We start from the raw sequence: 83,700 nt of genomic DNA on the forward strand, positions 1-83,700 counted from the left end.
CGATCGCCTGCGTCCCGGATTCCGTCAGGATGATCTGGTCGGGCGATGCCTCGACACCGTGCTCGCCGAGACGCCGCGCCAGAAGCTGGCGTAAGGGCCGATGGCCAAGCGGCGTTCCGTAGTCCGTCAGCCCGCTCGCCTCCAGCTTGGATGCCGATTTAAGAGCACGGCGGATTGCAGTTTCCGGCATCCAGCTCGGCGGCAGCCAGCCGCAGCCGGGCTTCAGCACGCTATCGCCCGTTTCCAGCGCCTGGCGCGACACCCACAGCGGATCGACGGCCCGGTCGAGCCGCGGACCGATCTCGGCCAAAGACAGAGGCGCCAGCGGCGCCGCCACGAAGAAGCCGGCGCCGGGCTTCGAGCGAATGACACCTTCGGCCACCAGCCGTTCATAGGCTTCGACGACGGTGGATTTCGAAACGCGCATGGTGTTGGCGAAGGCGCGGATCGACGGAAGCTTCGCCCCCGGCGTTAGGACACGCCCGGCGATCCGCTGCCGGATCGTCGACATCACGCCTTCGAGCAGCGTTTCGCTGCCGAGCTCCAACTCCTGAACCGTCATCCGTACTGCTCATACATCCAATACAGTTTTGCAAAACTGTACCGCATTGTATCTGGCAGAGCCAGTCCGTTCGACGGATACAGACGAAAAAGGAGAATGCTATGGACAAGACGGCAGACGGTTGGATGAGCGGTTTTCTCGGGGTGCTGATCTTCAGCGGATCATTGCCAGCGACCCGCGTCGCAGTGATGGACTTTGATCCGGTGTTTCTGACAGTCGCGCGCGCGGCGATCGCCGGCCTGCTCGGCCTCTTGCTGCTTCTCATCTTCCGCCAGCCGCGACCGGCGAAGGCCGATCTCGTTTCGCTGGCAATCGTCGCCTTCGGCGTCGTGCTCGGCTTTCCGCTGCTAACCGCGCTGGCCTTGCAGCACGTCACCTCGGCGCATCTGATCGTCTTCGTCGGACTTCTGCCATTGGCAACCGCGATCTTCGGCGTGCTTCGTGCCGGCGAGCGGCCGCGCCCAGCCTTCTGGTTCTTTTCCTCGCTCGGCAGCGCCGCGGTCGTCGGTTTCGCGCTGGTGCAGGGCTTTGCCGCATCGCCCGTCGGCGACCTCCTGATGCTCGGCGCCATCATTGTCTGCGGCCTCGGCTATGCCGAAGGCGCCAGCCTTTCGCGCAAGCTTGGCGGCTGGCAGGTGATCTGCTGGGCGCTGGTCCTGTCCTTGCCGATCATGCTGGCGCTGACGCTCTTCACGCTGCCGGCCTCCTTCGCAGCCGTCACCAACGGCGCCTGGGCGGGCCTTGCCTATGTCTCGCTCTTCAGCATGCTCGTCGGCTTTGTCTTCTGGTATCGCGGCCTTGCGCTCGGCGGCGTCGCCGGCGTCGGACAGTTGCAGTTGCTGCAGCCCTTCTTCGGCCTGGCACTCGCTGCAACACTTCTCGGCGAGCCGGTCAGCTGGAGCATGCTGGCCGCGACCGGCGCGATCGTGCTCTGCGTTGCCGGCGCCAAGAAATTCGCGAAATAGGCGGCTTTTCACGGGGCGGCGCAGCCCAAGCCCTTCAGAGGCGGTCGAGCTTCAACCGCGCGCCGAGCAGATCGAGAAAGCGGCGGATCTTTGCAGATGGGGTCCGCCCTTCCAACCACAGCGCATGGATCGGCACCGGGGCCGGCTCGAAGTCTTCAAGCACGGTTTCGACCTTGTCGGCATCGATCAGATGTTTGATCTGCCAGAGCGGCGAAAAGCCAAGGCCGAGGCCCTGCTCCACCGCCGCATAAATCGCATTCATCGAGTTGGTGCGAAACCCGCCGCTCACCTTGACGGCGCGAGCCCGCCCGTCGATGCTGAACATCCAGACGCCGGGTCGCTCGTCGCCCGTGCGCGTGACGCAACGATGCGCAGCGAGTTCCTGCGGATGAGACGGCCGGCCGAAGCTCGCAAAATAGGCGGGCGAGCCGAAGACGACGCGGCGAAGCGCGCCCAGGCGCTTGCCGGTCAGGCCAGAATCCTGCAGATCGCCGATCCGCAAGACCAGATCGAGTCCGCTCGCTGCCAGATCGACGAAGGCATCGGAGAGGTCGAGATCGACCTCGACTTCCGGATATTTCGCCATGTACTCGGCGATCACAGGTATCAGGAACCGCGGCGCAAACAGATTGGGCGCCCCAAGGCGCAGCACGCCTGACGGCTCGGAGCGCCGCTGTGCGGCCTCCTCGCGCGCGTCGTGTATCTCCTCCACCGCAGGCTTGATGCGCAGATAAAAGCTCTCGCCCGCCTCGCTCGGCATTGAGCGGCGGGTCGTGCGATGCACCAGCTCGACACCGACATCGGCTTCGAGCATGGCGAGCGACCGGCTGATGGTCTGGAGCGGTCTGCCCAGGCGTTTCGCCGCGGCCGTCAGGCTCCCCTGCTCGACGATGGCCAGAAAGGCCTCCAGATCTTCGATGCGGCTCATTCGATAATCCCGTTTTGCTGGAGAATAAATCACATTTTGCGTCGATTGTCCGCATTGTTGTGCAGCACTAGCTTGAGATCGTCACATCACGACGGCTCGAAAGGCAGACCCCATGAACCAGCGCTCCAACACGATCCTTGTCGTCGGTGCCACCGGCCGCTTCGCCGGCCTTGTCCTTCCCGAACTGGCGCGGCGCGGCGCCAGGGTCCGTGCCCTCATCCGCGACGAAGCGCAGGGCACGATTGCGAAATCGCTCGGTGCATCGGAGATCGCGATCGGCGATCTGCGCGAGCGCACCAGCCTTGACCGGGCACTTGAGGGCGCTGACGGCGTCTTCCACATCGGCCCGGCCTTTGCGCCGGACGAGGCGGCGATGGGCGTATCGATGGTCGAAGCCGCCGTTCGCGCCAGCGTCCGGAAGTTCGTTTTCTCCTCGGTCATCCAGCCAACCCATGTGCGGCTGAAGAACCATGCAGCCAAGATCCCGGTGGAGGACGCGCTCTATTCCTCGCCGCTCGAATACACCATTTTGCATCCGGCAAACTTCATGCAGAACCTGCGGTCGGCCTGGGCGAGCGTGCTTGCCACCGGCAGCTTCGCCGAGCCGTTTCCGACAGCAACGCGCATCGCCCGTGTCGACTACCGTGATGTCGCTGAAGTCGCGGCCATTGCCCTCACGGAGGACCGGCTCGCCTATGCGACGCTGGAACTTAGCGCCGAGGGCCGGCACAACCGCGAGGAAATCGCCCGAATGATGAGCGCCGCGCTCGGTCGGCCGATCGTTGCGGCAACCATCGGCTTTCACGAATGGGCAAAACCGATCGCCGCGAAATACACCGACCACCAGCTGGAGCTGCTGTCCAAGGTTCACGCCCACTATGCCGAAGTCGGACTTGGCGGAAACAGCCTGACGCTGCGCGCCGCTCTTCAGCGCGAACCGCGCAATCTCGAGAGTTTCATTCGCGAGCTGGCGCAGGCCTAACGGTCGGCGGCCACACCTATTCCCTTACCCCCGGAGTTCACCTCATGTCAAAAAAGCTTCCGCATCGATACCAGGCCATCGTCATGCCGCTTGTTCTTTCCGTCCTGATGTCGGGCATCGTCTCCTTCGTCTCGACGGCCATCGGCAACGGCATCCATCCCGATATTCTCGCACTATGGATCAAGGCCTGGGCTTTCTCCTGGCTGGTCGCCTTTCCGAGCCTGCTCGTGGTTCTTCCGCTCGTGCGCCGCATCGTGGCGGCGACCGTCGAACAGCCGCGCAGCAACTGACCGATCTCGCGCTATTCACCCCGAGCCGACCTTTCGGGCGCAACCGATATTTTTAGGATATCTAAAAACGATTGACAGGAAATCGGGCCGCGCCCTAGCTTGAGGAGAGACGAGAAGGGGACAGACAGTGACGACGGACCATGCCAGCGGCGCTTCGACCGGCGAGGCAGAAACGCCGCCGCTCGGCGATCGCCTGCGCCAACGGCGAAAGGCCCTGAAGATGACGCTTCAAGAGGTCGCCGACGAGGCCGGTTTTTCCGTCGGCTTCATCTCGCAGATCGAGCGCGGCATCACCGTCCCGTCGCTGACCTCGCTGATCGCTGTCTGCCGGACCTTGAAAGTCGAGGCCGGCAGCTTCCTCAATCCGCCGAAGGTGGCGACGCCATTTACCCGGCGCGAACACCGTCCGGTCTATGGGCTCGGCGGAGAAAGCGGCAAGGCCGTCTCCTATGAGCGGCTCTCCGCCTCCTTTCCCGGCAACGTGCTCAGAAGCACTATTATCCACGAGCCGCCCGGCCATCGCAGCGAGCCAATGTCGCATGAGGGAGAGGAAATCTTCTTCATCCTGAAGGGAGCGTTGACGCTGGAGGTGGACGGCGAAGCGATGGTTCTCGAAGCGGGCGATTCCGCTCATTTCCCGTCGCTGCGCACCCATACGATGTGGAACCACACCAGTGAGCCGACCACGATCCTGCACACCTGCACCATGGACGTCTTCGGCGACGGAGCGCCCTCAGGAAGCCCCACCGACAGCCTCGCCGTGACCCGGGCCGAGAACCGGCTCGAGGGGATCGCCGAAGGCAAGTGACGGGCGCCACAGCCAGCGCCGCCACGAGTTCTTAGAACATATCGCCCCATCGCTGGCCTTACGGCAGGAGCACCAAGGCGCCTGTCGTCTGGCGTCCTTCGAGCCGACGATGCGCCTCGGCTGCCTCGGCCAATGGCAGTCGCGCGTGCACGCGGATATTGACCGCGCCGCGCGCGACAACGTCGAAGAGATCCTTGCTCATCGCCAGCACGTCCTCGCGTCGCGATAGATGCGCCGGTAACAGCGGCCAGGTGGCATAAAGCGATCCCTTCTGCGCCAGCGTCGTGATGTCGAAGGGAGGGATCGAGCCGGAAGCGGCGCCGAAACTGACGAAATGACCGAAGGGGCGCAGGCTGTCGAGCGAACCTTCGAACGTCGCCTTGCCGATGCTGTCGTAGACGACGTCGACCCCCTCGCCTTCGGTGATTTCGAGCACGCGCGTTGCAAAGTTCTCCTTGCCGTAGTCGATCACGTAGTCCGCACCATTGGCCCGCGCCAGTTCGGCCTTCTCCGGCGAACCGACGGTGCCAATGACCTTTGCCCCAAGATGTTTCGCCCATTGCGTCAGGATCAGGCCGACACCGCCCGCGGCCGCATGAACGAGGAGGGTGTGGCCGGCCTCGACCCGGAAGGTGCGACGCAACAGATATTGCGCCGTCAGCCCTTTCAGCATCATCGCCGCACCCGTCTCGAAGTCGATATCCTCAGGCAGATGCACGAGGACACGGGCCGGCACATTGTGTTCCTCGGCATAGGCTCCGAGCGCCTCGGCATAGGCAACGCGGTCACCCGGCTTGAAGCCCTCGACATCGGGCCCGACAGAGACCACCTCTCCGGCTCCCTCCTTACCTGGGATGAATGGAAGCTGCGGCGGCGGGTAGGCGCCGCTGCGCAAATAGATGTCGACGAAGTTGACGCCGATCGCCCGGTTGCGCACGCGCACTTCCCCCGGGCCGGGTTCGCCGAGTTCGAAATTTTCGTAGGCGAGCACATCGGGCCCGCCGTGCTGATGCACGCGGATAGCTTTCATGGATCTGGTCCTCTGGTTGAGTTGGCTGGTCCTGGCAGCCTCCAGGCGGCGGCCGATGCCGATCTGCCTGATGCTGCCTCGCCTTCCTCGCTGATCACATCTGACAGATAGCGATGCGTGAGTTACCCGTGTAGACTGATATCAATGACAACAGAGTTCAAACTTCATGATATCTGACCAGATTGGCATCGACCTCCTTCGCAGCTTCGTCGCGGTCTGCCGGCAGGGTAGCCTGAACCGCGTCGCCACCCAGACCGGCCGCACGCAATCGGCGCTGAGCATGCAGATGCGCCGGCTCGAAGATCTGCTCGGCCGACAACTCTTCACCCGCACCGGTCGCGGCGTCGTGCCGACACCCGAAGGCGAATTGTTCCTCGGATACGCCACGCGCATGCTCGCGCTTGGCGACGAAGCGGCGGCGCGGCTGCGGCAGGCTGACCTGAGCGGTGGCGTGCGGGTCGGGCTGGCCGAGGAAGTGGCAACGACGGCGCTGCCCGAAGCGCTCGGTCGACTGCGGCGCGGCTACCAGGAGATCCGGCTCGACGTGGTGGTCGAGCAATGCGTGGCGCTTGGAAAGACCTGGCCTGAAGGCGACCTCGATATCATGGTCGTGCCGACCTCCGTGATCACAGCCGACGCCCTCACCACCTGGAATGTGGAGCTGCAATGGGTCTGCGCGACGGACTACGCCTTCGACGAGACCCGACCGGTCGACCTTGTTGCCTTCGCCGCACCCTGCCTCTGGCGCCGACGCATGATCGAGACCTTGGCCGACCAGGGCCGGGAACACCGGATCACTTTTACCAGCCAGAGCATCACGGCGCTGCAGGCCGCGATCGAGAACGGGCTCGGCATTGGTTTGCTTCCGCCGGACGCGATACGCGCGGGCACGATGCGGGCGCTGCCCGCCTCGTCAGCCGTACCGAAGCCGTTTGCCGTCCAGTATGGGCTTTTTGCCAGGGATCGGCGATCGGCCGTCGTCGATTGCGCGATCAGCGTGCTGCTCGAAGGCTTGCCGATCGCTTCAAGGACCTAACGTCCTTCGCGGCTGAGCGCGGCGCTCACCCGCCCCAGGTTGTCTCCAGCACGCGGATCCAGTTGCCGTGGCAGATCTTTACGAGTGCCGCATCGTCATAGCCGCGGGTGCGCAGCAGGTCGACGAGCAGCGGCAGATCGGCCGCGCTGCGCATCGCAGCAGGGATGGCCGTACCGTCGAAGTCAGAGCCGAGCGCCACATGATCGATACCGATACGCTCGACGATATAGTCGATGTGGTCGACAAGGAGCGAGAGCGGCGTATCCGTGTTCCTGGTCCCGTCCGCGCGCAGGAAAAGGACGCCGAAGTTGATGCCGGCCAAACCGCCGGTGTCCCTGATCGCGTCGAGCTGACGGTCCGTCAGGTTGCGGCTATGCGGGCAGAGCGCGTGCACGTTGGAATGGGAGGCGACGAGCGGCGCCTGCGACAGCGCGGCGATGTCCCAGAAGCCCTGCTCGTTCATGTGCGAGAGATCAAGCATGATCTTCAGCTCGTTGCAGGCGCGCACGAGATCCTTGCCGGCCTCGCTGAGGCCTGGACCGATATCGGGTGAAGAGGGAAAGCGGAAGGGAACGCCATAGGCAAAGAGGTTCGGCCGGCTCCAGACGGGGCCGAGCGTGCGCAGACCCGCGGCGTGAAGCACATAGAGCGCGTCGAGATCGGCGCCGACCGCCTCGATACCCTCGATGTGCAGCACCGAGGCAAAGGCACCCTTGTCCATGGCGGCGCGGATATCGGCAGCACTGCGGCAAATCTTCAGCCGGCCCTCCGACTGGCGTTCGATCCGCATCAGCAGGCTCGTCATGCCGAGCGTGGCTTCGAGTGCGCTTTGTTGATCGGGCGTTGCAAACTCGCCGCTGCCATCCTTGGCAAGGCCGGGCGAGGCGACGTAGACGGCGCAGAGGCCGCCGGCAAGGCCACCCGCCGCGGCCTTGTCGAGATCGATATGCCCGGTATCGACGCCATCGAGGAAGCGGCGCTCGGCAGCGCCGCCCGGCGAACGCCAGAGCCGCGACAGCACGTCGTTATGTCCGTCAAAGACCGGGATTTTCGCTTGCGTCGCCAATTCTGGATCGCCTTCTCAACCTGTTGTCCACAAGTGCGACTCATGGATAGTCGCCGACGGACCATAGACATTGGGTGCGGGAACCGCACCCTTTTTCCCCGCCGGCCTAACGCAATGCAGGCGGGCCGGGCAAATGCAAACCGTGCATAGGCCCTGCCGGAATCGGAATTGGCGGCACGAGGTTCTGTCGTGCTTAGTCGGAGATACGCGTGGGAAACCACTGCGACCAGAATTGGAGAATGAACATGACGAAGCCGGCATCGCTGGATTGGCAAGCCGCCGAAGCGGCTGCGAGACGCCTGACCGCACAATGGGTGGCAGACGAACCGGGCGGCGCGGTCATCGGCTTCGATGCATCCGGACCGCGCTTCTCGCATGCGGCCGGCGTCGAGAGCCTCGCGACATCCGCGCCGTTCACGCTCGACAGCGTCGTGCGCTATGCGTCCCTCACCAAGCACGTCTTCTCAGCGATGGTGCTCGCCCATGCCGACCTTATCGGTCTCGACGAACCGCTCGGCCAGCATCTTCCGGAACTGCGGTCGCCACTTGCGGACGTGACGGTCGGGCAGGCGCTCGACATGAGTGGCGGCCTGCCGGATACCCGCGAATGCCTGTCGTTGCTCGGCCTTTCCGTCTACACGGAGACCAAGGCCGGACCGCTGCTGGAGTACCTCTCACGCCTGGAGCGGCTGAACTTTGACGCCGGCACCGAGGTCTCATACTCCAACACCGGCTATCGCCTCATCGAAGCGGCTTTGGAGCGCAAGGGCTTCCGCTTCGACGATTTCGTCCAACGGGAAATCGCGGCCCCGCTTGGCATCGCGCTGAAGGCGCCGGATGTCTGGAACGATCCGGTGAGGGACCTCGTTCCCGGCTACTGGCACTCGGGCGAAACCTGGCAGCTTTCTGCCGCTGGCCTGCACATTTCCGCATCGGGCAGCCTCACCGGCAGCGCCGGGGCGCTTGCCACCTGGCTGCAGGCGCTGCTCGGTGGCGAAGGCCACTTCGCCGGTCTTCTGCAGAAGTTGCAGGCGCCCCGATATCTCGCCGACGGGCGACCAACAGGATACGGGCTCGGCCTGCGCAACTCGTCGCTCGGCGGCCGCGAATTCGTTGGCCATGGCGGTTCACATCCCGGCTACAAGACCTATTTCCTCCTCGATCCCGAAACGCGCGCCGGCTTCGTCGTCGTCTCCAACCGCGAGGACACCAACGGTTACAAGATCGCGCTCGAAAGCATGGCAGCGCTCACCGGCATTCCTCTGCCGACCCCGGCAGCCGATCTCGGCGACGGTCTCTACGTGACGGAGGCCGGTCCGTGGTGGGTCGAGGTCAAGGGCAGCACCTGTACCTATCTCGATGCGGATGAGACGCTCTATGACGACGGCGACGGCTGGGCCTCGTCGCGCTCGGCCTCATCCCCTCTCCGGCTGCGCCGCGACGGCTCCGCCCTTGTCGGCGAGGTCGGCCATGCCGTGCGACGCTTCCTTCCAGCGGCGACGCATGAGCCGCTGCCGGCGTCGCTCTCCGGGGTCTGGCGCTCCGACGAAAGGGCGGAATTCACGGTCGAGAACGGCGCGGTCCTGATGGGCGTCGGCCCCGTACGTCAGACCATGAAGCTCACTCCCCTTGGCAATGGTCGCTTCCTGTTCACGCTGAGCGATGGGCCCTGGGTCAAGCGCATCTGTCTGCATCTCCTCGGGCCCGATCACCTCGAACTGGTGACAAGCCGAGCCCGGATGATCGAATATCGCCGCCGCGCCTGATTTTTCTTGATGACGCGCGGGCGCTGCCACAAAAGAAGTCCGGTCGCCGGCGAATGACGGACCGGACTTCAGGAGTGCATGCCCGTGGAAATCAAATGGCTTGAGGACTTTCTGGCGCTCGCCAGCACGCTGAACTTCTCAAAGGCAGCGGACGAGCGCCATGTCACCCAATCCGCCTTCAGCCGCCGCATCCGGCAGTTGGAGGCCTGGCTCGGCGCCACGCTCGTCGACCGCGCGACCTATCCTTCGCGCCTGACGGAGGCGGGGTCGAAATTCGTGCCGGTCGCGCAGGAGACTCTGAAACAGCTCTACCAGGCAAGGCGCAATCTGCAGCAGGAGGAAGGCTCCGACGCCCGCACCATCAAGCTGACAGCGCTGCACACGCTCTCCTTCACCTTCTTTCCCGCATGGATGACACGGGTCAACGCCCGGAGCGGGCCGCTCTTCTCCCGACTTCGCCCCGATTCCGGCAGCATGGAGGAAAACCTCAACTCGCTTGTCGACGGCGAATGCGACTTCCTGCTGACCTACGCCCATACCCAGGTCCCGCACCTGCTCGACCCGCAGGCCTTCGAACATCGCGTGCTCGGCCACGAACGCATCATCCCCGTTTCGGCGGCGAATGAAGCGGGGGAGCCCCTGCACCGGCTGGAAGGCGGCACGAAGCCGTTCCCGCATCTGAGCTACGAAAAATCGTCGTTCTTCGGCCAGCTTCTGGATGATCTGATCGGGCGCGAGCTGCCGCCGGCGCAAAGGGTGCACGAAGGCAGCATGTCGGTGGGGCTGAAAGCCATGGCCGAATCCGGATGGGGCATCGCCTGGGTGCCCGAAAGCCTGATGACGGATGAGCTGGCGAACGGCTCGCTGGTCAGGGCCGCCGACCCGCGCTGGGACGTCAGTGTCGAGATCCGGCTCTATCGCGCCAAGGAAAACCGCCGCCCGATCGTCGGCCGCGTCTGGCAGGGCCTGGAAGCTGTCGCCTAAGCGACAGCCCTGGCCCGCACGGGCGAGCTAGATCGCCGTCTGTCGTGCGCGCTCCAGATAGAGCTCGCGCAGGCGCTTGACCACCGGGCCAGGCTCACCGCTGCCGACGGCCTTGCCGTCGATGCGGGTGATCGGCGCAACGAAGTTCGAAGCGCTGGTGAGGCACGCTTCGCGGGCGTTGAGCGCCTCTTCGAGCGTGAAGGGGCGTTCTTCCAGCGTCATTCCCTGTTCGGCGGCGAGCGCGAGAGCGGCGAGCCGGGTGCAGCCGGGCAGCGTCTTGTGGCTGTTGCCGCGCGTGACGATGCGGTTGTCCGCGGTGACGATATAGGCGGTGGAGGAAGCACCTTCCGTCACGAACCCATCCTCGATCATCCACGCCTCATCGCAGCCTTCAGCCTTGGCGATGCGCTTGGCGATCACCTGCGGCAGCAGGCACACACTCTTGATGTCGCGGCGCGCCCAGCGCTGGTCGGGCACGGTCTTGACCGACAGCCCCTTGGTGGTGGCAGTCACCAGCGTCTTTGCCTGGGTGAAGAGCACCAGCGTCGGCTTGATATCCTCGGAGAACAGAAAGTTCCGGTCCTCGGCGCCCCGGGTGAGCTGCAGATAGACCATGCCTTCGACAAGGCCGTTCTCTTCGATCAGCCGCTTTTCGATCGCGACGATCTCGTCGGTCGATACAGGCAAAGGCACATCGATTTCACGCGCGCAGCGCTCCAGGCGCGCCATATGCGATGCGCTGTCGATCAGCTTGCCCTCAAGCACGGCGGTGACCTCGTAGATGCCATCACCGAAGAGGAAGCCGCGATCGAAGATCGAGAGACGCGCCTCGTTCTCGGGCAAAAACTCGCCGTTGAGATAGACGGTGCGGATGGACGGCTGGGACATGTAGGCTCCGTAAAAATTGGTTTGGCAGAGGCGCATGGACCGCAACACCGAACGCGATCCAGGGGCACAAATCAGTGTTCGCTGAGCGCGCGAAGCCGTTCGAGCGAGATCGCCTCGACCGTGCTCGGCTTGCCGTTCGCGGCATTGAAACCATGCGTCGTGCGGGCCATGGTCAGCGAATTGAGGATGGCCTCCTCCGTCGCCTCGATGGCCGCTTCGAAGAGCGGCGATATTAGGTCGTTTGGAAGATCGGGATAGTCGGCAATCGCGGCCCGGCGCGCCTTGGTGCGACGAACGGCGGCAGCCGTCGAGAAGGCGAGCGCATAATCGCCGGAACCATTGCTGAGCGCGGCGCCGGTGCGGGCCAGGCCGCCGAAGGCGCGTTCGGCCAGACGCTTGAGGTTGCGGGAAGAGAGCGGCGCATCGGTCGCGATCACGATGACGATCGAACCGTCGCGGTCGTGTGCCGCCGGCGCCTCATAGGCACGACCGCAGACGGTGAGCCGGCCGCCATAATTGGATTGGACGAGCACGCCGAGCGTAAAGACCTCGCCTGCCGCCTTCACAAGTCGCGAGCTCGTACCGATGCCGCCCTTCAGCCCGAAGGCCACCGTGCCGGTTCCGGCACCGACAGCCCCCTCCTCGACGGCACGGGTCTTCGCGGCGGCAAGGGCGGCGCCGATCTCGTCGATCGTCGGGCGACCGGCGCGGATATCGTTGAGGCGGGAGTCGTTGGTCTCGCCGACGACCGCGTTCAGCGACACGACCTTCTCGTTGCCCGGCTGCGCCAGCGTCCAGCGATTGACGGCCTCGATGGCGCGTCCCGTCGCCAGCGTGTTGGTGAGAACGACGGGCGTTTCCAGCTCGCCGAGCTCCTCTACCTGGGTGGAGCCCGCAAACTTGCCGAAGCCGTTGAGCACAGCGAAGCCGGCCGGCACCTTGTCCTGAAAGAGGTTGCCGTCATGAGGCAGTATGGCGGTGGCGCCGGTGCGGATGCAGTCGGCCTCGACAACGGTGGCATGGCCCACCGCGACACCCATCACATCGGTGATCGCATTGAGCGGTCCGGGTTCGTAAGCCCCCGGGCGGAAACCGATGTCGCGAAGCCGTAAATGCTTGATATTTGTCATTTTTCGCCGTTTTCCTCACCCATCACCGCGGTCGCGAAGCAGTCATTTCGTCGCAGGCGACCCTACCTGTATCGGCGGCAAAACGGCATCGCAAAAATGGAATAGTTTCATGAGAAGCCTGCAACGCCGCCCTTCGCGGTCGGTCGTGGAGCTATGAGCCGAATGCGACTTTTCCGCATGGGCCCATGGGTCAGCGCGGCGACTGATAGTCGAGTGAAATAAAGCAGTTGCAACCATAAGAAACAGTTCATAAGTTCGCCTCGTCTTTGGCAAGGGAGCCTCCCATCCATGACGAAGCCGCTTGATGCAACCTCAGGCAGGTCTCAGCAGACGACGCCCGAAATGGCGACACGGCCGAGCCTCGGCATCTGGGCTTGCTCCGCGCTCGTTGTCGGCAACATCATCGGCTCCGGCTTCTATCTCTCTCCCGCCGCACTCGCGCCCTACGGCGCCGCAGCCCTCGTCGGCTGGGTCTGCATGGCGGTTGCCGCCATGTGCCTCGGCCTTGTGTTTGCGCGGCTCGCAGGCGTCAAGCCCGCGACCGGCGGCCCCTACGCCTACAGTCGCATGGCTTTCGGTCCGTTTGCCGGCTTTCTGGTCGCCTGGGCCTACTGGATCTCGATCTGGGCGTCGCTGCCGGCGATCGCCATGGCCTTCACCGGTTATCTCGGCGTGTTCTTCCCGAACCTTCAGCATATGCCGGGCGGCTTCACGGCGGTTTCGCTCGCCGCCATGTGGCTGGTTGCCGCCATCAACATGTTCGGCGTCAGGAGCGCCGGGCGTTTCCAGATCGTGACCGTCGGATTGAAACTCCTTCCCTTCGTCGCGATTGCGCTTCTCGGCCTCTTCTGGATCGAGCCGCAGAACCTGACACCCATCAACCCGAGCGGGCTGTCCATGCTCGGTCTGATCTCCGCGACCGCACCGTTGACGATGTTCGCCTTTCTCGGCATCGAGTCTGCCACCGTTCCGGCCGGCGATGTCGACGATCCGAAACGCACGATCCCGCGGGCGACCGTGCTCGGCACGCTCTGCTGCGGCCTCATCTTCATCCTAGGCACGCTCGTGGTCATGGGCACGGTCCCGCGCGAAACGCTTGCGCGTTCCGCCGCTCCCTTCTCCGATGCGGCCTTCATGATGTGGGGCTGGTGGGGGAGCACGCTGGTTGCGGCCGCCGTCGTTCTTTCGTCGATCGGCGCGCTCAACGGCTGGACGCTGCTGATGGCTCAGGTGCCGATGGCAGCGGCCCGCGATGGGCTGTTCCCTCCAGTTTTCGGGCGCCTTTCCAGCCGTGGCGTGCCGCAGTGGGGTATCGTCCTCTCGATGCTACTTGCTTCGGCCCTTCTCGTTCTGCAGACCTCGGGCGTGTCGGGACTGATGGCCGTCTATAGGTTCGCCGTCGACCTTTCGACCACCGCAGCCATGGTGCCTTACGTCTTCTGCAGCCTCGTCGAGGGCGCGCTGTTCCTGGCACTCACACGTCCGCGCGACGAGGAATGGGGCGGCTTCCGCCTTGGCCCCTACAAGCCTTATGCCCTGGTCGCCTTCATCTTTTCGCTTTGGACGGTCTACGGCAGCGGACCTCAGGCGGGCCTCTGGTGCCTCCTGCTGCTGCTCGTGGCACTGCCCGTCTACCTGTCAGTCGAAAGGAAGGAGCCGTCCACTGGCTGACGTCAAAAAGAATACCCCCACCTGCACCTAGCACCGAACTAGAGAGAGGATTGGATATGAGCATGTTAAACAGGGGTCACCGCCGTCTCGGCATGAAAGCACTCGTTCTTGACGACGAGATCAGCGAGGAAAGTGCTGCAGGCCGCGCCGTCCGGTCGCTGATCGCGGAGCTGGAGCGCCGCCAGATCGAGGTGGTGACCGCAGAAAGCGCCGATGACGGTATTGCGGTGATCCGGTCGGACCCCGCTCTCCAATGCGTATTGGTCGACTGGGATCTCGGGTCGGACGGCCACGAACAATCGATCGGCGTCGTCGAGGCGCTGCGCAAGCGCAACGGCACCGTTCCGCTGCTGCTGCTCGCCGACCGCAGCGTCGCCTCGTCGGTTCCGGCCGATATCATGGCGAAGGTCGACGATTTTGTCTGGATGCTCGAAGACACGATGGACTTCGTCGGCGGCCGCATCCAGGCGGCAATCGAGCGCTATCGTTCGACCGTGCTGCCGCCGATGTTCAAGGCGCTCGCCCAGTTCTCCCAGGTGCACGAATATTCCTGGCACACGCCCGGACACACCGGCGGCACGGGTTTCCTGAAGTCGCCGCCCGGCCGCGCCTTCTTCGAGTTCTTCGGCGAACCGCTGCTGCGCTCGGATCTCTCGATCTCGGTCGGTGAACTCGGATCTCTGCTCGACCATTCCGGCCCGATCGGCGCCAGTGAAAAATACGCTGCCCGCGTCTTCGGCTCGCACCGCAGCTATCACGTCACCAACGGCTCCTCGACCTCCAACCGCGTCATCCTGATGGCGAGCGTCAGCCGCGACCAGATCGCGCTGTGCGACCGCAATTGCCACAAGTCGGCCGAACACGCGATGACCATGTCGGGCGCCGTGCCGACCTATCTGGTGCCGACCCGGAACCACTACGGCATCATCGGGCCGATCCTGCCGGAACGGCTGACCGCGGTCGCGATCCGCAAGGCGATCGACCAGAACCCGCTTGCCGCGGACCTTTCGGACAAGGAGCCAAAGCACGCCATCATCACCAACTCGACCTATGACGGTCTTTGCTACAACGTGACCCGCGTCGAGGAACTGCTCGGTGCCAGCGTCGACCGCCTGCATTTCGACGAGGCCTGGTACGGCTACGCCCGCTTCAACCCGATCTATCGCGACCGCCACGCAATGCACGGTGATCCGAAGGCGCATACGGCCGACAAGCCGACGGTATTTGCCACCCAGTCGACGCACAAGCTGCTGGCGGCCCTTTCTCAGGCGTCCTTCATTCACGTACGCGACGGCCGCAAGCCGATCCCGCATGGCATTTTCAACGAGACGTTCATGATGCACGCCTCGACCTCGCCGAACTACGCGATCATTGCCTCGAACGACGTCTCGGCGGCGATGATGGACGGGCCCGGCGGCGCGGCGCTCACCAACGAGTCGATCGAGGAAGCCGTGGCGTTCCGCCTGATGATGTCGCGGCTGGCCAACGACGCGGCAGAGCGCGGCGACTGGTTCTTCGATTGCTGGCAGCCGGATACGGTGCGCGACCCGAAAACCGGCCGCACAAGCTCCTTCCATGAAGCCTCGCCGGAATCCCTCGCGACCGATCCGTCCTGCTGGGTGCTGAAGCCCGGGGCAGCGTGGCACGGCTTCGGCGAGATCGAGGACGGCTATTGCATGCTCGATCCGATCAAGGTCTCGATCGTCACACCGGGTGTTGCGCCCGGCGGCGGGCTGATGCCGGTGGGCATCCCCGCAAGCCTCGTCACCGCCTATCTCGATGCCCGCGGCATCGTTGTCGAGAAGACGACCGACTTCACCATCCTCTTCCTCTTCTCGCTCGGCATCACCAAGGGCAAATGGGGCTCGCTTGTCAGCGCGCTTTGCGACTTCAAGCGCGACTACGACGCCAACCTCACGCTCGAAGTGGCCATCCCGTCGCTGATCGAGGACCACCCGGAACGTTACGCCGGCATGGGTCTCAAGGATCTCGCCGACACAATGTTCCAGGCGATGGACCAGCTGAAGACCACCGCCTCCATGGCCGCCGGCTTCTCTGTCCTGCCACATCCGGACCTGAGCCCGGTGCGCGCCTACGAGCGGCTGGTGCGCGGCGAGGTGGAACAGGTGACGCTCGACCATCTGGCCGGCCGCACGGTCGCAACGGGCGTCGTGCCCTATCCGCCCGGCATCCCGCTGCTGATGCCGGGCGAAAACGCTGGGCCCGCCGATGGTCCGGTCCTCGGCTACCTCAAGGCGCTGGAGGCCTATGATCTCCGGTTCCCGGGCTTCACCCATGACACGCACGGGGTGGAGGTCGAGGACGGCCTCTATCGCGTCTATGTGTTGACCCGCTGACCCGGCTTCAGGAGCGAGAACAATGGCTGCTGTCGATACGGCCTCCAAAACCACATCCGCGGGCGTCGCGGAATCCGCCAAGATCGGCCTCGTGCCCGCGACCCTGATGGTCGCGGGCAACATGATGGGCTCCGGCGTCTTCATGCTGCCGGCAAACCTTGCCGCAGTCGGCTCCATCGCCGTCTTCGGATGGCTGATCACGATTGCCGGCGCGATCGCGCTGGCTTTGACCTTCGCCAAGCTGGCAGCGATCGACCCCGCTGCCGGCGGACCCTACGCCTATACGCGCAAGGCCTTCGGCGACTACATGGGCTACCAGACGAACCTCATCTACTGGCTCGCCAACGTCGTGGGTAACGTCGGTCTCGCGGTCGCCGGTCTCGGTTACCTCACCGCCTTCTTCCCGATGCTGCGCGATCCGCTCGTCTCGGCGCTGGCGCAAGTGGCGCTCATCTGGTTCTTCACCTACGCCAACATCCTCGGGCCGAACGTCGTCGGGCGGCTGCAATCCTTCACCACCTCCTTCGCCCTGGTGCCGATCCTCGGCATGGCGATCTTCGGCTGGTTCTGGTTCTCGCCGGCGACCTTCTCCGAGGGCTGGAACGTATCGGGCAAGGACAGCTGGGCGGCGATCATGGCGACGCTCAACTTCACGCTCTGGGCCTTCATCGGTGTCGAAAGCGCGTCGGTCTCGGCGGGCGTCGTGCGCGACCCGCAGCGCAACGTGCCGATCGCAACCGTCGGCGGCGTCATTCTCGCGGCCGTTGCCTATATCCTGTCGTCGACGGTGATCATGGGCATGATCCCGAACAAGGAGCTGATCGCGTCTTCGGCACCTTTCGCAGACGCCGCGCGGTTGGCGCTCGGCGATACAGCAGGTGCCGTCGTTGCGATCTGCGCCGCACTCGGCTGCCTGGGCTCGCTTGCAGGCTGGACGCTGCTCGTCGGTCAGACGGCAAAGGCCGCCGCCGATGACGGCCTCTTCGGCTCGATCTTCGCCAAGGTCAATTCCAAGGGCGTGCCTTCGGCCGGCCTTGCGATCGTTGCCGTGATCATGACTGTGCAGGTCTTCGCCACGATGTCGCCGACCGCCAGCGAGCAGTTCGGCAAGATCGCCTCGATCGCAGTCATCATGACGCTGCTGCCCTATATCTACTCGGCGATCTCCATCAAGGTGCTCGGCTATAAGAAGATGCCGGCAAGCACCTACAACTGGTACGTCATCATCGGCCTCGCGGCCGCGATCTATAGCCTCGTTGCGCTGATCGGTTCCGATGGCGAGCAGACGCGCTGGTCGCTGATCTTCGTGATCTCGACGATCGTCTTCTATTCGGCTGCGATCACCCGCAAGCGCGAGATCGACGAGAAGCACATCGACCCCGGCGGCCACGCCCCGACCTGGATCCGCTATGTCACCGTGACCGTGACGATTGTCGCCCTCGTCGCGCTGTTCTGGGTTTCGGTCGGCCGCCATCGCGCCGAGACGCTGCGCACGCGCTCACCGGTGCCACCGGTGGAAAGCACCGTGCAGCCCGCGCCCGGTTCGCCTGCGGCCGTGCTGCCGGCTGAGAGCCAGCCGGCACAGTGAAACAATGAGGAGGGGCGGTGGATGGATTCACCGCCCTTTCTGACTATCCACCAATCTCGTGGGATCACTGAGCGCGGTGACGCAAATAGCCTTTCTGTGCCAACGGGCCGCGCGTCAGAACGCCGTTCGATCGCAGACACGGCATGCAGTCACGATCAGCAAGTGCGACGAACCACACCTCCCGCCATGCGACCAGCAGTCCGACGAAATACGGCAACTGCCGTATTTCGTCGGACGGTTGCCAAGGATAGTTTCGCGCGGCCCGCGTCGTGAACTCCATGTCCTTTCAACGTCTTGCGCGCCCCGCGCCACGTCGCCGGCCATTGGGGACTGCTTTGAACAAGAATTTCCGCACCGCCATCCACCTTACCACGCTGATGCTATCGACCGCCTTGTCATCTGCCGCGCCTGCCGCAGAAGGTGGCGACCCCCGCGATCCGGTGACCTGGCGCACGCCGGAATTCAATACACAATGGGGACTGGCGGCGATCCATGCAGAGTATGCCTACATGCTGGGTTACGACGGCAGCGGCATCAAGGTCGGCGTGGTCGACAGCGGCCTCGACATCACGCATCCGGAATTTGCCGGGCGCTATGCGGAAGGCATTACCTTCAACCCGGACAAGCCGTGGAATTCGGTCGCCGAGGGCCACGGCACCATGGTTTCCTCTGTCATTGCCGCCAATCGCGACGGGGTCGGCATGCATGGTATCGCCCCCGGCGCAACGATCGTCGCCGTGGGGGCGTCGGACAAGCCGGGCTATGTCGATTTCGATGCGACCAATTATGGCATTCGGGCGCTGGTAGATCAGGGCGTGCGGATCATCAACAACAGCTACGGCGGTGGGTTCGCAGGCGAATTGTCTGCCGAACAGTTTGAAGCAGAAATGCCGGGCAATCTCTCCGCCTATCGCTATGCGGCATCCCAGGGGGCGCTCCTGATCTTCGCAAGCGGTAATGCGGGCGGAACAGAGCCCTCGTTGTTGGCAGGCGCGCCATACCTGTTTCCGGAACTGGAGCCAGGCTTTCTGGCCGTCGTTGCGACCGGCCCCTCGCGCATAGCCAATTGGTCAAACCGATGCGGTCTCAGCATGAATTGGTGCCTCGCAGCACCTGGGGGCGACGATGTCGAGCGATGGGACGAAGAGAAAGGCGAATGGGTATGGGCCAACCCGGAGGGCAATATCATGGTCGCAACGCCCGGCGGCGGCTACTCCAGGAAAACCGGCACGTCGCTTGCGGCCCCTTTCGTTGCGGGCACGGCAGCCTTGGTTGCAGAGGCTTTTCCTTACATGACGATGCACCAGGTGCGGCAGGTCTTGCTGGGGACGGCGACCGATTCCGGTGATCCGGGCGTTGACGCAATCTTCGGCTATGGCCTCGTCAGCGCCGGCAGGGCGGTGCGTGGCCCGGGCAAGTTCGACTGGGGCGATTTTCACGCGGGCGTCCCCGACGGCCAGAGCAGCTGGTCGAACGACATCACGGGCCAAGGTGGCCTGATCAAATCAGGCGATGGCGTGCTAATGCTGCACGGGTACAATACATATCAAGGCGACACGCGCGTAGACGGTGGTGTGCTGGCGATCAGCGGTAGCGTCGCCTCAGACAGCTTCGTCGGCGAAAAAGGCACCCTCTCCGGCAATGGCGTGATCCACGGCAACTTAGACAATGCGGGTGCCGTGATAGCAGGCTGGGGTCGGGACGGTGGGACTCTCACCGTCGAAGGTGACTATCGCCAGAGAGCGGGAGCGGGCTTGCTCGTCCATCTCGATGCGCCTGACGGCACAAGCCGACTGGACGTCACCGGTACCGCGGCAGTCGCCGGGGTGGTCGACGTCAAGGTGCCCCCGGAAAACTACAAGGGTGATGGCCGCCACACCATCCTCTCCGCAGCCGGTGGCGTGACGGGCCGCTTCGAGGACGATTGCGGCTGTTACGCGTTCCTCGATCTCGCGCTCGCCTACGACCCGACCACCGTCTATCTCGATGTCGCCCGCAACGGCGTCGCCTTCGCGGATATTACGGCAACCCCCAACGGGGCAGCCGCTGCTCGAGCGATCGAGCGCCTCGGCCTTGGCCGATCGCTGCATGATCTCGCGGTGACCCTTGATGCCGGCACCGCCGCCGATCTTTTCGGTCAGCTGCCCGGCGAAGTCTACGGCTCGACCGTGACCGGCCTGATCGAGAACAGCCAGATGATCGGCAACCAGATGAACGACCGGCTACGCTCAACCTTCGAAACGGTCGGCGCGAAGGCGCGGCCGATCGTGGCCACCGATGACCTCACGACCGGGTCGATCGCGGCCACGGGGCAGTCGGGGGCCTGGGGCTCGGCCTTCGGCGCCTGGGGCCATACGGATAGCGACGGCAACGCCGCCGAGTTATCACGTTCCACCGGCGGCCTCGTCGCCGGTCTGGACGGCCTCGTTTACGATGACTGGAGGCTCGGTTTCCTCGCCGGCTACAGTTCGTCGAGCTTCAAGGTCGACGACCGCCGTTCGTCGGCCTCCAGCGACAACTATCACCTCGGCGTCTATGGCGGCACGCAGTGGGGCGCCCTGTCGTTCCGCTCCGGCCTTGCCTATACGTGGAGCGAAATCGACAGTAGCCGCAATGTGTTGTCGCCGGCGCTCGTCGACAGCCTGACCGCCGATTACCGCGCTGGCACCACCCAAGTGTTCGGCGAAGTCGGCTATGGCCTGCAGGCGGGCAGTCTTTCCTTCGAGCCCTTTGCCAATCTCGCCTATGTCAACGTGCATACGGACGGCTTCACGGAGAAGGGGGGCGCAGCGGCCCTGTCTGTGCGCGGCGACTCCGACGACATGACCTTCACCACGCTCGGCCTGCGGCTCGCCACCGATTTCGATCTTGGAACAGCAAAAGCGACGGCCCGCGGCCTCATTGGTTGGCGACACGCCTATGGCGACGTTACACCAGCCGTCGTTCAGGCGTTTTCCGGCAGCGACGCCTTTTCCGTCGCCGGCGCACCGATCGCGCGCGACAGCGCCCTCATCGAGGCTGGCGTCGATTTTGCCATCACTCCGGCGGCAACGCTTGGCATCGCCTATCAGGGGCAAATCGCCTCGACGGCTCGCGATCACGGCGTCCGGGCCGATCTCGCCATCAGGTTCTAGAGCATGTCGCGCAAAAGTGCGCAGCGGCTTTGCGACTACGACATGCGACAGATCAATCACCTAAAGCGCACGGAGTGGATCTGAAAGATCGCGGCGCGCTTTAGTGTCCTCCAGCCGCGTCGTTCACGAAGCGATCTGCTCGGACGGGGGCATCAGGTTTCGTGAATGGCTCGGCGGCGCGCCCATGATCTTGCGGAAGGCGCGGCTGAAGGACGCCTCGGAATCATAACCGAGCCGGTTGGCGACATGGGCGACCCGTTTTCCTTCGCGCAGCCACTGATGCGCTTGGTGCATGCGCATGCGTGCCACGTAGCGGGCCGGTGTCTCACCGACCGTATCGGCGAAGCGCTGGGCAAAACCGGAGCGCGACGCCCCCATGAGCTTTGCCAGTTCCGGCACCGTCCAGTCCTTCGTCGGGTCGAGATGGATGGCGGCGAGCACCCGGCCCACCTCCGGATGGCGCACGGCGGCAAGCCAGCCGGTTGACGTGCCGCAACCGTGTTCCACCCAGGCGCGGATGATCGTGGCGGTCAGCACGTCGGCAAGGCGCGCCAGGATACCGCCCGCACCGACGCGCTGCATCGCGGCCTCCCGCGTCATGGTATCGAGAAGCGACGGGATCGACGGCTCGCTCTTGGCAAGATCGCTGGTGCGCATGACCGACGGCATCAGCTGCAAAAGCGGATGCAGGCGGTCGACGTTGAATTGCATCACTGCGAAGAACAGCAGGTTCTGGCTGTCCGAGTTGGGGCACTGCACATCGACGATGCCGTCGCAAAGCTGCCGTTTCGGCAGGTCGCGGATCGATATCGTCGGCAGGCCGGGCTTGCTCGCGAGCACATGCGCATCGCCCCGCGGCAACAGCACGGCATCCCCGGGCGTCAACTCCATCCACGAACCATCTGGCGATTGCAGATGGGCGGAACCGGAGGCAAGAAAATGAAATCGTGCCGGTTCCTGTTCGGGATAGGAGGTCGCCCATGGCGCGCAGGGCTGGCAGCGCCCATATTCGACACCGTCGAGCCTGAGGCCGCGCAGGATCTCCGTCAGCGCATCGCTCATACTACATCTCACCTTTGGACAAACAGCACAGTGTTTTGGATTTTCTAGCATAGAAACTCCAGAGAGCCATGCATATTTTCATCATCACATGCAATGGAGATGAAAGTCATGGATGGTATTGTCGCCAAGCCCACGGGACAGGCGGATGAACGGGACAAGCCCTTGTGGGCGGCTGTCGTTTCCCTGTCGCTCGGGGTCTTCGGCCTGGTCACGGCAGAGTTTCTGCCGGCAAGTCTGCTGACGCCGATGTCGGCGGATCTCGGCGTGACCGTCGGCGCCGCCGGCCAGTCGGTCACCACTACGGCCGTGGTCGCGGCCATCGCCGGCCCAGCGATCGTCGTCTATACCGGACGTTTCGACCGCCGCAACGTGCTCTTGTCCCTAACCGCGCTGCTCATCGTTTCCAGCCTGATCGCCGGTTTCGCGTCCAGCCTTTCGATGCTGCTCGTCGCCCGTTTCCTCCTCGGCATCGGCCTTGGCGGTTTCTGGGCGCTGTCTTTGGCGCTCGCCATGCGGCTCGTTCCCGGCCGGCTGATGCCGCGGGCGATGGCGATCGTGATGTCCGGCGTTTCAATCGCAACCGTCTGCGCGGCCCCGGTCGGCGCCTGGATCGGCGCGACGCTCGGCTGGCGCTACGCCTTCCTGCTTGCCGCCGCCGTCGGGATCGTCACCTTCATCGTCCAGGCGCTAACGGTTCCGCGCCTGCCTCCCATCGGCACAACCGGCCTCGACACGATCCTCAACGTCCTGAAGCGCCCGGCGATCCGGCTCGGCCTTGCGACCATCCTCTTGGTCGTCACCGGCCACTTTGCCGGCTTCACCTATGTCCGCCCGTTCCTTGAACAGGTGCCGCAGTTCGGCGTCGAGGCGATAACCGCGATCCTGCTCGCCTTCGGCATCGGCGGCTTCTTCGGCAACATTGCCGGCGGCTTCCTCGCCGAGCGCAGCACGCGGCTCTCGATGATGTCGGCGGCCGCCGGCGTCGCTGCCACCACGCTGGTCCTGGCCCTGGCGGGCGCGCTGCCGGCCGTCGCCATCGTCGCCACGGCGGCCTGGGGCTTCGCCTTCGGCGCCCTGCCGGTCAGCGTCCAGTCGTTCCTGAGCCGTGCGGCCGGTGATGAGGCCGAAGGTGCTGGAGCGGCGACGCTCACCACCTTCCAGATCGCCATTTCCACCGGGGCGATCCTCGGCGGCCTCCTTGTCGAACTGCAGGGCCCGGCCGGCGTCTTCCTCTTTGCGGCGGTTGCCGCGATGCTCGGCACCTCACTGGTTTCGGTCTATCGCGAGCGGGCTCTTCAACCGGCGGAGTAACAACATCCGCGCCAGCTTGGTGCGAGAGTGGCAACTCGCACTCGCGCCTGCCGGGCTCGGAAGAGTCCGGCAGGCAAGAATGTTCTAGGTGCAGCGCGGCGATCCGTGACGTCTGGCAACAGGCGCTGCACGCAGTGGGGCGCTGTTGCGGAAGGGGGTTTGGTCAGGACAACGACATGCCCCCATCCGTGTCGGAAGGATCAATTCCCCGGAAGCCGCCGCTCCTTCCAGGCAGCTTTCGGCACTTCGCCACCGATGGCAATGCTGAAGGAGGTCACTTCGGTCGCATCTTCATTGACGACGCAATTGAAGTCGACGTCGTACCAGTTCGATTTGTTCTGGTAGGCCCCACCGCTGGCGTCCATACGGTTTTTGGCGATGAAGCCACCCCTCGGCCCGAAGGGCACCAGTCCTTCGGGCGGGGTATCCGGCCGCTGGCTGCGGATCTGTTCCAGCGCCTCGAGATTGCACAGTTGCAGGATCCGCCTCTTGACCGGCAGGTTGATCAGGGCCTGTTTCACCCGCGGATCGGCAATCGATTTTGCAGAATAAAGTTCTTTTGCTTTCGTCAATTTGCTTGGAACGGGCTTGAGTTCGACCTTTGCCGCAGCATCGGCCGGCTTTGCCTTTGCCGTCCCGTCTTCCGATTTGACCGTCTGCGGCTTGGCGTCAGGCGTTTCTTTTGCTTCAGGCTTGGCTTCGGCTACCGTCGCCGCTGCCTTTTCATCCGCCTTCTGTGTGGCGCTGTCAGTGGATCTCGCAGGCACGGCAAGCGTTGACGGGGGTTTCGGTTCCTTGAGCGGTTCTTTTTTCTCGGTCGAGGACACGGTTGCCGGCTTATCCGCCGGCTTTGCCTTGTCATCCACCGCCTTTGCCGGCTCGGACGCCTCCGTCTTTTTCTCCGTCTCGCGCGCAGCCGGCGGAAGCTCTGCCTCCTTGTTGTCCTGCTTGGTCTTGGCCATGGCCGAGGCGAAGGATTGCGGCAGTTGCTGCGCCGGCTTGGGTTGCGGCTTCGGGTCTGCCTTCGGCTGGGGCTTGGGTTTGGGCTGCGGCTTTGGCTGTTCAGCCTTCTTCTCTTCGCCCTTTTTCGGCCCCGCCTTCTTCTGCTCTGCCTGTTTCTGCTCGGCCTTCTTCGGCTCCTTCGCCTCTGCTGGCGGCGGAACGAGCTCGACGTTGACGGTCTGCTCCTTCGGCGGCGTCGGCAGCTCGAAGGGCAGATCGTACAAAAGAAAAAGGGCTACGACGAGGTGCAGGGCGACCGACACCGGCGCGCCCCATCCCATCCGTTCCCGCCAATTTCCCGCAAAAAGCTGCATCGCCAAGGAGATAAACCAATCGACGGGCGGAACCTAGGAGCTTCCGCCGATCTCAACAAGAGGCATAGGCCTGCATATGCAGCCGGAGGTTCGCGCTGCAGCTTGCGGGCCATCGATCGTGGGCGAATGAAATTGACGCCTTCGGGGGTCGCCGCCATCAATCGCTGGCTTCTTGTCAAAAACGTTCCCGGCAAAAACGAGGCGGCGAAATCTGTTTCGGGCCACGCGCCAATTTCGCACAAAAATACCTATTATATAATTTCTATAGATTTAATTTTTACTCACGCCCGAACGGCTTCGCCCGGTGGCGCAATGACATTCTTTTGGCTTTGGGGACCCTCATGCAGCGAACTTCCACTCACCGAAAACTTTTCACAAAAGCCTTTGCCGCGACGGCAGCGCTGGCGGCGGGCCTCATCGCCACCTCGGCGCTTGCCGGCGAAACGCTCGACAAGATCAAGGCGCGCGGCGTCATCAAGGTCGGCGTCGGCACCACGCCGGGCTTCTTCTCACCCGACAGCAACGGCCGCTGGCAGGGCTTCTTCGTCGATTTCGGCCGCGCCATCGCCATCACCGTCTTCAACGATGCCGAGAAGGTCGAGTTCACCAACTCGTCGCCGCAGCAGCGTCTGCCGGCGCTGCAATCGGGCGAGTTCGACATCCTGTTGTCCGGCGTCACCCAGACGGTGAGCCGCGCCTTCAAGCTCGGCTTCCATTTCGGCCCCGTCGTCTTCTACGACGGCCAGGGACTGCTGGTGCGCAAGGACCTTGGCGTAGCCAAGGGCGAGGAACTCGACGGCGCGACGATCGGCGTCCAGAGCGGCACGACCGGCGAACTCAACATCGCCGACTTCTTCCGCAAGACCGGCAAGGCTTTCACGCCGGTCACGATCGAGGAAACCGGCGAGTTCCTGAAGGCACTCGACTCGGGCCGCGTCGACGCCCTGACCCAGGACGCGACCGACCTTGCGGCCAAGCGCACGCAGCTTTCCAAGCCCGACGATTACGTGCTTCTGCCCGAGCGCCTGTCGAAGGAGCCCTTGGCGCCGGCGATCCGCGCCGGTGACGACCAGTGGCTCGAAATCGTCAACTGGACCGTTTACGCGACGATCCAGGCCGAAGAGTTTGGCATCACCAAGGAGAACGTCGACACGTTCCTTGCGAGCGAGGATCCGGCGATCAAGCGCTTCCTCGGCGTCGATCCGTCGCTCGGCGAAGCGATAGGCCTCGATCCGAAATTCGCCTACAACATCGTCAAGACCGTCGGCAACTACGGCGAGATCTTCGAGCGCAACGTCGGCAAGGGCACGCCGCTCAACTTCGAGCGCGGCTACAACCAGCCCTGGACGGCCGGCGGCCTGCTCTATTCGCCGCCGTTCCGTTGAGCCGGTTCATGGTCCTTCCCATGACACGCCAACTCCAACCGGGCCCTTCGGGGCCCGGACCCGTCTCGCGCCTCATGTCCTGGATCGGGCCGCTGCCTTTGCAGCAAGGCCTGCTCTTTGTCGGCGTGCTGCTGCTCTTTGCCTTTCTCGGCCAGAACACCGCCGAGAGCATGCACCGCATGGGACTGACGCCGGGCTTTGCCTTCCTCTCCCATCAGGCCAATTTCGAGATCGGCGAAAGCGTTCTTCCTTACGCGGCCGGCGACAGCTACGCCCGGGCGCTTGCCGCCGGCATCGCCAATACCGTCAAGGTCGCGCTCGTCGGATGTCTGCTTGCAACCGTGCTCGGTGTCGCACTCGGCATCTTCAGGCTGTCCGGCAATCTGCTGCTAGCGACCTTCGCCCATGGCTATGTCGAGCTTCTGCGCAACACGCCTTTGTTGCTGCAACTGTTCCTGTGGAGTGCGATCATCCGCGCGCTTCCGCCGCCGCGCGGCGCCTATACGTTTCTGGGCAGCGTCTACCTCAGCAATCGCGGCGTCTTTCTGCCCTCGCTTTCGGTCGACGGTCTGCCGGCCTCCGTATGGCTGCCCGCGGTGCTCCTGACCGTCTTCGCGGCACTCGTCATTTCCAGGCGCCTGCTGGCGGGCGCGACGTTCTATCTGCCGAAAACCGCCGGCACCGTACTCGGCGCGTTGGCAATCTTCTATTTCGCTCTCGTATCCCTCGGCTTCAGCGCATCGGTCGAAGTGCCTGCCAAGGGCGGCTTCAACATTCGCGGCGGCCTATCGCTGACCCCGGAATTCGCCGCGCTGCTGATCGGCCTCGTCGTCAATGCCTCCGCTTCGATTTCCGAGATCGTGCGCAGCGGCATCCAGTCGGTGGCATCGGGTCAATGGGAAGCCGCTCGCGCACTCGGGCTGAAGCCCGCGCAGATCATGCGCCTCGTCGTACTGCCGCAGGCGCTTCGGGTGATCACGCCGCTGATGATTTCGAGCTTTCTCGATCTGACCAAGAATTCGAGCCTCGCGGTCGCAATTGGTTACCCCGATCTCGTCAGCGTCGCCAACACGACGGCCAACACCACCGGTCAGGCTCTAGAAGCGATCATCATCATCGGCGCCGTCTACCTGACGATCAGTCTTGCGGTTTCGGCCCTCATGAACCTCTACAACCGGCGCGTCGTTCTGCGCGGAGAAGGAAAACGATGAGCCAGATCGAACTTGCGCCGCCGGTCGCGCCCGACTGGCACCGCTGGCGTGAAGGCCTCTTCAACGGTTGGGCCAATGGCCTCGTCACGCTGGCGACGCTCGCCGCAATCCTCTGGATTGCACTTCCCTTTGTCCGCTGGGCCGTCATCGATGCCGTTTGGACCGGCACCGCGGCCGATTGCGCCACGGAAACGGCGGGCGCCTGCTGGGCGTTTGTCGGCGCCAAGTTTCGTTTCATGCTCTTCGCCTTCTTCCCGCCGCCGCTGCAATGGCGCCCGGCGCTGGTGATCGCCCTCATTGCTGCGCTCCTGACCATCTCCGCCATTCCCCGTTTCTGGAGCTTCCGCCTGGTGCCGGTCTGGTTGCTGGCGCTCGTCGGCATCTGGCTGCTGATGGCGGGGACGTCGGGCTTGGAACCGGTCTCGACCAATCATTGGGGCGGGCTGCCGATCACGCTCACAGTCTCGATCGCCGGCCTTGCCTTCGCCTTTCCGATCGCGCTGCTGCTGGCGCTTTCCCGCCAGTCGGACATGGGGCTCGTGCGCTCCTTGGCCATTGCCTTCATCGAAGTGCTGCGCGGTGTGCCGATGATCGCCGTGCTCTATGTCGCCATGCTGATCGTGCCGATGGCGCTACCGAGCGGCGCGGCCATCGACAAGCTGCTTCGGGCACAGATCGGCGTCACCCTGTTCTTCTCGGCCTACCTCGCCGAGATCATCCGCGCCGGATTGCAGGTGATCCCGGCGGGTCAGAAGGAGGCGGCGCTGTCGCTTGGCCTCAGCCGGATCCAGATGCTCCGGCTGGTGGTGCTGCCGCAGGCGCTGCGAGCTGTCATCCCGGCCATCGTCAATCTGTCGATCGGCATCGTGCTCAACACCTCGCTGCTTGCGGTCATCGGCATCTACGATCTGCTCAATGCCGCCAAGACCTCGGCCACCGATCCCGCCTGGCTCGGCTTTTACAGCGAGGCCTATATCTTCGCGGCATTGGTCTATTTCGCCATCTGCTTTTCCGGTTCGCGCTACAGCCTGTGGCTGGAGAAGAAGCTCAACGGCGCCCATCGCCGATAGCGGCATCTGACGGGGGTTGCGTGCCACGCGCCGCCGGGCCAAGAGTGCGCCGAAGCGAAATCTGTGACCGGGCAAAGCGCATGGGACAAAAGAACATCGCCGTCATTGGCGGCGGACCGAGCGGCTTGATGGCCGCCGAGGTGCTGTCCGAGCGCGGCCACGCGGTCACCGTCTATGACAGCATGCCGACGGTCGCGCGCAAATTTCTGCTGGCCGGCAAGTCGGGCCTGAACATCACCCATTCGGAGCCCTATACGGCCTTTGCGGAGCGCTTCGGTAATGCCTCGCCGCGATTGCGTGCGGCGCTGGACGCCTTCACGCCCGATGACATCAGGCAATGGGCGGCAGACCTCGGAACCAGGACCTTCGTCGGCTCCTCGGGCCGTGTCTTCCCGGAGGTAATGAAGGCGTCGCCGCTGCTGCGCGCCTGGCTCAAGTCGCTGGAAAGCCGAGGCGTTCGCATCCTGACGCGGCACCACTGGACTGGGTTTGAAGGCAAAGCACCCGCGTTCGATACCCCGGACGGCAAGACGCTTGTCAGCGCAGATGCGACTCTGCTCGCGCTCGGCGGCGCCAGCTATCCGCGTCTCGGGTCGGATGCCGCCTGGGTTTCCTGGCTGGAACAGAGGGGCGTGTCTGTCGCCAAATTCCAGCCCGCCAATTGCGGCTTCGACGTCGACTGGAGCGAGACCTTCCGCGATCGCTTCGCCGGCGCCGCGCTGAAGGGCGTCACCGCAACGTCGGAAGCCGGCACCGTCCCGGGCGAATTCGTCGTCAGCAGGACCGGCATCGAAGGCAGTCTCGTCTATGCGCACACGAGCGCGCTTCGGGATCGACTGTCCGGCGGGGAACCGGCCGACCTGGTGGTCGACCTCACCCCGGGACGTACCGTCGGGAAATTGGCAAAAGACCTTGGCCGCTTCGACACCAAGACCAGCTTTTCCAACCGCTTGCGCAAGGGGGCCGGGCTCGAAGGGGTGAAAGCGGCGCTGCTGCGTGAGGTTTCGCCTGATGCCGCGCGCTTGCCGCCTCCAGAACTTGCGGTCTTGATCAAGGCGTTGCCAATCCCGCTCATCCGCCCACGCCCGATCGCCGAGGCCATCTCCTCCGCCGGCGGCATCGCCTGGTCCGCGATCGATCACGAATACATGTTAAGAGCGCTGCCCGGCACCTTCGTCGCCGGCGAAATGATCGATTGGGAAGCGCCGACCGGGGGCTATCTGCTGACCGCCTGCTTTGCCACAGGGCGTGCGGCGGCTCGCGGGCTCGATCGTTGGCTTAACCGGCCAGCATAAAAGATCGCCGCGCCTTTGGCAGGCGCGGCGATGGTTTCAGGTGGCGTCAAAGCCTTACTGGTCGTTCAGCACCAACCCCTTGGTCAGCTCCAGCGCCTGGCGCTCGAAGAGACCGCGGTAGATGCCACCGTCGAGGCGGATCAGCGCGTCGTGCGTGCCCTCCTCGGCAATCCGGCCGTGGTCGAAGACCAGCAGCCGGTCGAGCGCCCGCACCGTGGAGAGCCGGTGCGCGATGACGAGCGTCGTGCGCCCAAGCATCAGCCGCTCCATCGCCTGCTGGATCAGCACTTCCGATTCCGAATCGAGGCTCGATGTCGCCTCGTCGAGGATCAGGATCGGCGCGTCCGCGAGGAACGCGCGGGCAATGGCGATGCGCTGGCGCTCGCCGCCCGAGAGCTTGACCCCGCGTTCGCCCACCAGCGTGCCGTAGCCTTTCGGCAGAGCCGTGATGAAGTCGTGGGCGCTCGCAAGCCTTGCCGCCTTCTCGATCTCGCTCTGCGTGGCGTCCGGCCGCGCATAGGCGATGTTCTCCGACAGAGAGCGATGGAACAGGATCGGCTCCTGCTGGACGATCGCGATCTGCTGGCGCAGCGACGTCTGCGTCACCGATGCGATGTCCTGACCATCGATCCGGATCTCGCCGGCCTTCAGGTCATGCAGACGCTGGATCAGCTTGACGAAGGTCGTCTTGCCCGAACCTGAGTGCCCGACAAGACCGACGCGTTCGCCCTCCCGGATCGTCACCGAGAAGCGGTCGTAGAGCGGCTTGCGGTGCGCACCGTAGTGGAACGTCACATCCTTGAACTCGATGCGGCCGTCGGTGATGCGGATCGGCTTGGCATCCGCCTTGTCGTCGATGCCGAGCGACTGGCCATGGATGTCGACAAGCTCTTCCATGTCGTTGATCGAGCGCTGCAGGTTGCGGATGTGCTGCCCGACTTCACGCAGATAACCCTGCAGGATGAAGAACGAGGTAAGCACGAAGGTGATGTCGCCGGCCGTCGCCTGGCCTTTCGACCAGAGGAACAGCGCAAAGCCGATCACCGCCGCGCGCAGGATGAGCAGCATGGCGCCCTGCGACGTGCCGTTGGTCGTGCCGCGGATCCAGGTGCGGCGCGTACGGTCACGCCATTTGGCGAGCACCTTGGCAAGGCGTGCGTCCTCGCGGCTTTCGCCGCCAAAACCCTTGACGACGATGTTGCAGCTCACGGCATCGGCGAGCGCCCCGCCGAGCTTGGTGTCCCACCGGTTGGCAAGGCTTGCCATCGGCGCGACGTAACCAAGCGACAGCACGATCGTCATCAGGATGAAGACGATCGACCCGATCCCGATGATGACGCCCATCATCGGCCAGTAGAACGACATCAGGATTGTCGATCCGACCAGCATCACGACGGACGGAAACAGGGCGACGAGCAAGGTGTCGTTCAAGAGATCGAGCGCCCACATGCCGCGGGTCACCTTGCGAACCGTCGATCCGGCAAAGCTGTTGGCATGCCAGTCGGTCGAGAAGCGCTGGATGCGGTAGAAGGCAGCCGACGCGATGTCGGTCATCATCTTGAGGGTCAGATCGGTGACCCCCAGGAAGGTGAGGTGCCTGAGAATGATCGCGCCGAGCGACAGCGCCATCAGCATCCAGAAGGCGGCAAGCGCCGCATCCCAGGCAAGCTGATCGGTCGCCACACCGGAAACGACGGCATCGACGAGCCGGCCCGAATAGAGCGGCGTCAGGACGTCAGCGAGCGTCGACAAGAGAACCATGCCGAGAATGACGCTGATGCGCAGCGGCTGCGCTTTCCAGTGAGACCAGGTGAATCCAAGAACGCTGCGGAACGCACCGCCGCGCAGGTCAATACGAGTAAAAGCCATAACAATCGCCCGATGCGCGACGCATCGGCCTCAAACAAGATCAGAATGGAATATGCCGTTAAAAGGAACCCAGCTTCCGATGCGGCATCATTGGAGTGACCGAATCCTCCGGAGAGGAAGGGCCAAGGTCAGCGAAACGAAATCCGACCTGGAAAAGACGAAAAGGCGAAAATGCCCTTCCCGGCCCAGTTCAAGACTGCACGCCGCCCCGTAGGGAGAAAGAAAAAGCTGGCATCTTTTGAAACCTCCCTGATTGGTTGCCGGAAGACGACCTATAGGCGAATCGCGCGCAACCGCCAAGTGCAGAAATCTTGCCATGGCGCCAATCGTCGCGGCTGCGACCTGTTTGCAACAGTCTCCGACATGCCTCCCGGGGTTTACGGCGGTGAGCTCTTCGTAGCAGAGTACGCCGCGATCGCCGACCGTGCATGCACGAAACGGCGGCATCTTGGGGAGGGTCCGCGACAACCGGCACCGGCAATGACCGGACGGCGATGCGCGGTGGGAGTGAATTGACAAGGTTCCGGTTCGATATCGTCGCGGCCCTGCTGCCGCTGATCATCCTTGGCTTCATGGCGTTTGCGGGGCCCGCGCGTGCTGTCGAGAAGCAGGAACTCGTGGTGGTCACCTCCTACCCGCCCTCCTTCTTCGAGCCCTTTCGCGCCGCTTTCGAACGCGCCAATGCCGACATGCGGGTGACGATCGTGCAGCGCAACACGGCGAGCGCCAGCCGCTTCGTCATTGAGAAGGCGGACGTGCCGGCCGACATCTTCTGGGCCTCGGCGGCCGATGCCTTCGAGCTCTTGAAACGCAACGGAAGCCTGCGCCCGATCGCGCCACGCAACACCGGCGCACCGGATCATGTCTTCGGTTATCCCGTGAACGACCCACAGGGCTACTATCTGGGCTTCGCGCTGTCGGGCTACGGCTTCGTCTACAATCCCGCCCATCTCGCCCGGAGCAAACTGCCCGTGCCGGAGGACTGGCAGGATCTGCTGAACCCCGTCTATTCCGGCCAGATCGGCATCACCACGCCTTCCCGCTCGGGCACGACGCACCTGATCGTCGAAGCCTTGCTGCAAACCTACGGCTGGGAGAAAGGTTGGGCGATGCTGTCGCAGCTCGGCGGCAATCTCTCAACGGTTACCGCCCGCAGCTTCGGGGTTGCTTCCGGCGTGGCGCAGCGGCGCTTCAGCATCGGCATCACCATCGATTTCCTCGCCACCTCGCCGGATTTCGCCGGCGCCGGTAATGTCTTCGTCCTGCCGCCCGACACCGTGTTCGTGCCGGCAAGCATCGGCATTCTGTCCCGGGCGCGCAACGTGCCGGGAGCCGAACGCTTCGTCGATTTCGTGCTTTCGGAGGCTGGCCAGAAACTCCTGCTGTCGCCGGCAATCGCCCGTATTCCCGTCAATCCGGCGCTCAACAGCGGCCTGCTGCCGCAGGAAGACGGCGAGCGCCTGCTGAAATCCGGCGGCTTCGACGCCGCCCTGTCGGCGCGCAGATATGGCCTCGTCAATCTGATTTTCGACGACTATATCGTGCGCCGCCGGGCAACCCTTGCCCGCCTGTGGAAGAGGGCTGCGGATCTGGAGGCGATGAACATCGAAGATGCGCAACGGCTGAGCATGCTGGCTCGGGCGCGGCGGCTGTTGGGTCAGCCTCCGCTTTCGGCAAGCGAAGTCGCCAATGTTGCTGAGGCCCTGCAAGGCGAATGGCCCCGCGGCGTCGCCCGCTCCCCTGCCCACGCAGAACTCGCGAGCCGCCTGCGCGCACTGATCGAACAGAACCTCAACGAGGCGGAGCAGCTGCTGTCCTCGGCGGCGCGATCTGGCGGTCCCGTCAATCTCCATCCGTGGCGGCAGTGACGATGGCGGTTCTCGAAACGACCGCACAGCAGCCGCGCTGGCGCTTCGGCATCGGCGCCCGCCTCGTGCTGGCCTTTGTCGCGATCGTCGGGCTCGCTGTCGGCGCCTGCCTGGTCGGTTGGCTTTCCTACGAGCGGCTGTCGGGCGAACTGTCGCGCATGGCGGATGAGCAGATGCCGCAGCTCGCCTTCGCGTCGCGACTCTCCAAGGCCGGGGCCGACATCGGCTCCGTGACGTCGGTACTTGCCGGCGCCGAAAGCCGCGCCGAGTACAACGAGATCCGCGCCGTCTACGCGACGCGCCTCCAGACCCTTCGCGCCCTGCTCGAAGAAAACACGGCGCAGTCGAGCACGGCGGCGCTGCTGCCGCTCGCCGAGGCCATCGGCACCAATCTGAAAAAGATCGACCTTGCCGCGGGCAAGCGCTTCACGCTGCGCGAGGCGATGCGGTCGGACATCGACGAGTTGCGCTGGGTCCAGGCCGATCTTCTGGAAGAAGCCGATCCGTTGGTCGACGACATCCGCTTCAACATCGAAGCGGAGACCCGCAAGGGTCAGGGTGCGGCCGCACTCGCCGAACAGCACAAGAGCGAAGCGCTGCTGACCGTCGTCTCCCAGGCGAACCTTGCGACAGGCCTGATCGGTCGGCTGGTCAACGCCACGACCGAAGAGGAAATGCAGGAGACCAACGCCTTTCTCGGCGACAGCGCCGACGAACTGGCAAGCCGCATCCGCTCGCTCGACAGCTGGCCCGACAGCATCACCGTTCGGCAGCTTGCCGGGCGCATTCTCGACCAGTCCAACGCCTCGACGGGCATACCCAATCGCAAGCGCTCGGAAATGCTGCAGGCCAGCACACTTGCCGAACTTGCCGGCGAAAACGGCCGGCTCGTCGAGGAGCTTGGCCGCAAGATCGAAACGGAAGTGATCGCGATCGAGGCAAGCGCCGGGGACGCCGCCCGGCGCGCGGCTGCGGCAATCGAGACCGGGCGAAGCCTGCTGGTCGCGATCGCCATTCTCTCGGTGCTCGTCGCAAGCGCGATCGGCTATTTCTACGTCCACCGCAACCTCATTGCCCGTATCCGCCTGCTGGCGACGGCCGCCGGCGCGATCAGCGGGGGCCGGCACTCCACGGCGATCCCGCCGCCCGAGGCCGACGAACTCGGCGACCTCTCGCGTGCGCTCACCCTCTTTCGCCAGACCCGCGACGAGCTGATCCAGTCGGCAAAGCTTGCGGCCCTCGGCCAGATGGCGGCCGGCATCGGCCACGAACTCAATCAGCCTCTAGCCGCCCTTCGCGCCCATATTCACAGCGCCGCCACTCTAATCGGCCGCGGCAAGGGCGAGCAGGCCGTCAACAACCTCGACAAGATGAAGGGGCTGACGGGACGCATGGCAGACCAGATCAGCCATATCCGCCGCTTTGCCCGGCGGCCGGACGCGCAGCTGCGGCCGGTCGATCTCACCGCGGCGGTGCGGGACGCCCTCAGCCTGCTCGAACACCGTTTCGAGGAGGAGAACGTCGCCCTCGATCTTTCGTTGCCGCAGGACAGTTCGGCAATGGTCATGGCCGAACCGGTCCGGCTCGAGCAAGTCGCCGTCAATCTCGTCGGCAACGCGCTCGACGCCGTCGCTGGCCAGCCACTTCGGCGCGTGAGCGTCAGCGTTGAAGTCACCGGCGGCGTCGCCCGGCTGATCGTCGGCGATACCGGGCACGGCATCGCCGCGGAAAACCTGCCAGCCGTGTTCGATCCCTTCTTCACCACCAAGCCGGTAGGCTCGGGGCTCGGTCTCGGCCTGTCGATCTCCTACAACATCGTCAAGGATTTTGGCGGCGACATCACGATCCTCGACACCGGCCCGGCCGGCACACGATTCCTCGTATCCCTGAAAGGCCCGGAATGAGACCGGAAGCGGACATCATCCTGATAGACGACGACGCCAGCGTGCTTGAGGCCTGCTGCCAGGTGTTGGAACTGGAGGACTTCACAGTCTCCCCGCACGGTTCCGTCGTCGCGGCGCTCGCCGGCCTTCGCGCCGACAGCGACACCGTCATCGTCTCGGATGTGCGCATGCCCGATCATGACGGCTTCGACCTGGTCGCCGCCGTGCGCAAGGTCGATCCCGATATCCCGATCGTGCTGATGTCCGGACATGGCGATATCCCGATGGCGCTGCGTGCGATGCGCGAAGGCGCCTGGGATTTCCTGGAGAAGCCAGCCGATCCGGTTCACCTGATCGAAACCGTGCGCCGGGCCCGCGATCACCGTCGCCTGCTGCTGGAAAATCGGCGGCTGCGCCTCTCCGTCGACAAGGACGGCTGGGAGACGCGGCTGATCGGCCATTCGGCGCCGATGGTGGCGCTGCGCGAAAAGCTGCAGCGCATCGCTGCCGCCTCCGCCGACGTGCTGATCATCGGCGATACCGGCACCGGCAAGGAAGTGACCGCAAGGGCGCTGCACGATTTCAGCGGCCGCAAGGGCCGTTTCGTCGCCGTCAACTGCGGCGCCATCCCCGAGACCATGCTCGAATCCGAGCTTTTCGGCCATGAGGCCGGCGCCTTTACCGGCGCGCGCGAAAAGCGCATCGGCAAGATCGAATATGCCGATGGCGGCACGCTGTTTCTCGACGAGATCGAGTCCATGCCGATCGCAGCCCAGGTGCGGCTGCTACGCGTCCTGCAGGAGCGCGTCATCGAACGGCTCGGATCGAACGTCGAACTGCCAGTTAACATCTGTGTGGTGGCGGCAACGAAAGCCGACCTGCACGATGCCGCGCGGCGGGGAGAATTCCGCGAAGACCTCGCCTACCGCCTCGACATCGCCCGGGTCGAACTGCCGCCGCTCGCGCGCCGCAAGGGCGATGTCGGCCTCCTGTTCCAGCACTTCCTCAGCCTTGCCGCAAAGCGCCAGGGGCGCACTGCGCCGCCGGTCGGCGTCGATCTGCTGGCCGATCTCAACGCCCGGCCCTGGCCCGGCAACGTGCGTGAACTGCGCAATGTCGCGGAACGCTTCGTGCTCGGGCTCGAAGAGCGCCCGGACACCGAAGGCACGACCGCAGGCGGCGAGACGCTGGAAGCGCAGATGGACCGGCTGGAGCGGACCATCATCAGCAACAGTCTCGCCAGACATGAGGGCCGCGTGGGTGCGACCGCCGATGCGCTCGGCATTTCCCGCAAGACGCTCTATCTGAAGATGCGCAAGTTCGACATCGACGCCCGGGGCGATGGCGACGAGGGGTAATGTTACCCTTTTGACCCCGCCTCGCCCGCCCCGATGTTACCCTTCTTACCCATCCCGACGTGAAACTGGCTGGTTTTGCGGGGTTTTTCGATCTGGCACGGGCCTTGCTCTCAATAGGACAGCCGCCAAGCACTGGCGGTCTATTGGGAGGAGATACCTATGTTGAAAACCATCGCAGCAGCGATGCTGATGTCGGCTGCCTTTATCGTGACGGCCCACGCCCAGGACGGCGGCAAGGTGACGATCGTCACTTCGTTCTCCAAGGACGTGACCGATCCGTTCAAGGCGGGCTTCGAAGCCGCCAATCCCGGCTTTACCCTTGACGTCCAGAACAAGAGCACCAGCTCGGGCGTGAAATACATCGACGAGACCAAGGTCAACAACCAGGTCGACCTGTTCTGGGCGTCGGCGCCTGACGCCTTCGACAGCCTGAAGAGCAAGGAACTCCTGGCCAAGTTCACCCCGTCGGTGACGGGCCTGCCCGAAAAAGTCGGCTCCTATCCGGTCAACGATCCGGACGGCTTCTATTTCGGCTTTGCCGCGTCGGGCTACGGCATCATGTCGAACGACCGCTACCTGGAAGCCAACAACCTGCCGAAGCCGACCGAATGGGGCGAGCTCGCCAAGCCGGAATACTTTGACCACGTCGCCATCGCCGCCCCGTCGCGCTCAGGCACCACGCACCTGACGATCGAGACGATCCTGCAGGGCGAAGGCTGGGACAAGGGCTGGGGCACGCTCAAGGGCATCGGCGGCAACCTGCAGCAGGTGACCGAGCGCTCCTTCGGCGTTCCGGACGCCGTCAACTCCGGCCAGACCGGCATCGGCATCGTCATCGACTTCTTCGCCTTCTCGGCCCAGGCGAGCGGCTTCCCGGTGAGCTTCGCCTATCCGTCGGTCACGACGGTCGTGCCGGCCAATATCGGCATTGTCGCCAATGCCCCGAACCAGGCCGGCGCTGAAGCCTTCGTCAACTACATCCTGTCGGAGAAGGGCCAGGAAGTCCTGCTCGAGCCGGCGATCCGTCGCCTGCCGATCAACCCGGCGCTTTATGCGAAGGCGCCCGAAGGCTTCCCGAACCCGTTCAAGGATCCGCGTTTCCAGTCGATGATCACCTTTGACAGCGACGTTTCGAAGAAGCGCACGGATGTCGTCGACACGCTGTTCGACCAGCTCATCTCCTTCCAGCTCGAAAACCTGAAGGGCGCCACCCAGGCGATCCATGCGGCCGAAAAGGCGCTCGCTGCCAACGAACAGCCGGCGGCCCGCGCGCTTCTTGACGAAGCCAAGGCCCTGGCTGCCGCCATGCCGATCACGGCGGAGGAGGCAGCCAGCAAAGAAACGCGCGACGCCTTTACCGGCGGCGAAGAGAAGACCGCACGCCAGGCGGAACTGGAGCAGAAGTGGGCCGCGTTCGCGACGGAGAAATATGCCGCCGCCAAGGCCAAGGCTGAAGAAGCACTGAACCTCGTCGACTAACGCGCGACAGCGACCGCCTGCCCAACTGGCGGGCGGTCATGCTCCCAAAACATCATAGCTTCGCCGACCCTGGCGCGCCTTGCGCGCGCCAGGTTGGCCGAACTCATTCCGGAGTCTGCCCCATGGCGCTCGTCGCTTCCGTTCCCATCAGGCCCGCCGTGGCCAAACCAGGCCAGATCCTGGCGGTCTCGGTGATCGCCCTGTTCCTGGCGATTTTCCTGGTCATCCCCGCCGGCACGGTCATCTACACCGCCTTCACCGAGAAGGGCACCGGTGCGCTGACCATCGTCAACTTCATCGACTTCTTCAACACCGACCTCTTCCGCCGGTCCTTCTTCAATTCGGTCTATGTGTCCGGCATGTCGGTCGTCTGGGCGAGCGCCATTGCGCTGCCGCTCGCGGTGCTCACGACCCGCTTCGACTTCCGCGGCTCGCTCATCATCCAGACGCTCGGCTTCGTGCCCCTGATCATGCCGCCCTTCGTCGGCGCGGTGGCGATGCAGCTTCTCTTCGGCCGCAACGGCACGGTGAACCTGCTCTTGAACGACTGGTTCGGCATCCGCATCCCCTTCATGGAGGGGCTGAACGGCGTTATCTTCGTGCAGTCGCTGCACTATTTCCCCTTCATCCTGATCAACCTGTCGACCAGCCTGCGCAATATCGACCGGTCGATGGAGGAAGCTGCCCAGAACCTCGGCTCCTCCGGCTTTCGCCTCTTCCGCCGCATCGTCTTTCCGCTTGCCATGCCCGGCTATCTCGCCGGCGCGTCGCTCGTCTTCGTCAAGGTCTTCGACGATCTGGCGACACCGCTGCTCCTCAACGTCAAGGACATGCTGGCGCCGCAGGCCTATCTCCGCGTCACCTCCGTCGGCCTCACCGACCCGATGGGCTACGTCATCTCGGTCATCCTCATCGCGGTCTCGATCTTCGCCATGTGGCTTTCGGCGGTCGCCATGCGCGGCAAGGACTATTCGACCGTGCAGCGAGGCGGCGGCGGCCTTTCCAGGCGCAAGCTCAGCCGCGGCGAAAGCGTCATCGCCTATGGCGTCGTCGCTCTGATCCTTCTCCTGGTGCTCTCGCCACACATCGGCCTGCTGCTGCTGTCTTTCGCAACCGTCTGGTCGTTCAGCCCGCTGCCCGATGCCTACACCGTCGCGCACTACGGCCGGGTTTTCGGCGAGAGTTCGCTCTACATCAAGAACACGCTGATCTACGCCAGCCTTGCGGGCCTGATCGACGTCGTCATCGGCGGTGCCATCGCATATCTGGTGCTGCGCACCAAGGTCGTCGGCCGCCGCTGGCTCGATTGGGCGGCCACCGCAGCGCTCGCCATCCCCGGCGTCGTGCTCGGCATCGGCTATCTCCGGACCTTCTACGGCATCACGCTGCCCGACGGTACACCGCTTGCAACGCTCTGGGTCATGGTGGTTTTGGCGCTTGCCATCCGCCGCCTGCCTTATGCGCTGAGGGCCTGCTACGCCGCCCTGCAACAGGTGTCGGAATCGCTCGAAGAAGCCGCCGAAAACCTCGGCGCGACCAAGCAGCGGACCATCCGCCGCATCGTCTTGCCGCTGATGACCGGCGGCCTGCTTGCCGGCTTCGTCACCAGCTTCTCGACGGCCGCCGTCGAGCTCTCGGCAACGCTGATGCTGATCCAGAGCAACTCGGACGCGCCGATCGCCTACGGGCTCTACGTCTTCATGCAATCGCCGGCCGGTCGCGGTCCGGGTGCGGCCCTCGGCGTCATCGCCGTGATCATGGTCGCGCTCTGCACGCTCCTGTCCCACTACGTCATCGAGCGCCGCCAGAAGGCGCTCGGGACGGCAAAATAATTCGGGAGGAAACAATGACAGCGAATATCAACAGCGCCGCACTCGCCGCCGGCCCCGCCAAGGCGATCAGCATCAGCGACGTCAATCTCTACTACGGCGCGCTGCACGTCCTGAAGAACATCAATCTCGAAATACAGCCGGGGGAATTCTTCGCCTTTCTCGGCCCGTCCGGCTGCGGCAAGACCACGCTTTTGCGGCTGATCGCCGGCTTCAACAACGCCCGTCAGGGCAAGGTCGTGATCGGCGGACAGGACGTGCTCGACATGCCCGCATGGAAGCGCGACATCGGCATGGTCTTCCAGTCCTACGCGCTCTGGCCGCACATGACGGTCGCCGCCAATGTCGCCTTCGGCCTTGAAGAACGGCGCCTGGCACGCGCCGAGGTCGACCGTCGGGTCAAGGCGGCGCTGGACCTCGTCGGCCTCAAGCACCTCGCTGATCGCCGGCCGTCGCAACTTTCCGGCGGCCAGCAGCAGCGCGTGGCGCTCGCCCGCACCATCGCGATCGAACCGAAGGTGTTGTTGCTCGACGAGCCGCTATCCAACCTCGACGCCAAGATGCGTGTCGAAGTCAGGCGCGAACTGCGCGAGTTGCAGCAGCGGCTGCAGCTGACGACGATCTTCGTCACCCACGACCAGGAAGAGGCCAACACCGTCTGCGACCGGATCGCCGTCTTCAACGAGGGCAGCATCCAGCAGGTGGGAACGCCGATGGGGCTCTACGAGAAGCCGGCCAACCTCTTCGTCGCCAACTTCCTCGGCACGGCCAACATTCTCGACGGCAAGGTGGCCGGCAGCGGCGCTGCCAGAAGCTTCGAGGTCGTGGGCGGCGGCTCCATCCCGATCCCTGCGGGGACCGAGGTCCCCGCAGGCGCCAAGCTCGTCTTCCGGCCGCAATATGCGACGATTGGCAGCCTCGAGCCCGGCGCCGTCGCGCTCGAGGGCATCATCGCGCATCGCGAGTTCCTGGGCGCGACCGTGCGCTATGGTGTCAGGATTGGGGCGGCGACGGTGCTGATCGACGCGCCGTTCCATTCCGGCGACGCGCTTCTCGAACCCGGCGCGACGACGACGCTCGGCCTCAAGCCGTCGTCGGCGCAATGGCTCGCCCACTAGAGCATACGACGCGCGTCCGCCGGTCTCGCCGGCGGGCGCCAGCTTCCCCATTTCAAGTAGCGCCAGATCGCTGACACCCGAGTTCCGCATGAAAAGAGATCTTCCAAGCCTCATCCTCATCCGCCACGGCGAAACCCAATGGAACGTCGCCGGCCGCCTGCAGGGCCGCAAGGACACGCCGCTGACCGCCAACGGCGTGCGCCAGGCACTCGCCGTCGGCCTGCGCCTTGCCGAACGGATCGCCGACGAGGAAAAGAACCTGACCTTCTGGGTGAGCCCGCTCGGCCGCGCCCGCCAGACCGCATCGATCCTCGCCGACACCTGGTCGATCCCCTTCGATCGTTTTGCCGAGGCGGCTGCCCTTGCCGAACGCTCCTATGGCGCCTGGGAGGGGCTGGCCCATGACGAGATCGAGCGCGATCTTGCCGATCAGTACGATGCGCACAGCGCCGACCCGTTCGACTATTCGATGCCGGGCGGCGAAAGCCGGACTGCGCTTTCAGCGCGCCTTCAGGCCTGGCTCGACACGCTCGACCGCGGCCGCCGCCATGTCGTCGTCACCCATAGCGGTTGCCTCAGGGCCCTGCGCGGCATCTACACCGCCGCCTCGCGCGACGAGATTCTTGCCTATCGCGAGCCGCAGACCGCCTCGTTCCTTCTGACCGCGGGTCGCGAGACCATGCTCGACGTGCCCCTCAACATCCTGCGCGCCCTTGGCTGCGATGGCGCAGGAAGGACCGTCTGGATCTGATCGACAAGGCCGCCGCAACCAACCCCAAGAAACGCCGCGCATGGAAACCATGCGCGGCGTTCGATGTTCAGAGCGATGTGTTGCCGCCTCAGAAACTCACCTTCAGCTTGGCGTTGACGCCGTGGTCGGAAACGCCTGAGGCGATCTGGCCGGTGTAGTTGACGCCGAAGGTCGCGGCCGGAGTGATCTTGAAGTCGATGCCCGCTTCGACGAGTGCCGCATCCCGGGCAATCGGCGCACCGCCGACGGTAAAGCCCTGGCCGCCGGCAAAGGCAAGCGTGGAGGTCGGCACGACATCGCCGAAGGCATGGCGCCAGCCGACGGTGCCGCTCAGAACCGCCGCCGTTTCGCCGAAAGAAACGTCGGTCGAGGTGCGCACGCCAATCGTCGTGAAGGTCGTGTCGTTGTTGTTCGAGCGGCCGGAGAGCGCCGCTGCCCCGCCCTTTTCACGGAAACCGTCCGTGTCGAGGTTGAGATAGGCGAGATTGGCGAAGCCTTCGAAATCGAAGCGACCGGCACTCGCGGCATAGCTCGCCTCGCCGAAGATCTGGGCGGTGCGGGCGTCATAGGCCGCCGACAGGCTGTCGTCGAAACCGCCGAAGGACACGCTGCGCGTCGTTTCGATGCGATGCCAGCTGTAGGTCGCACCCGCCGTCAGCGACAGCGCGCCAAGCCCGGTCCCGGCATAGGCACCGATGTGGTAGTTGTCGCTGTCCCCGGAGGAATGACGGTCGACCACATCGAAGGACGAGCGGCTGTAGCCGCCGAAGAGACCGGCGCGCCAGTTGTCGCCGACGAGGCCATCGGCGCCCATGAGAAAGCCGCCGACGTTACGCTGGAAGCCCGCCGCATTGCCGTTGCCATCCGTATCGCCCCAGATGCCGAAGGCCTGGCTCCAGAAGGCGAAGCGGTCCGTATCGGCCGCAACGCTTTCGATGCTGCCTTCGCCATAGGCGAGCACTGGCGTCGCCTTGGTGCTGTCATCGCCGAAAGCCGCGCGGATGCGGTTGGTGGCTGCAGCGTTCAGGAGCAGGCCGTCCTGCAGCAGCATACCCTTGGTCGAGGCATGGATTTCACCCGAGAGCTGGTCGAAGGCAAAACGCGCCTGCGCGCGGTCGAGGTTGGTGAGCGCCGAATAGGCTGCATTGGAGAAGCCGAGGCTTTCAGCGGCGATCGCCGTTGCCCGCTGGTTGGCGGTCTCCGTGACATCCGCGAAGCGGATGTCGTTGCGGCTGAGTGTCAGCGTCACGTTGTTGGCGTCGTAGCCGAGCGTCGGATCGAGGAAGACGAGGCTCGATGCGACGTCGGCAAAGGTACCGGTCACGCCGCCGGCCGCCGTCAGGATCGTGTAGTTGGTCTGCGGCGCATAGCTGCCATTGGCTGCGAGCGCCAGGACAGAGCCGCCGTTGAGCGTCGCCTTGCCTGACGCGACGATCTTGTCGCTCTCGCCCTTGTCGTTGGCCTCGACCTCATAGGTCGAGCCCGCTGCAAAATTGATATCTCCGGCAACGTTGAGCGTGCCGATCGAATTGCCGGGGGCAATCACGCCGCCGTCGGCAATCGTGATGCTGCCGAACGTCCCGATGCCGCCGATGGCGCCGTCCTTTTCGATGGTGAGCCCTGAAGACGAGGCGATCGACCCTTGCACCGAAAGCAGGCCGGACTTGACCGCGGTCGCGCCGGTATAGGTGTTCTGGCCGTTAAGCACGAGCGCGCCGGGGCCGAGCTTGGTGAGACCGCCGCTGCCGCTGATCGCCTTGTTGACGGCAACCACGTTGGCGGCGTCCGCCACGTCGAGCGCGCCACCGGCACCTTCGAGAACGATATCGCGGTCGATCTGATGCATGTCGCGACCGGCGATCCTGAGGGCCCCGCCATCGAGCCTCAGCTTGGCCGCAGCGCTGCCAAGCGCAGCGTCCTCTTCGACCACAACGGTACCTCCGTCGGTCACCAGCGTTTCGCCGATGAACGAATGATCGTCGATGCAATAGTCGCGGATCGCCTGCTGGAAGCGCGGATCGCTGCTCTTGCAATCAAGCAGCGTCTTCTTCTCCTGGTCGGTCAGACCGGCCAGAATTGGCAGGCCGTTCTCGTCGGCGATCTGGCCGAGATAGACGTCGTTGCGCATGTTGTTGCGGCTAAGGTTGAAGACCTTGCCCTTCTCGGCGAAGGTCGATGCTTCATCGCCCCAGACGATCCGGGTCCTGGCCGTCGCTGTCGCCGGATCCGTGTAGTTCTGCAGCACCGGACCGACCCAGCGCACCGTGTGCGCAACCGGCTCGTGGTCCGAAAGCGGCGTCTTCGATCCATCCGGATTGGTCACGTAGCTGACGTCGGTGATGACGCCCGAATAGGGATCCTTCGGATCGTCGGCGAGCGTCCACCACTTGCCGAAGGGACGCGACGCCAGGAAGTGATCGATCTTGACCCGGTGCCAGCTTGCCCAGGTGTTGGTGGCGTCTTCGCCGTGCGACGGCCAGGTGACACTGCCGTCGTTCAAGCCATGCGGCGAGAACTGCTCGCGCTCGTTTGGAAGCTGCAAGATCTGGAACTGCTTCTTCAGGATGTTCATCGTCTGCGGCAGGTTGCCGGCAACCGGATACATCTCGTCGGCAAAGAGGCCAGAGGGAACCGTCGAGGCGTTGATCGCCGAAGCACCCTTGCCCTTCCACTCGGCGATATAGGCGTCCAGCTTCTGCTGGTCTTTTGCATAGTCGCGCAGCAGGCTCATGTAGAAGCTGTTGGTCGGGTTCTTGACGTAGGTTTTCAGCAGCAATTCCTGCTGGCTGACAGAATGCAGGCCGCGCTCCGAGACGTCGCCGGCATTGAAATCACCGGTGAGGATGATGGGCCGCGTCTCGGACTTGGCCCACTGGTTGATGCCCTTGGCTTCGTTGATGCGGGTCGTCGGCGGGTCGTAATAGTTGAGGTGCGTGGTGCCGACGACCACCTGCGGCTTGCTGACGGTAGGGTCGACCACCGTATAGGTCACGATGTCGCCGAGCGTGCTGGCGCCGAAGGTGCCGGGGAGACGCGAGAACACGCCGGTATCGCTGTCCTGACGCGTCGCGTAGGTGCCAAGGCCCGCATTCTTCAGGATGCCCGGGATGTCACGGGCGTAGGTGCTGTTGGCGCGAAACTCCTGGAAGGTCAGGACGTCGTAGTTTCCCTTTATGAAGAAGTCCGACATCACGCTCGGGTTGGCCTTGAAGCGGTCCAGCCAGGTGTTGAGCGTCAGGATCTTCATGCTGTCGTCGGCGGCGCGCGCCTCGGCCGCCGAGAGCGTCAGGCTCGTTCCGCACAGAAGGATCGCCGTCGCCAGGCGCAACGGTTGCGTGAGGCGCGCAAAAGCCCGCACCCCGCGGAGGTGGTGTCCACGTTGTCTCATATCTTGCTCCAATGTCGCGATGCGAACACGCTCCGTCACAAGACCTTCATGGCGATGATGTTGATGAGCGGAAGAGTTCACTGAAATGTACGATTGCGGACATTAAGCGAGTCAAATGTCAGTTTTACAACATTTCATGGGGCGCCATAAAATTTCGCGCGGCCCATAGATGCTGCGCTGATTTCCTTGGAGATCGGCGTCGGTCCTATGGTAGCAAAGCGTGCTGAGGGGCAATCAGGATGAGGGTGATGGACGATCGGGATATTTCGGATGGGGACAAGAAGACGCGCCGGCAGGCGCAGCTTCTCAGCCACCTCGAGAAGAACCACTATATCTCGATCGAGGAGATCACCGGCCTGTTCGGCGTCACCAACCAGACGGCACGGCGCGATATCATGGCGCTCGAACAGGAGGGCAAGGTGCGGCGCCTGCACGGCGGCGCGACCATTGCGACCCCGGTTGATCCCAACATCTACCGCCAGCGGCGCATCGACAACGCGGAGGTGAAGGAACGCATCGGGCAACTGACCGCCGAGCTTGTTGCCGACGGCGCTGCCGTCTTCCTCGACACCGGCACGACCTGCGAAGCGGTGGCGCGCGGACTGCTCAAGCGCCGCGATCTTCGTGTCGTCACCTACAGTCTGCGCGTCGCAACCACGCTCAGCGAAAGCAGCAGCTTTGCCGTCGCGGTGCCCGGCGGCTTCGTGCGGCAAGTGGATGCCGGCGTGTTTCGCGAGGAGACCGCCGACTATATCCGCAAGTTCAAATTCGACGTCGCCGTCATCTCGGTCAGCGGCATCGATCAGGACGGCGATATCGGCGACGACGACCATGCCGAAGTCGCCGCCGTCTCGGCCGCGATGCGCCAGGCCGAGCGGGTGATCCTCGCCGTCGACAGCAGCAAGTTTGGCCGGCGTGCGCTGGTGCGTCTGGCTTCGCTTGCCGATATCGATGCGCTGGTAACCAATGAATTGCCGGAGGAGCGTCTCGTCTCCCTACTGCGCGAACACGGCGTCAGCATTCATTGCTAGTGCAAGGGCCGAAGCGATGGAAGCCCGCGGCGATCTCTTGCCAGGGGCTTGAAACCTTTGGTGCGGCACCACACATAGTCATCAAGAAATTGCCCGTGGAGCCTGACGGACATGATCAACCGAAGGCTCCGGGCGTAGTTCGCGCGCAAACGCTGACCACGGATGTACTGGCAGTGTGACGCAGCGAGCGGGAAAAGGTCGGCATTGCCGGCCTTTTTTGTTTTGAACGCCGGCGAAGGCTCATATGGCCGGCCCTACCAGCGAAGCGCCCAGCGGCCCGCCAACGCCCCAAGCACCGTCAGCATGAGGACCGCGATCGTGTACCAGGTCGCGACGAAAAGCGGTGAATCGTCCGGGCAGTGGGCCGCGTAGAAGGTCGCGGCGATGCCGCCGGCCGCGAGCCCTGCCAGGGCGCCTGCAAGCCCGGGACGCGACGGGGCGCCATGGCGCAGTGCGAGAAGGAACAGCGCCAAGGGCGCAAGGCCGATCAGCGGAATGAAGGTCATGCAGACCAAATAGTTGGTTCCAACGAGTTTCGTCACCCAGCTACCGGATGGCACTGCAAGAAGCTCGAGCAACACACCGCCGACAACGAGCGCCGGCGCGACGGCAAGGTAGGGCATCAGCTTGCGCGGATCCGCGTCGGGCCATGCGGCAACGCGCATGGCCGCAAAAGCGGCCGCGGCGAGCGCGATCGTGACCACGAATTTGAACAGGAACCGCACCGTCTCGGCGGCAGCGGCGATATCCGGCCGCGGCCCGAGCAGGATCGAGAACACGACACCGGCAAGGACGAGTGCGCCGATGGCGACGCCGGACCATACGGTGTTCATCGGCAGGCCGGGTCGCCGATTGTCCGCTGCGAGAGCCTTGATGAGGTCGTTCGTGTCCATGGTCAGTTTCGTCCAAATCGGCGGGCGATTGCAGCAAGGCCTCGGTGAAGCGCCACCCGAACCGCCGTTTCATTCATGTCCAGTTTCTGCGCCGTCTCAGCCACCGTGAAACCCTCGATCGAAATCGCGTTGACCACTGAGCGCTGCCCAGGTGCCAGCCCTTCCAGCGCCCGGCCGATTTCCCAATCCCTGGCCTTTTCCGTCTCGACGCTTGCCAGCGTGTCTTCAAGCCCCTCGATGCCGACCGTCGGGCGGCGAGCCTGACGACGCACGGCATCGACGTATTTGTGCCTGGCAATGGAGTGCAGCCACGGGATGACAGGCGCATCCTCCCGCCAGGTGTGGCGCTTGACGTGCGCTGCCAGCAGCGCCTCTTGCACAACGTCCTCGGCATCGACGCCTCCGCCGATGGTCCAGCGCCGGGCCCAGCCACGGATCGCCTGTGCTGCGTCCCGCAGGAAGTCGGCATAGGCCTTTTCGTCGCCGGCCACAGCCGCGCGGAGAAGTCTTGCGAGATGTTCGTCGTCCGCGCCGCTCACCCGCGCCTTTCCTCCCCATTCGCCGATTCCCGGCGTTTGTTACACGGCTATCTCAAATTCGCGGCCGCTGTCTGCTCAGACCGACCTCGCGAGCCCATCACGAAAGCGTGTTGCCAACGTTATGTAACGCCCGGTGTCGCCGCGGCGAAAGACCCGATGTGCGCCTCAGACAGGACGCACGGGAACAGTTCAACACGGAGATAATATGATGTCCATAAAGTCCACGATCAGCAGCGCAATGCTGGCAAGCGCGGTTGCCGCCGCCCTGTCGTCGCTCGCGGTTGCGAGCCCGCTGACTGAAGCGCAGGTCAAGTCCGCCATGGATGCCGGCAAGGAGAAATGCTTCGGCGTCGCGCTCAAGGGCCAGAACGATTGCGCCGCCGGCCCGGGCACGACGTGCCAGGCAACATCCACCGTCGACTATCAGGGCAATGCCTGGAAATTCGTCGACGGCGGCACCTGCACGACGATGAAACTGCCCGACGGCCGCATGGGTTCGCCCGAGGCGCTTTCGCGCGACATGCCGTCCTGATCGATCGCAATTCAGGAACGGGACGCGGGGCGATCGCGTCCCGTTCCGCCTCGGTTTTCAAGGGTAGCGGTCCAGGGACGTTCCCACCCGCCATCCAGGGTCTCAGGATTATGACGGGATTGGCAATGCGCACATCAACGGACGACGGCAGCAGACTTGCCCCGGTAGGTCCTCACCTGCCGAAACACGAAATCGCCGGGCTCGCCGGAACGAGCTTCAAGCATCAGCACCTCCAGGCGATCCTTGCCGATGATGCCTGCGGCGGCTTCTTCGAAATTCATGCGGAGAACTACATGGGTGCCGGCGGACCGCCGCATGCGGCGCTCGCCCGCATTCGCCAGGATTTTCCGGTGTCTCTGCATGGTGTCTGCATGTCGATCGGCGGCCCACAGCCACTCGACAGAGCGCACCTGGGCCGGTTCAAGGCACTGGTCGACCGCTATGAACCGGCCCTCGTCTCCGAGCATCTCGCCTGGTCGACCCACGAGACCACCTTCTACAACGATCTCTTGCCGCTGCCCTACACCGAGGCCACCGTTGCCCGCGTATCCGATCATATCGACGAGGTCCAGGACGCGATCGGCCGCCGGCTGCTGCTCGAAAACCCGTCGACCTACGTCACCTTCCAGGATTCGACGATGAGCGAAACGGTATTCATCCGAGAACTGGTGAAGCGCACCGGCTGCGGGCTGCTGCTCGACATCAACAATGTCTTCGTTTCCGCCACCAACCAGGGCTATTCGGCGCTTGCCTATCTCGATGACTTCCCACTTGAACATGTCGGAGAAATCCACCTTGCCGGGCATGCGGAGCAGCAAGACGACGAAGGCGACCTGCTCCTGATCGACAGCCATGACGGGCCGGTTGCCGACGCCGTCTGGAAACTCTACGACATCGTCATCGCCCGCGTCGGCGCCATCCCGACGCTGATCGAGTGGGACAGTGCCATTCCGGACTGGCCGGTCTTGAAACGCGAGGCCACTGCGGCGCAGACGATCCTCGATGCCTACGGGCAGCGGATGCCGCGGGAGAATATCCGTGTCCGCGCCTGAAGGCATGCTCCCCATGCCTCTTGACCGCATCGGCAATTATGCCGCCGGTTTCGTGCCGCCGCTGCTCGCACCTGACCGGCCGACGCCGGCTCTGGTCGCCGGCCCGAACGGCAAGGCGGCGGTGAAGCGCTTCAATGTCTACCGCAACAACGTCACCGTCAGCCTGATCGAAGCGCTGGCGGCGACCTTCCCGGCGACCGAACGCATTACCGGCGAAGCTTTCTTTCGCGCCATGGCCCGCTTTCACGTGCGCGAAACACCGCCAGTCTCGCCGCTGCTCTTCGAATATGGCCGCGACTTTCCGGGTTTCATTGCCCGCTACGAATATGCCCAATCCATGCCATGGCTTGCCGATGTAGCAAGGATCGAACGGGCCTGGCTCGACGCCTATCACGCCGCCGACGCCCCGGCGCTTCCGCCTTCTGCACTTTCCCTGATTGCGCCCGAGCAGCTCGGCGGCGTCGTCTTCGATCCGCATCCGGCGACCAGGCTTGTCCGTTCCGATTATCCGGCCGTCACGATCTTTGCCGTCAACCGCGAGAGCGGGCCGGTGGGGCGTGTCGAAACGGCTGATGCGGAGAGCGCGCTGATCACCCGCCCCGACCTGGAGGTCATCGTTCGCCGTCTCGCGCCCGGCGCCGATCTTCTGCTTTCGCGGCTGCTGGCAGGCATCCCCCTCGCCGCGGCTGCTGCGGATGCTGCCACGCAATGCCCCACGCTTGATCTCGCAGCCGCAATCGCCACCGCGCTCGAAGCGGGGGCCTTTACGGCAACTCATCACGGAGGATGAAACCATGATGTCCGCATCCAGATTTTCGCAAAACGGCCATACAGCCGATCTGTCGCAATGGACCCGTCGGGCGAACCGAGCCGTCGGCGCGCTCGCGCCGCTCTGGCTCTCCCAGCTTGTCCTGCGCTTCGGCCTTGCCGTTCCCTTCTTTCGGTCAGGCATGAGCAAGTGGGACGGGTTCCTGCAATTGAACGACGTGGCGGTCCTGCTGTTCAGCTCGGAGTTCCGGCTGCATCTACCCGGCGGCCCCTATCCCTATCCGGCTCCCGCCGTGACGGCCTTTGCCGCCGGTTCGGCGGAAATCATTCTTCCCATATTGCTTGTCTTCGGCCTGGGAACGCGTTTTGCCGCCCTCGGGCTGTTGGTCATGACGATTGTTGTGCAGCTGACCGTACCGGACGGCTGGCCGATCCACATCACCTGGGCTGCCATGGCGCTCGCGCTGATGACCTCCGGTCCCGGCAGTCTGTCACTGGACCACGCACTGTGCGCCTGGCGCAAGGGCGAGCGATAGGCCGCGCGCGATCCCGGCGCCTGCTTTGACCGCAGGCAGCGCCCTTCAATTCGGGCGCAGCCGAACCGGGGTATCGACGATCAACTTGGTCCAGTCGTCAATGAACCGGGAGCGCTGCAGCCGGTCCTGCGCGGCAAGCAAGGCCGGGCCGATCCGGATCGGCCGGCCGATCCCGGACTCCACCAGTTTTTCGGGTCCGTCGACCTCGGCCGGCAGTGCGCCGCTCCGCGAGAAGAAAAACGCTTTCTCCCGTGCCACGTCCTGTCCTCGTTCGGACAGCAGATAATCGAGGAAGCGACCGGCAAGCTCGGGGCGCTTGGCGCCCGTCGGAACCAGGGCGCCGCGGCTGAGGATCAGCGTGTAGTCGCGCGGCAGCACAATCCTGAGCTTGCCATTACGTCGCGCCGCGGCATAGGCGTAGGAGCCGAGGATGTTGTAGCCGATATAGACGTTGCCGCTGTCGAGTTCAGACAACACCGCATTGTTGCAGCAGCGCAGCACGGCTTCGGCGCGGCTGAGGCTCTCAAGCAGGCGGCCGTAGGTCGTCGAGGCCTGCTGGGCATCGAGGAAGGCGAGCAGATAGCCGATACCGGACTGGCGCAGGTCGTAGGTGCCGATGCGGCCGCGATAATAGTCCGGCTTGAAGCGCAGCAGGTCGGTGAGCTCTCCATGGGTGTGCGGCACATCCTCCGGCGGCACGAAATCCTTGTGGTAGACCATGACGGAGGGCTCGAAGGTAAAGCCGAAGACCTCGTCACGCCAGTTCGCCCAGGCCGGCACGTCGCGGGTTTCCGGCGAGACATGCGCGAGCGCACAGCCGTCGTTTGCAAGCTTCACCAACTGATCGACGGACGAAGACAGCAGGAGATCACCGAAAGGCTGCTTCAATCGGCAGGCGATGTCGGCGTCCCGATAGAGATCGTTGGTCACGTAGTCCGTATAATCGATGGCGACATCGCGCGCCGTCTCCTGAAAATCGCGGATCAGCGGCTCCATCGCCTCGATGTCGGTCGCGCCGTTGATGACAAGCCGGCCGCGCTCGGCTTCGAGCGCCGGAAAGAACGCCCGCGTGCCCTCGACCGCGCCGGCCGGGCTGGCAAAGCCAAGGACCGCAACAAGTGCGATCGGTCGAAGTTGCCGCCACATCCTCATGTTCCCTCCCGATAAAGGGGAACATCGAGAATGACCGTGAAGTCGCGCCCGCCTTTCTCCAGAAACCGAACTGTGCCGCAATGCGCCAGCGCCACCTCCGCCGCGATTGCAAAGCCGAGCCCCATGCTTCCCTCTCCCGTCTTGGAACTGACGAACCGCGTCGTGACCGCCGCCCATTCTGCTGGCGGAATGCCGGGACCGTCGTCGGCGACCTCCACCAGGGCCCGGTCATCCTCGCGCCTCACGCGCACGGCCAGCCGTTGCTCGACACCATGCTGCAGCGCGTTGTCGATGATATTGGCTATCGCCTCACGCAGGCTCACCGCATCGCCGCGCACGAAGACCGGCTCGGCACTGTCCTCGAAGGAAACGACGACGTCCGGGTCGACTGTAATCGGCACCGTCGAGCGGAAAGCCTTCCGGGCGATATCGCCAAGGTCGACGGGCTTGAAGCGCACGGAATCGGACCGGTGGATGACCATGGCATGGCTGAGCAACTGGTTGGTGAGGCGCGCCAGCTGGCTGACGCGGTCCCGCACGCGCCCGAGATGCCGCTTGCGGTTGACGTCGAGGTCGTCGTCTTCGAGCATGTCGACCTGTGCCGAAAGGGCTGTCAGCGGCGTGCGTATCTGATGCGCCGCATCGGCGATGAAGCGCTGAAGCAAGGTGACGCGCTCGTCGAGGCGGCCCATGAAGTGATTGATCGACCCGACGAAAGGCTTGAGCTCCCTGGGCATGTCGGCCTCGACGGGGGTCAGATCCTGCGGATCGCGGGCACGCAGCGTCGCGGCAAGGGCATCGACGGGCAGCAGTGAATAGCGGATGGCAAGCACGGTGCCGGCAAGCGCAAGCAGGCTCATGATGCCGACGAGGATCATGGCGCGGGTCGTCAATTCCCCGGCAAGCCCGCGCCGCGCTTCGGTCGTCTGCGCCATGACCACATAGGCCCAGCCGGAGAAGGACGGATCCGAAAGCGCCCGCGAGACCACGGCCACGCGGACCGGCACGTTGCGATATTCCGTCGTCAGGAACACCGGGCCGGCCCGCGCCGCGGTGACGTTTATGCCGATGTCGAGATCGTCGTAGCCGGTCAAGGTTCGGCCGTCGGGGCCAACCACGCGATAGAAAATGCGGTCGCGCTCGGCAAGGCCAAGCAACTCGAAGGCCGACGACGGAAGCGTTACACCCAGATTGCCCGCATCCACAGTCATGTTCGCGGTGATCTGGATCGCCGCCCCGAGGAGCAGCCGGTCATAGGCATCGTCGGCGGCCGCGCGGGCATAGTACCAGGCGGCGGCGGAAAGCAGCGTCGCACCACCACAAAGCACCAGCGCCACGCGCAGCACGAGCCGCCAGAAGAGCGAGGTTTCACGCCGCTTCATCGGCCACCAGTTGATAGCCGAGACCGCGGATGGTGACGATGCGCACCGACGAGCCCTCGATCTTCTTGCGCAGCCTTCCGACATAGAGTTCGACGGCGTTGGGGTTGACGTTTTCGTCGAAACCGAAGAGCCGATCGAGCAGTTCGTCCTTGCTGAAAACCCGGCCCGGCCGGGCGGCCAGCACTTCGAGAAGCGTGATCTCGCGCCGCTTGAGCTGGACCTCGCGGTTGCCGACCCGCACGGAGCGGCTGTTGCGGTCGAGCACCAGATCGCCGCACTCGATGAGGTTGGTCGGGTCGCCCTGGCGGCGGCGCAGGAGCACGCGCGTGCGCGCTTCGAGCTCGCGGAAATCGAACGGCTTGACGAGATAGTCGTCGGCGCCAAGGTCCAGCGCGCCGACCCGGTCCTCGATTTCAGAACGCGCCGTCAGCACCAGCACCGGCGTCGTCTTTTTCCGGGCGCGCAGATGGCGCAGGATCTCAAACCCGTCGAGCCCCGGCAACATGACGTCGAGGATCACGAGATCATAGTCGGTAAATTCGAGTATGTCGGCGGCGGCTTGACCGTCCGTCTGCCAATCGACGGTGTGCCCGACCTTTTCCAGTCGCCGGCTGATTGCCTCCCCGACATCCCTCGTGTCCTCCACCAGAAAGATGCGCATGGGCAAGCAGTGACACGGAAGATTTCACCGATCAACCCGGCGGATTTGACCGCTTTCGTGACAGCGTGGTGACAGGTTCGCGGAGGAAAGAGGACTGCCTGATCGCCACAACGGGAGATGCGGCCAGGGTCTGGAGGACAATCATCGCCGAGGCATTTTCAGGCGGCCGCCACGCGGTCCGTCGATGCGGGTCGATGCCGTCCGGATCCTGGATGTCACGGTGGAGGCAGGCGCGCGATAGCGCCTTTGAAAGAAGAACTCATGGATGGGAGAGAGACCATGACCCGAACCTTTGTGAAGACCCTTCTGGCGGCCGGCTTTTTCGCCGCCGTGGCATCGCCCGCCGGTGCGGAGCCGTCGAAGCCCGAGTGCCTGGCCGGCGCCAAGCCCGGCGGTGGCTTCGACCTTACCTGCCGGCTTGCCGCCAATGCGCTGCTCGAAGCCAAGATCATCGGCAAGCCGATGGCCGTTACCTATATGGAAGGCGGCGTCGGTGCCGTTGCCTATAACCATGTCATCGGCAAGCGCGGCGCCGACGGCAACCTGATCACCGCTGCTTCCTCCGGCTCGGCGCTCCTGATCGCCCAGGGCAAGTTCGGGCAATATGACGAAAACGCCGTGCGCTGGCTCGGCGCGCTCGGCGCCGACTACGGCGTGCTCGTGGTCGCCGCGGATTCCCCCTACAAGAGCCTCGGCGAGCTGATCGCCGCCTACAAGGCAAGCCCGACCGACTTCTCAGTCGCCGGCGGCGGCGCTGTCGGCTCGCAGGACTGGATGAAGGGCTCGCTCTTGGCAAAAGCTGCGGGACAGGAGCCGAAGCAGATGCGCTACGTCGCGCTTGAAGGCGGCGGCGCAGTACTGACGGCGCTCGAAGGCGGCCACGTCAAGGTCGGTGCCGGCGATGCGGCGGAAATGTCCAAGCACCATGCGGCCGGCAAGGTCCGCGTGCTCGCGGTCATGGCGCCCGATCGCCTGCCGGGCGAACTCGCCGAAGTGCCGACCGCCAGGGAACAGGGCGTCGACATCGAATGGCCGGTCTGGCGCGGCTACTACGTCGGCAAGGACGTCTCCGACGCCGACTACAAATGGTGGGCCGATGCCTTCACCAAGCTCGCCACAACGCCGGAATTCGTGAAGGAGCGCGAGGCGCGCGGCCTCTACGAATACACCCAGGTGGGCGACGCCTTCGACCAGCAGGTCAAGGCGGACGTGGCACGCTTCAAGATCATCGCCAAGGAAGCCGGCATGTAAGCCGGACGGTGGAGCGGGACAGTCTCCCGCTCCGCTTGTTTGCCACCACTTTACGGGCTCCCTGCCGATCGTCTCATCCGGCCGGATTGAAGACCCGTTCCCTGGCGTAAACATCTGGAACAGAACCATGTCAGACACCACTTCCTCATCCTCCCGCATCGGCAGGGTCGGCGGGCTCTTGATGCTCGCGCTGGCGATTGCCTATGGCATCGGCGGCAGCCAGATCGAATATGCCTTCGCCTCGGACCCGCTCGGTCCACGCGTCGTGCCGGTGCTGCTCGCCATCACCCTCGCGGTGCTTTGCCTCTTCTACTTGAAAAGCCCCGGAACGACCGAAGCCTTTCCGCAGGGGCAGCTTCTCGTGAAGATCATTGCAGTACCGCTCCTGCTTCTTGCATCGGCACTGCTTCTGGAGCCCGCCGGCTTCGCCGCCTCGATCTTCCTGCTGACCTTCGGCGTCGGCTGGATCTTCGGCGCGCCGCTGCGTCTCGCGCTGATTGGCGGCGTCGGGCAAGCCGCCCTCTGGTGGTTCGTCTTTTCCTACCTGCTCGACGTCTATCTGCCCGCCGGCCGGCTGTTTGGCTGATCCGCCGGTTATGGAGTGATCTCAATGAATCTCGATTATCTCTGGAACGGTTTTACCGTCGCCCTGACCCTGCAGAACCTGCTCATCGGTCTTGCAGGCTGCTTCATCGGCACTTTGGTCGGCGCCCTGCCGGCGATCGGGCCGATCAACGGCATCGCGCTGCTGATCCCGATCGCCTATACGATGGGCCTGCCGGCCGAGAGCACGATGATCCTGCTCGCCGCCGTCTATTGCGGGGCCGAATATGGCGGCCGCATTTCCTCGATCCTTCTGAACGTGCCGGGCGATGCCGGCGCCGTCATGACGGCGCTCGACGGCAACCCGATGGCCCGCCAGGGCCGCGCCGGCGAAGCGTTGATGCTCTCCGGCCTCTCCTCCTTCGTCGGCGGGGTCTTCGGCGCCGTCGGGCTGGCGCTGTTCGCGCCGCTGCTTGCGGGCCTCGCCATCGGCTTCGGCCCGGCCGAATACTTCGTGCTGATGGTGTTCGCCTTCGCGACCCTCGGTTCCATGGTCGGTAGCCAGCCGGTAAAGACGCTGATCGGCTGCACGCTCGGCCTGATGCTTGCGACTGTCGGGCTCGACGCCACCTCCGGCGCCTATCGCTTCACCTTCAACGAGCCGGAACTCGGCGACGGCATCGAATTCGTCGTGCTGGTCATCGGTCTCTTCTCGGTATCCGAGGCGCTGCTGATCCTCGAACACCAGGCAAGCGGCGTCACGGTCATCCGCGAACTCGGCCGCATGACCGCCCGCCTCGACGATATCCGCAAATCGATCGGTGCCACGCTGCGTGGTTCGGTCATCGGCTTCATCGTTGGCGTGTTGCCGGGCACCGGCGCATCGGTTTCGAGCGCCGTTTCCTACACCACGGAGAAGCGCATCTCCGACAGCGAAGGCACCTTCGGCAAGGGCGACGTACGAGGTCTCACTGCCCCTGAGGCTGCCAACAACGCCACCGCCTGCGGCGCCTTCGTACCGATGCTGACGCTCGGCGTGCCCGGCTCCGGCACGACCGCCGTCATGCTCGGCGCATTGATGCTCTACAACATCCAGCCGGGTCCGATGCTGATTACCGAGCGGCCGGAAGTGGTCGGCGGTCTCGTCGCATCGCTCTTCATCGGCAACGTACTCTTGCTTCTCCTCAACCTGCCGCTCGTCAACATCTTCGCCCGCGTCTTGACGGTACCGAACTGGCTGCTGGTTCCGGGCATCCTCGTGCTGTCGGTTGTCGGCGTCTATTCCACCCACGCCTCGGTGTTCTCGATCCTCCTGATGCTCGGCATCGGCATCATCGGCTGGCTGCTTCGAAAGGCCGGCTTCGACATGGCGCCGATCATCCTCGGTTTCGTGCTCGGCCATGTGATGGAGGTGAACCTGCGCAATGCGCTGGCGATCAGCGGCGGCGATATCTCGATCCTGTTCCAGAGCAAGATCTCGATCATTCTCTGGATCCTGGCGGGCGCCATGGCCGTGATGCCACTCGTCGCCGGCTGGAGGCGGACGAAGGTCGTCAAGACCGCCACCAGCTAGCTGATCCCTCTCTCTGTCGGCTGCTTGGACAGCGGCGCGCGAGCCCAGGGCGGCGCGCCGCTGTCGTCGTTTTGAGCGGCATTCAGACTATAAATCCAATATAGACTTTTACGTCTACGCATGATTTATGGATTGCTATCGAGGAAGAGGAACGCCGTGACCCCAGAACTCCGCCCCTATTGCCTGGTCTGCGACGCGATCGCCTTGCTGTTCCAGCCCTATGCCGAGGTCGTGCTGCACGATCTGGCGACTGAAACCGTCGTCCATATCGCTGGCAACTTCTCCAAGCGCGGGATCGGCGAAGCTTCGCTGCTGAGCGAAATCGGCTTCAGCCAAGGCGAAGCGATCATCGGCCCCTACGAGAAGGTCAATTGGGACGGACGCTCGATCAAGGCGATCAGCGCCGTGCTGCGAAACGCGGACGGCAAGGCGATCGGCGTGCTCTGCATCAATGCCGATGTCTCCGACTTTCATGCGGCACTCAGGACGCTCAACGCGCTCGTCCGCGTTCCCATCGACGCAGACAAGCCCGAAAGCCTGTTCAAGGAAGACTGGCACGAGCGCGTCAACGAATATGTCCAGCAATGGACCGCGGCGCGCGGGCTGACAGTCTCGAGCCTGAGCCGCAACGACAAGCAGGCGCTGGTGATCGCCCTTTCCGCTGATGGCGCCTTCGGCGGCAAGAATGCCGCCTCCTACATCTCGCGCATCCTCGGCATGGGCCGGGCGACCGTCTACAAATATCTGAGCCAGGGGAGCGCGCCATGATCGTCATCGATCGAGAAAGACTGGCCGGCTGCCGTTGCTGACGCTCGCGGCACCGGCCGTCCGCGACGCCTATATCGCCGTCACCGACGGTCGCGCCAATCTGCCGCCGGTCGGCTATCTGCCGCTTCCCGGTCGCAACGCCGATTGCCACATCAAATACGGCTACATCGAAGGCGATCCGATCTTCGTCGTGAAGATCGCCTCCGGCTTCTACGACAATCCGGCCAAGGGACTGCCGTCGAGCACCGGCATGATGGTCGCGGTATCCTCGGAGACCGGCGACGTGGTGGCCGTGCTCGACGACAAGGGTCTCCTCACCGATCTTCGCACCGGTCTCGGCGGTGCGATCGCGACCACGGCGCTCTGGCGCAAGGACGCCGGCTCGATCGGGATCGTCGGCGCCGGCACGCAGGCGCGCATCCAGATCCGGGCGCTTGCCTCCCTGTCGGATCGTCCATTGCGGTTCACGGTCTGGGGGCGATCAATGGAACGGGCGAACGCCGTGCTTGCCGACCTCGCGGACCTCGGCCTTCCCATCGCTGCGACAACCGATCTCGAAGCGCTCTGCCGCCAGTCCGATGCGATCGTAACCACGACGCCATCGAAGGAGCCGCTGATCCGATCGGAATGGATCGGGCCTGGCACCCATATCACCGCCATGGGCGCGGACGCACCCGGCAAGCAGGAGCTCGAAACTGCCCTCGTTGCCCGCGCCGACCGCCTCTTTGTCGATCTCGCCGAGCAATGCCTGGACCACGGTGAATTTTCTGCAGCGGCTCGGGCCGTGGTGATCCAGGAGGAACGCTGTGTCGCCCTCGGCGCGGTCCTTTCCGGTGCGGCCGAAGGTCGACGTTCGGACAACGACATCACCATCGCCGACCTGACAGGGATCGCGACGCAGGACATCGCCATTGCCCGCACGGTGCTCGATGAACTCGGCTTGCTCGGCCGCTCGCAAGGAACAACCGCATGACCAAAGACGTCTTCGAAACGGCCGCGCGCGCTGTCCGCGCACGCCAGCGCATCCGCCCCTTCATCTACGAGACGCCACTGATCCCGTCGCGCGCGATCGGGCCGCAGACAGCCTCGACGGTACTGTTAAAGGCGGAAAACCTGCAGCTGACCGGCTCCTTCAAGATCCGGGGGGCTGCGAGCAAGATGACCTCGCTGCCAAGGGACCAGCAGGTGATCACTGCCTCCTCCGGCAATCACGGCATCGGTGCTGCCCATGCGGCAAGCGCGATCGGCCAGAAGCTGACGGTGGTGCTACCCGAGATTGTCAAGCCGGCGAAGCTGGAGCGCATCCGCGCCTACGGCGTCGAGGTCGTCCTTCACGGTTCCGAAACCGGGCTTGCCGAACAGCATGCGCAGCAGCTGGCCGCGACCGAAAAGCTCGGCTACGTCTCGCCCTACAACGACCCGGAAATCATCGCCGGCCAGGGCACGATCGCACTTGAACTCCTTGAGCAAGCCGAACGCATTGACAATGTCTTCATCGCCATGGGCGGCGGCGGACTGATCAGCGGCATCGGCTCGGTGCTGAAGAGTTTCCGCCCGCATACTCGCGTCATCGGCGTGTCCGCTGCAAATTCGGCAGCGCTTGCGGCCTCGATAAGGGCCGGCCGGGTGGTCGAAACCGAACACCTCGAAACGCTCGCCGATGCCGTTGCCGGCGGTCTCGACGAAGACAGCGTGACCCTCCCATTGTCGATGGCCGTGCTCGATGAGGTCGTGACCTGTTCGGAAGCAGAGATCGCGGCCGCAATGCGGGACCTGCTGCTCGACGAGCATATGCTGGTAGAGGGGGCGGCAGCTCTCGCACTTGCCGGCTTCCGGCAGATCGCGGCGAGGTGCGCCGGCCAGACCAACGTCATCCTGCTTTGTGGCGGCAATGTCGACGGCGCCAGCGCGCTGCCTTCGTTGCTGGGCTAGAGACGCCGCTGCATGGCGCTGCCCCGCCTCGCCTCGCCTCGCCTCTAGAGGCTCACGCGCTCCACGTAGTAGCGCGGGATCTTCACCCGGTCCCGGTCGCGGTAGAAGTCGATGCAGAAGTCGACGAAGGCCTTGAACCGCTTCGAGACGTGCCGGCGGCGCGAATAGATGAGGTTGATCGCCGTCTGCGGCGAGCGCCAGTCCGATAGCACCGGCTCCAGCAGGCCGGCTTGCCGCTCGGTCTCGACGAAAAAGTCGGGCAGATAGGCGATGCCCTCACCGGCGACGGCGAAATACTTGATCGTCCAGTAGTCGTTGGTTGTGCAGGTCGCCGTCGGCAGCAGGTCCACCTCGTCTTCGCCTGACTGTGTCAGATACCAGGACTGCAGCCGCGTCGGCTGGCGGAAGACGAGGCCGCGGTGGCCGGCAAGCGCATCCGGATTATCCGGCTGGCCATGGCGGGCGATGTAGTGCGGGCTGGCGAAGAGGCCATAAGACGAGACCGAAAGTCTGCGGCTGATGTAGTCGACATCGGACGGCTCGCCCCAATGGAAGATACCGTCGAGCGCCTGTTCGGTGACGTCGGAGAATGGCTGGCGCGAGGACAGGAACACAACGTCGAGATTGACCTGCGGATATTGCTGGCGAAAGGCATAGAGCAGTTCCGAGGTGATCGTCGTGCCGAACTCGCCGGTCGAGCCCACGCGCAGGGTGCCCGCCACCTCCTGGCGCATCTCCGCCATCGCCGTTGCCGCATCGTCGCAATTCGACTGAATGAGCCGGGCGTAGCGCAGGAACTCCGCGCCCGCGTCGGTCACATGCAACTGATGACCCTCGCGCACGAAGAGCTCGATGCCGAACTCATCCTCCAATTGCCGGATCTTGTGGCTGAGTGTTGATTTCGGCAGGCGATGGCGCCTGGAAGCCGCTGAAATCGAACGGGAATCCGCAACTTTCACGAAGCAGTCTATGAGCGAGAGATCCATATTTCGTCCAAAATCTTGCACGATATGTCCAGAGAATAGCCTATTTCGGCCCATTGTGTAAACGACTGGGAATTGGGAATATTCACTGGAGCTAAGGGAGAAGAGGTTCCAGTGAGCGATATCAGAGAATTCATTCGCGCCGCATCGGGCACCGGCGGCAAGGCAACGTTGGCGATCCGCGGCGGTCGCCTAGTCAACGTCGTTTCGGAAGAGATCTATCAGGCCGACGTCGCGATCTATGGCGAACGCATCATCGCCGTCGGCGACATCTCCGACTATATCGGGCCAGAGACCAGGATCGTCGATGCCACCGGCAAATACCTGGCACCCGGCATGATCGACGGGCATCTGCATGTCGAATGCTCGAAGATGTCGCTGACGAGCTTTGCCAAGGCCGTCGTGCCGCTCGGCACCACCTCGATCGTCACCGGCCTCGACCAGATCATCGTCGTCGGCGGCCCGGCCGCGGCGCGCGAGTTCCTCGACGAGGCAAAACAGACGCCACTCAAGGTCTTCTGGGGCGCGCCGTGCAAGACGCCCTACACCATGCCGCGCTCGACCGTCGGCCACTATTTCAGCCCGGCCGACCACCAGGCGACGCACCACTGGCCGGAATGCGTCGGCATATGGGAGACCGTGCGCGAATTCATCCAGGAGGAAGACCCCGACGTGCTCGCGGCGCTCGAACTCGCTGAAAGGAGCCGCCTGCCGGTTCTCGGCTGCTGCCCGATGACCCGTGGCGCGCGGCTCAACGGCTACCAGCAGTCCGGCGTTCGCGCCGACCACGAGAGCTACACGCCGGAAGAAATGCTCGAAAAGCTGCGCGCCGGCATGCATGTCGTTGTACGGGAATCCTCGATCTCGCACTTCCTCGCCGACAACCTGCGTATCGTCACGGAAATGGGCGTTAAGGCACTGCGCCGCATCAGCTTCTGCACCGATGACGTGGTAGCAAGCGACATCCTCAAGCGCGGCCATCTCGACAACATGGTGCGCATGGCGATCGCCATGGGCATTTCGCCGATGGCGGCGATCCAGATGGCGACGATCAACGGCGCCGATGCGCTCCGCATCGACGACAAGGTCGGCTCGATCTCGCCCGGCCGCGCGGCCGACATCCTGCTCGTCGACGACCTGCGCAACTTCACCATCGAAACCGTCGTCGCCAAGGGTGAAGTCGTCGCCCGCAACGGCAAGATGGCGATCGAACTGATCCCGCCGCAGCGCAGCGTCGCACTTCTGAACTCGGTGAAGGTCGCGCCGCTTCAGCCCGGCGATCTCAAGGTCGCCTATCACGGCGCCGGCGAGACGGCAGACGCCATGGCGATCGCCGTCACCCCGGAAAAGATCTTCGTGCGCACTCGCCGCGACGTGACGCTTGCGGTCAAGGACGGCCAGGTGCTCGCAGATCCCGCACGGGACGTGCAATACGTCACCGTCGTCGAACGCTACGGCAAGACGAGCAACCGTCCGGTCGCCTTTGCGTCGGGCTTCGGTCTCAAGCAAGGCGCGATCGCCAGCTCCACTGCGCCCGATGACAACAACATCATCTGCATCGGCGCCGATCTCGAGGATATGCGTATCGCCATCAACCACCTGATCGCCAACAATGGCGGCCAGGTCGTGGTCAGGAACGGCAAGGTCGAGGCCTTCCTGCACCTGCCGATCGGCGGCATCGTTTCCGACATCGAGCCGGCCGAGATGGCAGCGCTGGAAGACCAGCTCGACGACGCGGCCCGCGCCCTCGGCTGCCCGCTGCCCTGGCCCTTCATGTACATGTTCGTGTTGCAGATCACGGCGATCCCGGAATATGCGATCACCGATCTCGGTGTCGTCGACTGCGTCGGGCTGAAGGTGATCTCGCCGTTTTCGCCCGCCGGCGGGGACGAGCGCGCCGTCGCTGCGGAATGATGCCTTGGAAGGGGGCCGGTCATGCCGGCCCCCTTCTTCGTTCAAAAAAGGGGAACAAGATGAACTATCAGAACAAGTCCGTGGAGGCGGCACCAAGCCCGGAGACATCCTGGCTCGCAGCGCTGCTCGACCGCTACTTCCAGATTTCGCGGCTCGGCTCGACCGTCCGCACCGAGATCCTCGCAGGACTCACCACCTTCCTCGCCGCCTCCTACGTCATCGTCGTCAATCCCTCGATCCTGGCGCATGCCGGCATTCCATTTTCGGCCGGCGTGACGGCGACGGTGCTCGTCAGCTTCATCGGCAGCTGCGCCATGGGGCTCTATGCGCGTAGCCCCATTCTGGTGGCGCCGGGCATGGGCATCAACGCGCTCTTTGCCTACACCATGGTGGTCGGCGCCAAGGTGCCGCTCGAGGTCGCGCTTGGCTGCGTCTTCTGGGCCGGCGTGCTCTTTACCGTCATGGCGTTCTTCAATCTGCGCCAGACGATCATCGAGGCGATCCCTGTCGATCTGCGCTATGGCATCGCCTGCGGTATCGGCCTCTTCATCGCGCTGATCGGCCTGGAAAACGCCAAGTTCATCGTCGCCAACCCCGACACGATCGTTGGTCTCACGCAGTTCAACCCGGTCACCCTCACCTTCATCGCCGGCTTCGTGCTCACGGTGGCGCTGGTGGTGCGGCGGGTTCCGGGCGCGATGATGGCCGGCATGATCCTCACCACTATTCTCTCGATCCCGATCGGTCGCTGGTGGGGCGACGGCAGCGCGTTTTGGCCGGAGACGCCGGATGTGCACACGCTGGTCAACTGGAGCGGTTTCTCCGCTGCACCGGATTTCAGCTTCGTCGGCCAGATCGATCTCCTGGGCGCGCTGAACCTGATCTACCTGCCCTTCATCTTTGTCTTCCTGTTCACCAACTTCATCGAGGCGCTCTCGACCTTCCTTGGCCTCGCGGAAGCGGCAGACCTCAAGGATGAAAACGGCATGCCCCGCAACATCCGGGAATCGATGCATGTCGACGCCATCGCGGCACTGATTTCCGCACCGCTCGGCACCAGCCCGGCGACCGTCTATCTCGAATCCGGCGCCGGCATCCAGCAGGGTGGACGCACCGGTCTCGTCGCGCTGGTCGCGGGTCTGCTCTTCGTGCCCTTCCTGTTTTTGTCGCCGCTGCTTTCTCTGGTGCCGGCGGTTGCAACCGCACCGGTGCTGATCCTCACCGGCCTCTTCATGTCCGAGCCTATCAGCAACATCCGCTGGAGCGCGCTCGACGAGGCGATCCCGGCCTTCCTTGCGATCGTATTGATCCCGCTCACCTTCTCGATCACGCTCGGCCTGTCGCTTGCGATCATCGCCTATGTGCTGATCAAGCTGGTCTGCGGCCGGGCTGGCGATGTAAGACCGGTCATGTGGTTCGTGGCACTGCTCGCCGCAGCGCTCGTCGCCCAGACCCAGTAACCGCCAGAAAATCCGACGGCGCCCTTAATGCAAGGGCGCCGACATCGCCCATCCGAAGGAAACAGTCATGCTTCAATCCTGGTCGAAGACCGCACCCGAACTGGTCGACGTCGCCATGGGCCGCAAGCCCGCCGATCTCGTGATCCGCAACGGCAAATGGGTCAACGTCTACTCCGGCGAAATCATCCCCGGCACCGATATCGCCGTCAAAGCCGGCCGCTTCGCCTATGTCGGTCCGGATGCCAGCCACACGATCGGCGAAGGCACCAAGGTCGTCGACGCCGCTGGGCGCTATCTCGTTCCCGGCCTCTGCGACGCGCACATGCATGTGGAGAGCGGCCTCGTCACCGTCACCGAATTTGCCCGCGCGGTCATTCCGCACGGCACCACCACCATGTTCATCGACCCGCACGAAATCGCCAATGTGCTCGGCCTCGACGGCGTCCGGCTGATGAACGAGGAAGCCCAGAGCCTGCCGATCAACGTGCTGGTCCAGGTACCAAGCTGCGTGCCGAGCGCCCCGGGTCTTGAAACTGCCGGCGCCGAGCTTTCAGCACAGGATGTCGCCGAGGCGCTTGCCTGGCCGAACGTCATCGGTCTCGGCGAGATGATGAATTTCCCCGGCGTTGCCGGAAACGATCCGAAGATGATGGCCGAGATCGCCGCCACCCAGGATGCGCGGCTGACCGTCGGCGGGCACTATGCCTCGCCGCATCTCGGCCGCGAGTTCCACGCCTATGCCGCCGGCGGACCGGCCGACGACCATGAAGGCACGACGGTCGACGACGCAATCGCCCGTGTGCGCCAGGGCATGCGCGCCATGTTGCGCCTCGGCTCCGCCTGGTACGACGTTGCCGCGCAGATCAAGGCCGTCACCGAATCCGGCCTCGACCCGCGCAACTTCCTGCTCTGCACCGACGACAGCCACTCCGGCACGCTGGTGCACGACGGACACATGAACCGCGTCGTGCGCCATGCGATCGCTCAAGGTCTGAAACCCGTGACCGCGATCCAGATGGCGACGCTCAACACCGCCCAGCATTTCGGCCTGGAGCGCGAAATCGGCTCGATCGCACCGGGTCGCCGGGCAGATCTGATCGTCACCTCGGACCTCGCCGCGCTGCCGATCGAAATGGTCTTTGCCCGCGGCGAGCTGATGGCCGAGGACGGCACACTCGCGCGCGATATCCCGGCCTATGTCTACCCGGAAAGCGCCCGCAACACCGTCCACCTTGGCCGGTTACTGGCCGCCGCGGATTTCGACATCCCATCCAACGCACGGGCGACGCGCGCGCGGGTCAACGTCATCGGCGTCGTCGAGAACCAGGCGCCGACGCGGGCGCTTCAGGCCGAGGTGGCGATCGAGAACGGCCTCGTGCAGATGGACCGGGCCAACGACGTCTGCCAGATCGCGCTCGTCGAGCGCCACCGCGGCACCGGCGACGTGGTCAACGCCTTCGTCTCCGGCTTCGGCTATGACAGCGATTGCGCCATGGCGAGCACGGTCGCCCATGACAGCCACCATATGATCGTGGTCGGCACGAACAAGGCGGACATGGCCAAGGCCGCCAACCGCCTGCACGAGGTCGGCGGCGGCATCGTCGTCATCAAGGAAGGCCGCGAACTGGCCCTGGTCGAGCTGCCCGTCGCCGGCCTGATGTCGGATCAGCGAGCGGAGATCGTCGCCGAGAAAGCGGCCGCCATCGTCGAGGCCATGCGCGCCTGTGGCTGCCGGCTGAACAACGCCTATATGCAGCACTCGCTGCTTGCGCTCGTCGTCATTCCGGAACTGCGGATTTCCGACAAGGGCCTGATCGACGTCCGGACCTTCCAGAAGACCGACGTGATTCTGAGCACGCACTGAGCTTAATAGCGATTGGCCACCGGCAACCCGGTGGCCAACCCGCCCGTGGTTCTTAATTCCGGGTGATCGCGGGATGGGTCAAGCCACATAATCCCCTGAAAACTTCCTTTATGGTTAACCGAAACTTAAACGGAGCCCAACGGCCCCGTTGCCCGGGCGTATCTGCCGTTTGCTTAACCGCGACCGGCCGCAGTAGACGCCCGAAACCCTTGCTGATATGGCGTCCCACAATGGGACATGCGTATAGGCGGAGCTGAAACGCCCACAGCTGTTCCGCCCCAAATTGCATGCAATGATGGCAAATGATACAAGAGGAAGCTTATATACAACCGTGTGGGGCAAAGGATATCGAGCAGCGCTCGCCATGCTCCGAAGCGAGGTTTCCACAGGTAAGATCGCAGGCAGCCTATTGGCATTGACCCGGGCGGGCGACGCGGTAGCTTTGCAGAAGGACGAGCCGAACCGGAGCGCCGCTGGAGCGGGCTTTTATATTCTTCCGGCGCGTTCGAAACAGAGAGGGAAAGGCAAGCATGCCGGACACTGATGCAACCTTGTCTGCTTCAGCTTCAGTGCAGGATCCCGTTGCGGCTCATATGGACGAGGTTCTCTCGTTCTATGACGAGGCCTTTCATCTGACCAGCGCCTCGCCGGCGCTGCAGGAAACCTACGAAGTCGGCACGCTTGTCGATGCCACCCTGTGGCATCTCTATCCCGAACTGCTTGCGCCCGTTTCCAAGGCGGCGGTGGAATCCGTCATCGCTTACGGCGTGCCGCGCAGCGTCGAGGTGGTCGACGCCGCCACCAAGTCGCGGCGCACGCTGCTCGTCTTTCGCGCCATGCGCGGCATCGGCGTGCTCGAAACGAGCGGCCGCGCGACCCGCCGCGAGATCGGCAGCCATGGCGAAAGCGAACGCGCGCTGCTGTTGCACCAGGCGACCCACGACGTGCTGACGGGCCTGCCCAACCGGCGGCAGTTCAGCGACGACCTGCAGAGTATCCTGCCGACATCCGGCGAGAAGCTGGCGCTGATGCAGATTGACCTCGACGATTTCAAGCCGGTCAACGACACGCTGGGCCACGGCGCCGGCGACGCCGTCCTCAAGATGGCGGCCGAGCGCATTCGCGGCGCCCTTCGCGACGGCGAAGTCGCCTATCGCCTGGCCGGCGACGAATTCGCCGTCATCCAGCGTCAAAGCGACCAGCCGGCGGACGCCGAGTATCTCGCCGAGGCACTGATCGAGGCGTTCAGCGAACCTTTCACCATCGATGGCATCTCCGTCTTCGTCGGCGCCAGCATCGGCATTGCCATTGCGCCGAACGACGGAAACGACATCGAGCAACTGATGAAGGCGGCGGACATTGCGCTCTATGCCGCCAAGAAGGATGGACGAGGCCGGGCAAAGACCTTCAGCCGTTCCATGCTGATCGTGCTGGAACAGCGCGAGATGCTGCGCCGCAGTCTGCGCACCGCGCTGCAGGACAAGCAGTTTTCAATCGAATACCAGCCGCTCGTCGAGCCGCCATTTTCGATCGTCGGCTTCGAGGCGCTGGTGCGCTGGCATCATCCGCTGGTCGGCACGATCCCGCCCAACGTCTTCATCCCGATGGCGGAAGCCGACGGCCTGATGAACGAGATCGGCCAATGGGTCCTGGAGGAGGCCTGCCGGCAGGCTGCCACCTGGCCGTCGCATTTCACCGTCGCCGTCAACCTGTCGCCGGCGGAGTTCCTGCGCGAGGGCCTGACGGACCGGATCGCCCAGGCAATCGACATGGCGGGCTTGAGGGCCGACCGGCTGGAGCTGGAAGTTACCGAATCGGTGCTGCTTGAACGCACGACCAACAATCTCGACACGCTGAACACCCTCAACGTGCTCGGCATCCAGATCTCGCTCGACGATTTCGGCACCTTCTATTCTTCGCTCAGCTACCTCAAGAACTTCCCCTTCGATACGATCAAGATCGACCGCTATTTCATCAAGGATCTGGAGAGCGACGAAAAGAGCCAGACGATCGTCCGGTCGATCATCGCCCTTGCCCACGGTCTCGGCATGCGCGTGACCGCCGAGGGCGTCGAGACGATCGGGCAGGCCGTCTGGCTTCGAAAAGAGGGTTGCGACCGTCTGCAGGGTTATTTCCTGGGCATGCCCATGCCGGCGGACGCGATCGGCGCCTATCTTCGCCGCTCATCGGCAATGGCGACGCTGTAGCCCCCCCCCCGCATCTGTGCGTTGCGCCCGATATGGCGCGAGGCAATACCTGGGTTGTCTTCATGCAAGATCCCGGGGTTGCGTGGTTAGAAATCATTATAGAAAGTGGCGTATGGCCGTGGCAGAGTTCGGGGTGCGGAGGACATTGCTGCATGGGTGCTAGTGTCAATAAGACCACGGAAACGGCTTTCGAGCCGCTGCTGCAGTTCGATATGGAGATGGAAGATTTCCTTTCGGACTGGCACCATTGCGATCATGTCTCGAGCTACCTCGCCCGGATGATCAGCCACAACAGGACCGATCCGGTACGGCATTCCAACTTCTTTTCCTCCGCCCTCAACGAGCTTCTGGAGGTTTCGTTTCGCGGCGGCACCACCGACGGAAAGATCGGCCTGTCGATCTATCGCCAAGGCGCCACGGAACGGGTTCAACTGAGCTTTCCATGCCCACCTGGTCAGGCGCGCTTCTATCGCGAGGCTGTCTCGAAAACCCGTGAGAGCGATGCCCAGGCCCGCTATCTCGACGCCATTTCCAACGACCTTGCCCCCAGCCGGGAATCGGTGCTTCTGGACCTGGCGGTCAACTATGACGCCCGCCTCCGGCTTGACGAGGATGCGGCTCCGGCCATCACCCTGATCGTGGATCTTCCTCTTGAAGGAATGGTGAGTTGATGGCGGCGAGCCTTCCTCAGCGTTTCAAGGTCGACTTCGATCCGAACAGCCAGATCTTCTCGCTTGCCGGAACGATTCGGCCGCGTTCGATCGATGAAATCGCAGAGAGTATCCATGCGCTGAGGGAAGCCATCGATACGGTGCGCGGCGTTCTCTATATCGATGTGAAGCGCCTCATCCAGATGAACAACACGGCCTTCCAGGCCTTCATCCGGGTCGCCCTCGACGCCTGCCGGGAGCGGTCGGACCTGCGCCTGATCGTCATCACGTCAAGCGTCGTCAGCTGGACGACGCGCATGTTCCGGCACCTGAGCACGATCGAGCCGCAGATCTCCGTCGAGGTCTATGATTCGATGTTCTATCCTGGCCAGGACTACTTCGAGGATACGAGCTTCATCCCAATCCTGCGCGCGCAGACGAAATTGACCTGGCGCCACGAGCGCACCATCCTGCCGCGCCACGGCATGCGGCCCGGCATCGCCGTGGCCGACATCTGCTGCGGCATCGGCGATTTCGCCGTGCTCGCGCAGAAGGAGTTCCAGCCGTCGCGGATCGTCGCGCTCGACCACTCGAAGCCGAGCCTCGCCTATGCCCGAAAGGTGGCCGCCGAGTTCGGCGTGACGGGTATCGAATACACCTACGGCGACGCGTCGGAGATGCTGCTTGAGGACAACCAGTTCGACTTCGTGAGTTGCCGCCACTCGCTGCAGGTCTTCAATCAGCCGGAGCTGCTTCTCAAGGAACTCTATCGGATCGTGAAGCCGGGCGGCCGCGTCTACATCACCAACGAGAAGAACTCGCACTGCCTCGGCGAGCCGCGGGCGCAAAGCATCCAATGGACCTACAATGAGCTCGCGCGGCTTTTGAGCAATTTCGAGATAGATGTGGAGTTCGGGCCGAAGAGCCGGCGCTATCTTGCCGACACGGGCTTCGACGACATCCTGGTCGAATCCTTCATGGTCACCAATCTGGACGGTGACCCACAGGATTTCGCCGATATCATCGCCGGCTGGGAGAAGATGTTTGCGGACATGGCGGTGAGGCACGGCGAAACACCCGAATTCATCGAGCGGTTCCGCCAGGGCTTCCGGGATCACATCTTCGCTGCACTGCATCCGAAGGGCTATGCGGGCTGGCCGATCTGGGCAGCGTCCGGGCGCAAACCACTATGAGCGCGAGCAATATCAAACGCCCCCGGTTCGGTTTGAGATCCTTTCGCGCCAAGTTCGTGCTGGTCGTCGGCAGCGCCGTGCTCTTCGACCTCCTGCTGACAGGCGGGCTGGCGCTCTGGAACGTTCAAAGACTGTCGCGCGACGCGACGACGGAAGTCGGACAGGGCCTGCAAAACGCCAACGAAGACTACATGCTCACCTACGCGGAATCGACGGCCGCGCGGGTTAATCTTCTGCTCGGCCAGGTTCACGCCGACGTCGCCACGCTCGCGGGCGTAATCCAGGCGCAGATCGACCGCCCCGTGCGCCGGTCCGACGTCGGTGAGGCACTTGCGCGGCACGCACCGGAGTCCGTTACCGTCACTTACGATGCCAAAGGTGGGTGGGCGCAAAACCTTCCGGGGCCGCTCTCGAGCGTAAGCGTCTGGAGCTATCTCCTTGGCCCCGACCATCGGCCACTACCCGAGGTGCAGGCCGATATTGAGAACAGCGCCGTTCTCGATCTGGTTGCGCCCGCCCTGCTTGCGCACGGCCGCTCCAAACTGCAGATGTACTACGTCGGACCAAAAGAGCGGCCGATCTTGCGGATGGCGCCCTATGCGGATCAGGCGCAGACGTTCGACCGTCTCTACCCCGGCCATAACGAAGCCAACTTCTGGAACTTCTTCTTCCCCGGCCTCTATGAGTCCTGGGAGGAATGGGCGAAGCAACCGAGCCTCAGGCCCGTTGCAGCCGATACCACGCAAACGGCACCTTACACCGATGCCGCCTCGGGCAAACTGATCGTCAGCTTCTTCCAGCCGCTCTGGACGCCCGACCGCAAAGGTGTCGCCGGAGCAACCGGAACCGATATCACGCTCGACCAGCTGGCCGAGGTTGTCGAAAGCGTCAAGGTCGGCGACAGCGGCTTCGGATTTCTGGTGATGTCCGACGGCAACGTGCTTGCCATCAATCCGGTCGGCGAAAAGGTGATCGGCCTGCGGCGGTCCAGCGACACGGGTGGACAAGGCGTCACCGGGTTGGAGCGCTCGCTGCGCCGCAGCGCCCAGCCCGCGATCGCAGAGCTGCCGCTTGGCACCGATGGCGCCATTCAGCGGGTGCTGCTCGATGAGGGTGGTGAGAAGGTCCCCTATCTCATTCTCCTCAAGCAGCTCGAGCCGGAGAACCTCTGGGTTTCCGGCCCGGTGCGCCGCGAGACCATGTCGATCGGCATCGTCGTGCCGGAGCGCGAAATCTATGCCTCGCTGTTTGCGGCACAGGCGAGTATCTCTGAAGCGACGAACCGCATCCTCATCTATCAGATCCTGGCCCTGCTCGCTTCGCTGCTGTTCGTCACGCTCGCCGTGTTCGGCATCTCCAAGCGGGTCACCCGCGGCATCAGCGCGCTCGCCGGAGCGGCAACCAGCATCGAGGCGAAGGACTACTCCGTCCGTGTGCCCATCACGACGCGCGACGAAGTCGGTGAAGCGGCTATCGCGTTCAATAGAATGGCTGAGGAGATCAGCTACCATACCGAGAACCTCGAAAACCTGGTGACCGAACGCACCAAGCAGCTCGAGGACGCCAACCATCAGATTTCGACGCTGAATACCCAACTGCGCAGCGAGAACCTGCGCCTTGGCGCCGAACTCGCCGTCGCCAAGCAGATCCAGATGATGGTGCTGCCGAAGGCCGGCGAGCTCGCGGAAATCGCCGATCTCGAAATCGCCGCCTATATGCGCCCGGCCGACGAGGTGGGCGGCGACTACTACGATGTGCTGCGCGACGGTGAGCGGCTGAAGATCGGCATCGGCGACGTGACCGGTCATGGCCTTGAAAGCGGCGTGCTGATGCTGATGGTGCAGTCGGTCGCAAGGGCCCTGCAGGAAGCCGGCGACATGGACCCGGAGCAGTTTCTCAACCGCCTCAACCGCGCCATCTACAAGAACATCGTGCGCACCAACACTGACAAGCATCTGTCGTTGGCCTTCCTCGACTACGACCACGGCCGCCTGACGCTGTCGGGGCAGCACGAGGAACTGATCGTCGTGCGCAAGGGTGCGGAAATCGAGCGGATCGACACGCTCGACCTCGGCCTGCCGATTGGCCTGGAATCGGACATTTCGCGCTTTGTTGCCACCCGCGAGATCTCGTTCGGCCGCGGCGACATGATCGTGCTGCATACGGACGGCGTGACCGAGGCAGCGAACGCCAAGGGCGAACTGTTTGGCATCGAGCGACTGTGCGAGAGTGCCGGAAAGTTTTACGGACAGAGCGCCGAGGACGTCAAATCGGGTATCATCAACGACCTGATGGCGCATATCGGCAAGCAGAAGATCTACGACGACATCACGCTCGTCGTCATGAGACACAGGTGATCAGATGACCACGCTCTACGGACTGGCGGACCTGACGATCGGCGCCCACCAGAAGATGACCCGGCTGCGTCTTTACGACGGGCCGCTGGATCTCAGCTGGAAGCATTGCGCCATGGCTTCGGATTTCGTCGCCGAACTGGCGGCGCTGCGCTATCGCGCGTCGCGCAACACCTATCGGGAAGTGCGCCACAACATCGGCTACCTCACCAACGAACTGGTCGAGAATGCCGTGAAGTTCCGCGCTTCCGGTTCCGTGGTCGTCGAGGCCGCCCTCGAGGGCCACAGCTTCCGCACGAAAGTGTCGAACGTGATCGACAACGAAGCGGCTGCGCGCTTCCAGGATCTTTTGTCCGAGATCGCCGACGGCGACCCGGGCGACCTGCTCATCGAGCGCATTGAAGCCAACGCAACCGGACTCGGCAAGAGCGGTTCGGGGCTTGGTCTTTTGACGCTGATGAGCGATTATGGCGTTCGTTTCGCTTGGGTTTTTGGCGCCCAGGGTGACGACGGCGAAACCTCATTGGAGACTTATGCCTCCATTGCGGTCCCAGACCTCTCGAACTGATGAGCCGGTGAACATGGAAAACAAGGACGAAGAAGAGTATCGCGTTTGGTCCGAAGGCAACGATATTCATTTTGAAGGCACGATGCGGCTGCCGGGAACGGAGGCCTATGCCCCGATCTTCTCGACGGTGATGGGCGTTCTGGAGACCGAGCCTGAGCACATCACGATCGACCTCACCGAACTGCAGTTCCTGAACTCGTCCGGGATCAACCTGCTCGCCAAGCTGACGATCGAGGCACGCAACCGCCCGAACGTGCAATTGACGGTGCGGGGAACCTCTGAGATCCCGTGGCAGTCGAAATCGCTGCCGAACCTCAAGAAGCTGCATCCCGGCCTCGATCTCAGGCTCAACTGAGATCACGCGGTGCCGGGACTGGATTCCCGTAGCTAAAGCCTGAGTATCGCGCGCCGACCGGCGCGCGACCGCGATTCCGCGCGCCAGCCACCGACAAATCCTGTCGCCGAAACCGGCCTCACGAGGCTTCGACGCCTTCTTCATTCCCCGTCGTCACGCTTGACTCTGCGAACGCCTCACCCTATTGATCAAATCATCCGATGACTTGATGAGCAGACAATGCAACCGATCAATCGTACCAACCTTGCCGAGAGCGCTGCCGAAAGCCTGCGGGCGGAAATCCTCAGCGGCCGCTGGGCTATCGGCGAACGCATTCCCAACGAGACGGCGCTGACCGAACTTCTGGCGGTGAGCCGCGGAACCGTGCGGGAGGCCGTTCGGGTCCTGATCTCGAAGGGGCTGCTCGACGCCCGCCAGGGCTCCGGCACCTATGTCCGCTCGACGGTCGATAGCTCGGGCGCGCTTGACCGCGTCAAGCGGGCGAGCCTGCGCGACCAATGGGAGGCGCGCGCGGCCCTCGACGTGGAAGCCGCACGCCTGGCGGCGCTGCGACATACGCCCAAGGATCTGGAACATATGAAGCGCCTTCTTCTCGCCCGCGGCACGGTTTCCGATGGCGGGCGTGAGGCCTTCGGACGGCGCGACATCGCCTTTCATCGGTCGATCGTCGAGGCCTCCGGCAACAGGGCCATCGTCGAGCTCTATGACTTTTTCACTTCGGCCATTCTTGAAACCATTCACTCGACGCTGTCAGGCGACCTGCCGGAGCCGGACGACCGGGCGCATGCGGCGATCGTCGAGGCCATTGCGGCCAGTGATCCGGACAAGGCCGCGGCCGCCGTTCGGGCGTTCATGGCCCCCGTCCTCGCTGAACTTGATCGGCTACTTTCCCAATGAACCAGACTTTTCGTGATCCCCACAAAGCCGAAGCCGCCGAACCGCTGGACATCGAAGACCAGCTTATCGATGCCGAGGCCGACAGCCTGCCGGCACCGCAACCACCGGTGCTGAGCCGCAGCGCCCGCATTCTGCTGGGCGTCAGCCTCGTGCTCATCGCCTTCAACCTCAGGCCGCTGTTTTCAAGTCTCTCGGTGCTGCTGCCCGAGGTGATGCAGGCGACCGGCCTTTCCACCGCCAGCGCCAGCGTGCTCACCACCCTGCCGGTGCTCTGTCTCGGCCTTTTCGCGCCGCTTGCGCCGAAGCTCGCCCAACGCTTCGGTGCCGAACGCACGCTTCTCGGGGTGCTCGTCCTGCTGACGCTCGGCACGGGTCTGCGCGGCGTTCAGTCCGTGCCGCTTCTTTTCCTTTCGACATTTGCGGCAGGTGCGGCGATCGCGATCGGCAACGTGCTGCTTCCCGGCCTCGTCAAGCGTGACTTTCCCGACCGCGCCGCGATGATGACGGGCCTCTATACCATGGCGCTCTGCGCTGGTGCTGCCAGCGCCGCCGGCCTGACGCTGACGATCGAACACCATGTGGTCGGCTCCTGGTCAGGCGCGCTCGCGGCCTGGGCGGTACCCGCCCTCATCGTGCTGATGATCTGGGCACCGCAGGCGCTGCGCGGCAAGGCGCAAGCCCGCCACAGCGGCTTCCGCGTCGTCGGCCTCTGGCGCGATCGGCTCGCCTGGCAGGTGACGCTCTTCATGGGTCTGCAATCCGCACTCGCCTATTGCGTCTTCGGCTGGATGGCGCCGATCCTGCGTGAGCGTGGCCTAGATGCCGCAACTGCCGGTGTGGTCGTCTCCGCCTCGATCATGATGCAGGTCGTCACCTGCCTGCTCGTGCCATCCTTCGCCGTAAGGCGCCGCGACCAGCGCGCCGTCTGCGTGGCGCTCGTCGCCGCCGCCGTCATCGCGCTGATCGGCATCCTTTTCGCGCCGCTCTCGACGGTGCTCGTCTGGGCTGTTCTGCAAGGGATCGGACAGGGCGGCCTGATTGCTGCGGCGATGACCCTCATTGTGCTGCGCTCGCCCGATTCGCACGTGGCGGCCCATCTCTCCGGCATGGCCCAGGGCGTCGGCTACGTGCTTGCCGCCATCGGCCCCCTGCTTGTCGGCTTCATCCGCAGCTGGACCGGCAGCTTCGCCGCCAGCGCCGTTCTCTTCATCGCGCTCGGCATCGGCGTGGCGATCATGGGTCTGGGCGCCGGCCGGGCGCTGCATGTCGGCGCACGAACCGTCCGGATAGACGACCGCTAAGACGGACGCGGATCAGCGCCTGCAATGATCCAAAGGTCCCCTTCCCAGGCGGAGCCCTTTCTCTCGCTGTCAGCACGCTCGCATCAGGCCGCGGCCACCGCCGCCTGGTAGCGCGGCGCCGGCCGGAAGGTGAGCGCGATCAGGAACGCGCCGAGGCCGATGCCCCAGGAACCGATGTAAAGCCAGGTGTAGCTTGCCAGCGCATCATAGATCAGGCCCCCGGCAATCGGTCCCGTCGCCATGCCAAGGCTGCCAGCCATGGCCGTCCCGCCGATCACCGTCCCCATCATCCGCAAGGGGAAATTCTCGCGGGCAAGCACCGCATAGAGCGGCATGACGCCCGCATAGATGAAGCCGAACAGGGCGGCGACCGCATAGAACGAGCCGAGCCCGGCGGCAAAGACATAGGCAAGCGCGCCGAAGGCCTGGGCCAGAAGTCCAAGAACGAGCACACGTTTGGCCCCGAAACGGTCGCCGAGCAGACCGAAGACGACGCGGCCGCCCATGCCGGCAAGACCCTCGACGCTGTAGATCGACACGGCCGCCATGACCGGAATGCCGCAGGTGATCGCGTAGCTCACCGTGTGGAAGATCGGGCCGGAATGGGTGGCGCAGCAGAAGAAGTTGGTCAGAAGCAGGATGATGAAGAGCGGCGATTTCAGCACCTGGCTGGTCGTCATCGACGAATGGGGCTCTTCCTCGGGCGAGGCCGCGGCAGCACCGTCGGCAAGTGCCGGCGCCTGGCGAACGAGAAACGAGACCGGGATCATGATGACGGCAACGACCAGCGCGATGATCTGCAGAGCGGTTCTCCAGTCGTAGGCGGATACCAGCCAGGCGGCAAAGGGCGACATCGTCATCGGCGCCATGCCCATACCGGCCGAGACGAGCGAGACCGCGAGGCTGCGATGCGTATCGAACCAGCCGGTAACGCAAGCCATCATCGGCGCGAAGATCGCCGCCGTCGCGGTGCCGACCACGACACCGAAAAGGATTTGGAAGGCGATCAGCGAGGTCGTCCAGCTCGCTGCCATGAGGCTGACGGCCAAGAGCACCGAGCCGATGAGCACGATCGGACGCGCGCCCCATCGGTCGGAAAGGCTGCCCCAAGCGATGCTGGCAAATGCCATGGCCAGGAAGCCGATGGTCATGGCGCTCGAAACGCCTGTCACCGACCAGCCGGTGTCGCGCGAAATCGGCAGCAGGAACACCGGAAGCGAAAACATGGCGCCGATCGCCAGGCAGCCGAGCAGCCCGCCCGCCGCCACGATGACCCAACGGTAATGCAAATTGGTCATTGCAAATCTCCTTAAATCCGTCCGGCCACGCCGAAAAATTGTGCAACCTGATCGCGCGACGGACCGTGCCTGGGACATCCCCTCGCCCGCCCGATTGAAAGACGCTCACGCCGGTGCCAAGCCGACAGGAGCTTCGAAAGAATTTCATAATAGGTGCAGATTCACATTCGATGCAGCCTTGAAGGCATGCGCCCGACTGTTTCCGCTTGATTGTGCGACGAAGCTTCTTTCTGTTGTCCGTTGCCACCTGAGAGATAGATAAAGGCTGGAACACGGCTTGCGGGAGTGACAAGTGTGACGGGATTTCGATGGATTCGCTGATCACCGCCGCGGCGCGAGCACTGGCGTCGGGCGACCCGCTCGGCGCGCTGAAGCGGGTGGCGCTACGCGACGATCCGCCGGCACTGGCGCTGCGCGGCATCGCCATGGCCCAGCTTGGAGACTTCACCCGCGCAAAGGTCCTGCTGAAGAACGCCGCGCGCGCCTTCGGCACGAAGGAAGCGGTGGCGCGGGCGCGGTGCATCGTCGCCGAGGCAGAGATCGCCATCGTCTCCCGTGATCTTTCCTGGCCGATGCGGGCGCTCGACGCCGCCCGCTCGACGCTCGAAACCCATGGCGACCACCTCAACGCCGCCCACGCCCGCAATCTCGGGGCACGGCGCCTGCTCTTGATCGGCCGTCTGGACGAGGCCGAGAACTTGCTTGCCGATATCGATACGGCGCGGCTGACACCGCTGTCGAAAGCCGCCCACGACCTGGCGCTCGCCGGCATCGCCGTGCGCCGGTTGCGAACCGAGGCCGCCACCGCCGCCTTCGGGCGGGCGGGCGAAGCGGCACGGGCGACCGGCATTCCGGCCCTGATCTTGGAAGTTGAAAACGCGGCCGCCGTGCTTAAAGCGCCGGCTGCCCGCCTCATGGCGGATGGGGAAGAGCGCTCGCTGCTGCTTGGCGAGGTCGAAGAGCTGCTTGCTTCCGGCGCCCTCGTCATCGACGCCTGCCGGAACCTCGTCCGAAGACAAGCGACCTTGTGCACGCTTGCCACTCGGCCGGTGCTCTTTGCGCTGGCGCGCGCGCTGGGCGAAGCCTGGCCGGGAGACGTCTCAAGGCGAACCTTGCTCGCCCGGGCCTTCGGCGCACGACATGTCGACGAATCCCACCGGGCAAGGCTGCGTGTCGAAATCGGCCGGCTGCGCGAGGAACTGCGCCCGCTTGCGGATATCACGGCGACGAGCGATGGCTTCCGGCTGGTGCCGCACGGCAAGCACACGGTCGTCGTCCTTGCCCCGCCGGTCGACGAGCGACATGCGACGATGCGGGCGCTGCTGGCGGACGGCGAGGCCTGGTCAAGTTCGGCGCTCGCAATCGCGCTCGACGCCAGCGCGCGCACCGTGCAGCGGGCGCTCGAAGAGCTCGCCTCGCAAGGCAAGGTTATGCCGATCGGGCGCGGGCGGGCACGGCGCTGGGTCGTGCCGCCGATTGCCGCATTCCCGACAGTGTTGTTACTCCCTGGCCCTTTGCCAAACGAATAGGATCAGACCCATGAAAAGATCCGAAGCCGAAATCATCCAGATATATGGCCCGTTCCCCGGGGCAGACCAGGTCCATGGCGTCACCTTCGACGGCCGGAACGTATGGTTCGCCGCCGGTGACACGATCAACGCCTTCGACCCGGAAAACGGTGCGCCCGTCCGCTCGATCGACGTCGCCGCGCATGCCGGTACGGCGTTTGACGGCAAGCACCTCTTCCAGATCGCCGAAGATCGCATCCAGAAGATCGATCCGGAAACCGGGAAAATTCTCGCGACAATCCCGGCGCCAGGCGGTGGCGGCGATTCCGGCCTTGCCTGGGCCGAGGGCACGCTTTGGGTTGGGCAGCATCGGGGCCGCAAAATTCATCAGATCGATCCCGAGAACGGCGCAATCCTGCGCACGATCGAATCCAAGCGCGTCGTGACCGGGGTGACCTGGGTCGATGGCGAACTCTGGCACGGCACCTGGGAGGGTGACGAAAGCGATATCAGGCGCATCGATCCGCAAACGGGAGCGGTGCTCGAAACGGTCGCCATGCCGACCGGAATGGGCGTATCGGGCCTGGAGTCCGATGGCGGCGAGCGCTTCTTCTGTGGCGGCGGCCCGAGCGGCGTCGTCCGGGCCGTTCGCCGGCCGAAGCGGGCGCGCTGAAGACACTGACGATGAATTCCTGGCAACCGGCGCGGCTGCGCGCCGCTGTCGGTGCGGCGCCGGCACTACAGCGCCGCGCGCCTTTGAGGCGCATAGAGGGCGCTGTAGCGCTTCGAAGCGCTGCATGTTCCGTCCGCACAACCGGCGATGAATAGGGAACCATGCAGTAGCGTTGTCCCGGCACGGTCCGCAATACCCGGACACCGCGGACCGTGCCCGAGCTTTAGGCCTTAATGAAGGCGAGCAGGTCGGGATTGATGACATCGGCATGGGTTGTCAACATGCCATGTGGATAACCCTCATAGACCTTGAGCGTGCCGTTCTTCAGCAGCTTCACCGCCAGTCGCGCGCTGTCGTCGATCGGCACGATCTGGTCGTCGTCGCCGTGCATGACCAGCGTCGGCACGTCGATCGCCTTCAAGTCTTCGGTGAAGTCGGTTTCGGAGAAGGCCTTGATGCCTTCGTAATGGGCCTTGGCGCTGCCCATCATGCCCTGACGCCACCAGTTGCGGACGACGCCTTCCGATACCTCGGCACCCGGGCGGTTGTAGCCGTAGAACGGGCCGGCCGGAACGTCGAGGAAGAACTGGGCGCGGTTGGCAGCAAGCGCCGCCCGGAAACCGTCGAACACCTCGATCGGCAGGCCGCCCGGATTGTTTTCGGTCTTGACCATGATCGGCGGCACGGCGCCGACGATGATCAGCTTGGAAACCCGGCCGCCGCCGTGGCGCGCCACGTAAGCCACCGCTTCGCCGCCACCGGTGGAGTGACCGATGTGGATTGCATCGCTGAGGCCGAGCTTGGTGGTCAGCGCCGCAACATCCTTCGCGTAGTGTGCAATGTCGTGTCCCTCGCTCACCTGCGTCGAACGGCCATGGCCGCGGCGGTCATGGGCGATGACCCGGTAGCCCTTGCTGACGAAATAGAGCATCTGCGCATCCCAATCGTCCGCCGACAGGGGCCAGCCATGGTGAAAGACGATGGGCTGGCCCGAGCCCCAATCCTTGTAGAAGATATCGACGCCGTCTTCAGTCCTGACGAAGTTCTCGGTCATGGGAACGGTTCCTTTGTTTGGGTTGGGTGTATGTCTTCGAGATGTGGCCCCGGCGCGAGATCCGCGCCGGGACGTGCGGTCCGCGTCAACCGAGATGGGGGTGGTTGATCGCGAGAAAGTGGTTGACGACCGGCGCGGCCGGCCCCTTGTGGTAGCGGCGGACATCGTCCTGAATGTCGGCATCGGCCTTCGACACGCGCTTGTGCTGGCGCAGATGCTCTGCCCAGGATTCGACCATAAACCATTCGACCAGCCGTCCGGGATCGGCCGCGTCCTCGGTCACGCCCCAGCCATAGGCGCCGTCGCGCCGCCGCTCGTGCGACAGGCGGGCGAGCGCCTTCAGGAACTCGGACCGATCCGCCTTGTCGATCGTATATTCGATCAGGACGAGAACCGGTCCGCGGTCGTGTTCGACCGGCTCGCTGGTCAGCGGCTCCGGCCAATGATTGGAAGGAATGAGATCCGCCTCACCTTTCGGCAGCTTCATGGCGTGGAAGGCGAAGCCGACTGAGAGAAGGCCGATGGCCGCCACGGCGAGCGTGAAGGGCACGCCGATCGCCGAGGCGGTCGCGCCCCAGGCAAGGCTCCCGCCGGTCATCGCGCCGTTGAAGACGGTCAGATAGACGGCGAGCGTGCGTCCGCGCACCCAGTTGGGCAGGATCGCTTGCGCGGTGCTGTTCAGCGTCGTCAACGCCGTGATCCAGGCCGCACCACAGACGAGCAGCGCCGCCACCGCCACCCATTGCGCCGGCGCGAAGGAAAGCACGCCCATGACGGCGGCGGTCAGGACCGCGGACAAAAGCAGCAATCCGTCGGCATCCATCCGGGCCCGCAAGCGCGGCATCACCAGCGCGCCGCCGATTGCGCCGGCGCCGACGGCGCCGAGCAGGATGCCGTAGAAGCTGGCGCCGCCGCCGAGAAGCTGGCGGGCGACCAGCGGCAGCAGCGCCCAGATCGCACTTGAAAAAGCGAAAAACACGGCTGCACGCAAAAGCACCACATGCAGCTCGCGGCTGGCGCGCGCATAGCGCAGGCCGGCCCGGAAGGCGCCGAGGAAGCGCTCGGCGAGCGCGTCGTCCTCCGGCACCTGCCGCCGCCACCAGACCAATGCGGCAATGACGAAGACATAGCTGATGACATCGACGCCATAGGTGACGGCCGCGCCAAACCAGGCAAGCAGCAGGCCGCCAAGCGCCGGGCCGATCGCGCGGGAGATGTTGATGCCGAGCGAGTTCAGCGCGACCGCGCCCTTGACGTCCGGTCGCGACACGAGCTCCGGCACGATCGCCTGCCAGGTGGGGGCAACCAGCGCTGCGCCGATGCCACCGACAAAGGTAAGCGCAATCAGCGAGGTCACCGACTGCAGCCCGCTTGCAGAGAGGAACAACAGGCAGAGGCTCGCAGATGCGAGCAGGAACTGCACGACGATCAGGAATTTGCGTCGGTCGAGAATATCGGAGAGCACGCCGGCGGGAATGGCGAGCAGGAAGATCGGCAGCGTCGCGGCCGCCTGGATCATCGAGACGGCGGCGGGCGTTGCCGACAGGTCGGTGACGAGCCAGGAGCTAGCGACATCGCGGATGAAGCTGCCGGTGTTGCCGATGATCGTCGCCACCCAGAGCACGGCGAAAACCTTCTGGCGCAAGGGCGCGAAAGTGCCGGCGTTGTTGGTCGCTGCCTGCGTCATTGGCCGCCCCTCTCCGTGGATGCACGTTCGCGCAGATCATAGACTGCAACGAGCACGAATGCGCCGGCAAGGCCGATATGTTCGAAGAAGCCGTTTGTCGCCATCGCGCGCTCCATGCCGGGCGGCAGTTCCCAGAAGCGGAATGCGAGCAAGGTGGCGGCGAGCGTGAAGGCCGCAAGCGCGCTTGCCGCCGCCCAGCGGTAGAAGCCTGAGAGAACGAGAGCCGACATCGCAAGCTCAAACACGATGACGCCGACAGCAAAGAGCGGTGCCGGATAGAGGCCGAAATGCTCCATCTCGGCAAGCGCGCCCGGGAAGTCGAAAATTTTCGTCAAGGGTCCCTGGATATAGGCCGAGCAGAGCGCCAGCAACCCGACGAATATGACACGGTTGCCGGAAAGGCCCGGCCGGAGGCGAACGGCGAGACGGTTTTCGAGGGAAGAGGGGCTCAATCTTTCGTTTCCTTGTCAGGCGGTCTTCGGCTTGATGGGCGGCAAAGCCGCCCCTCATCGATTTTTCGGCCATTTCAAAGCGGTGATCGCGCTCTGGGATATGCCTTGGTAGTAGGCTCCATGCTTCGCCGGCGGATGGTTCACCACGACTTTCGCCGAGAGGTGCCGGACGCCCTCAGTCGGCGAGGCCGAGGCCTGCTCCGGTCCGAGCGATGCGTTGAGCAAGATTGAGACAGCGGCCATCGCGACGGCGCCGGCTTTCGTGCGCATTCTGCGTTTCCCTTCCGCTATCGTCACACCGCCCAGCAGGAGCATCCAAGCGCGCCGAAGAAACCCTTAAGGTCGGCGATCGGCAGTTTCGACGTCCAGGCGCCGGCATGATCGTGGCCATGNATCTCCGCGGGCATCGCATCGCGCAATGCCAGCCGCTGGTGTTCATGCATGATTTGCGTGCCTTCACACCGCCCAGCAGGAGCATCCAAGCGCGCCGAAGAAACCCTTAAGGTCGGCGATCGGCAGTTTCGACGTCCAGGCGCCGGCATGATCGTGGCCATGGACGCCGCAATCGCTGGCGCAGCCGCACGACGTGATCGCGGTGCGCCGGAGCGAGCGCTTTCCGGCGCCCTCGGGCTCACCCCAGGCGGCATAACCGCCGAAGGTGCGGACCGGCGACCAGTCCGGGATCGCATCCACCACCCGCACACGGAACTCCGCGGGTTCGGCTTCCACCGCCTCGNCACGACGTGATCGCGGTGCGCCGGAGCGAGCGCTTTCCGGCGCCCTCGGGCTCACCCCAGGCGGCATAACCGCCGAAGGTGCGGACCGGCGACCAGTCCGGCATTGCCGGCGGCACCTTGTTCTCGTCGTGAGAGGCAAATTCGCCGGCCGCATAGACGATCTTGCCGCCGACCATCGTGAGCTCTGACGTGAGGAAGGAAATCTCGTCCTCGGCGCAGTTGAAAAAATCCTTGTCCGGCACGATGAGGTCGGCGAACTGCCCCTTCTCAATCCGGCCTTTCTTGCCTTCCTCGTTTGAAAACCACTGCACTTTCTCGGTCCACATCCGAAGCGCCGTCTCGCGRTCGAGGCAGTTGGCGCGCGGGTAGAGCTGCAGGCCGCCGACAGTCTTGCCGGTCACCATCCACGACAGCGAAACCCAGGGGTTGTAGGATGCGACGCGGGTCGCATCGGTACCGGCGGAGACGTTGACGCCCTTTGCCAGCATCTTGGCCACCGGCGGCGTCGCTTCAGCGACACCATGGCCGTAGCGCTCGACGAAGTACTCGCCCTG

Annotated in this window: 68 protein-coding genes and 2 pseudogenes (1 of these 70 cut by a window edge); 47 read left to right on the plus strand and 23 right to left on the minus strand. The window is 64.3% G+C overall.

Annotated features, from left to right (window positions below; all coding sequences use genetic code 11):
• Positions 1–562, minus strand: partial view of a PLP-dependent aminotransferase family protein gene (locus ASD63_RS09685; RefSeq protein WP_060519928.1) — the 5' portion only. Its footprint begins 854 nt before the window's first position; the window shows 562 of its 1,416 coding nt (coding positions 1–562); the start codon lies at positions 560–562; its stop codon lies beyond the left edge, outside the window.
• A 101-nt stretch (positions 563–663) separates the two neighbouring features.
• Here ASD63_RS09685 and ASD63_RS09690 point away from each other — a divergent pair, with 101 nt between their 5' ends.
• A complete protein-coding gene (locus ASD63_RS09690) occupies positions 664–1,527 on the plus strand; it encodes a DMT family transporter (protein WP_034790119.1) in 864 nt (287 codons plus the stop codon).
• A 34-nt stretch (positions 1,528–1,561) separates the two neighbouring features.
• On the opposite strand, the gene ASD63_RS09695 is transcribed toward ASD63_RS09690, so the two are convergent.
• Positions 1,562–2,455 carry a LysR family transcriptional regulator gene (locus ASD63_RS09695; protein ID WP_034790120.1) on the minus strand — a complete coding sequence of 298 codons (894 nt, stop codon included), beginning with the start codon at positions 2,453–2,455 and terminating at the stop codon, positions 1,562–1,564.
• Positions 2,456–2,567: 112 nt separating this feature from the next.
• On the opposite strand from ASD63_RS09695, the gene ASD63_RS09700 reads away from it, so the two are divergent.
• The 3 genes from ASD63_RS09700 (at position 2,568) to ASD63_RS09710 (ending at position 4,535) form a co-directional block, all read left to right on the plus strand.
• Positions 2,568–3,437 (plus strand): NmrA family NAD(P)-binding protein, encoded by an 870-nt coding sequence (locus ASD63_RS09700; RefSeq protein ID WP_034790122.1) that lies wholly within the window; start codon positions 2,568–2,570, stop codon positions 3,435–3,437.
• Between the two features lie 44 nt (positions 3,438–3,481).
• Positions 3,482–3,727 carry a DUF2798 domain-containing protein gene (locus tag ASD63_RS09705; RefSeq protein WP_034790124.1) on the plus strand — a complete coding sequence of 82 codons (246 nt, stop codon included), beginning with the start codon at positions 3,482–3,484 and terminating at the stop codon, positions 3,725–3,727.
• A 127-nt stretch (positions 3,728–3,854) separates the two neighbouring features.
• Entirely contained in the window at positions 3,855–4,535 is a 681-nt protein-coding gene (locus ASD63_RS09710) for an XRE family transcriptional regulator (RefSeq protein ID WP_063891316.1), read from the plus strand.
• Positions 4,536–4,593: 58 nt separating this feature from the next.
• On the opposite strand, the gene ASD63_RS09715 is transcribed toward ASD63_RS09710, so the two are convergent.
• Positions 4,594–5,565, minus strand: a complete 972-nt coding sequence (locus tag ASD63_RS09715; RefSeq protein ID WP_034790126.1) for a quinone oxidoreductase — start codon at positions 5,563–5,565, stop codon at positions 4,594–4,596.
• Between the two features lie 166 nt (positions 5,566–5,731).
• On the opposite strand from ASD63_RS09715, the gene ASD63_RS09720 reads away from it, so the two are divergent.
• Complete coding sequence (locus tag ASD63_RS09720; protein ID WP_060529131.1) at positions 5,732–6,601, plus strand: LysR substrate-binding domain-containing protein; 870 nt, start codon at positions 5,732–5,734, stop codon at positions 6,599–6,601.
• A gap of 25 nt (positions 6,602–6,626) precedes the next feature.
• Here the strand turns inward: ASD63_RS09720 and ASD63_RS09725 are convergent, their stop codons facing one another.
• Positions 6,627–7,667, minus strand: coding sequence for a dipeptidase (locus ASD63_RS09725; RefSeq protein WP_060519933.1), 1,041 nt, complete (start codon positions 7,665–7,667; stop codon positions 6,627–6,629).
• Between the two features lie 245 nt (positions 7,668–7,912).
• Between ASD63_RS09725 and ASD63_RS09730 the strand changes: the two genes are divergently transcribed.
• The gene (locus ASD63_RS09730) at positions 7,913–9,433 is read left to right on the plus strand and encodes a serine hydrolase domain-containing protein (protein ID WP_060529132.1); all 1,521 of its coding nucleotides are present in this window, start codon (positions 7,913–7,915) and stop codon (positions 9,431–9,433) included.
• 84 nt (positions 9,434–9,517) lie between these two features.
• On the plus strand, positions 9,518–10,417 hold the full coding sequence (locus ASD63_RS09735) for a LysR substrate-binding domain-containing protein (protein WP_060529169.1): 900 nt from the start codon (positions 9,518–9,520) through the stop codon (positions 10,415–10,417).
• 27 nt (positions 10,418–10,444) lie between these two features.
• Here ASD63_RS09735 and ASD63_RS09740 read toward each other — a convergent pair whose 3' ends face one another.
• Together ASD63_RS09740 and ASD63_RS09745 are read right to left on the minus strand one after the other, a co-directional pair.
• Positions 10,445–11,305 carry a D-amino-acid transaminase gene (locus tag ASD63_RS09740; RefSeq protein ID WP_060529133.1) on the minus strand — a complete coding sequence of 287 codons (861 nt, stop codon included), beginning with the start codon at positions 11,303–11,305 and terminating at the stop codon, positions 10,445–10,447.
• Between the two features lie 71 nt (positions 11,306–11,376).
• On the minus strand, positions 11,377–12,435 hold the full coding sequence (locus ASD63_RS09745) for a P1 family peptidase (protein ID WP_060529134.1): 1,059 nt from the start codon (positions 12,433–12,435) through the stop codon (positions 11,377–11,379).
• A gap of 288 nt (positions 12,436–12,723) precedes the next feature.
• Between ASD63_RS09745 and ASD63_RS09750 the strand changes: the two genes are divergently transcribed.
• From ASD63_RS09750 to ASD63_RS09765, 4 genes are all read left to right on the plus strand, one after another.
• Positions 12,724–14,106, plus strand: a complete 1,383-nt coding sequence (locus tag ASD63_RS09750) for an amino acid permease (protein ID WP_082572829.1) — start codon at positions 12,724–12,726, stop codon at positions 14,104–14,106.
• Positions 14,107–14,168: 62 nt separating this feature from the next.
• Positions 14,169–16,463, plus strand: a complete 2,295-nt coding sequence (locus tag ASD63_RS09755) for an Orn/Lys/Arg decarboxylase N-terminal domain-containing protein (protein WP_200953463.1) — start codon at positions 14,169–14,171, stop codon at positions 16,461–16,463.
• 22 nt (positions 16,464–16,485) lie between these two features.
• Positions 16,486–18,051, plus strand: a complete 1,566-nt coding sequence (gene adiC / locus ASD63_RS09760; protein WP_051659183.1) for an arginine/agmatine antiporter — start codon at positions 16,486–16,488, stop codon at positions 18,049–18,051.
• 335 nt (positions 18,052–18,386) lie between these two features.
• Positions 18,387–21,185: an autotransporter serine protease gene (locus tag ASD63_RS09765; RefSeq protein WP_060529136.1), complete on the plus strand. Its 2,799-nt coding sequence runs from the start codon at positions 18,387–18,389 to the stop codon at positions 21,183–21,185.
• Positions 21,186–21,308: 123 nt separating this feature from the next.
• Here the strand turns inward: ASD63_RS09765 and ASD63_RS09770 are convergent, their stop codons facing one another.
• A complete protein-coding gene (locus tag ASD63_RS09770; protein ID WP_034790162.1) occupies positions 21,309–22,247 on the minus strand; it encodes an AraC family transcriptional regulator in 939 nt (312 codons plus the stop codon).
• Between the two features lie 108 nt (positions 22,248–22,355).
• On the opposite strand from ASD63_RS09770, the gene ASD63_RS09775 reads away from it, so the two are divergent.
• A complete protein-coding gene (locus ASD63_RS09775; protein ID WP_051659184.1) occupies positions 22,356–23,558 on the plus strand; it encodes an MFS transporter in 1,203 nt (400 codons plus the stop codon).
• Between the two features lie 200 nt (positions 23,559–23,758).
• On the opposite strand, the gene ASD63_RS09780 is transcribed toward ASD63_RS09775, so the two are convergent.
• On the minus strand, positions 23,759–24,823 hold the full coding sequence (locus ASD63_RS09780) for a DUF930 domain-containing protein (RefSeq protein WP_210174245.1): 1,065 nt from the start codon (positions 24,821–24,823) through the stop codon (positions 23,759–23,761).
• A 392-nt stretch (positions 24,824–25,215) separates the two neighbouring features.
• Between ASD63_RS09780 and ASD63_RS09785 the strand changes: the two genes are divergently transcribed.
• From ASD63_RS09785 to ASD63_RS09800, 4 genes are all read left to right on the plus strand, one after another.
• The gene (locus ASD63_RS09785; RefSeq protein WP_034790164.1) at positions 25,216–26,259 is read left to right on the plus strand and encodes an amino acid ABC transporter substrate-binding protein; all 1,044 of its coding nucleotides are present in this window, start codon (positions 25,216–25,218) and stop codon (positions 26,257–26,259) included.
• Positions 26,260–26,333: 74 nt separating this feature from the next.
• Positions 26,334–27,470 carry an ABC transporter permease subunit gene (locus ASD63_RS09790; RefSeq protein ID WP_244497223.1) on the plus strand — a complete coding sequence of 379 codons (1,137 nt, stop codon included), beginning with the start codon at positions 26,334–26,336 and terminating at the stop codon, positions 27,468–27,470.
• Positions 27,467–28,540, plus strand: coding sequence for an amino acid ABC transporter permease (locus tag ASD63_RS09795; RefSeq protein WP_060529138.1), 1,074 nt, complete (start codon positions 27,467–27,469; stop codon positions 28,538–28,540). The genes ASD63_RS09790 and ASD63_RS09795 overlap by 4 nt, the downstream gene beginning before the upstream one ends.
• An 80-nt stretch (positions 28,541–28,620) precedes the next feature.
• Complete coding sequence (locus ASD63_RS09800) at positions 28,621–29,835, plus strand: TIGR03862 family flavoprotein (protein WP_060529139.1); 1,215 nt, start codon at positions 28,621–28,623, stop codon at positions 29,833–29,835.
• Between the two features lie 54 nt (positions 29,836–29,889).
• Here ASD63_RS09800 and ASD63_RS09805 read toward each other — a convergent pair whose 3' ends face one another.
• Positions 29,890–31,704, minus strand: coding sequence for an ABC transporter ATP-binding protein (locus tag ASD63_RS09805; RefSeq protein ID WP_060519951.1), 1,815 nt, complete (start codon positions 31,702–31,704; stop codon positions 29,890–29,892).
• Between the two features lie 512 nt (positions 31,705–32,216).
• On the opposite strand from ASD63_RS09805, the gene ASD63_RS09810 reads away from it, so the two are divergent.
• From ASD63_RS09810 to ASD63_RS09840, 7 genes are all read left to right on the plus strand, one after another.
• Positions 32,217–33,572, plus strand: a complete 1,356-nt coding sequence (locus ASD63_RS09810) for an extracellular solute-binding protein (protein WP_060529140.1) — start codon at positions 32,217–32,219, stop codon at positions 33,570–33,572.
• A 2-nt stretch (positions 33,573–33,574) separates the two neighbouring features.
• The gene (locus ASD63_RS09815) at positions 33,575–35,476 is read left to right on the plus strand and encodes an ATP-binding protein (RefSeq protein ID WP_060529141.1); all 1,902 of its coding nucleotides are present in this window, start codon (positions 33,575–33,577) and stop codon (positions 35,474–35,476) included.
• Positions 35,473–36,813, plus strand: coding sequence for a sigma-54 dependent transcriptional regulator (locus ASD63_RS09820; protein WP_060529142.1), 1,341 nt, complete (start codon positions 35,473–35,475; stop codon positions 36,811–36,813). The genes ASD63_RS09815 and ASD63_RS09820 overlap by 4 nt, the downstream gene beginning before the upstream one ends.
• A gap of 159 nt (positions 36,814–36,972) precedes the next feature.
• Entirely contained in the window at positions 36,973–38,292 is a 1,320-nt protein-coding gene (locus ASD63_RS09825; protein ID WP_060529143.1) for an extracellular solute-binding protein, read from the plus strand.
• Positions 38,293–38,414: 122 nt separating this feature from the next.
• Positions 38,415–40,124: an iron ABC transporter permease gene (locus tag ASD63_RS09830; protein ID WP_034790204.1), complete on the plus strand. Its 1,710-nt coding sequence runs from the start codon at positions 38,415–38,417 to the stop codon at positions 40,122–40,124.
• A 14-nt stretch (positions 40,125–40,138) separates the two neighbouring features.
• Entirely contained in the window at positions 40,139–41,239 is a 1,101-nt protein-coding gene (locus ASD63_RS09835) for an ABC transporter ATP-binding protein (RefSeq protein WP_060529144.1), read from the plus strand.
• A gap of 88 nt (positions 41,240–41,327) precedes the next feature.
• Positions 41,328–41,990 carry a histidine phosphatase family protein gene (locus ASD63_RS09840; protein WP_060529145.1) on the plus strand — a complete coding sequence of 221 codons (663 nt, stop codon included), beginning with the start codon at positions 41,328–41,330 and terminating at the stop codon, positions 41,988–41,990.
• An 88-nt stretch (positions 41,991–42,078) separates the two neighbouring features.
• Here the strand turns inward: ASD63_RS09840 and ASD63_RS09845 are convergent, their stop codons facing one another.
• Positions 42,079–45,378, minus strand: a complete 3,300-nt coding sequence (locus tag ASD63_RS09845) for an autotransporter domain-containing protein (RefSeq protein WP_082572833.1) — start codon at positions 45,376–45,378, stop codon at positions 42,079–42,081.
• Between the two features lie 239 nt (positions 45,379–45,617).
• Here ASD63_RS09845 and ASD63_RS09850 point away from each other — a divergent pair, with 239 nt between their 5' ends.
• A complete protein-coding gene (locus ASD63_RS09850; RefSeq protein WP_060529146.1) occupies positions 45,618–46,409 on the plus strand; it encodes a DeoR/GlpR family DNA-binding transcription regulator in 792 nt (263 codons plus the stop codon).
• Positions 46,410–46,663: 254 nt separating this feature from the next.
• On the opposite strand, the gene ASD63_RS09855 is transcribed toward ASD63_RS09850, so the two are convergent.
• The gene (locus ASD63_RS09855; RefSeq protein WP_060529147.1) at positions 46,664–47,302 is read right to left on the minus strand and encodes an NrsF family protein; all 639 of its coding nucleotides are present in this window, start codon (positions 47,300–47,302) and stop codon (positions 46,664–46,666) included.
• A gap of 2 nt (positions 47,303–47,304) precedes the next feature.
• Positions 47,305–47,841: a sigma-70 family RNA polymerase sigma factor gene (locus ASD63_RS09860; protein WP_060529148.1), complete on the minus strand. Its 537-nt coding sequence runs from the start codon at positions 47,839–47,841 to the stop codon at positions 47,305–47,307.
• A 208-nt stretch (positions 47,842–48,049) separates the two neighbouring features.
• Here ASD63_RS09860 and ASD63_RS09865 point away from each other — a divergent pair, with 208 nt between their 5' ends.
• The 4 genes from ASD63_RS09865 (at position 48,050) to ASD63_RS09880 (ending at position 50,729) form a co-directional block, all read left to right on the plus strand.
• On the plus strand, positions 48,050–48,373 hold the full coding sequence (locus ASD63_RS09865; RefSeq protein ID WP_060529173.1) for a DUF2282 domain-containing protein: 324 nt from the start codon (positions 48,050–48,052) through the stop codon (positions 48,371–48,373).
• 125 nt (positions 48,374–48,498) lie between these two features.
• Positions 48,499–49,425, plus strand: coding sequence for a DUF692 domain-containing protein (locus ASD63_RS09870; RefSeq protein ID WP_082572834.1), 927 nt, complete (start codon positions 48,499–48,501; stop codon positions 49,423–49,425).
• Between the two features lie 4 nt (positions 49,426–49,429).
• Complete coding sequence (locus tag ASD63_RS09875) at positions 49,430–50,215, plus strand: DNA-binding domain-containing protein (RefSeq protein WP_112975351.1); 786 nt, start codon at positions 49,430–49,432, stop codon at positions 50,213–50,215.
• 7 nt (positions 50,216–50,222) lie between these two features.
• Positions 50,223–50,729 carry a DoxX family protein gene (locus tag ASD63_RS09880; RefSeq protein ID WP_089043812.1) on the plus strand — a complete coding sequence of 169 codons (507 nt, stop codon included), beginning with the start codon at positions 50,223–50,225 and terminating at the stop codon, positions 50,727–50,729.
• 45 nt (positions 50,730–50,774) lie between these two features.
• On the opposite strand, the gene ASD63_RS09885 is transcribed toward ASD63_RS09880, so the two are convergent.
• Genes ASD63_RS09885 through ASD63_RS09895 form a run of 3 tightly spaced genes read right to left on the minus strand, consistent with a single transcriptional unit; the run spans position 50,775 to position 53,924 of the window.
• On the minus strand, positions 50,775–51,875 hold the full coding sequence (locus ASD63_RS09885) for an ABC transporter substrate-binding protein (protein WP_089043657.1): 1,101 nt from the start codon (positions 51,873–51,875) through the stop codon (positions 50,775–50,777).
• A 2-nt stretch (positions 51,876–51,877) separates the two neighbouring features.
• Positions 51,878–53,263, minus strand: coding sequence for a sensor histidine kinase (locus ASD63_RS09890; protein WP_060529150.1), 1,386 nt, complete (start codon positions 53,261–53,263; stop codon positions 51,878–51,880).
• Positions 53,250–53,924: a response regulator transcription factor gene (locus ASD63_RS09895; protein ID WP_034790222.1), complete on the minus strand. Its 675-nt coding sequence runs from the start codon at positions 53,922–53,924 to the stop codon at positions 53,250–53,252. The genes ASD63_RS09890 and ASD63_RS09895 overlap by 14 nt, the downstream gene beginning before the upstream one ends.
• A gap of 279 nt (positions 53,925–54,203) precedes the next feature.
• On the opposite strand from ASD63_RS09895, the gene ASD63_RS09900 reads away from it, so the two are divergent.
• From ASD63_RS09900 to ASD63_RS09925, 6 genes are all read left to right on the plus strand, one after another.
• A complete protein-coding gene (locus ASD63_RS09900; protein WP_060529151.1) occupies positions 54,204–55,175 on the plus strand; it encodes a tripartite tricarboxylate transporter substrate-binding protein in 972 nt (323 codons plus the stop codon).
• A gap of 127 nt (positions 55,176–55,302) precedes the next feature.
• Positions 55,303–55,761 carry a tripartite tricarboxylate transporter TctB family protein gene (locus ASD63_RS09905; protein ID WP_060519980.1) on the plus strand — a complete coding sequence of 153 codons (459 nt, stop codon included), beginning with the start codon at positions 55,303–55,305 and terminating at the stop codon, positions 55,759–55,761.
• A gap of 24 nt (positions 55,762–55,785) precedes the next feature.
• Positions 55,786–57,291, plus strand: coding sequence for a tripartite tricarboxylate transporter permease (locus tag ASD63_RS09910; RefSeq protein ID WP_060529152.1), 1,506 nt, complete (start codon positions 55,786–55,788; stop codon positions 57,289–57,291).
• A gap of 156 nt (positions 57,292–57,447) precedes the next feature.
• Positions 57,448–58,059: a PAS domain-containing protein gene (locus tag ASD63_RS09915; RefSeq protein ID WP_234824511.1), complete on the plus strand. Its 612-nt coding sequence runs from the start codon at positions 57,448–57,450 to the stop codon at positions 58,057–58,059.
• 34 nt (positions 58,060–58,093) lie between these two features.
• Entirely contained in the window at positions 58,094–59,032 is a 939-nt protein-coding gene (locus ASD63_RS09920; protein ID WP_060529154.1) for a hypothetical protein, read from the plus strand.
• Positions 59,029–59,991 (plus strand): pyridoxal-phosphate dependent enzyme, encoded by a 963-nt coding sequence (locus tag ASD63_RS09925; RefSeq protein WP_060529155.1) that lies wholly within the window; start codon positions 59,029–59,031, stop codon positions 59,989–59,991. Before ASD63_RS09920 ends, ASD63_RS09925 begins: the two co-directional genes overlap by 4 nt.
• Positions 59,992–60,035: 44 nt before the next feature.
• Here ASD63_RS09925 and ASD63_RS09930 read toward each other — a convergent pair whose 3' ends face one another.
• Positions 60,036–60,977, minus strand: coding sequence for a LysR family transcriptional regulator (locus tag ASD63_RS09930; protein WP_034790247.1), 942 nt, complete (start codon positions 60,975–60,977; stop codon positions 60,036–60,038).
• Between the two features lie 111 nt (positions 60,978–61,088).
• Here ASD63_RS09930 and ASD63_RS09935 point away from each other — a divergent pair, with 111 nt between their 5' ends.
• The 11 genes from ASD63_RS09935 (at position 61,089) to ASD63_RS09985 (ending at position 75,737) form a co-directional block, all read left to right on the plus strand.
• A complete protein-coding gene (locus tag ASD63_RS09935) occupies positions 61,089–62,888 on the plus strand; it encodes an adenine deaminase (protein ID WP_060529156.1) in 1,800 nt (599 codons plus the stop codon).
• 59 nt (positions 62,889–62,947) lie between these two features.
• Positions 62,948–64,348, plus strand: a complete 1,401-nt coding sequence (locus ASD63_RS09940; protein ID WP_060520030.1) for an NCS2 family permease — start codon at positions 62,948–62,950, stop codon at positions 64,346–64,348.
• A gap of 67 nt (positions 64,349–64,415) precedes the next feature.
• Complete coding sequence (gene ade / locus ASD63_RS09945) at positions 64,416–66,212, plus strand: adenine deaminase (protein ID WP_060529157.1); 1,797 nt, start codon at positions 64,416–64,418, stop codon at positions 66,210–66,212.
• 530 nt (positions 66,213–66,742) lie between these two features.
• Positions 66,743–68,419, plus strand: a complete 1,677-nt coding sequence (locus ASD63_RS09950; protein ID WP_034790258.1) for an EAL domain-containing protein — start codon at positions 66,743–66,745, stop codon at positions 68,417–68,419.
• Between the two features lie 152 nt (positions 68,420–68,571).
• Positions 68,572–69,090, plus strand: coding sequence for a hypothetical protein (locus ASD63_RS09955; protein WP_034790260.1), 519 nt, complete (start codon positions 68,572–68,574; stop codon positions 69,088–69,090).
• Positions 69,090–70,262, plus strand: a complete 1,173-nt coding sequence (locus tag ASD63_RS09960) for a class I SAM-dependent methyltransferase (RefSeq protein WP_034790262.1) — start codon at positions 69,090–69,092, stop codon at positions 70,260–70,262. Before ASD63_RS09955 ends, ASD63_RS09960 begins: the two co-directional genes overlap by 1 nt.
• The gene (locus tag ASD63_RS09965) at positions 70,259–72,619 is read left to right on the plus strand and encodes a SpoIIE family protein phosphatase (protein ID WP_034790264.1); all 2,361 of its coding nucleotides are present in this window, start codon (positions 70,259–70,261) and stop codon (positions 72,617–72,619) included. Before ASD63_RS09960 ends, ASD63_RS09965 begins: the two co-directional genes overlap by 4 nt.
• Positions 72,620–72,623: 4 nt before the next feature.
• Entirely contained in the window at positions 72,624–73,184 is a 561-nt protein-coding gene (locus tag ASD63_RS09970; protein WP_034790266.1) for an ATP-binding protein, read from the plus strand.
• Between the two features lie 13 nt (positions 73,185–73,197).
• Positions 73,198–73,539 (plus strand): STAS domain-containing protein, encoded by a 342-nt coding sequence (locus tag ASD63_RS09975; RefSeq protein ID WP_034790268.1) that lies wholly within the window; start codon positions 73,198–73,200, stop codon positions 73,537–73,539.
• Between the two features lie 219 nt (positions 73,540–73,758).
• The gene (locus tag ASD63_RS09980; RefSeq protein WP_060520000.1) at positions 73,759–74,436 is read left to right on the plus strand and encodes a FadR/GntR family transcriptional regulator; all 678 of its coding nucleotides are present in this window, start codon (positions 73,759–73,761) and stop codon (positions 74,434–74,436) included.
• Entirely contained in the window at positions 74,433–75,737 is a 1,305-nt protein-coding gene (locus tag ASD63_RS09985) for a CynX/NimT family MFS transporter (protein WP_060529158.1), read from the plus strand. Before ASD63_RS09980 ends, ASD63_RS09985 begins: the two co-directional genes overlap by 4 nt.
• Positions 75,738–75,820: 83 nt before the next feature.
• Here the strand turns inward: ASD63_RS09985 and ASD63_RS09990 are convergent, their stop codons facing one another.
• Positions 75,821–77,035: an MFS transporter gene (locus tag ASD63_RS09990; RefSeq protein WP_034790272.1), complete on the minus strand. Its 1,215-nt coding sequence runs from the start codon at positions 77,033–77,035 to the stop codon at positions 75,821–75,823.
• Between the two features lie 308 nt (positions 77,036–77,343).
• Here ASD63_RS09990 and ASD63_RS09995 point away from each other — a divergent pair, with 308 nt between their 5' ends.
• Positions 77,344–78,564: a hypothetical protein gene (locus ASD63_RS09995; RefSeq protein ID WP_034790274.1), complete on the plus strand. Its 1,221-nt coding sequence runs from the start codon at positions 77,344–77,346 to the stop codon at positions 78,562–78,564.
• 10 nt (positions 78,565–78,574) lie between these two features.
• Positions 78,575–79,216: a PQQ-binding-like beta-propeller repeat protein gene (locus ASD63_RS10000; protein WP_034790276.1), complete on the plus strand. Its 642-nt coding sequence runs from the start codon at positions 78,575–78,577 to the stop codon at positions 79,214–79,216.
• 223 nt (positions 79,217–79,439) lie between these two features.
• Here ASD63_RS10000 and ASD63_RS10005 read toward each other — a convergent pair whose 3' ends face one another.
• From ASD63_RS10005 to ASD63_RS10030, 6 genes and pseudogenes are all read right to left on the minus strand, one after another.
• Positions 79,440–80,270, minus strand: coding sequence for an alpha/beta hydrolase (locus ASD63_RS10005; RefSeq protein ID WP_060520010.1), 831 nt, complete (start codon positions 80,268–80,270; stop codon positions 79,440–79,442).
• A gap of 85 nt (positions 80,271–80,355) precedes the next feature.
• The gene (locus ASD63_RS10010; protein ID WP_060529159.1) at positions 80,356–81,957 is read right to left on the minus strand and encodes an MFS transporter; all 1,602 of its coding nucleotides are present in this window, start codon (positions 81,955–81,957) and stop codon (positions 80,356–80,358) included.
• Complete coding sequence (locus tag ASD63_RS10015) at positions 81,954–82,409, minus strand: DoxX family protein (protein WP_060529160.1); 456 nt, start codon at positions 82,407–82,409, stop codon at positions 81,954–81,956. The genes ASD63_RS10010 and ASD63_RS10015 overlap by 4 nt, the downstream gene beginning before the upstream one ends.
• A gap of 54 nt (positions 82,410–82,463) precedes the next feature.
• A complete protein-coding gene (locus tag ASD63_RS10020; RefSeq protein ID WP_060520016.1) occupies positions 82,464–82,679 on the minus strand; it encodes a hypothetical protein in 216 nt (71 codons plus the stop codon).
• A 186-nt stretch (positions 82,680–82,865) separates the two neighbouring features.
• Positions 82,866–83,145, minus strand: a pseudogene (locus ASD63_RS10025) (amidohydrolase); the annotation flags it as partial.
• A gap of 1 nt (position 83,146) precedes the next feature.
• A pseudogene (locus tag ASD63_RS10030) lies at positions 83,147–83,700 on the minus strand (amidohydrolase family protein); the annotation flags it as partial.

This window comes from Ensifer sp. Root558 (genome assembly GCF_001427045.1).
Classification (GTDB): Bacteria; Pseudomonadota; Alphaproteobacteria; order Rhizobiales; family Rhizobiaceae; genus Ensifer; species Ensifer adhaerens.

Bases quoted from the DNA above. Each gene is read 5' to 3' on its own strand.
- ASD63_RS09690 (WP_034790119.1), top strand. From the start codon at position 664: ATGGACAAGACGGCAGACGGTTGGATGAGCGGTTTTCTCGGGGTGCTG.
- ASD63_RS09695 (WP_034790120.1), bottom strand. From the start codon at position 2,455: ATGAGCCGCATCGAAGATCTGGAGGCCTTTCTGGCCATCGTCGAGCAG.
- ASD63_RS09700 (WP_034790122.1), top strand. From the start codon at position 2,568: ATGAACCAGCGCTCCAACACGATCCTTGTCGTCGGTGCCACCGGCCGC.
- ASD63_RS09705 (WP_034790124.1), top strand. From the start codon at position 3,482: ATGTCAAAAAAGCTTCCGCATCGATACCAGGCCATCGTCATGCCGCTT.
- ASD63_RS09715 (WP_034790126.1), bottom strand. From the start codon at position 5,565: ATGAAAGCTATCCGCGTGCATCAGCACGGCGGGCCCGATGTGCTCGCC.
- ASD63_RS09720 (WP_060529131.1), top strand. From the start codon at position 5,732: ATGATATCTGACCAGATTGGCATCGACCTCCTTCGCAGCTTCGTCGCG.
- ASD63_RS09730 (WP_060529132.1), top strand. From the start codon at position 7,913: ATGACGAAGCCGGCATCGCTGGATTGGCAAGCCGCCGAAGCGGCTGCG.
- ASD63_RS09740 (WP_060529133.1), bottom strand. From the start codon at position 11,305: ATGTCCCAGCCGTCCATCCGCACCGTCTATCTCAACGGCGAGTTTTTG.
- ASD63_RS09745 (WP_060529134.1), bottom strand. From the start codon at position 12,435: ATGACAAATATCAAGCATTTACGGCTTCGCGACATCGGTTTCCGCCCG.
- ASD63_RS09750 (WP_082572829.1), top strand. From the start codon at position 12,724: ATGACGAAGCCGCTTGATGCAACCTCAGGCAGGTCTCAGCAGACGACG.
- ASD63_RS09755 (WP_200953463.1), top strand. From the start codon at position 14,169: ATGTTAAACAGGGGTCACCGCCGTCTCGGCATGAAAGCACTCGTTCTT.
- adiC (WP_051659183.1), top strand. From the start codon at position 16,486: ATGGCTGCTGTCGATACGGCCTCCAAAACCACATCCGCGGGCGTCGCG.
- ASD63_RS09770 (WP_034790162.1), bottom strand. From the start codon at position 22,247: ATGAGCGATGCGCTGACGGAGATCCTGCGCGGCCTCAGGCTCGACGGT.
- ASD63_RS09775 (WP_051659184.1), top strand. From the start codon at position 22,356: ATGGATGGTATTGTCGCCAAGCCCACGGGACAGGCGGATGAACGGGAC.
- ASD63_RS09785 (WP_034790164.1), top strand. From the start codon at position 25,216: ATGCAGCGAACTTCCACTCACCGAAAACTTTTCACAAAAGCCTTTGCC.
- ASD63_RS09790 (WP_244497223.1), top strand. From the start codon at position 26,334: ATGTCCTGGATCGGGCCGCTGCCTTTGCAGCAAGGCCTGCTCTTTGTC.
- ASD63_RS09795 (WP_060529138.1), top strand. From the start codon at position 27,467: ATGAGCCAGATCGAACTTGCGCCGCCGGTCGCGCCCGACTGGCACCGC.
- ASD63_RS09800 (WP_060529139.1), top strand. From the start codon at position 28,621: ATGGGACAAAAGAACATCGCCGTCATTGGCGGCGGACCGAGCGGCTTG.
- ASD63_RS09805 (WP_060519951.1), bottom strand. From the start codon at position 31,704: ATGGCTTTTACTCGTATTGACCTGCGCGGCGGTGCGTTCCGCAGCGTT.
- ASD63_RS09815 (WP_060529141.1), top strand. From the start codon at position 33,575: ATGGCGGTTCTCGAAACGACCGCACAGCAGCCGCGCTGGCGCTTCGGC.
- ASD63_RS09820 (WP_060529142.1), top strand. From the start codon at position 35,473: ATGAGACCGGAAGCGGACATCATCCTGATAGACGACGACGCCAGCGTG.
- ASD63_RS09825 (WP_060529143.1), top strand. From the start codon at position 36,973: ATGTTGAAAACCATCGCAGCAGCGATGCTGATGTCGGCTGCCTTTATC.
- ASD63_RS09830 (WP_034790204.1), top strand. From the start codon at position 38,415: ATGGCGCTCGTCGCTTCCGTTCCCATCAGGCCCGCCGTGGCCAAACCA.
- ASD63_RS09835 (WP_060529144.1), top strand. From the start codon at position 40,139: ATGACAGCGAATATCAACAGCGCCGCACTCGCCGCCGGCCCCGCCAAG.
- ASD63_RS09840 (WP_060529145.1), top strand. From the start codon at position 41,328: ATGAAAAGAGATCTTCCAAGCCTCATCCTCATCCGCCACGGCGAAACC.
- ASD63_RS09845 (WP_082572833.1), bottom strand. From the start codon at position 45,378: ATGAGACAACGTGGACACCACCTCCGCGGGGTGCGGGCTTTTGCGCGC.
- ASD63_RS09850 (WP_060529146.1), top strand. From the start codon at position 45,618: ATGAGGGTGATGGACGATCGGGATATTTCGGATGGGGACAAGAAGACG.
- ASD63_RS09855 (WP_060529147.1), bottom strand. From the start codon at position 47,302: ATGGACACGAACGACCTCATCAAGGCTCTCGCAGCGGACAATCGGCGA.
- ASD63_RS09865 (WP_060529173.1), top strand. From the start codon at position 48,050: ATGTCCATAAAGTCCACGATCAGCAGCGCAATGCTGGCAAGCGCGGTT.
- ASD63_RS09870 (WP_082572834.1), top strand. From the start codon at position 48,499: ATGCGCACATCAACGGACGACGGCAGCAGACTTGCCCCGGTAGGTCCT.
- ASD63_RS09875 (WP_112975351.1), top strand. From the start codon at position 49,430: ATGCTCCCCATGCCTCTTGACCGCATCGGCAATTATGCCGCCGGTTTC.
- ASD63_RS09880 (WP_089043812.1), top strand. From the start codon at position 50,223: ATGTCCGCATCCAGATTTTCGCAAAACGGCCATACAGCCGATCTGTCG.
- ASD63_RS09885 (WP_089043657.1), bottom strand. From the start codon at position 51,875: ATGTGGCGGCAACTTCGACCGATCGCACTTGTTGCGGTCCTTGGCTTT.
- ASD63_RS09890 (WP_060529150.1), bottom strand. From the start codon at position 53,263: ATGAAGCGGCGTGAAACCTCGCTCTTCTGGCGGCTCGTGCTGCGCGTG.
- ASD63_RS09895 (WP_034790222.1), bottom strand. From the start codon at position 53,924: ATGCGCATCTTTCTGGTGGAGGACACGAGGGATGTCGGGGAGGCAATC.
- ASD63_RS09900 (WP_060529151.1), top strand. From the start codon at position 54,204: ATGACCCGAACCTTTGTGAAGACCCTTCTGGCGGCCGGCTTTTTCGCC.
- ASD63_RS09905 (WP_060519980.1), top strand. From the start codon at position 55,303: ATGTCAGACACCACTTCCTCATCCTCCCGCATCGGCAGGGTCGGCGGG.
- ASD63_RS09910 (WP_060529152.1), top strand. From the start codon at position 55,786: ATGAATCTCGATTATCTCTGGAACGGTTTTACCGTCGCCCTGACCCTG.
- ASD63_RS09925 (WP_060529155.1), top strand. From the start codon at position 59,029: ATGACCAAAGACGTCTTCGAAACGGCCGCGCGCGCTGTCCGCGCACGC.
- ASD63_RS09930 (WP_034790247.1), bottom strand. From the start codon at position 60,977: ATGGATCTCTCGCTCATAGACTGCTTCGTGAAAGTTGCGGATTCCCGT.
- ASD63_RS09940 (WP_060520030.1), top strand. From the start codon at position 62,948: ATGAACTATCAGAACAAGTCCGTGGAGGCGGCACCAAGCCCGGAGACA.
- ade (WP_060529157.1), top strand. From the start codon at position 64,416: ATGCTTCAATCCTGGTCGAAGACCGCACCCGAACTGGTCGACGTCGCC.
- ASD63_RS09950 (WP_034790258.1), top strand. From the start codon at position 66,743: ATGCCGGACACTGATGCAACCTTGTCTGCTTCAGCTTCAGTGCAGGAT.
- ASD63_RS09955 (WP_034790260.1), top strand. From the start codon at position 68,572: ATGGGTGCTAGTGTCAATAAGACCACGGAAACGGCTTTCGAGCCGCTG.
- ASD63_RS09960 (WP_034790262.1), top strand. From the start codon at position 69,090: ATGGCGGCGAGCCTTCCTCAGCGTTTCAAGGTCGACTTCGATCCGAAC.
- ASD63_RS09965 (WP_034790264.1), top strand. From the start codon at position 70,259: ATGAGCGCGAGCAATATCAAACGCCCCCGGTTCGGTTTGAGATCCTTT.
- ASD63_RS09970 (WP_034790266.1), top strand. From the start codon at position 72,624: ATGACCACGCTCTACGGACTGGCGGACCTGACGATCGGCGCCCACCAG.
- ASD63_RS09975 (WP_034790268.1), top strand. From the start codon at position 73,198: ATGGAAAACAAGGACGAAGAAGAGTATCGCGTTTGGTCCGAAGGCAAC.
- ASD63_RS09980 (WP_060520000.1), top strand. From the start codon at position 73,759: ATGCAACCGATCAATCGTACCAACCTTGCCGAGAGCGCTGCCGAAAGC.
- ASD63_RS09985 (WP_060529158.1), top strand. From the start codon at position 74,433: ATGAACCAGACTTTTCGTGATCCCCACAAAGCCGAAGCCGCCGAACCG.
- ASD63_RS09990 (WP_034790272.1), bottom strand. From the start codon at position 77,035: ATGACCAATTTGCATTACCGTTGGGTCATCGTGGCGGCGGGCGGGCTG.
- ASD63_RS09995 (WP_034790274.1), top strand. From the start codon at position 77,344: ATGGATTCGCTGATCACCGCCGCGGCGCGAGCACTGGCGTCGGGCGAC.
- ASD63_RS10000 (WP_034790276.1), top strand. From the start codon at position 78,575: ATGAAAAGATCCGAAGCCGAAATCATCCAGATATATGGCCCGTTCCCC.
- ASD63_RS10005 (WP_060520010.1), bottom strand. From the start codon at position 80,270: ATGACCGAGAACTTCGTCAGGACTGAAGACGGCGTCGATATCTTCTAC.
- ASD63_RS10010 (WP_060529159.1), bottom strand. From the start codon at position 81,957: ATGACGCAGGCAGCGACCAACAACGCCGGCACTTTCGCGCCCTTGCGC.
- ASD63_RS10020 (WP_060520016.1), bottom strand. From the start codon at position 82,679: ATGCGCACGAAAGCCGGCGCCGTCGCGATGGCCGCTGTCTCAATCTTG.